Source organism: Prolixibacteraceae bacterium, from assembly GCA_019720755.1.
GTDB classification, from domain to species: domain Bacteria; phylum Bacteroidota; class Bacteroidia; order Bacteroidales; family Prolixibacteraceae; genus Halosquirtibacter; species Halosquirtibacter laminarini.
Genome location: CP081303.1, coordinates 692,057 through 807,399 on the forward strand (window position 1 = coordinate 692,057; position 115,343 = coordinate 807,399).

Here is a 115,343-nt window from a genome sequence, read left to right on the forward strand (position 1 = left end):
TTAATATTCTCGATTCCCTCGTTTTCGTATTGTGCTATTAAACCATTACGAATTTCAGGAGTTACAGTAGGAAGATCATCTATCCCTTTACATACAGCATCGATATACATCATAGAGCCACCTGTCATAACGACAATCTCTTTCTCTTTGAACAACGTTTCGAGTTTGTCTAATACATCTACTTCAAACTGGGCTGCGTTGTAGTAATTATGAATTGAGTGTGTCTGTATAAAGTGGTGTTTTACTCTCTTTAACTCTTCATCACTAGGTACTGCTGTACCAATAGCCATCTCTTTAAAAAGTTGGCGTGAATCACACGAAATGATGTCGGTATCATATTTTTCTGCAATACGAATGCTTAATTCCGTTTTACCAACTCCTGTTGGTCCGGTAATAACAACTAGTGTCTTCATATTAAAGGGTTCGATCTGTTAAATGTCTAAATCATCAATAGATTGAAATTCTGTATCAAAATCTTCATCCCATTCATCCTCCTCATAATATGGATCATGAATGTTTTCGTCTTCTTCTAAAGATAATGCATTCTCTGCGTTAGAGATCATCTCAGAAAGAATATCTCCTTCCATGAAACAAAGTACAGGCATATCTAAGTTTCGTTCTGTCCAGAACTCTGTAACTTCAATGTACAGATTTCTATTTTGAATAATATCATAGCCATAGACTAGTTTTTGCTTTTTTTCTGTTATCAAATCAGAAAGGGTGGTGCTTTCCATTGAGAAAAGATTGTCCCCCTCTATTCCCATGTCTACAGCAGTATACTCAATGTGTTTGTTCCATTGGTCATCGCATGTAAAGAAAGAACAGAAGTCTTCTTCTATCTTACAAGCAGATTGTATTGCTTTATGAAAAGTAAATAGGTTAGAAGTACCATCAACCTGTATCTCACAAATAAAATTAGGATGGTCTGGTGAAAGAATTCGAAAGAAATATAACATGTATTGTTTAACTCTATGATTGGTATATTTTTTGTTTGTGCTGTGTATGCAATTTCAGCTGGCAAATTTGAAAAAAAAAGTTAAGGTTTACCACCCCATACGATTAAATATTTCTTGAATAAGGTTAATCAATTGAAAATGAGTGATTGTAGTCAGGTAAAGCATTGCGTAACTTACTTGATGATGGAATATTCATCTTAGATTTAATATTCTTTTTTAGTTGTTCTACTGAATGTGTCGATTTGTGGAAGAATATGGTAATCTGCTTGTTTGTAAAGTTCATCTTCGTGAGAACTATAATTCTTAGCTCTTTATCGGTGAGAGTTGGATATTGCTCTTGTATATGATGGATATATTCTCTATTCTGCTCATCTATGAACTTTCGTAACTCCTCTTTGTTACTACACTCCTTAATATTCTCTTCTAAGAATGTTAAGTTGTTCACATAGTATTTATCAGGAAATCGATATTTAAGCTCTTTTTTGATATGAATAAATCGTTCTCTACACTCCTCGAGAAGTTCTCGGTTATTGAAACGCTCCATGGCGAATAGAACAAGGTCACGACTTTTTTTATCAAGCGCTTCATGAAGTGCTTTGTTCTGCTGCTTTATGAATTCTTTCTCTTTCTCTAGTCTTCTTTGATTTTCTTTGTGTCTAATGTGTTCATTTTGAAGTGTTAGTATGCGAATCCTCTTTTTATTATATTTCCATATGTAGTAGAGCGCAAGGGAGATAATGCTTAGAGATAATATGGTGATAAATGAGATGATAAAAAGAATATTATCATACCACATAGTGTCGATCTTGAATTTGAATGAGGCAGATCCTTGTGCTACTCTATTTTCGTCCCAACTACGTATTTCAAGCTCATAATCTCCTGGTTTTAGATTTCTGAAAACTAGAGGAGAGTGATAATCAAATTTTGTCCAATTATTTTCATTTCTATTTAAACGATATTCTGTAGTGAGAATATGTTTAGGACTTTTATTTGAAATAATTGTAAACGAGATCTTTTGTGCATTGCATTGAAACGTTGGTGTGATGTTCTCTTGGTGAATGAATTTTGTGGTTTCGTCAGACTCGAAGTCTACAGCAATATCTTTGATGGATATTGTAGACTTAGGTATCTTAGAATCAAAATCATCGTAGACAATGGTAAAACCATTTTGGATACAGACAAGAGACTGTTTTCTATTAATAGGCTCTATATATTCAAATTCTTCGATAAGACTTTGTTGAGGATCGTTAAAGAAGTATTCTGATATCTTTGTGAAATGATTGCCATCTCTTCTAATTGCAGCAATCTTATGTCGAGTAACATACCAATATGTAAAGTCTCTAATCTTAAAAAGATTGGAGGATGCCGCATATTCACCTATCTGATGCTCCAATCCGCTGAATTTCTTAATGGTATCGTTTAGGTTGTCATATAGAAAAGTTCCTTCATCAGAAAGTATGTTCAATTCGGAATCTAATACCATCACATTGGTTGGGAGAATATGGCTAAACTTCTTTACTATTTCTGCTTTGTGTGGATGCTTATCAGGGTATTGTAATGGAACTCTATATACGTAATATTTGCCCATACTTGAAGCCCATAAGTAACCTTCATAGATAGCCAATGATTTATTGATATGAGGAGTTTGGGCATACAGTATTGGTTTGTGTTTTGTTAGAGGTGTTTGATATAGATATATTGCATCTCCTGTGTTTTGTAGCCAATAGGATTGGGTATGCCCTTTAAAGTGAACGGGAATGAAATTTACCCCATGCCCTAGGGTGGATATTTTGTGTGTTTTTAAATCTTTATTTATGAGATAGGTCCCATTATCTAATGCACATACAAGCCCTTCGTCTGTATCTGTAATGGACCATACTCGTTTTTGGAGAGTCGAAAAAGGCTTACAAGAAGTGATGATTCTATTGTTAAATATCTGATCTTTTTTTGTGTAGAAAAGGCCTCTTTCAGTCCCGATGATGAAATATTTGCCATAGGGACGAATACAATAAGTCTCACTCCCTACATGAGGAGGTAATGTGAAGCGTTGTTTTCTCGCATCAAGTTGCAAAATAGATATTCCATCTAGTGTGGATATATATACTCTGTTTTTATTGTCCACCACGAAATCTGTCACCTTATCAGTTGTAAGATAGTTTCTTTGATTGATATGGTTGTAATTTTGTGTTTTTATATCAAGCACATATAGTCCATTGTGTTGTGTGAGAAAGAAAATAAGATCCTCTATTTTTCTAATTTTAATGATTTTCTTATTGGACAATATTTTGGCAATTTCTGTATCCCATCGTTGTGGCTCATTGTTTTTTTCTTGATAGAATATCTGTTGTTTACTTGTAAGAAATAGATGTCTTTTATCCCCAATTGTTATGATTTTAAGAATATCCTTTAGATTAATATCACTCTTAAACTGTTTTACTTGCGTGATAGTAAGATCATAATAGGACTCTTCTGTACTACAGTCTGTAATATATCCATTATCTTCAAATAGAAGCTCAATACTGCTAATGGATATAAGACATGGACTTAGCTTAAGCCCAATTATTTTATATGTCTGGTTTTGATGATTGAAGTAAATCGTTTCATCTTTAGAACTACAAAAACTACTAATCCCTTTTTGCTTAAATTGTTTGATAGGAGTGTAGTGATAGGTTCCTCTTTTTTCTCTCCAAACTCCAACTTCTTTGTCTGTTGCACAATAAACTTTATTATCTTTAGAAACAAATACTTGTTGTAGCCTAACTTTATTTGGCATTTGATACAACTTCCATGTAGAACCATTGTATACAACCAATCCCATATCATTTGCCAAAAAGATACTCCCATTGTTATTGGTCGCAATACTGAAGTTATGGTTGCAAGCACCATATTCATATTTATTGATATGTGTTGATTCTATTAAAGGGAGAATTGGTTGATGTGCAAAGACAGTAGTCTTTGTTAATGTTAGAATTACAAGTGTAATTTGTAAAACGTATGATTTCATATTTTAAAATAAGGTGGATGTTTGTGGGGGGCAATATTTTGCAAATATATTTATTTGTTTTAAAAAAATAACAAAAAAATATTATTGTAATGAATATAATTCTCTTGAAATTTATTCTTTTGGTAGGATAAAAATGTCTATTACTCTAGATCTTAGGACTTTTAAGACTGTTTTGTATAAAAAATAAGAGCGAGAACAGTTTTACTGCTCTTGCTCTTAATATTTCATATTCAATAATCAGAGGTTACTTGTTGATGTTTTTAATGTAATTAAGACAAGATCCTGCTTTGAACCACTCTATCTGTAGTGAGTTATAGGTGTGATTTGCTACCACTACTTCGCTACTGTTATCTTGGTGTGTAATTTCAACTTGAACTGGTTTGCCTGTTGCAAAATGGTCTAATCCTTTTATTGCAAAACGGTCTCCTTCTAATATCTTATCATAGTCAGAATGGTTTGCAAATGTTAATGCTAAAATACCCTGTTTTTTTAGGTTTGTTTCATGAATACGTGCAAATGAACGAACAAGAACTACCCCTACATTTAGGTGTCTTGGTTCCATTGCAGCATGCTCTCTTGATGAGCCTTCTCCATAGTTTTCGTCCCCTACAATTACGGATAGAATACTATTTGCTTTATAGTCTCTCGCAACGGATGGAACTGTGTCATATGTACCAGTGATTTGATTTTTGATATGGTTTGTCTCTTCATTAAAGAAGTTGACTGCCCCAATTAAAAGGTTATTGGATATATTATCCAAGTGTCCTCTATATTTCAACCAAGGTCCTGCCATACTGATATGATCCGTAGTACACTTCCCTTTAGCCTTAATTAGAAGTGGTAGATCAACCATGTCTTTTCCATCCCAAGGTTTGAATGGAGTAAGCTCTTGCAATCGATCCGATTCAGGACTGATAATGATGTTTATATTGATATGCTCTTGTGGAGCAACAAAACCTAGATCTTCTACATTAAATCCTCTCGGTGGCAATGTATCTCCAGTAGGTGGATCTAATTGTACTTCCTGCCCATCTTTGTTGATAAGAGTGTCTGTGATAGGGTTAAAGTCAAGACGCCCTGCTATTGAAAATGCTGTAACTATTTCAGGTGATGCAACAAAACCATGTGTCTTAGGATTCCCATCATTACGTTTAGCAAAATTCCTGTTGAAAGATGTCATAATACTATTCTCTTCAAGATTCTCTGCATTGTGACGTGCCCATTGTCCGATACAAGGGCCACAAGCATTCGAAAGAACCGTTCCTCCTATCTTTTCGAATACTGGTAGCAAGTTGTCTCTGTCAACTGTATATCGAACCTGCTCTGAGCCAGGAGTTACAGTGAAGTCTGCTTTGAATTCAATCTTTTTGTCTAGTGCTTGTTGTGCAATAGATGCAGCACGTGCAATATCTTCATAACTTGAATTAGTACACGATCCAATAAGACCTACTTCCATGTTTAATGGCCACCCTTTGGCTTTAGCCGTTTCGGCAAACTGGCTGAGTGGTGTTGCTAAATCTGGTGTAAACGGACCATTAATATATGGTTCTAGGTTGTTTAGATCTATCTCAATTACTTGATCAAAGTATGCTTCAGGGTTATCATATACTTCCTGATCCCCTGTTAAATGATCTTTATATTGATAGGCTAGTTCTGCAACACTCTTTCTGTCTGTAGCTGATAGGTAATCATACATTTGATTGTCGAAACCGAAGAGAGATGTGGTGGCTCCAATCTCTGCCCCCATATTACAGATCGTTCCTTTTCCTGTACATGAAAGAGATTGTGCTCCCTCTCCGAAGTATTCTACTATCGAACCTGTACCTCCTTTAACGGTTAAGATTCCAGCTACTTTCAGTATTACATCTTTTGCCGAACACCATCCGTTCAGCTTTCCTGTAAGTTTAATCCCAATTACTTTTGGAAACTTCAGTTCCCATGAGAGTCCTGTCATGACATCTACCGCATCAGCACCACCAACTCCAATGGCAACCATACCTAGTCCCCCTGCATTTGGCGTGTGTGAATCTGTACCAATCATCATGCCTCCAGGAAAAGCATAGTTTTCTAGTACAACTTGATGAATAATTCCTGCTCCTGGCTTCCAAAAACCAATACCATATTTTTGTGAAGCACTTGACAGAAAGTCATACACTTCTTTGTTGGTTGACTCTGCCCTTTGAAGGTCTTTTTTTGCCCCCTCTTTTGCTTGGATAAGATGGTCGCAATGTACTGTTGAAGGAACTGCTACTTTATCTCTTCCAGCCTGCATAAATTGTAGTATCGCCATCTGTGCTGTAGCATCTTGCATTGCTACTCTATCTGGAGAGAAATTGACATAGTCTATTCCTCTAGTATAGTTCTTAAGTTCACTCGTACCATGTAGATGACTTAGTAGAATTTTTTCTGTATAAGTTAAGGGGCGATTTAATGTCTCTCTCGCATTAGTAATTTTTGTCGCCATCTGTTTGTATACAGATTGAATCAGATCGAAATCGAAAGCCATAGCTATTTTGTTTAATAATTTTGGGTCAATAGGAATCAATAACTCTTTTGAGGAATATTTTATGAAACTATTGTTTTTATTGTCGTTTCTCTTAACAAATAAAAGAGAGAAATGTTTTAACCAAAATGCTCCATTTCTTGAATGAGTGCCCTTGAATTGATGGAATTTATGTTTTCTGTGGATTGATACGGAACTGAAAGAGGATAATGATACTATGGAATGGTGTTCGTATGAACTTTTGCCTTTTGTTTAATGGATCTAATGTTTTGAATGATTTACTTCATGACATGGTTGATTTCGAATGAATATATATTAGGGTATCTTGTTGTACTTGAAATGATAGATTTGCTATAATAGGAGAAGGGAAGCCTTTGACTTCCCTTCTTCTGTTGCATATTTTGTGAAAGATATCTATACAAATAATGATCCAATTTGGTATACCAAAAGGGATACAATGTATGCTAATCCTGTGGTATATCCAATAGCAAACCATGCCCATCTCCAGCTTTGTGTTTCTGCTTTAATTGTGGATAGAACGCCAATACATGGAAAGTAGAGTAGAACAAAAAGTAGAAATGATATTCCGCTTAATATGGTACGACCATTGCTCTGTTGATTCTTCTTAATGGAGGAGGATATAACCTTTGAAAGGGGATTGTTGATTTGTGTGGTATCAATACGATATAAAAATCCCATTGTACTTACGATAACCTCTTTGGCAGAGATTCCAGCTAGAAGAGATACACTCATTTTCCAATCAAAGCCTAAAGGCTTCATCAAAGCAACCATAAAATGCCCCATCGTACCCAATAGAGAATTCTCAAGTTGATATTGAGACTTTACAAGCTTTTGCGCTTCAAGTTGTAATTGGTATTTCTTCTCCATATATTTCCATTCAGAATGGCTATAATTACTTTTTTCTAGAAGATTAATATGGTGTGCTTCTTTTATTTGAGATATCTGGAAATCATACCAATCTCCTTCTTCAGATCTAGGAGTAATATTACTTAAAGTCCATATAATTATAACTCCAAGTAGTATTGTTGAGCCTATTTTTTGTAAAAACTTATATGTTTTATCCCACATCTGATATGTTAAGTTTCTCCAATGAGGGAATCTATATGGAGGTAATTCATATATAAACGGAGTAGTGGACGATGGAAGTGCTGTCTTTTGCATGATCTTTGATGCTACAATTCCGAATATAATACCTATTAAATAGAGAATGGTGATAATAAGAGATTTATGAGAGGGGAATAATGCATTTGCAAATAGTATAAAAATGGGAATACGTGCACTACAGGACATAAATGGTATAACAAGCATGGTTCTTAGTCGTTCATTCCTTTGTCTAATGGTCCTTGTGGCCATGATTGCCGGAACATTACAACCAAATCCCATTAATAATGGGATAAATGCATTGCCTTGCAGTCCCCATTTTCGCATTATCCTATCTATAACAAATATCGCACGAGCCATATATCCAGAGTCCTCTAATAGCGTAGTGAAGAAAAATAGAATTAATATACTTGGGAGAAATACTACTACTGCTCCGATACCTTGAATTAAAGCACCTTGAATAAATTGTTTTAGGACCCCATCTTCCATAAATGTATTGACCCAACCACTTAACATTTCGATAAAATGCTCTAAGAGTGTTGTAGGGTATTCACCAAGGCTAAAAGTAGCAAAGAAGACTAACAAAAGTATTCCTATTAGAAATGGAATACCTAGGAATCTATCGGTTACTACTTTATCTATTTTTTCAGATGTGGTAGTATTATATGTGTTATCTTGAAGAATGTATTTAGACTTTTTAAGGAGTGCATTAACATAAGCTTTTCTTTGCTCTTTAATCTCATCTAATATTCGATCCTCTTGATTTGTTTGTTCTACTTTCTTTAACGCGCTATAATATGAGCAATGTTTTTTTGATTTGATCTCTGATATTTGGGACTCTATGTGTTGAGGGTATTGCGGTCTAGTGAAATGATGTTCCTCTTCCTGCTGAAGCTTGATAATCTCTTTTAAGACAACCTCCTTGGTTTTTGCATCTTTGGCTGTTGTAGATAGAACGCTACTTTTTAATGAACTAGATAGTATATTATAATCTATTTTTCCCTTATTCTTTTCAAACTCATCGAACATGTTTAGAACAATGATATTGGGTATCTCAAGTTCTTGTAGCTCTGTTGTAAGTTGAAGGTCTTTCTGTAGATTATTTAAGTTTGTGATGTTTAAAAGAATGTCAGGAGACTCCTCTAATAGTAGGTCTAATGACGCTCTCTCTTCTGGAGAGTATGGTGTTAGAGAGTAGAGCCCAGGTAGGTCTAAGAATGTTATCTTTACTCCTTGAAATATGATTTCTGATCTATTTATTTCTACAGTTGCACCATTGTAGTTTGCTATCTTTGATCTAGATTTGGTAATATTGTTAAATAGAGTACTCTTTCCACAGTTTGGATTTCCTACAAGTGCTACTTTTATCTTTTTAGGATCTCTATTTAATGTTCTAGTTGTTTCAATGACATCTGTCTCTATCTGCCTAGTCTCTTTTATTTCGGTGGTGGAAACTTCAATATAGGCAAGATCTTGTTGTCTTATAAAGAGATGATTTTCTCCTGTCTTAAATTCAATTGGGTCTTTTAAAGGTGCTGATTTCACTCTGACAAGTTCTGTCCCTCTACTTATTCCGTGTTCAAACAATCGCTGTTTTATCTCTTTACTACCGTTTACAGCTTTTACATAAACTTTCTTTGAAGTCTCTAGTTCTGACAAATTCATGATATTGAGAAAGATTATCTTTATATAGATTTAATTCAAACAAATATAGTAAAACATATGTTTATTAATAAAATATATCTGTTATATCTGTAAAAAGTATTAATTTATATATGTTTGTTTTTTGTGTTTGATTTTATTTAACTGTCTGGCAATTAGTGTTTCTGTGAGATGATAGTTGTCTCGGATGTTTTTGTCTGAATTGGAATTGAATGTTGAATACAAAACAAAATATTCACATACTGTTTATACAGATATAGGGATATTGTTTTTATATTGTTTAATAGATCTTTGTTGGAGGATTCGTTCTATGCTCTTGGGAGGAGAAAGAACTAAAAAAGTATATGCAAATGGGAGATATAAAAAGTGCTTACTCTAAGAGTACTTGTGATAATAATTTGAATGATCTAGCGAAAGATAAGACGAAAGATAAGAACTCTGGTACTAAAAAAGTGAATCGATTGGTGATATCAAAGAATGGTGAAGAGAAGAAAATTAAGTGTTCTATTGCTACAATAATAAAATCTCAAAGAGATAATAGGAATGAATAGGAGTATAAGGTAAAGAGCGAGGAATGAAACCTCACTCTTTCTCCGTTAATAATTTTATTTAGGCATCTCAAAGTTGTCGATTACATAATCTAGGTCTTTGTCACCTCTGCCACTTAGGTTTACAAGGATTGATTCTTGAGGACTTCGTTGTGCAAGTTTAATTGCATATGCTACAGCATGTGCACTCTCAAGAGCAGGAATGATTCCTTCGCTTCTACTTAAGTCATAGAATGCATCAATACACTCTTTGTCACTTGCCGTTACATAAGACACTCTATCCATGTCTTTCAACATACTATGTTCTGGACCTACTCCTGGGTAATCTAGACCACTAGCAATTGAATGAACTGGAGCTGGCTCTCCTTTTTCGTCTTGTAGAGTATAGCATTTGAACCCATGAATCATTCCCGGTGTTCCTAAGGACATTGTCGCAGCATGATCTCCAATGATATCAAGGCTCTTTCCGCCCGGCTCTACACCAAATATTTTACATTCATCATCTTGAAGAAATGCAGAGAAGATTCCCATTGCATTACTTCCTCCACCAACACATGCTACAATATTATCAGGTAGTTCTCCTGTCATCTCTTGAAACTGGTCTTTTGCTTCGATTCCAATAACTCTTTGGAAATCTCGTACCATCATAGGGAATGGATGTGGTCCAACCACTGATCCAATACAGTAAATAGAGTTAATTGGATCTTTAAGATATGCTTCAAATGCTGAATCTACAGCTTCTTTTAATGTTTTTAATCCATGAGTAACAGGGATTACTGTTGCACCTAGAACTTTCATGCGCATTACATTCGGATACTCTTTTTGGATATCTACTTCCCCCATATGTATTTCGCATTCGAGGCCAAAGTAAGCTGCGGCTGTGGCAAGAGCTACCCCATGTTGTCCTGCTCCTGTCTCTGCAATTAACCTCTTCTTTCCCATATATTTTGCAAGAAGAGCTTCTCCCATACAATGGTTTAGTTTGTGGGCTCCTGTATGATTTAGATCCTCTCTCTTAAGATAGATACGTCCACCATATCTTTCAGATAATCTATTACAGAAATATACTGGTGTTGGTCTTCCTTGATAGTGCTTACGAATGCTTCTTAGTTCAGCGATAAACTTATGGGATTTGCTTATGGAATAGTAAGCCTTTGTAATCTTATCCATCTCTTTCTGTAGTTGCTCTGGGATAAAGCTTCCACCATATTCTTTAAAGAACCCCTCTTTGTTTGGATAGTTTTTGAAGTAATTGCCTTGCATTTTGATCTATATATTTTTTAGTTTAAATCAGTTTATTTTAATATAATGATAAAATCAAACATAATGATAATCATTTTGTGATAAAAATCATAATTGTATCATAGCAATTATATGATAATTGGTTGAAAGAAAGACATAGGTTATATGTATAGACAAAAAAAGAGAGAGTATCCGAAGAAACTCTCTCTTGTCTGAATTGTAAATATCTTAATCTTAAGATCTACTTCTTAAGCGTTATCTACAGTTGACATGTGCTCGATAAGCTCAACAACTTTGTTTGAGTATCCAATCTCGTTATCGTACCATGAAACAACTTTTACGAAGTTGTCGTTAAGTCCGATACCAGCACCAGCATCAAATACAGAAGTACACTTCTCACCAACGAAATCGTTAGAAACAACTGCATCTTCAGTATATCCTAGAACACCAGCCATATCGCCTTCAGAAGCTTCTTTCATTGCTTTACAGATTGCCTCATAGCTAGCAGCTTTTTCAAGACGTACAGTAAGGTCAACTACAGAAACATCAGGAGTAGGAACACGGAATGCCATACCTGTAAGTTTACCGTTAAGCTCAGGAATTACTTTACCTACAGCTTTAGCAGCACCAGTTGATGAAGGGATGATGTTTTGACCAGCTCCACGTCCACCTCTCCAGTCTTTCATAGAAGGACCGTCAACAGTTTTTTGTGTTGCAGTAGAAGCATGTACAGTAGTCATAAGACCTTCAACGATACCGAAGTTGTCGTTAAGAACTTTTGCGATAGGAGCAAGACAGTTAGTAGTACATGATGCGTTAGATACGAAAGTCATATCTGTTGAATAGTTCTTGTGGTTTACACCAACAACGAACATAGGAGTAGCATCTTTAGAAGGAGCAGACATAACTACTTTCTTAGCACCAGCAGCGATGTGACCTTGTGCACTCTCTTCAGTTAAGAAAAGACCTGTTGATTCAACAACATACTCTGCTTCAACTCCAGCCCAGTTGATATCTGCTGGGTTACGCTCAGCAGTAACGCGAACTGTTTTTCCGTTTACTACAAGTTGTCCTTCAACAACTTCTACAGTACCGTTGAAACGACCATGAGTTGAATCGTATTTCAACATGTAAGCCATGTACTCAACGTCGATAAGATCGTTGATTGCAACAACTTCTACATTTGCACGCTCTGCAGCAGCACGGAAAACAAAACGGCCAATACGACCGAACCCGTTAATACCAATTTTGATAGTAGACATAATGATTCTCTTTAAAAATTATATAAGAATTTAGAACCTCTTTTGAAAATGTACACAAATAAACGAAGTATATTTTAAAACATCAAATTTTTTTTGGATAGGTTTTCTAGAATCTTTTTTTATCCAAATTTGGGCGCTTTTTTGGAAATCGGGTTACTGAAGATGAACTAATATTGGTTATAAAATGTCTTAAAGCTAGAAACGACCTGATAAAGTGTCAATCTTGGTGATTGTAATGTTTGATCAAGAAAACACTAAAAAAAAGTTATCTTTGGGCGTTTGATTAAATTCTAAAACTAGATACTATTATGAATATGATCCATCAACTTCATCAACATAGAACTATTAGAAAGTATACATCTCAACCTATTGGGAAGGATCTTTTAAATGACATTTTGGAAGCAGGTGTTCGTGCATCAAACACTGGAAATATGCAAATGTATTCCATTATCGTTACTGAGTGTCAAGAGAAGAAGGATGCACTTTCTCCTGCACATTTTAATCAACCAATGATTAAAAATGCCCCCGTAGTATTAACGATATGTGCAGATTTCAGACGAGTACATCAATGGTGTGATATAAATAATACCGAAGGCAGTTATAACAATCTGATGTGGTTGTTGAATGAAACAGTAGATGCTATGCTTGTTGCTCAAAATATTAGTGTTGCTGCTGAAGCCAAGGGATTGGGTTTATGTTATCTAGGAACTACTGTGTATAATGCACCTCAAATAATAGATATTCTTTCTCTACCTAAGGGGGTAATTCCGATTACTACCATTACTTTAGGTTGGCCAGATGAGACACCTGTGTTAACAGACCGTCTCCCTTTAGATGCTGTTGTTCATTTTGAGACCTATAAAGAGTTGAGTGATACAGACATTCAAAATCTATACAAAGAGAAGGAGATGTTGGATGAAAGTATTCGTTTTGTTCAAGAAAATGGTAAAGAAAATTTAGCTCAAGTGTATGCGGAAGTGAGATACAAAAAAGAAGATAGTATTCATTTTAGTAAAGTGCTTGAAAAGACATTGCGTTCTCAAGGGTTTGATTTATAGAGTTTAAACAGCGTACTAACTTCAATGTGTATATTAGAAGCAGGAATGAATGCCCTGTGTTAATACGGCAAATAATGATAAAGAAAAAGGTAGAAGTATCCCCATATTTTAATGAGTATAAAGAATGGCTTGAAGCTCTAGATGCTAATTTTGATAAAGAGGGGGAGCTAATCTATTCCGGTAGAAATAATGTCAAGAAATTTAACCAAGGAAAGGTTTGCTTGAATGTTAAATCATTCAAAACTCCCAATATGGTTAATAAGTTTGTGTATGGTCATCTTCGTGATTCAAAGGCAAAAAGATCGTATGATTATGCAACGAGACTTCTGTCTTATGGAGTAGCTACACCTACTCCTATAGGATATGTGGAAATCTATAAGAATGGACTCTTTTTTAAAAGTTACTATATCTCCATACAACATGTATATGATTTTACGATTCGTGAAGTTTTAGAATATCATGTCTCTAATAGGGAGGCTATTATGTCTCAATTTATCGATTATACTTTTGAAAAAATTCATAAAAATGGTGTATTTCATTTAGATTATTCTCCAGGGAACATCTTGATCAATATGAAGGAAGATGGAATGTTTGATTTCTCTTTGATCGATTTGAATCGAATGAAGTTCATGGAGATAGATTATAAAAAGGGTTTATATAATCTTCGTCAATTTGATGCCGATAAAGAGACCTTAATACAAATGGGCATGCTGTATGCACGCAAGTGGAGGAAAGATCCGGATGAGGGTGCACGTCTACTTATTGAGTTTGATCATGCCTACAAACATAAGCGTGTGGTAAAACATCGATACAAACGTTTCTTTAAAGTTCTTCGTTTTTGGAAATAGAGGAAAAATAGAATATATAAAAAGCCTACTTCTTATTCAATGGAAGTAGGCTTTTCTGTCTATTAATATAGTGTTCTTAAGAATAGAGCAATCCCTGCTCTTCAAGTCTGTTTAAGACTAAAGACGGAGTAACATACTTCATACAGAAGATCTCTTCCTCACTACATGGTTTGGCACCATATATTGAGCATGGTCTACATTTTAGCTTGCCATGAGGAATATGAATACTATAAGCTTCTGGTTGTCCAAAAGCGGAAAAACCGAAGATAGGATCCGTACCTCCCCAAATGGAAATGGTCTTAGTTCCTGTTAACGCTGCTATATGCATATTTGAAGAATCCATCGCAATCATGATATCTAGACTTGAAATCATGGCGATTTCTTCAGCGAAAGAGTATTTACCAGCCATATTAAAGCGACCATCATGTTCGTTATGTAATGCTTCAAGTTGTGTCGTCTCCTCTTTTCCTCCACCAAAAAGAAGAAACTTAACCTGATATTTTTGTTGAACCAAATCCATTAATTTTCTGCAATTCTCAATGCCCCACATTTTAGGATCATGCATTGCAAATGGAGCAATTCCAATAAAAATATCATTCTTAGTACCCCATTTAGACAACAATTTACGGGCTTTTTCTTTAGCCATAGGATTGGGCCTAATTGCAGTAACTTCTAATGGAGCTGTTTGTATTTTTGCTTTATGAAATACTTCTAAATATCGCTCTGTTACATGTTTTAAAGGAGTCGAAGACTTTCTTTTGAGAATCTTTTTTTTCTCTTCTCGACCTTTATCGATAATGAATACAGAAGTTCTATTCAGACGAAAAAGAGTTCTCCAAATACGGGTTCTAATCACATCATGGAGATCCAAGACAATGTCCCATCTTTTTTGGGCTTTCAGTTCAAAGAAGAATTTGATCAATCCGAGTGTCCCTTTATGTTTGCCTTTTAGGTCAGGAAAGACAAGTGAAAGGTTCTCTATACCTTCAAAAAAAGGAGCAAAAAAAGGACGTGTAACCAGAGTAAAGTGATCTTGTGGGTTGGCTTCAGCTGCAGCTCTAATAATCGGAACCGTTAACGCAACATCTCCCATGGCTGAGAGACGAAAAAGTAGAATATTTTTCAATGGAACAGTATAATTACGAATTAGAACAAAACAAGAGAACAATCTCTGTTTAATGTAGATTGTTCTCTATCTTTTTATAAAATGTAAAAGACTAATTATTGGTAGTCTTCGTAAGATTTTTCTTCGATCAGTTCCGAACCAGTTTTATCATTGATGGCTCTTTTTACCTCACATCTCTTATCGTTAGTAAAGTAAACAGAACGTGCTGTTTGGATAAAGTCATCTCCGAAATTCTTCTCTCTTTCGAGATCTCTAATATGATCTTCAATATCCCATAATTGGCAATTAATATCGAAAAGCTCTTTGTATAGAGGGTCGTTCTTGTCAATAATTTTTTTTACTGCTTCGTCCAACACTTTGTGTTCGTTACGAAGGTTCGCTAATTTATCTTCATCGCTGATACGTTCTAGCTTAATCTCAATGATTGTTAGTTTATCAACAATTTCCCCGTTTGATACTTCAATTTTCATAAGAGTACTTTTTAAATGATTAAAGTGTCGTTATTACTTCGATATTCGATTTCAAAGGTACACTTTTAGGCTATAATGTCATAATTATGCAATGCACTATTTTGCCCATAGATTGTATTTCAAAATGCACCATATTGCTCTAAATCCATCTTTCCAACCAATTTTTTTCCCTTCATCATAGGTTCTACCATAATACGATATTCCTACTTCGTAGATTCGAACATTCGGTATTCTACTTATTTTTGCAGTGACTTCTGGCTCAAATCCAAAGCGATTCTCTTTTAATGCGAATCAAGAGTTGGATTTCATATCTAACCAAGTGGTTTAATTGCCTATATATTAGACATTTATATTGTTTTTATCCTTGAAAATCAGTATCTTATAGTTGTTTTCAAAGCGACTTTAAAATATGATAATCAAGGATAAGGACTTCAATTTAATAAAAATATACGATCTAATTTGTTATTATTTCGATGAGTTAAGATATTATTGTGAACGATTTAGTAACAATAACTCCCCTTGCTTTACTGATCAAGAGGTGATGACAATATATCTTTTTGGTGTTCAATATCAAGAATACACCAAGATAAATCAGATTCATAAATTTGCATGTGATTACTTGTCTGACTGGTTTCCAAATTATAGGATCTTATCAAGCATTTTGTAATCGCCTTAATCGTTTAGGTGGAGCTTTTACAAGATTGTCTGAGTTATTACTTGAAGACACTCAGCCTAATGATTGTATTATCGATCAATGTTTACTTGATTCGATGCCAATTATAACGTGTTCTGGCAAACGAAAAGGCAAGGTGGCCAATGAAGTAACCAATAAAGGCTATTGCTCTACGAAAGGAGTTTACTATTATGGCATGAAGCTTCATATGCTGGGGATAAGACGACAAGATGCTTTACCATTTCCAGAGCAAGTCCTTTTTACCCCTGCATCTGTGAACGATATTGTCGTTTACAAGGAGAGATGGTCAGAGATGCGGAACAGAACCTTCTTCGGAGATAAAATTTACATGCATAATGAATTTAACCAACAAGTGAAGAATCAGTATAATTCAGAAATGTTGACACCTATTAAGGCAATAAAAGGAATGCCCTTGATAATCAAACAAAGAATAAAAGCAGCAGACGATTTGTATAATAGAGCTGTATCTAAAATTAGACAACCTATTGAAGCAATGTTCTCTTGGCTAATCGAAAAAACAGATATACAAAGAGCTAGTAAAGTAAGGTCTACAAAAGGATTAATGGTACATGCATTCGGTAAACTAACTGCAACGTTTCTTAATTATGTTTTGAACCCTTGATTCGCATTAATTACGCATCTTGTTCTATAGTCCTTTTGTTATTGCATAAGAATGTTTAAATTGAGTCGCAAAATATTTCTTACATAAATAAATATGACAAATTACAAGGATTCTCAGATTGCTGGGAAATTTGGAACATTGCCAGTTTTCTTTACTGCACTTTCCACCATCTTAGGAGCCATTTTATTTTTACGTTTTGGTTGGGCTGTTGGACAGTTAGGATTTTTAGGCGTGATGGGGGTTATTGTTTTAGGACATTTGGTTACCGTCCCTACTGCCATGTCTGTTGCAGAAATTGCAACAAACCAAAAGGTACGAGGAGGTGGAGCCTACTTTATCATTTCACGATCTTTTGGTTTGAATATCGGTGCCGCAGTAGGTATCGCGCTCTATCTATCCCAAGCCATTAGTATTGCCTTTTATGTTATTGCACTCGGTCAGGCTTTTCTGCCATTTTTTGATTGGTTATCTGTAAATTATGGAATTGTAATTTCTGATATTCGATTTATCAATGTACCTGTGATGATATTACTTTCCCTTTTAATGTTATCAAAGGGAGCAAATATAGGGGTGAAAGCCTTGTATGGAGTGGTTGTAATTCTATTTTCTTCTCTTGTATGTTTCTTTATGGGGAGTCCACAGATTGATCCTTCAGAAGTCTCTTTGGTTGCACATGTACCTAATAATGAGAGCTTTTTCTATGTCTTTACCATTGTGTTTCCTGCCTTTACAGGATTGGCTGCTGGGCTTGGGCTTTCTGGAGATCTTAAAAAGCCAGAGAAGTCTATTCCTCGTGGTACCATATGGGCTACCGTGGTAGGACTACTTATCTACGTTGCGATTGCAGTGAAACTTACTTATTCTGTCTCTCCAGAACAGATGGTAAGTGATGAGTTGATTATGAGTCGTGTGGCTATTTGGGGTCCCATTATTCCGATAGGTTTGGCTGCTGCGTCTTTGTCTTCTGCCTTGGGGTCTATAATGATTGCACCTCGTACATTGCAAGCGATAGGTGCAGATGGTATATTCTCAAATAAAAAAGTAAATGACTGGGTCTCTCGATGTCGTCCTTCAGATAATGAACCCATAAATGCATCTTACCTTACGATTAGTATCGCAATGTTTTTTGTACTTATTGGGGATGTCAACTTTGTTGCTGAGATTATTTCGATGTTCTTTATGATTACTTATGGAACGATCTGTTTAATCTCTTTCTTAGAACATTTTGCTGCAGATCCTGCCTATCGTCCTACTTTTAGGTCGCATTGGTTGATATCATTGGTTGGTACTGTTGCCTCGTTCTGGGTAATGTTTCAGATGAATCTGCCATATGCCTCTCTATCTCTACTGTTTATGGGTATTATTTACTATATAATTACACATAATAAGAACGAAAAGAAAGGTTTTAACAAACTCTTTAGGGGGGTAATATTTCAAATAAGTAGAGAACTTCAAGTGTTTGCCCAACGTGCAGATAGAGGGAGTCGTGAGGAAGGATGGCGACCGTTTGCAATCTGCATCTCTTCTGATACTTTCAAACGTCGTGGTGCTTATGATTTTATGCGTTGGTTATCTTATAAATATGGTTCAGGTACCTATATTCATTATATTAAGGGGCTATTGAATGAAGAGACACGTCAGGAATCACAAGAGGTACTCCAAAGACTTTTAAAACTCACTTCTGTAGTGAAGAGTCGTGTATATCTTGATACGATAATATCTCCTTCTTATACTAGTGCTATTGCCCAAGTGGTACAGCTTTCAGGAATAACTGGTAGAGGGAACAACTTAATTCTTTTTGAATATTCAAGAAGTTCTATAGAAAATCTACATGATACTCTTTCAAACTATGAGTTAATGGTATCCTCTGGTTTTGATATTTGTATTCTAAATTCGAGTTATAAAGGCTTTGGTAGTAAAAGAGAGATACATATTTGGATGTCTCCGGAAGATTATCAGAATGCCAATTTGATGATTCTTTTAGGGTATATTCTTTTGGGGCACAAAGACTGGCATAAAGGTTTTATTAAAATATTCTCTATTGCTTCAAGAGGAAAGAAAGAGATTGAACGAGAGCTGTTGGTAAAACAAATTAAAGAGGGGCGTATCCCTATCCATCCTTCCAATGTGGAGATATTAACGATCCCTGAAGGTGAAAGTCGTAAAGAGATGATTCGTCATCGATCTATGGATGCTGATCTTACAATCTTAGGTTTTATGCCTAATGATTTAACCAAAGGGGTAGAAAAATTCGAAGGGTATGATGATATGGGAAATATTCTATTTGTCGGTGCACACCATGAGAAGGTTATCATGGCACCACTAGATGAAGACTAAATGATCCTATATGATATATTAAATGGCAGGTCATTAGACTTGCCATTTTTACTAAGTATACACTAGTTCTATCTCTTTGCATATAAAGGTGCAGTGGGTTATATTATTTCGAGTTGCATCATGCCTGAAGAGGTTTACAATACACGAACTCTCTCAATGATTGATCTTGAAATGATAATACTTGTTCCAAGAGAAACTAATTCCACACGGTTGTATATCTTTTCTTCGAGACATTGTTCATGAAAGGAAGTCCTAGATAAAACCCCCAAACACCATGGATATCGGTGTTATAATGATAATTAATACCGAAGGATAGGCTTTGAAAGAGTTTGTGTATTGTATAACCTGCCGCCCATTGCGTTGGCATCTCTTTCGAGAAATAACTCTTAATATAAAATGCCTCGTATGCCGTAGTATGCTCAAAAAATGGGATTTGAGTAAGGATCATTTTTTTTCGTTGGTAGGCAATCATGCTCTCTATCCATGGTTTCATCGTTGAGATTCCATAATCATTTGAAACAAACCACTCTCTTGACATACTGTATGCCGTTACGTCTGAATGGGTACTGTAAGTATGATGGTATTGTGAAAAGTGATAAGGCGTAGTCCCAAAAAAAGTTCCTAGATCCACATTCCATAACAATTTGCTTTGAGAAGTTCCGATCCCGTCGTCGTAATGAATAGAGAACTTATGATATGTATCCCTTGAATTTGTATTCAAACCATAGTCGTATGTGAGCGAAATATTTCGATAGTGATAGTCATCTAAGAAATATCGCATCTCTCCACGATAGTCTATGCTTCTCTGTTCTTCTGTTTGAGATGCCTTTAGTTGGATATTCGTCGGTTCGTTAGAATCAAAATCCCTGTTATCTCTTGGAAAGAAAGTGAAATCTGTGATATTTTCTAGTGGCATAAAATGACTATAGGAGATGCTGCTTGCAAAATTCCATCTACTATATGGAGGGTTCCAACACCAATGAAATATTGCTGCTTGAGAACGATAATACTTTTTATAGTTTCTTTGAGCAAAAAGTATCGCAGAGAGGTCCAAAATACTATTTTCTCCAACTCCTCCTTTGAAATCTTCCGAAAGATTTTGAATATTCAGCGACCAATAGTTTTTCCTGTCAGAAGTGTAAAGCATATGTACTCTCCCAAGAAACTCATCTTTGCTGATATCATAAGCAGCAGAACCATGTATCTCGATGAACTTTGTTGTGGATGGAATCCATTTTTTTGTCACCGACTGCCAAACACTAAAACCATCTACTAAGTTAAACGGGGTCTCTCCTCTGTCGACTAACCCATGATAGGTAGTAATCGTCGTACTATCATTATTAAAGAATGTTTTTGGGGACAATATACCTGGTAGTAGTTCTATGGGTTTCACCTCACTATGGGGCGTTTGTCCATATAGAAGTGAAGGAGAAAAGAATAGTATCCCCAACAATGAAAAAATAATAATAAACGTTTCTGTTTTAATAATCATAAACACAAACCTAATAAAAAGATTTTATAACTCTCTTTTACTCTCTCTTTTTACCACTACCATTATGATTAGTCTTTTTTGTTTTATTACTTTTAAGTCGTAGAATTTTTTTTGATTATAAAAAAGCCTTAATGCGCAAATGAAGAAATCAAATGTTACCACGTTATGTGCACTTTTCCTATTCTTACTGATAGGGTGTAATAGTAGTTCTAAAAAAGAGATCCATCAAAAAACCTATGTAGTCTACATGGCAGGACAATCTAATATGGTTGGACAAGGTCATAAAGATTATTTAAGTGATTCGATCAAACTCTCTTCTAAAGTACAGTTTTTTGACTATGCTTTAGATGCTAATATGAAGAAAAGCCCTAATAAATTTGGCCCTGAATATGGTATGTCTGAAATCATCTCTAAGAAATATCCCAAAGCAAAGTTTATCTTTATTAAATATGCTATTGGTGGTGCTTCTCAATTCGATTGGGCTCCTGAATATTCTAAAGAGAGAGCTGCTGTAACGGGTCATCCTGAGTTCGGAGACATGTACTCCACTTTTTTTAAACTTATTAATAAAGATATACCTAAAGGTGCCATACCATTGGCTGTTTTATGGATGCAAGGGGAAAGGGACGCAGTGATACCTGAAGCTGGACGCGAATATGAAGAGAATATGGATCATTTCATCCGTTCTTTTCGTCGGGATATCGAAAAGGACAACCTTCCATTTATTATTGGGATAATCGATCCAGAACCAGCAAGATATACTCTAAAGAGTGGCGTTGTTCATTCCCAAAGAGAATTGGCTAAAAACCTGCCGAATGTCTTTACCATTGAAACAAGTGATCTTCCTAAATATAACGATGGGGTTCATTATAACTCAAAAGGGCAAATGGCTTTAGGTCGTCGTTTTGGTGAGGAAATTATAAAATTAATTGATCAAAAAGAGAAGCAAGGCATCAGCTTCTAATTATATTTTATCCTTTGTAATATTCTAACGAACCATTGGGTTGTGTAAGAAAAAGTTTACAAGATTAAACACATTAAAAATAAAAAGGCAGTACTGAATAATAAAGTGCTGCCTTTTTGCAATAGTCGATAGACGAAAACGATATGTGAAGAGAACATTCCGCAGGATAATTGGTTAAAATATCATCTGAATATTTTAAAAACTTATCAGACTCTCTTATATAGCCTCTGAAATGGTAATTCAATATATTTATGTGTAATTTTAGAGACAAAGATCACTACTATTATAGAAAATATTACAAATATATTGTTGATTAAAATATTTCCAAAATCTATATATATATGAGAATTTGATTGGTATACAATGGATGTTGAGGTGAAATGTTGTATGATTTTAAAGAACCATATTGAACAAAATATTATAAAAAAATGGGTCATATAGATTGAAAATGATAACTTGCCAAGACATTGAAGGAAGTGTTTTCTTAGAAGTTTTGATATGAAACCGACTTCAAGAGCGAAGAACGGCACGGTAAAAAGAAAGAATACTGAAGCAAATATATTCTTATAAGGTAAGTGAGATACAATTGTGGTACCAATGCCTATTAATAAGAGTATCTCTATAAAGGTACCCCAAAAATACGATGGTTTTTTATCTGAAATTTGTCTAAAAATTGCATAAACAGATGCACCCCCAAAAAAGCATGATAATCCACTTAATACGGGCCGGACTACTAATTTAGAGTCTAAATACAATAGAATGAAACTGGTTGAGGAAATTAGAACCCAAGAAATTAATTTATACTTCCTAAATATCAAGAAGCTGATGAATAGAAGTATATATAGATAGAATTCGATACTAATACTCCAGGATGGGGCATTAAAACTAAGGTGATATGTATATGGAGTCCAAGACTGTAACAATAATAAGTTTGTTGCGATGTTTAGGATTGATGATTTCTCCGAGAAAGGTAATACTTCAAATGAGGTAATTCCAAGGTTATATAAAAGTAGCTTAACAAGCTGAAGAACAATAAATAATGAAAACATCACAAAGTGTAATGGATATAGCCTTAAGAATCTGGCCTTGATATATTTTTTGAAGTCATATTTATTCTCAAAAGCATACACATGGGCTAACACGAAGCCACTGAGAACAAAAAAAAACTCCACAAATATTTTGCTGTTTCTAAAGAACGAAAATTCAGTAATAGTATCTGTTACATTCATATGGTATAGCATAACAAAGAGAGCACATAAACCTCTAAATGCATCTAATGCTTCAAATCTTTCAGTTTTCATCTTTTATGTTCGTTCGATTTTAAATTAAAGTGCAACATGGTGGACAATAAAATGGGGATGATCTATTTTTAACGTATTGTTGAAATATTTATAAGGACTTTGTCCCCAGTACCCTCTTACAAAGATATACATAATAGAAGATAAAGTTAAAGAAGGTTGCTCTTTTCATCTCTTGTCAGATCCTCTTAATAAAGATTCTGTTCATTATAGTTTTGAATGCAAATGGAATACGAAAGGAAAGACGACATTTTCCATAATACGAAATAAAAAAAAGGCAACATTCTAAATAGAAGTGTTGCCTTTTTTAATATGAATAGTATCAGAGAGAATTAGATAATCATTCCAGCTCCAACAGTATTATTTGTTGCGTCATCAATGATAATGAAACTACCAGTTATTCTATTCTTTTTGTATGAATCATAGAATAATGGCTTAGATGTTTTCAACTTAATACGTGCAATATCATTCAGCCCAACAGCCGTGTCGTCTGCAATTTCAAGCGTGTTGATGTCTATCTTATTCACCACCTCCTGCACCATTCCTAGTACATCAGACGAAGTGTGTTTAATGGTATACTTACCTCGAACACGCATAGGTGTTTCGCTCATCCAACAGATCATCGCATCGATCACTTGATCCGACTTAGGACAGTTGTCAGCAGCACTTAGAAGTGAACCTCTACTAATATCAATTTCATCTTCAAGTTGGATAGAAACCGACTGAGGTGCAATAGCTTTCTCTAATTGTTCATCAAGAATATTGATGCTTTTGACCTTTGAAGTTTGTTCTCCAGGGAACACTTTTACTTCTTGACCAACGTAGAACTCTCCACTAGCCACACGACCAGCAAATCCACGATAATCATGAAACTCATCACTTTGAGGACGGATAACATACTGTACTGGAAAACGAGCATCTTCTCTATTCAAATCTTCTCCAACAGGAAGAGTCTCTAATGTCTGAAGAAGTGTTTTTCCTGTATACCAAGGGCATCTCTTCGATGGGTCTACAACATTATCTCCATCTCTTGCACTCATTGGAATGAAGTAGAAATTTTTAATGTCGAGCTTCTCTGCAACGGATTTAAAATCGTTTTTGATCTTTTGATAAGTCTCTTGATCGAAATCAACCAAATCCATTTTATTAATACAAACCACTACATGAGGGATTTGTAATAAAGAAGCAATATATGCATGACGACGTGTCTGCTCAATCACCCCATTACGTGCATCGATCAGTATCAAAGCTGCATTTGCCGTAGATGCACCTGTTACCATATTTCGGGTATATTGAACGTGACCCGGAGTATCTGCGATGATAAATTTACGGTTTGGAGTGGCAAAATAACGATATGCTACATCAATCGTAATACCTTGTTCTCGTTCCGCACGAAGTCCATCAGTAAGAAGTGCCAAGTTCACTTGCTCTTCTCCTTTGTTTACACTTGCATTTTCGATCGCCTCCATTTGGTCTTCGAAAATCGCTTTACTATCATATAATAAACGACCAATAAGCGTACTCTTTCCATCATCTACACTACCTGCAGTGGTGAATCGAAGTAGCTCCATGTCTAAATATCCGTTTGCTTTTCCTGACATCTTTAAAAAAGATTTTTAACAATGGTTTACAAAATGTTGATTTTATAAAAGACAGAATAGAAGATTCCTAGAAGTATCCTTGCTTTTTCCTATCTTCCATGGCAGCTTCCGATCTTTTGTCATCGGCACGTCCACCACGTTCCGTAACTCGGGTAGAGGCTACTTCTTGAATAATCTCTTCCAAAGTATTTGCTTTAGAGAGTGTCAAACCTGTACAAGTGATGTCCCCAATTGTTCTACAACGAACTTGTTTGGTCTCATATTTCTCTCCTTGTTTCAATGTCAAACAATCCGATTTTGCCAACCATGTTCCATCTCTCAAGAACACCTCTCGTTCGTGAGTGTAATAAAGTGAAGGCATCTCAATATTCTCTAAAAGTATATATTGCCATACATCCATCTCTGTCCAGTTACTGATTGGAAATACACGAAAGTGCTCTCCAACATGCTTCTTTCCATTGAAGATATTCCAAAGCTCTGGGCGTTGGTTTTTAGGATCCCATTGGCCAAAATCATCACGGTGTGAGAAGAATCTTTCTTTAGCACGAGCTTTCTCCTCATCACGTCTTCCACCCCCCATCGCACAATCAAATTTCTCCTCCTCTAATGCATCTAGAAGAGTTACCGTTTGGAGCGAATTACGGCTCGCATTAGGTCCTTTTTCTTCCGCAACACGACCTTGGTCGATTGAGTCCTGTACATACTTCACGATTAAACGAGTTCCAGTCTTGTCGCAAAGATTATCACGATAGTCAAGTGCCTCTTGGAAGTTATGTCCTGTATCAATGTGCATTAAAGGAAATGGAACTTTTCCAGGATAAAATGCCTTTCTTGCTAAGTGAAACATCACAATAGAATCTTTCCCTCCTGAAAACAACATGACCGGACGTTCAAATTGTGCTGCTACTTCTCTTAAAACAAAAATAGATTCTGCTTCAAGTTCTCTTAAGTGATTAATTGTATTTTGGTCCATACAAACTACTTATATTTCATTTCTTTCGTAATAGAAAAATTGACACTTATGGTCAATTGAAGCACAAAAATAAGGAAATGAACAAGGAATCGAAAACTTACACCCGAATAGTTTATTTAAGTCTTTGATTTAATTGTTAAAAAGCATTGTAAAAGTAATGAGTCATCTCCGTTTATAAGGATCGGTTCTATGTTTTGAATGTTTCCTTACTATTAATGAAAGAACATCGTTCTTTTATTAATAGTAAGGATAAGGATCATCTCACCATGTTTATAAGATAATTTGGATCAAGAATATCGAAATGATTTATACCACTTATCGAAGGGTGCTTTAAAGGCTCTTTCCGATACCCTTTGGTTACCCTTTAGTTACCCTTTGGTTACTCCTAGAGTAACCAAAGGGTAACTAAGTCCTGACTAATATGTATGCTAATATGGTATCAGGTATTGATCGTTTTATAATCTCGTGATAAATATGTTGACGAGTGAACTACAATTATTTAGATGGATTTAGTTTGGTGTTTTATGATCACGATATTTTTATATGTTCCTAATTGAATAAAAACACTTTTATTGATCAATGTATATATAATTGTGTTTCTATTTGTTTCTATGTGTTTGTATTTGTTTGTATCTGTTTCTATGTGTTTGTACTTGTTAATGTATTAGTGGTGGTGAAATAGTTCATTCAAATATAAAATTGCCTCTATTTATTCAAATATGAGTGAATAGACAGAGTAAATACCTGTCAAATCTGCATAATTAGTTCGCTTATGGTTGGTAATTGTACAATATTACATTTTTGTATAGTTTTTTATTGAGAATAGTTGCTATAATTGAACAATGTGATTGGCAACAATGTGATTGGTTGATGTTCTTATTTGTTAAAACACACCCTCGCTATTCCATTGCTTTTTATATATGTGGATTTAGATTGAAAATTAAATTTTACATATTAAAACTGTTATTGGAATAAAACATTTTGACTATGATTCTATTTATAGTCGCCAAACTTAAGATCAAATACCATTCAATTGATTCAGTCACTGATTTAACTAATCCGTAAAACATCTTAATAATGAGGCAATTGAGTTTAAAGAAGCATCGTGCAATGCTGTTGAAAGGTGTATTGTTTCTATTCGTTATGGTAATGAATATTTCTGTTTTTGCACAAGAGAAACAGATTTCAGGTACAGTACTAGACGAAACGAAACAACCTGTTCCAGGTGCCACAGTCTTGGTAGAAGGGACTAATCGGGGTACTATAACGGATTTCGATGGTAACTTTACTTTAAAAGTTCCAAATCCTAAAAGTGCTATTCTAAGTATTTCATTCATTGGTTATACTACCCAAAAAACACCAGTGAAAGATCAAAACAATTTCAATATTGAATTGACACAGAGTACGATTGCAATAAATGAAGTCGTTGCCGTTGGATATGGTGTGATGAAAAAGAGTGATTTGACGGGCTCTACTGTTGGGGTAAAGTCGGACGATATTGTTCAAGCAAAAACATCTTCTGTAAATGAAGCACTTCAAGGAAAGATGTCTGGGGTTGCTATTAGCTCTAATAGTGGGGCTCCAGGTGGGGATATGAAAATTAGAATTCGTGGTTCCAACTCGATCAATGGAGACAATGATCCTTTGGTGGTGATCGATGGAATTATTGGAGGAACTCTAAAAGAGTTGAATCCGAACGATATCGCATCGATTGAGGTGTTGAAAGATGCTTCTTCTACTGCAATCTATGGTTCAAGAGGAGCTAATGGTGTAATTCTTGTGACTACCAAATCAGGAAAAGCGGGCGAAACAAAAGTTAGTTATAATGGCTTTATGGGTATCCAAAGTATCTCTAAGAAGATGGATGTAATGGATGCTGCGACCTATGCAAACCTAGTAAATGAAAAGAGGGTAGCAGAAGGTGGAAGTGCTAAATATACAGCAGATCAAATTGAAGGATACCAGACAAATGGTGGAAATGATTGGCAAGATGATGTTTACCGAAATGCTGTGATGCAGAATCACGATATGTCGGTTTCTGGGGGAACAGAGAAGACTCGTTTTCTAATATCGGGGCAGTTTCTAGATCAAGAGGGTATCATCAAAAATTCGAACTATGAGAGATATTCTTTTCGTGCGAATTTGGAGACCGAACTATCGGATAAACTGACCATGAATACACGTATTTCAGGATATCAATCTACAGATAATCCATATAATCTAAAGTGGGCAAATGGAAGTATCTCGATGGATGCTTTGAGTTTTGAGCCAACAAATAATGCTTATGATGAAAATGGTGAGTATGTGGAATCTGAATTTGCAACGGTAAATAATCCTGTGGCAGATTATGAAGAGTTGAATGCTGAGACAAAAAAGGATGGATTGGATTTAAACCTCTCTTTCTCTTATCAAATTCTTCCTACTTTAACTTTAAAGGTAATTGGGGGTTCATCAAAAAAGTCAAGCGATGTATATAGCTATAACAGCAAGTATACTTATGGAGGTCAAGGGACAAATGGTAAAGCCAACATCTCGAACTCGTGGAATAGTAGCTGGCAAAATACCAATATGTTGACTTATATTGATTCATTTGGTGATCACAATCTGAATGTGACTTTAGTGAATGAGCAGTCAGGTTATAAGCGTAGAAGTAATGGAACAACAGTCACCGATTTTGATGTGAACTTAGGGTATGATGATATCTCTTTGGGATCTAATAGTATCAACCCAAGATCTGCTTATTCTGAGTCGACATTGATGTCGTTCCTTTCACGTGTAAACTACTCTTTTAAAGATAAGTATTTATTAACTGCTGCTATTCGTGCGGATGGATCTTCAAAATTTGCGGATAACAGTAAATGGGGATATTTCCCTTCTGCTTCTTTTGCTTGGAGAGCATCTGAAGAGCCTTTTATTCAAAATATTGAGGCAATTAGCAACTTGAAGTTTAGAACAAGTTATGGTGTGACAGGTAGTCAAGCGATCAATCCTTATCAATCACATGCTGTGATGGATCCAGGTGTAAACTATCCTATTAATGGCGAGTCAAACTCAGTAGGTAATGTTCTTGTTCGATTTGATAATCCAAATTTGACATGGGAAACAACTTCTCAGTTTAATATTGGAGCCGATGTCTCTCTATTAGATGGTATGATTAGCATTACTGCAGATTACTATAGCAAAGAGACTACGGATCTACTTCTTTTGGTTCCGGTTCCTAACTATACTGGTTTTGATACAGAACTAAAGAATGTGGGTTCTTTAAGTAATAAAGGATGGGACTTCTCTGTTCAGATGAATCTAGGAAACAAAGATTTTAGATGGAATGGTAATCTTACTGCCTCTACCAACCGCTCTGAGATTATCGATTTGAGTGGAAGAGACAACATCATCTTTGATAATGGTGATATGAATACAATTCTTGAACCAAATAGCCAATTTGGTCAATTCTATGGCTACAAATATGAAGGAGTTTGGAAGAGTTCTGAAGTAGCTGAGGCAGCAGTTTATGGTGCAGTATCTGGGGATGCGAAATTCCATGATCTGAATAATGACAATGTAATCAATTCAGATGACCGTCAGGTGATTGGTAACGCACTACCAAAATGGCAGTTTGGGTTTGCAAATAATTTTAGCTACAAGAACTGGGATATGTCTTTGATGTTTACAGCATCCATAGGGAATGATATTTATAATGGGGTGAATGCTCGAATGATGGGCGTCGTAAACTCAGATCCAACAAGTACTGATATCCTAAATCATTGGACTCCAGAAAATCAAGATTCTGATATTCCAGGATTTAGTAAAACAAATGCTAAAACGGTAGCTTACCAAGCTGAATCATCACGATTTATTGAAGATGGATCTTTCCTAAGATTAAAGAATATTACTTTAGGTTACACATTCAATGCCAAGAATGAGAACGCTATCTTTAGTTCTATTCGTGTATATGCATCAGGACAAAATCTGTTTACTCTAACGAACTATAAAGGATATGATCCTGAAGTAAGTAATGGTGGTGGAGACCAAACTCCTGGTTACGATACTGCTCCTTTCCCAATGGCTAAAGTGGGAAGTATTGGGGTGAATATCAATTTCTAATAATGATATTGGTTCTTGTTTTTAATTCTTGAAAAGTTATGAAGAAAAATATTATAACACTTGCACTATCTTGTTTTGTGCTTTTAGCAACATTTACAGGGTGTAATTTCCTCGAGGAAGATCTTTCGAGTCAGTTGACTCCGGACAACTACTTTAAAACAGAAGAAGAGTTAGATGCTGCAATCTATCCTATCTATAATTATATCTTTAAGAATAACGGTCGTTTCGGTGGTCTAAGTACCTATGGTTTTACTGTAAATACTGGCGACCAAGCATTAACTGCTCCTAGAGGGTTGAATAAGCAGAGAATGCTTGAGTTTGATGACTTTAATGTGTCGACACAGAATCCCGATGTAGAGAAGCTTTGGTATGGACTTTACAGAGGTGTTAGTGCAGCGAACAATGTGATCGAAAATATTGCTAAGATTGAGACTATTCCTATGGATGATGATGTGAGAAATCAACGTATCTCTGAAGTATACTTTCTTCGAGCTTTTGCCTACTATAACCTTGCAATTTATTGGAAAGAAGTTCCAATTATAACAAAGAATTTAAATGGAGATAGCTCTTTAGGAGTGAAGAAGTCTTCGATGGAAGAAGTGTTCAATTTTATTCTAGAAGATCTAGATAAAGCGGAGGATCTGCCAGGTGTTCAAAGTAGAGACAAAGCGCGTCCTACTATTGATGCTGTTCGTATTTTAAAGTCATATGTCTACTTGAATATGGCGGGTTATCCAATAAACAAAGGTACGGAGTATTATCAGAAAGCTGCCGATGAGGCTGCATTAGTTGTGAATGGTGTCGATCATGGTCTAGAAGAACATTATGCAGACTTATGGAGATATGATAATCGTTTCTCTAAAGAACATATTTTTGCTTTTTATGCTGATTTTGCTTCTGGTCGTAATTACGGTTCTTATGGAAATAAATCTTTTAGAGGTACTGAAGAAGGTGGTTGGAAAGACTTTGTGGTGACTAATGAATTCTATAGAAATTACCCTCATGATAATCGTATAAAATCATGTATCTATGATACAATCAAGTATACGAAAAAAGGTGCATTGCTTCCTGAAGAGAGCTGGAGTGCTGCAATCGAGGGAAAAGAGAAGCATACATGGATTGGTAAATATAGAGATATTGGAGGAGCAAATTGGAATGAAGCAACATCGAATGCAATCTATCCAATATTTAGATATGCTGATGCTTTGTTGGTTTTTGCAGAGGCTAGTAACTTAGCGAACGGTGGACCGACAGCAGAGGCATATGATGCACTTCGCCGTATTCAGAATCGTGCATATTTAGGCACCGATGAAGAGGCAAGAATCCTTGCGGATGGCGCAGATCAGAATACTTTCGATCAAACGGTACTTCATGAAAGAGCGTGGGAATTTGCTTTTGAAAATAAAACATGGAACGATAATGTTCGTCGTGAGCGTGTAAAAGAGACGATGATGGGGCACTCCGATGAAGCGGAAGGATTTGACGCAAATTCTATCCAAGAGAGCAGTTACTTTGCTCCGATTCCTGAGAGAGAGGCTAATTTGAATCCAAATTTAAAATAGCAATGACAGAGCCTTCTCTTTTTCTCTTTTATTGGATATCTGAGAAAGTATTTATTTGAGTCATTGAATCATTCTTGTTTATATTTAAGTTTATAGATTAATTAAAGAGGCTGTCTCATGAAAATGAAAACAGCCTCTTTTTTGTCATATATTTCCAATATATGTTCTTTAAATATCATGATTGAAAGGATCATGAGAGTGATCTCAAGATCGGAACAGAACAATTGAGGGTTGGTATTTAATTATGCTACGATATTGTATAAAAGAAAAAGGCCATCTCTTCGGTGAGACAGCCTTTCGTATTAAGAATTAAATGATATTATTGACATTTGTAGGTTTTGATCGATCCATTTAAGTTGGTGCATCGAATGATGACAAAAGAGTTACTATTCCAAGGAATCTCAATGTCTTGGATCATTCCACTTTTTTCAAATATCTTGGATCCCAAAATATTGAATATTTCCACTTTCTTGATAGGACTCTGACTTTTTATCTTTAATATGCCATTGTCAACGAAACATTGTGCGGATTTATTAAACGAATTTTCCTCTACAGCAGTGAGTTTTTTAAAGCTAAACTCTTTCCAATAGTTTGCTTTTTGATATTTTTCGATCACCTCCTTTGGTACAATCAATTCAATGTTTGGGGCATTCTCCATCATGAAGGTGTGTTCTTCAATACTTGGTGGATAGGTGTTGTTGGAAACAATGGATTCAATTTGATTACATTGATCGAATAGGTGATCTGGCATCCGATAGCAAATTTTCCCTATCACCACGTTTTTGATTTCGTGAGGTAACGTATAGTCTAAGTTGAAATCATTATTAAAATTAGAATTATTTTCAAATAGATGAGGGTACATTCCTTCGATCCTAGATTTGACTTCCTTCTTGTCTATTATCTTAAAGATCTTTACTTCATCTGGTATCGTGAAAACTTTGGAGTGCACCCCAATAAATGCACCATACCCTATCTTGTAGATATTCGAAGGAAGGGTAATGTCTTGTTCTACATCGGTGTTTAAGAATGCACAACCACCAATTTTCTCGAGCGAATTAGGGAGTATAATTGCATCCATATTATGGCAATTTGCAAAAGCTCCCGCTTCAATAGATTCGATTTTGCAATCAGGATCAAGTTGAAGACCTGTGGAATTCTCACAAAATGCGAAAGCCATGGATTCAATCTTTGTAATTTCTTTGTGGAGTTTGATCGACTTGATGCTTTTACAGTTATAGAATATTCCATGTTCAATAACCTTTACCCCGATTGGAATGGTGAGGTCACAAGCCATTTTCTCACAATCCTTAAATGCATTGTATTGGATATTCTTTAGCTTTGATTTAGGCGATATATTTAGAGACGTGATGTTTTTACACCCTTCAAATGCCAATTGACCTATGTTTTCGGTGTTGTCTGGAATGAATAACGCTCCATGGATATTCTCATGATGAGCAAATGCACCTCTTTCGATTTTTTGTAAGTATTTTGGTAAAACCAATTGTGATATCTCATATGGATAATTTTCTAATATATTGTAACCAATAGCGAGAACCTTTTTGTTCCTGACGATATCGGGAATAAGTAAAAGTCCACTTGTTTTTTTATCACTATTCCAAAAAAAAGTCAACTCTAACTCCTTCAATCATGGTACCATTATCATCATATGAATATGATGTGGTTGTCCAGTCATATGATTTAGTGATGAACGGAATAAATTTATAGGTGACATGCTTAAAATTCTTCCATCCGGTTAATTTAATGGACTTGGCAACGTTAGAAATTGTTAGAGAAGCATTCTTGTATACCTCTTGATCAAAGCATATTTCGGTAATAATCGTTGGCTTCTTTCCAAGGCATTCAACCTCCTTAATCTGTGGTGAATGAGCAAATAAGTTGTAACTACTCAGGTTCTTTTTGAGTCTAATAATCACACAAAAGTTCCAAACACGTTGTTTTAGTGATGATTGTTAATAATAATAGGCCGTATTGTTGATTACTTTCTGTTATAATATTTTCTAATTTGTCAAGATCAATGAATCTTTGTAATCATGAGAACAATAGATCGTTTAGAACGAGAGAATCAAGCTTTAAAGAAGCAGGTTGAGTCCTTAAAGGAAGAGCTAGACAGAGTGATGTCACGAGTTCAAGCTTTGTCACAAGAGAATACTATGCTTCATGAAAAAGTAAAGGATCTAGAAGATAAACTATCGCGTAATCATAAAAACAGTAGTAATAGTAGTTTTCCACCTTCAAGAGATTTACATACAGTAAAGAAAAATCAATCACTTCGAAATAAATCCACTAGGAAACCCGGAGGTCAACCCAACCATAAAGGATCGACATTACTACAGAGTGATTTTCCAACAAGCATAGAGTCATATTATCCTCCATCGACATGTCAGTGTGGTAATACATTAAATCAAGAAGACGCTAGCTTGTTATGCAAACGTCAGGTTTTTGACATACCACCTGTTCTTGAACAAATCTGTACTGAGCATCGTCTTTATGAAAATAGATGCAGTTGTGGTCAACTACACAAAGGTTCTATGCCCTCGAATATAAAAGCACCTGTCCAATACGGTTCTCATTTACGATCACTAATTGTAAGCTTGTATGTTGAACATTATATCCCTTTAAACCGTATTGGTTCACTAGTGGAAGAGATAACATCATTTAAAATTGGAGATGGGACTATTACTAATATTTTAAATAAAGCCCAAGAGGTGATGACTCCTTTATATGAATCACTTCGTGAATCGATATCCAAATCCAGTGTAGTTGGCTCAGACGAAACAGGTTGCAAGATCAATGGAGGCAAAGGATGGATGTGGGTATGGCAAAATCATGAGGTAACATTCATTACAGCCAATAAGTCTAGAGGGTATAAAGTTGTAGTAGAAAATTTTAAAAAAGGATTTATTAATGCGACCTTAGTCAGTGACTGTTATGCTTCGCAATTAAAAACTCCAGCCAAACATTATCAACTATGTTTAGCACATTTACAACGAGAATTAATCTACATTAAACAACAAACGAATAACAGTTGGGCAGAGGATATTTTGAATATATTCTATAAAGCCATGAAATTAAAGAGAGAATCAGCCAAGAACCAATATCCTTTAAAAGAAAAATCAATATTTAAAGAACAGCTTTTATTACTGTTGAAAAATGACGAGTATGACGATCAGCTAGATGAGATCAAGACATTACGGAGTCGATTAATTAAAAAGATTGATAGTGTGTTTACTTTCTTAGAGTATTACGAAGTTCCTTTTGACAACAATGCATCCGAAAGGTCAATACGTAATATTAAAATAAAACAAAAAGTATCTGCAGGTTATCGAACAGAAGAAGGAGCCCAAAGGTATGCCATGTTACGCTCTATTGTTGATACACTTAAAAAACAAGGAAAGAGTGTCGTGAGAATGATTGCTCATTGGTTATCTCAAAACCATCTTAAGGTCAGTTGGCAATAAAATAATTTACACATTATATATTTTCTGAACCTCCATTCTTTAGCGAATGGAGGCTAAACTATAAATGAAGCTTAGTAGTTACAAATAATTTCTAAAAGAATATGTTAAATTGTGCTTGTTTTGTCTTAGAATTATTCGTTTATGATGCACTAGTTCTAAAATATATGCAACTAGAGTGTAAAAATGTAGAGATCAATTGGGCTATCCCCAAATATATAAGTCTATCTTGTAGTTCGGACTCAATTTTTAGTGGTTGTTTGGGGGCGTGTTATGATGTGGATGATATTTAGTTTCCATCAACTTTCTAATGGTACCTCTGTTTGATCTGGATAGAAAAAAGAGACTATCCAAAGAGATGTCTGTGCTGTTTTTGTTACCCGAAGAAGATATGGAGTTGAAGATCAACTCGCATATCATTTTTCTTCGGTAAACAAACATTGCAAAGTCAAACACATTTCTTTGGTAGTCTCTTCAACGATTTGAGCAGTTGTTTGAGAGTGGTTGTTGATGGAGTGAATAGTCTCTCAATCTATTCATCCCTTTTTGAGTTATATTTTATTTGTATCCCCTCTCTTTAGAGGTCAAAGTGTCAGCACGAAACCCATTAATGGATTAATTTTTCTCTTTGTGGACTGCTTGCATTCCGCAATAGCGTACACACTTTCCACATTCTACACATTTTTCTTTGTCTATCACAGGCAAACCATATCCGTTCTGTGTAATCGCATCGTATTTACAGATTGACAACATGGGGCATTTGTGGTTTTGTGGACATCTATGAGGATCTATGGATAGTGCCATGGTTATCTTTTTTTGAATTAATAGAGGCAAAGGAAGCGCAAACAAAGCCCTTCCATTGCATTCCAAACAGTATATACCAAATTAATTATACCAAATATTTTAAATCTTTCAGAATCTGTTTTACTCTCTTTAGATCTGTATCTCCTGTGTGATCGATATCTAAGCTTTGGGTCGCGATATTTGCAAATACCCCATAAACTCCATTGACTTTCAAGAGTTCGGTATTTATGTCTGAGACGCAGGCTCCACAGCTGACGTTCTTTACTTTAAACGAAGTTCTCATCTTTTTTTATTGTATTGCCTACAAGTCCTCCCATCAAAGCTCCGTAGAGTGTGCTATGAATAGGATTGCTAGTGATTGGACAAGTGCCGCTTTTACATCCAATAAATCTCCAGTAAAGATACCCTCCGAGCATTCCTATTAGTATCCCTATCAGGGTTGTGAGATATTTCTTGAAGAATGACATAGGCTTATTTTGTTACTTTTAAGACTTTCTCTATTGCTTCTTCAAATGCCTCTTTGGGCATGGCTCCTTTTGCAAGTTGAGGTTTTTCATTTAAAGGAATAAAGAGTAGTGATGGAAGACTTTGTATTCCAAAAGCCGCTGAAATTTCACGCTCTTTTTGTGTGTCTACTTTATAAATAACTATTTTGTCGCCATACTCTTTTGCCAACGCTTCCAAAACGGGCGCAGTCATTCTGCAAGGTCCACACCAATCCGCATAGAAGTCAATTATGGCAGGTTTGTCTCCTTTGTATTTCCACTCTTGTGGATTCTTTTCAAAATCGTACACTTTATCCAAAAACTCTTGCTTGGTTAACTTTACGGTAGAATGAGTTTGGGCTGTTTTATGGCCTTCTGAGTCCTTCTCCTGTGCCTTTGGTTGACAAGAGAAAGAGATCATCAAGATCATCAGAAGTGTTATATTTTTAGTCCAATTCATGGGTATCCACTTTATGGTTGTTATCTTTCTTTTTATCGGGAGGCATACTACAGCTTCCTCCTTGACATCCGCAGGATGCATTGGTGATTACCTGCCATAGGAGAAGGGCTGCAAAAAGAAGCCATCCCCACTCTTTGCTCTCTACTACATAGTGAATGGTATAGATCGCAAATACCAATCGCAGGATTCTCATCAAGTTCCAGTTCTTCCAATCCATACTCATCGTTATGCATTGATTAGTTCGTTTTCAATGGCTTGTTCTAGCGCTTGTTTGGCCATAGCACCTGCTTGCATTTTAGGCATCCCCTCTTTAGGAATAAAAAGTAGTGATGGAATGCTTTGGATACCAAATACAGAAGATAACTCTTGTTCTTGTTCTGTATTTACTTTGTATATATCAATTTTCCCATCATATTTTTCCGAAAGTTCTTCTAATATGGGTGCAATCATCTTACATGGAGCACACCAGTCAGCATAGAAATCAATTAGGGCAGGACGATCTCCTTCAAATTTCCACTCTTGGTTGTTTTCATAGTTAAAGATGGTTTGTTTGAAAAGTTCTGTTGTCATTTTTTTTGTTGCCATAACTTATTCTCCTTTTGATTTTTAGAGTACCTGAAGCATTTATATGTTTTAATAATATTCATTTTAAGTGTTTCTGCATTCAGTACTTGTTTGTTTACATATGCAAAGTAAGTGCATTCTTTTATTCTGGTCAGTGACAAATGTTACAGAGGAGTTAAAGTACATCAGTTGGTTGCTTCTTAGATGTTTGATTTTTTTTACCTCGTGATTTTTACGTTATAAACTACAAAAATAACGTTTCCCTATTTTTGTTCTTTCGCCTTCCATTAATCTTTCTCAGCTTAGTGTTAAAATATAATTCAATAGTTGAGGATATGGAAGGGATCATTCGATATATAATGATAGGTATTGTATTAATAGCTGTTATTGCTTGTTCATCAGACATCGTAAAGAAAGAGGACACTTTACGTCGTGTAAAATACAAGATAGTAGAGGCCGAAGCCTCTGTAAAAGTGGAGAACTGTTATGGCGTGATAAAGGAGCAAGAGCAAATGAAGCTCTCTTTTCGAAAACCAGGTCCTGTTTTACGTCTTTTTAAAAAGGAGGGTGAGTACGTGAAGAAAGGGGAGGTCCTTGCTTCGATGGATGACCGAGATTATAAACTAAAGTTTCAAGCGACGAAGTATAAATACGGTCAATTGTCTAGTGAGGTTGGAAGACTAAAGGCATTATATCGGTCCCATAACTTGGCTGACAATGATTATGAGAAAGCCATTTCTGGTTTACAACAACTGAAAGTAATGCTTGAAAATGATAAGAATGCATTAAAAGACATGACTCTTAGAGCTCCTTTCGATGGGGTTGTCCAAAAGGTGATTGTTCATGAAGGAGAGTTGGTGAGTGCAGGAATGACTGTATATTCTTTGGTAAGGTCGAATGCTTTACGAGTTCGCGTCTCTGTACCCTACTCAATCGTATTAAAATCAGCACAATTGAAGTCGGCAATTGCTACAAGTAGTTATTATAAAGGTCATTCGTTTCCTCTTTCGTTTATCGGATCCACAATCAAACCAGAGTCAAACAATCTTTATGCCATGTGGTTCTCTATTAAATCTACAAATAAAGTCCCATTGGTAAGTGGGATGAATCTTCAGATTGCTTTAAAGTTCGATGTGCCAGCAGATACGTATATACGTATTCCTCTTTGTTCATGTATTCATGAAAATAGCCATTCCTATGTTTTCTGTTATCGAGATGGGAAAGTTCTGAAAAGAACTATTGAACTCCTTGATCTTTATCGAGATGGATATGCATCTGTTTATGGATTGTCGGGAGGAGATACATTAATAACTGCCGGAGTGCATAGTCTAGAAGATCAAATGAATGTGTTACTGATACAGGAGGATAAATAATGAATTTTATTCAAGCTGTCTTCAAGCAAAAGAGAGTAATCTATTTCTTGCTTTTTTCTCTCTGCTTAGCAGGAATCATCTCTTTCCATTTACTGAGTAAATTGGAGGACCCTGAACTGAAAATTAAATCGGCTTTGGTTGTTGTGCCATATCCTGGTGCATCTGCCGAATGTGTCGAAGAGAGTGTGACCAAGATATTAGAGAATCATCTTCGTACCATTCCAAATATCAAAGATATTGAATCACGATCTTTGGCTAATTATTCTGAAATACATCTGTCGCTGGAGACAACTGTTCCTGAGGATGAGGTGGATCAGTATTGGGATTTTCTTCGAAAGAAAGTGGCGGATGTGGAACGATTTCTTCCTCCCGGAGCTTATATGCCTCAAGTATATGATGATTTTGGAGATGTGTATGGTCTGTTTTATGCGATGTCTTCTGATGGAATTGATTATGATCAAATGAGAGAATATGCTCATACCGTTAGAGATCGTTTGTTGGCTGTAAATGGGGTAAAACGAGTACTACTTAATGGGGTGCAAAATAGTGAGATCGATATTAAGATAGATGCAGATAAACTCTCGCATTTGGGAATTATGCCATCTACTATTGTATCCACAATAGAGGATCAGTTAAAGGATCTATATGCAGGTGCTTATTTGACACAAAATAAGAACATTCGTGTTTCCGTACCACGTAGTCTTGTACAGATGCAACAGTTAAAGAATGTGATTATACGCGGGGGAAAGGATGTTCAATATCGACTAAGTGAGATTGCGACAATAGAACGAAAAATAGAAGAACCCTTTAGTTCTAGAATGTATTATAATCATGAACCTGCTATTGGTATATCTATTTCGATGAACCCAGGAGAGAATGTGGTGGCTATCGGAGAGTGTGTCGAAAAAGAGATGACGATTATTCAGAAACAGATGCCTCTTGGTATATCTTTTCATAAGGTCTATTTTCAATCAGATCTGGTGAAAGAATCTTTAAACTCTTTTGTATTGAACCTGGTCATTTCTGTCATGATTGTGGTCGGAATTCTTTTGATTGTTCTAGGTTGGCGTAGTAGTGTGGTTATTGGGGCTAGTTTGATCTTATCCATAGTGGGTTCATTGCCTTTTTTGTTGTTGTGGGGAGGAACTATACAAAGAGTCTCTTTAGGTGCTTTTATTGTGGCAATGGGAATGCTCGTGGACAATGCGATTGTGGTAATTGATGGTATTTATGAAGACCTTAAAGTGGGGAAATCATGGAGAACCGCTTTTCAAGTTTCACCCCAGAAAAGAGCAATGCCTCTGTTGGGTGCTACCTTGATCACCATTTTATCTTTTTTACCTGTCTATCTGTCTCCTGATGCCACAGGAGTGTACACTAGAGATCTTTTTCTTGTTCTTGCTACCTCTCTATTTTTAAGTTGGTTCCTTTCAATGACCCAAGTGCCTCTTTTTGCATCGATGGTTCTGACTAAAGGTATTGTTTGTTCAAGAAAGAAGAAAGATCGATTGAAGGAGACTTTTCAAAGAATCATCAGTTGGGCTTTAATGCATCCTAAAAGAGTAATCTTTACATCGGTACTGCTTTTGGTTGGGTCACTGTGGGCTACTAAATTTATGAAGTCAGAATTTTTCCCTAATATGAATTATCGTCAGAATTATTTGACTTATAAGTTGCCTAATGGAGTTCATCCAAAGGTGTTGGAAAAAGATCTTCAGGAGATCACTTCCTGGCTTCTTACTCAACAAGGAGTAGAGGAGGTTACCTCTAATATTGGGGGTGCTGCTACTAGATATACTTTGGTTCGAATAATTCCAGATATGAACGACTCTTATGGTGAGATTATCATCTCGTATAGCTCTTGGGAAGATGTGGAATCCTTGCGATCTAAGATACTAGATCATGTTCATACCTACTATCCTGATGCTTTTTCTGAACTAAAAAGTTATGCTTTGATTAGTGTCGAGGCCCTGGTTGAATGTAATTTTTATGGGCCTGAGATAGATACTTTGAAGATGTTGTCCAAGCATGCCGAGTCGATATTTCAGTCTAGCTCTTATGTGGATAGGTATTCTGTTCATAATAACTGGGAGCCTGTTACTCCATACCTTCATGTAAACTATCGACAACTAGACGGAGCAAGTATGGTGGTGAGTAGGCAAGATGCATCTTTGGCTCTTTTAATGTCAACATCAGGTGTTCCAATTCATCGATATTTTGAGAAAGAGACAGAGATCCCTCTTAAGCTAAAAATGACAGACAATGGAGGGGAAGATATTGATGTATTAAGGCATATTCCTGTTTGGGGAAAAGGAGCTATACACCTTCCAATTCAGGAGGTGCTTCAAGGTGATATTTCATTAGAAGAGGTAGAAGAAAAACTGTTGGCTCCTTCTCCTTTGAGTGCCGTAGCTGACCTTTCTATAGCTTGGGAGGAGCCTCTAATCCGGAGAGAAAATGGGGTGCGAACCATTAAAGTAATGTGCAATCCCAAAGAGACACATACTGCTACTGAAGTGATGACTGATGTGAGAAAAGAGATTGAAAATATCTCTCTTCCGAAAGGATATCATTTAAAGTGGGGTGGCGAAGCGGGAGATCAAGCCAATGCGACAAAATATATTGTGCTGTTTATTCCTCTTGCCTTATTTGGTATTGTGTTGATTTTGCTCCTTCTGTATAAAAGTTATCGTAAGATGTGGATTACACTTTTTTGTGTCCTTTTGGCATGGATAGGAGTTATTCCCGCAATGATTGTTACAGGAAAAGCTTTTGGCTTTCTTGCCATGGTGGGTGTTGTTGGATTGGCTGGAATGATGATCAAAAACGCAGTGGTATTGATAGAGGATATAGATGTTCGAATGCAGTCTTATGAAAACAAGAATGCAGCACTATTAGACGCTGCTTTGTCTCGTGTGCGTCCTGTAATGATGGGTGCAATGACCACCATATTGGGAATGATCCCTTTGGTACGAGATGTGTTTTTTGGAAGTCTTGCTGTAACGATTATGGGTGGACTTTTCATCGGAACCCTTATTACGTTGATCGTAATTCCTGTTTTGTTTTCCATCAGTTTTAAATAGTGTGTATAGATGAAGATAAAAGAAAAATATGTACTTGGACTGATCCTCTTTATGGGTACGGTTCATACAAAGGCACAACTGACTATTAGTAGAGATATATGTAGAGATAGGGTGCTACATCATAGTGAAGAGATCTCTATGGCAAATAGAGAATTAAAGAGTGCAAAATATTATCAAAAAGAGATGCGTACCCTGTTTCTTCCCAAAGCTTCTATAAGAGGTAGAGTGACTCATGCTTTTTCTGATGTAAGCAAGTTGGAGTGGGATAACACCTACCTTCCTACTGCGAAGTTGGATCCTACTTCGCAGACGATGGTTCCAAACGTCATGTTGGATATGCATGGAAAACCGGTTATTGGAGCCGATGGAAATCCTATCTTTGATCAGTATGCGTTTCTACCTTCTGGTGGAATATCTTATGATATGAATGAGAGTTTTGGTGTGGATATGGTTGCCAATATGCCTCTTTATGGAGGTGGGAAGATCCGTTTGGCAAATGAAATGGCTGATTTGGGTGTGGATATTTATCAGTTAAAAAGAAAAGAGACTCAAGAGCAGCTCTTGTTGGCTTCGGATGAATGTTATTGGTCTTATGTTGCTGCTCACGAGCAAGTGGAAGTTTCTGCGATGTATTTGTCTCTTTTAGATTCTCTTACTGCAAAAGTGGAGAATGCAGTCTCTGTTGGATTGAAGCACCGTAATGAGCTTCTGAAAGTGGAGGTAAAAAGAAATAGTGCTCAGATAAAATTGCAAGAGGCAAAAAATCAAAGAGATCTTTTGCGAATGTCACTGTGCAGGTTGATGGGACTTCCTCTCTCTATCTCTCTCATGATAGATGACTCTACAAAAGTCGTAGTATCCCCAATGGTGCTGGATCAGAAGGTGGATGTGTCATCTAGATCTGACTATAAAATTCTGTCGAAGAGAGACCAAATGAAAAAGTTGAATGAGAAATTAGTGGTGGCTGATTACCTTCCTGCTATCGGTATTAAAGCAGGAGCACGCTACCTCAAAGCATTACATGTAGACAATATGGGAACGACCCCGTTTGTTCAAGAAGGGTGGATTCAGAATAATATAACTCCAACAGTTGCCGTAGAATTTTCTATCCCAATTCCTTATAGTGGTGAAAGACGAAATAAACGAATGAAGGCCCGTATGGCCTCCGAAATTGCACAACTTGAAACACAAAAAAAGAGTCGGTTGATGGAGTTAGAAGCGATGCAAGCAAAACAAAAGATACAGCAGGCTTACGATCGATATTTGCTCTATAAGAAGAGCCTTGTTCAAGCAAAACTAAATATGGATATGAGTAAAGAAGCCTATATGCAAGGACTTGAACTAATAACAGACTATTTAGAGGCTCAATTGTCTTGGCAGCAACAGTATTCATTGTTTGTATACTCTAAATCTCAATATAAGATTGAACAGGTGAAATATCAAAAAGCAATGGGAGTTTTATCTTCAGTGTGGGATTCTTTACAGCAAGAGTAGTCTCCTTCAATACTTTTTTCGTTCAGATACACTTCATTTGTGACTCAATATGTGAATGATGGGCTGTTTGAACAGAATTGTGGTAGAGAGATATCGTGTTGTGCCTCTCTTCTACATTAGAATAAATAAAATAATGTTTATCTTAGAAGTAAATAGATTTAAAGAATAATAACGTAGGAAATGGACCCATTCATACAAAGTTCCCGAGGAAGGGTTATTAGTGGTTTAATACGCAATGGTTTGGTTGCGATGTTTTGTCTGTTTATTTTCTCTTTTCTTGGGTTTATATCCCAAAACCAGTCGGATTATTCCGTGTTACAAAGTAGTTTGAAAGACTACCTTATTATTACGGGGTCATTGATTCTCATCAGTGAGTTTACTCTTTTTTTTGATGATAGAGTTCAAGGTATCTTTTCTCGAAATGAGAAATCTGTATGGGTATTAGTAGGGAAAATATTACTGGGACAATTAGGCTACTTCGTTGTGTTTTGTATATTGATCATCTACTATAAAGAGTATTTAATCTCTAACAGGATGAATACCTTTTTTGTGGTATTTGGAGCTCTGTATATTTTGATGTTTGACCTATTTGTGCTTACTAGAAGTTATAGTAGAAGGTTGGTGCGTGAACGAGAAAAAAATATGCAACTTAAAGAGGATAAGATGGGGGCAGAGCTGAATGCATTACAGAATCAGGTGAATCCTCATTTCTTGTTTAATAGTTTGAATGTACTTATTTCTGAGATCTATTTAGATCAAGAAAGAGCCGTAACCTATACACAACACCTTTCGGATATCTATCGTTATATTTTAAAAAGCACAGACCACTATACTGTACCTCTTAAAGAGGAGTTAGAGTTTCTAGAATCGTATGTTTATCTGCAAGAAATTAAATATGAAGATGCATTTCAGATTCAATTTGATGTAGATGTTCATGTGATGCAGTGTGAGATTCCTGTTTTGGCTTTACAGTTGTTAGTTGAGAATGCTATAAAGCATAATGCTATCCTAAAAGAGAAGCCATTAAAAATAGATATCCTATATAATGGGAAACAGTTGATTGTAAGAAACTCATTGAATTATAAGAAAGTAGTTGATAAGGAAGGGATTGGTTTAAGAAACTTGGATCGTCGTTATAAGTTGTTGATTGGCAAACATATTGAAGTATGTCAAAGCGAAGAAGACTTCTGTGTCATACTACCATTAATAGACAGACAGAAATGATGAGAATAGCGATTGTAGAAGATGAAATACCTGCGCAAAGACTTCTATCGAAATATTTAATTGAGTTGGTTCCTGATGCTGAAATTGTTGCAGTATTGGGTAGTGTTAAAGAGTCGATAAATTGGTTTCATGAAAATCGTGATCCAGATATTTTGTTTCTTGATGTACAATTGGGGGATGGTATGGGGTTTGAAATTCTTGAGAAAGTGCGTACTGAATCTCTAATCGTCTACACTACAGCTTATGATCAATATGCTGTGAAGGCATTTGAATCTAATGCGGTCGATTATCTTCTAAAGCCACTTAAGTTGAAAGACCTGAAGAGATGTTTGGGGCAGTTGGAACAGAAAACAAAATTGTTGAGACGTTTGTTTGATGTCAATCCTATTGATAATGTGTTTAAAGAGACAAATTCGCAGAATACTTCAAAGAGAAAACATTTCTTATTAGAACAAAAAGGTGCTTGGTATACTCTTTCTGTGGAGAAAATAGCTTACTTCTATATTGATGATAATGCGACATATGCTTGCGAATTTAATGGCAAGAGACATGTGATTTTAGAGAGCCTAGGACAGATTATGTTAGGTTTAGATAAATCAGACTACTATAGAGTAAATCGACAATTTGTTGTTCATATACGTGCCATTGAGAAGGTGGAAAACTGGTTTCGTGGAAAATTGGTTGTTGTTACTTCTCCGAAACATCATTCGAGAATTACTGTCGGAAGAGATAAGTCGGTATCATTTAGACAATGGCTTAACCAATAGCATACAGGTAGATGTTGATTATTCAATGTTCTCATTGGAATAACATTGAATAGAAAATTCTGTAAGACAACTCCTCTGAATTAGTGTAAGATTACCTCCCATCTTGATCATCATCTGCTTGCTTAAGCTTAATCCAATGCCAGAACCTTCTGCTTTGGTAGTATAGAATGGCGTAAAGATATTTTCACGAATCTCTTCTGGTATCGCTTTACCATTATTTATAATCGAAAGAGTTGTTAGATTTCCTCTTTGTATCGATTCGAAGATAATTTTAGGGAAAGGTTCTTGCCCCTCCTCAAATGCTTCTATTGCATTTTTAACAATGTTAAGTGCGATGTGTTCAAGCATTTTAGGGTCTGCATAAATATGGAATTCCTCTGAAATATTGCAAACAAATTGAATGGCATTGGATTTATCTAGGGTTCTATATAGGAAGAGTTGCTTTTCAATGAATGGTTTTAGCAAAACACTTTTGTGTTGAGGGGTTGGAAGCTGGGTGAACTTTCTGTAATTGTTTACAAATAGCATAAGACGTTCTGCTTGCTCTCCAATAATGGTTAGCGCTTTGACTGTATTGTGAATATCTTGTTGTTTTAGGTCTTGTACTTGTTTGATTTTTCTTAAATCACTAAAGTAACCCAAAGCTATTTGAGAAAGTGAAGTCATTGGAGTCATGGCATTCATTATCTCATGGGAAAGAGTCCGGGATAGTTTGATCCATGCTTCTGACTCGTTCTGATTTAATTCCCAAGTTACATCATTGACAGATACAAGACATATCTTTTGATTGTTTATTTGTAAAGTAGTAGTATTAAAGAGTATTTTATTACTACCACTTTCAAAGATACAGCTAGTCGTTTTGTTATTCTTTAGAATATTCATCAGATGATCAGGTAAATCTGGATGAATTTTAGTAAGTGATTGTAGATGGTGTCTTTGTGATAAATGCAATATGTTTTGAGCTTTAGGATTGCAATCTATTACTCTGAAAGTTTCGTCATATGAGAATAGCCCCGTAGATGATTTATCAATAAGTGCACCGAAGTAAAGCTCTTTACTGTGTAACTGCTTCTTTGTGTCATGAGTATTTTGAATGATTTTTTCAATGTGTATGGATATTTTTCGTAAAGTATGACTCTGTTTATTCTTGTTAAGTTGGATTGAGGTGTCATTATTACAAACACCTAAAAGGGTTATCTCTATTTTATTAAAAATTTTATAGATACTTTTTATCAGAAGAGTAGAGAATAGTATTAGAACGAATGTCCCTATTCCTGTGTATATCCATGCCTTGTGAGCAACAGATAGGGTGATCACTGCAGTCGAAGAGATAATCCCAAGGAGATGTAGGGAAATGGAGACTAGAAGATTGCGAGTGATCATAGGTTATGTTTTTTTAATTTATTATAGAGGGTTTGTCTTGTAACTCCTAGTTTTGTTGCAACTTTAGACATATTACCATCTTCTGCCTCTAACTGTTGTGAGATTATTTTTTTCTCCAATTGGTCAAGGTCTAAATCTAATAGTTTTAGATCATCTTGTGTATTTGCATGATAGGTCTGAAGATCCACATGATCAATCTGTGGTTTATCTGCGAGAATAGCAGCCTTTTCCATACAATGTTTTAACTCTCTAATATTACCAGGCCATCCATAGTCAAGTATCTGTTTCTGTACTTTTGTGCTTAAATGTAGATGACTTTTGTTGTATTTTAAACCAAAGATATTTAGAAAATTATTGGCTAATAATATAATATCATGACCTCTATCTCTCAAAGGAGGTAGCTCTATTTGGATGGTATTAATACGATAAAAAAGGTCTTCCCTAAACTGTTGATTTGCAATCTGGGTGGGGATATTGATATTTGTCGCACAAATAAGTCGTATGTCTAAAGGTTTGGGATCATTACTACCTAGTTTGGTGATTGTCTTGGTTTGAATAACTGAAAGAAGTTTTGCTTGAAGATCCATTGATAGGTTTCCTATCTCATCCAAAAATAGTGTCCCTTCATGTGCTGCCTCCATCTTTCCCATTCTATCTTTAGTTGCACCAGTAAATGACCCTCTTGTGTGTCCAAATAGTTCACTTTCGAATAGCGTAGAAGAGATCGCTCCCATATCTACTGTGACAATCAATGAGTTTCTTCGTTGTGATAGTGTGTGGATATATTTTGCAAAGACCTCCTTACCTGTGCCATTTTCACCTGTTATCAATATGTTGGCATCGGTGCCTGCGATTTTTTGTGCAATCTTTATTACCTCTTTCATTGCTGTGGAGCGTCCAATTATCTCCTCTTCTTGTTGATTACAGGCAGCCTTTAATCTTTCACTTTCCTTCTTAAGAGACTGATTCTTTCTTTGACTTTGACTTAGCTTGAGTGCTGCATGTGTTGTGGAGATGACTTTTTCATTATTCCAAGGTTTAAGAATAAAGTCAAATGCACCATTTTTTATCGTTCTTACTGCTAGATCTATATCTCCATATGCAGTTATCATAATAACACTGATATGAGGAAATTTCTCAATTATCTGATTTAGCCAAAATACCCCTTCATTGCCTGTATTAATTCCAGCAGAGAAGTTCATGTCAAGAAGGATCACTTCTATATCATATTGGGTAATATAGGAGAGAATATGATTGGGTTTTTTTAGAGTAATTATCTGTTTAAAGTGTCCTGTTAACAACATTTCTAATGTTGTTAAGATACTTGAATTGTCGTCGATAATTAAGATATTTCCTTCCTTCATCGTTATTATAATTGGTCAAAGTAAATGTACTAAAGTATTTATACGAGATATATAAAGTGTCTAATTTTTTTACACTCTTAATTGTCACTTTAACATAGATAAAAGAAGTTCGATGGACAGAGTTATGTCTTTGATGGTGCCGTTTTCGTTTATGGAAAGAATAAGTTAATAATCTGTTTAATAATGTGTTCATAAGTAATTATAAACTGATATTAGTGGAAAAATTCAATCCATCTATAGGTGTTTTTTTTAAAATATTTAGAAGGATATACTCCCATATAGCTCTTCCAAACATATACCATTCATGATGAAAATTTTAAATTCTCAGTATAAGTTTGACCGAATGCAATGTTCACTCAGAGAGAGATCAAACATTCAATATATAAATGATATATCTATGCGAATCAAGGGTTCAAAACATAATTAAGAAACGTTGCAGTTAGTTTACCGAATGCATGTACCATTAATCCTTTTGTAGACCTTACCTTACTAGCTCTTTGTATATCTGTTTTTTCGATTAGCCAAGAGAACATTGCTTCAATAGGTTGTCTAATTTTAGATACAGCTCTATTATACAAATCATCTGCTGCTTTTATTCTTTGTTTGATTATCAAGGGCATCCCTTTTATTGCCTTAATAGGTGTCAACATTTCTGAATTATACTGATTCTTCACTTGTTGGTTAAATTCATTATGCATGTAAATTTTATCTCCAAAGAAGGTTCTGTTCCGCATTTCTGACCATCTCTCCTTGTAAACGACAATATCGTTCACAGATGCAGGAGTAAAAAGGACTTGCTCTGGAAATGGTAAAGCATCTTGTCGTCTTATCCCCAGCATATGAAGCTTCATGCCATAATAGTAAACTCCTTTCGTAGAGCAATAGCCTTTATTGGTTACTTCATTGGCCACCTTGCCTTTTCGTTTGCCAGAACACGTTATAATTGGCATCGAATCAAGTAAACATTGATCGATAATACAATCATTAGGCTGAGTGTCTTCAAGTAATAATTCAGACAATCTTGTAAAAGCTCCAGCTAAACGATTAAGGCGATTACAAAATGCTTGATAAGATCCTAAATTTGGAAACCAGTCAGACAAGTAATCACATGCAAATTTATGAATCTGATTTATCTTGGTGTATTCTTGATATTGAACACCAAAAAGATATATTGTCATCACCTCTTGATCAGTAAAGCAAGGGGAGTTATTGTTACTAAATCGTTCACAATAATATCTTAACTCATCGAAATAATAACAAATTAGATCGTATATTTTTATTAAATTGAAGTCCTTATCCTTGATTATCATATTTTAAAGTCGCTTTGAAAACAACTATAAGATACTGATTTTCAAGGATAAAAACAATATAAATGTCTAATATATAGGTAATTAAACCACTTGGTTAGATATGAAATCCAACTCTTGATTCGCATTATCTCTTTAATAATTCAATTTACTCTCGATATTCCGATTAGATGTGCAATACCATCTGTAGGTTTAAAAATCTCTATAAAGACAGCATATTCATACTCTCCAGGTAGCATAGGTGTTGCATTACAAAAGAATTTAAACTTAAACCCTTTTTCTCTCTTGATTGCAAAACAAATTGGCTTGTAACCAACTCCCATAAGTCGTTGCGTTACCTCATTAAACATTGCTTTTATATCATCTGGTATGTTTGTGTCATACTCAGAATATAGCCCATCTTCTCTTGCATTCTTCATAGGTTTCTAGTTTTAATATATTGAAATTATCGTAGAAGATTATATCCTAGATATTTTAAAAACAGTTATGTCTATTGAATTGTTTTAATGTGATTTTTTGGGAATTGTTTTATTGTAGGGAAAAATAGAAGAACAATACGACTATCTATTTATATTGCTCTAATATAGTCTTGTGAGAATAAAAAAGAGAGAATTAATCTCTTAACTCTCTCTAATTGTCCTTTTAATGAACTTTGATGATTTTTGTAATATGTGGTTCCCCTTTAAGTGGTCGATATATTTCTATCAGAACCGCATATTCTATCGCATGTGGATAGACTGGTTTTGCATTGCAGAAGAAACTGTAATTTGTTCCAGCAACAACTTGAGTAGCATAACTTATAGGATCATATCCAACCCCTACAATATCTTTTGTTGTCTGATAGAAGAATTCCAATATCTCTTTGGGAATTTCCTTGTGATAAGATGTAAACGCTCCGCAATTAATATCATTCATCATGATCGAGAAATTTAAAATGTGATTAAATATGTTGCTCTAGTTCGTCAGGTTATTCCTGATGAATTAGAATGATAATCTAACAGATTACACTCTTAGATTGTTTGATATGATTAAATGGTTCTTTTATTTGAGTAGGTTCTTTAAAAAGATAATAATTTAAGAGTTCGTAAGTGAAAGGAAATGTAGCTTATAATTTAATATTATTTTCATGGTTCTGTTTTTAAATTAAAATGAATAGAGCGTTTTAATTAATATTTAAATTGCAAAAAAAATATATCACTTATAAAGTGTTGAAAATTAAAACTTTATGTTTTTGAGTGGTGTCATGATCTAAGGTGAAATTTGAGACACTATGAGTGTTGTGTAATATGTTGATAATCAGGGTTGTTATTTTGGATCATATTTCAGATTTAGGAGTGTTTTATAAGTGTAAGTTAAAACAGGTCTTTAGTTTTAATTTAATATTAAGTTGTTCAAAAAAACTATGATTTCGTTTTGATGTAAAAAAATAATCCCTACATTTGAAACGTGATTGAACAATAAATAAAGAATTTAGTAAACAAACTTACTGGTAAAAGAAAGAAAAAAGATATGTTATCGAAGGTTACAAATATTATTCTCATCGTCATTATTATTCTCATTGATTCCATGTGAGGGAGGTTTTGTATATCTGTACGTATCGAAAAAAAAGAGCCTTTCTCACAATCATGAGAAAGGCTTTTTTTTGGACTTGTAAAATCATTAGCCATGCATAAAAAACTTAGAAGTAGTACCACAACCGAAGGAAGACGAATGGCCGGGGCTAGAAGTCTTTGGAGAGCCAATGGAATGAAAGAGGAACATTTTGGTAAGCCGATTATAGCCATTGTAAATTCGTTTACCCAAATGGTTCCAGGTCATGTTCATCTTCATCATATTGGTCAAGAGGTCAAGAAAATCGTTGAGTCTCAAGGATGCTTTGCAGCCGAATTTAACACCATTGCCATTGATGACGGTATCGCAATGGGACATGATGGAATGTTGTATTCTCTGCCTTCTAGAGAGGTTATTGCTGATAGTGTGGAGTATATGTGTAATGCCCATAAAGTGGATGCAATGATTTGTATTTCAAATTGTGATAAGATTACTCCTGGTATGTTGATGGCATCCATGCGTCTAAATATTCCAACGATCTTTGTTTCTGGTGGACCTATGGAAGCAGGGGAGATGGATGGAGAGCATTATGATTTGGTAGATGCGATGGTTAAGGGTGCTGATAATAACTACGATGACCAAAAATTAGCCGAGTTAGAACAGAGTGCTTGTCCAACTTGTGGTTCTTGTTCTGGGATGTTTACTGCGAATTCAATGAATTGTTTGACTGAGGCTTTGGGACTTTCTTTGCCTGGAAATGGAACGGTGGTTGCGACCCATGCAAATCGTAAAAAGCTTTTTGAACAAGCTGCTCATCGTATCGTAGAGATGGCATATGATTACTATGAACATGGCAATGAGAATGTATTGCCAAGAGCTATTGCTAATAGAGATGCCTTTATGAATGCAATGACTTTGGATATAGCTATGGGAGGATCTACTAATACGGTACTTCACTTATTGGCTATTGCACATGAAGCAGAAGTTCAATTTGATATGCATGATATGGATAGGCTTTCTCGAAAAGTTCCCTGTTTATGTAAAGTGTCTCCAAACTCTAGCTATCACATCCAAGATGTAAATAGAGCCGGAGGGGTCCTTGGGATTCTTGCTGAATTAGATAGAGGCTCTTTATTGAACACCTCGGTATATCGAACGGATGGCGAAACATTAAAATCAGTACTAGAGAAATATGATATATGTAGCGATAATGTGCAAAAAGATGCATTGAGTCTTTATCATTCTGCTCCAGGTTATATTGGACGCAACTTAGTGATGGGATCTCAAGAAAAAGCTTACGAAGTTTTAGATCTTGACAGAGAGGGGGGTTGTATCCGTTCTGTGGAGCATGCTTATTACCAAGATGGAGGACTTGCTGTATTGTTTGGAAATATTGCGAAAGATGGTTGTATTGTTAAAACTGCCGGAGTAGATGCTTCTGCTTTTGAATTTAATGGAACAGCAAAAGTTTTTGAGTCTCAGGAAGATGCATGTAATGGTATTTTAAGTGATACAGTACAGGCTGGAGATGTTGTAATCATTCGATATGAAGGACCTAAAGGAGGACCAGGTATGCAAGAGATGTTGTATCCTACTTCCTACCTTAAGTCGATGCAATTAGGCAAAGTTTGTGCACTATTAACAGATGGTCGTTTTTCAGGAGGTACATCTGGATTGTCTATAGGACATGCCTCTCCAGAAGCAGCAGCTGGTGGTTTGATCGCATTGGTAGAAGATGGTGATCCTGTTCGTATTGACATTCCTAATCGATCTATTGAACTAGATGTTCCACAAGATATTTTAGATCAAAGACGACAAAAAGAGGAGGCACGAGGAGATCAAGCTTATACACCTTCCCATAGAGATCGAAAAGTGTCAACTGCGCTTAAAGCATATTCAAAATTAGTTTCATCAGCAGATAAAGGTGCTGTGAGATTAGTATAATATAGAATCATTCATCATTTAAATCATACTTATATGACTACCCAAAACCACAGTTCACTTACGAGTAATGAAGAGAATGTATCTGGAGCCAAAGCATTGATCCTTTCGCTATTAGAGGAGGGGGTTGATACAATATTTGGATATCCAGGTGGTGCTATTATGCCAGTGTATGATGCGCTATATGATTATCTTGATCAGGTGAATCATATCTTGTCTCGTCATGAGCAAGGAGCGATTCATGCTGCACAAGGATATGCACGAGTTTCTGGTAAAGTGGGGGTTTGTTTTGCAACTTCTGGACCAGGTGCTACAAATTTAATGACTGGTATTGCTGACGCAATGATTGATTCAACTCCTTTGGTCTGTTTTACGGGTCAGGTGACTAGTCCATTGTTAGGAACAGATGCTTTTCAAGAGTCTGATATCGTGGGAATGTCGATGCCAGTCACAAAATGGAATTATCAGGTTACCTCGGCTGATGAGATTGCAGAGGTTGTTGCCAAGGCATTTTTTATTGCAAGCACTGGTAGACCAGGACCTGTTCTTATTGATATTTCTAAAGATGCTCAATTTAGCAAAGTAGCATTTTCTTATAATAAATGTCGTCGTATTCGTAGTTATCTACCAGAACAACCTATTGAAAAGAGAGCTTTGGTTGATGCTGCAAAATTAATAGACGATGCAAAGAAGCCTTTGATGCTTGTTGGTCAGGGAGTGGTTCTCTCTGGCGCTGAAAAGACATTATTGCAATTTGCAGAGAAAACAGATATTCCAATGGCATCCACTCTATTGGGACTTTCAGCAGTACCATCAGATCATCCTCTATTAAAAGGAATGTTAGGAATGCATGGAAATTATGGTCCCAATGTGATGACCAATGAATGTGATCTGTTGATTGCTGTAGGGATGCGTTTTGATGATAGAGTGACAGGGGATATAAATACCTATGCAAAACAAGCCAAGGTGATACACATCGAGATAGATCCATCTGAGATAAATAAAAATATACCTGTCGAAGTGGCTATCTGTAGTGATGCAAAAAAAGCATTGAAGATGTTATGTCGACTAGTCAAAGAGAATAAGCATACCGATTGGCTTAAAGAGTTTACACCTTTTGAAGAGAAAGAATTTGATGCAGTGATAAAGAATGATTTGAATCCTGTACAGAACGGTATCTCGATGGCTGAAGTGGTGAACAAAGTAGCAGATGCTACCAACCACCAAGCGATTATGGCGACAGATGTTGGACAGCAACAGATGATGGCAGCACGATATTTTAAGTTCAAAGATAGTCGTTGTTGTGTGACCTCAGGAGGTCTTGGGACAATGGGTTTTGGTCTTCCTGCGGCAGTTGGTGCAGCTGTAGGAAATCCCAATAAGACGGTTATCGCTTTCTTAGGTGATGGTGGGTTTCAGATGACAATTCAAGAGATGGCTACTATTAAACAAGAGAATCTTAATGTGAAAGTAGTGGTATTGAATAATGAATTTCTGGGTATGGTAAGGCAGTGGCAAGAGCTATTTTTTGATCGTCGATACTCTTTTACTGAAATGAATAATCCTGACTTTATAAAAATAGCACAAGGTTATGGGTTCGAAGCCAAACTTGTCGATAAAAGAGAGGATTTGGATGGTGCCATAAGCGAAATGCTTGCCACTGAAGGCCCTTACTTTTTAGAAGTTCGTGTTGAGAAAGAAGAGAATGTATTCCCAATGGTTCCTTCTGGAGCTACAGTGTCTGATGTAAGATTGGGACCAAACTCATAATCTATATATAGTATGCAAAAACAAGAATTTACCATCTCTGCTTATACAGAGAATACTATTGGGTTGTTGAATCGAATCACTATCATGTTTACTCGTCGTAGAATCAATATCGAGAGCTTGACGGTTTCGGAATCTGCTATCGCTGGCATTAGTAAGTTTACGATTGTCGTAAATGACTTGGAGGATCGAATCACAAAACTGTGCGTCCAAATAGAGAGGCATGTGGAGGTCCTTAAATGTTTTTATCATCGTAATGATGAAATCGTTCATCAGGAAGTCGCTCTATACAAGGTCTCGTCGGAAGCACTGCTTGCAGGCGACCAGATTGAGAAGATTGTAAGAGCATATCATGCTCGTATATTAGAGATTACCCCTACTTACACTGTGATTGAAAAGACAGGACATAAGGCGGAGACACAAGAGCTTTTCGATAAGCTTAACCCTTATGGTGTCATTCAATTTATTCGCTCAGGTAGGGTTGCAATTACAAGATCAAATATTGAGAAACTGTCTGAATTTCTAAAAGAGAGAGATCGCGTTCAGACTGTATTAGATAAACAGAAATAGAAAAAATAGTTCTAACATACTTAAAACAAGAAAAATGGCAAAGTTAAATTTCGGAGGAACAGAAGAGAAAGTAGTAATGCGAGAAGAATTTCCATTGGAAAAAGCTCGTGAAACAATGAAAGAGGAAACCATCGCTGTAATCGGTTATGGGGTGCAGGGACCAGGTCAATCTTTGAACCTTCGAGACAATGGGTTTAATGTAATTGTTGGACAACGTAAAGAGTCTAAAACCTGGGATAAGGCTGTAGCTGATGGTTGGGTGCCAGGGGAGAACCTTTTTGATATTGAAGAGGCTTGTGAAAAAGCAACTGTGATTCAATATCTTCTTTCTGATGCTGGTCAGATTGCAGTGTGGCCTACTGTAAAAAAACATCTTACTAAAGGAAAAGCACTTTACTTCTCTCATGGTTTTGGTGTGACATTTAATGATCGTACTGGGATCGTTCCTCCAAAGGATGTGGATGTTATCTTAGTTGCTCCTAAAGGTTCTGGTACAAGTTTACGTACTATGTTTTTAGAAGGTAGAGGCTTAAACTCTAGCTATGCAATCTTCCAAGATGCAACAGGTCGTGCTTATGATAGAGTGATCTCTTTAGGTATTGGTGTTGGTTCTGGATATCTTTTTGAAACAGACTTTAGACGCGAAGTATACTCTGACCTTACAGGAGAGCGTGGTACTTTGATGGGATGTATTCAAGGTATTTTTGCTGCTCAATACGAAGTGTTGAGAGAGCAAGGTCATACTCCATCAGAGGCCTTTAACGAGACTGTTGAAGAGTTGACACAGAGTTTGATGCCTCTTGTTGCTCAGAATGGTATGGATTGGATGTATGCCAATACTTCGACTACAGCACAGCGTGGTGCTTTAGATTGGTGGAAGCCTTTCCGTGATGCTACAAAACCAGTTTTCCAAAAACTGTATGATGAGGTTGCGGCAGGAAACGAAGCACAACGTTCTATCGATTCAAATAGCCAACCTGATTACCGTGTGAAATTGGAAGCAGAGTTGAAAGAGCTAAGAGAATCTGAGATGTGGCAAGCTGGTAAAACAGTTCGTCAGTTACGTCCTGAAAACAACTAATAACAATATTTCTAATACTCCTTCTCCTTCTCTCTCTAAAGAGGATTGGAGAGGGGGTAGATAATGCTAATACCTATAAGAGCTTTAGATTATTCTTTAGTAATAAACCCCAAAAATAAAAAATCAGAATGGCAGATAGAGTCTATATTTTTGATACAACCCTAAGAGATGGAGAGCAAGTCCCAGGATGTCAGTTGAACACAGTAGAGAAGATTGAGGTAGCTAAAGCACTCCAAGAACTCGGTGTGGATGTGATTGAAGCTGGATTCCCTGTGTCAAGTCCTGGTGATTTTAATTCGGTTGTAGAGATTTCAAAAGCAGTGACATGGCCTACTATTTGTGCTTTGACAAGAGCTGTAGAAAATGATATTGATGTTGCAGCTCAAGCACTTAAATATGCTAAAAGAGGTCGTATTCATACTGGTATTGGGACTTCCCCTTATCACATTAAATATAAACTGAACTCAACAGAAGATGAGGTGCTAGAGAGAGCCGTAGCTGCGGTGAAATACGCAAAACGCTATGTGGAGGATGTGGAATTTTATGCCGAAGATGCTGGACGTTCTGATAATGTATACTTGGCACGTGTTGTAGAAGCGGTCATTGCTGCAGGAGCAACGGTGGTAAATATTCCAGATACTACAGGATACTGTTTGCCTCACCAATTTGGGGAAAAGATCAACTTCTTGATGGAGAATGTATCCAATGTACATAAAGCAATTTTATCCACTCACTGCCATAACGACCTAGGAATGGCTACTGCGAATAGTATTTCTGGTGTCATTAATGGGGCACGTCAAGTGGAAGTAACACTAAATGGTATTGGAGAACGTGCAGGAAACACCTCATTAGAAGAGGTGGTAATGACTTTAAAAAGTCATCAAGATTTAAATCTAGAGACGAATATTAAGACTCAAAATATTTATAAGACGTCTAGATTGGTCTCTACATTAATGAACATGCCTGTTCAAGCAAATAAGGCAATCGTTGGCCGTAATGCTTTTGCCCACTCTTCTGGTATACATCAAGATGGGGTGCTTAAAAACCGTGAGACCTACGAAATTATCGATCCAGAAGATGTGGGAATCAAGGAGTCTTCGATTGTGTTGACTGCTCGTAGTGGTCGTGCTGCCTTAAAGCATCGCTTGGAAGTCTTGGGATATATTTTAGAAGGGGAGAAGCTCGATGAAGTATACCAAGAGTTCTTGAAGTTAGCAGACAAAAAGAAAGATATCAAGGAAGATGATCTATTGGTTCTTGTTGGAGAAGTGGAAAAGACCGATAGTCATAGAATAAAACTGCAAGATATTCAAGTCGTAATGGGGAAAAATATGGAACCAATGGCGACGGTGAAACTAAATATTGCAGGCGAAATATTCAAAGCTTGTAGTAATGGCAATGGTCCTGTGGATGCTGCGATAAAAGCAGTCAAGGAGATCCTTCATAAAAATGTGGTTCTTGAAGAGTTTCTTATCCAGGCAATTACAAGAGGTAGTGATGATATTGGTAAGGTTCATATGACCATCAATCACAAAGATAGCTTTTTTCACGGATTTGGAGCAAATACAGATATCGTGATTGCTTCTGTTGAGGCCTTTATTGATGCCATCAACAAAATTGCAATGGCAGAATAAGTTTTGTTAGATAGAATAAAAATAGTACAACAAATAACAACAATATATAGAGATGCAGCCAAAAACATTATTTGATAAAATATGGGATGCCCATGTTGTGAAACAAGTAGAAGGAGGGCCTAATGTTGTCTATATCGATAGACACTTTATTCATGAAGTTACTAGCCCTGTTGCTTTTGCTGGAATAGAGAAGAGAGGTCTTAAAATAGCTCGTCCAGCTCAGACGACTGCAACCCCAGATCATAACGTGCCTACTATTGATCAGGATAAACCTATTAAAGATCAAGAGTCACGTTTCCAGGTGGATACTTTAGAGAAGAACTGTTTGAATCATGGAGTTACCTATTATGGTTTGGGTAGTCAAAATCATGGGATTGTCCATGTTGTTGGTCCTGAAATGGGATATACTCAACCAGGTATGACTATTGTTTGTGGAGACAGTCATACCTCTACTCATGGTGCTTTTGGTAGTATCGCTTTTGGTATTGGTACTAGTGAAGTAGAGATGGTTTTTACCTCTCAATGTATTATGCAGCCTAAGCCTAAGACTATGTTGATCAAAGTGGATGGGGAGTTAGGTAAGTCTGTAACTGCAAAAGATATTGCTCTTTATACGATTGCTAAACTATCTACCTCTGGCGGAACAGGTTATTTTATTGAATATGCTGGTACTGCAATTGAGTCTCTCTCTATGGAGGGGCGTATGACTCTTTGTAATATGAGCATCGAGTGTGGTGCTCGTGGTGGTATGATTGCTCCCGATCAAACTACATTCGACTATGTTAAAGGTCGTCCTTTTGCTCCCGAAGGAGAGGCATGGGATAAGGCTGTGGCAGAATGGTCTGAACTAAAGAGTGATAAAGATGCCTCTTTTGATTGTACATATGAGTTTGATGCATCCGATATCACCCCAATGATCACTTATGGAACAAATCCTGGTATGGGGGTTTCTGTAGAAGGATCTATTCCTACAGGTTCTGATCTTCAAGGAACGGACAAAACGAGCTTCGTAAAATCACTCGAATATATGGGGTTTGATGCTGGACAAAAGATTGCAGGTCATTCAATAGATTATGTATTCGTTGGAAGTTGTACTAATGGACGTATTGAGGACCTTCGCGCTTTTGCTGCATTTGTGAAAGGAAAGAAGAAAGCCGAGAATGTGACAGCTTGGATTGTTCCAGGGTCTAAAGTAGTTGAAAAACAAGCCAAAGAAGAAGGATTGGTTGAGATCTTAGAAGAGGCTGGTTTCGTAATGAGAGAACCAGGTTGTTCGGCTTGTTTGGCAATGAATGATGATAAGATCCCTGCTGGTAAGTACTCTGTTTCTACTTCGAATAGAAACTTTGAGGGACGTCAAGGTCCTGGTGCTCGTACTTTACTTGCAAGTCCTTTGGTTGCTGCTGCAGCTGCTGTGACTGGAGTTATCACCGATCCTAGAGTGTTATAATCGTAGTCTTAACTTTATAGTAAATAGTATTATGTCAATAGATAAATTTGAAACATTAACAAGTACGGCAGTACCTTTACCTATAGAAAATATCGACACGGATCAAATTATTCCAGCTCGTTTCTTAAAGGCGACAGAGAGAAAAGGATTTGGAGATAATCTTTTTCGTGATTGGAGATATGAAAAAGATGGTTCTGAGATAAAATCATTTGCATTGAACGATGCCCGTTATGGTGGCTCTATTCTTGTTGCTGGAAAGAATTTTGGAAGTGGATCTAGTCGTGAACATGCAGCATGGTCCATTTATGACTATGGGTTCAAAGTAGTGGTATCTAGCTTTTTTGCAGATATCTTTAAAGGCAATGCATTGAATAATGGTCTTTTGCCTGTTGTGGTATCTGAAGATTTTCTTTCAAAGATATTTTCTTCGATTGATACAGACAATCAAACGACTTTGACTGTGAATTTGGCCGACCAGACGATCACTCTCGATGGAACAGGCGAATCAGAATCTTTTGAAATTAATCCATATAAGAAGGAGTGCTTGACCAAAGGTTATGATGATATCGATTATTTGATTCATATGAAATCGGAGATTGAATCATTCGAGAATAGATAAAAGATAATAAGTCAATTGCTAATTATTTTCGTCCTCTCTTAAAAGTGTTGTGGACGAAATTACGCTTCCCTCATTATGATGAAAAACCGTAGAATATCTATAATGGATACCACCCTACGTGATGGAGAACAAACCTCTGGGGTCTCTTTTTCAGCTCCAGAGAAACTATCAGTCGCGAAGTTTTTAATTCAAGAGTTGTCTGTGGATGCGATTGAAATTGCTTCTGCAAGAGTCTCTGAAGGTGAGCTAAATGCTGCTAAGAAGATTATGCAATGGGCACAATCCAAAGGATTAGAGTCGAAGATAGAGATACTCGGATTTGTAGATCAAGGAAAATCAATTGCATGGATTGAAGAGGCTGGAGGAAAAGTCCTAAACTTACTTTCGAAGGGATCTGAAAACCATCTAACCCATCAATTGAGAAAGACGATTCAAGAGCATATTACTGAAATAAATAAGACAATAGAGGATGCATCGGATCGAGGAATTAAGGTAAACTTATACCTTGAGGATTGGTCTAATGGAATGAAACAAAAACCTTCCTATGTATATGATTTGCTTGAAGGGATTCATGTCGAAAAGTTAGGTCGTATTATGTTACCTGACACTTTGGGGATTCTTACGCCCCAAGAGTGTTATGGTTTCGTGAAGGATATGATTGATCGTTTTCCAACCCTTAACTTTGATTTCCATGCTCATAACGACTATGATCTGTCGGTTGCAAATGTATTATCCGCTATCGAGGCTGGAGCTTCGGGGGTACATACTACGGTTAATGGGTTAGGCGAACGAGCAGGAAATGCGCCTCTTGCTAGTGTGATTGCATTAATCCATGACCACTCCGATTTCAGTACTGCTGTAGAGGAGCGTAAAATAGCTTTGCTTTCTAAGATGGTCGAGTCATATTCTGGCATACGCATCTCACAAAACTGCCCTGTTGTCGGAGAGAATGTCTTTACCCAATGTAGTGGCGTTCATGCAGATGGTGACAATAAGAAGGGATTGTATTTTAATGATTTGATGCCTGAACGTTTTGGTCGTGTTCGTAAATATGCATTAGGTAAAACATCGGGTAAAGCCAATATCGTAAAAAATCTTGAGTCTCTAGGTATCGAGATGGAGCCTAAAGAACTTAAATTGGTAACAGATCGTATTATAGAGTTGGCTGATAAAAAGGCGAATGTAACCGTGGAGGATCTTCCGTATATCATCTCTGATGTTTTAAGAACTCAACAAGTGGAGCAGAAGATAAAGTTGTGTAACTACTCTTTAGTTCATACTCTTGGATTAAATCCTACTGCGACATTAAGTATTGATATTGATGGGGAGGTATATCAAGCGACTTCCGCAGGAGATGGTCAGTATGATGCTTTTATGAATTCTTTGAGAAGTATCTATGCTAAGCTGAATAAACCTTTCCCTGCTTTGATAGATTATTCTGTTACCATACCTCCAGGAGGACGGACAGATGCGCTTGTGGAAACGGTTATCACATGGCAATTTGGGAAAGTGTTTAAAACTCGTGGTCTTGAAAGTGATCAAACTGAAGCTGCTATTAAGGCTACGATCAAGATGTTGAATGTAATAGAATTGGAAGTAGAAAATTATTAAGAAGATATATCATGAAATTAAATATAGCTGTTTTATCTGGAGATGGTATCGGGCCAGAGATCGTAGATCAAGCATTAAAAGTGGTTCGTGCAATTTCTAAGAAATTTGGGCATGAAGTGTCAACAGAAGAGGGATTAGTCGGAGCGACTGCAATTGATAAGGTAGGAGACCCATACCCTGAAAGTACCCATGAAATATGTATGGAAGCGGATGCTGTCCTTTTTGGTGCTATTGGAGATCCTAAGTTTGATAACGACCCTACTGCAAAGGTACGTCCAGAGCAAGGTCTGCTTCGTATGCGTAAGCAGTTGGGGTTATATGCAAACTTGCGTCCTGTGACGACATTTCCTTCGCTTCTTCACAAATCTCCTCTACGCAAAGAGTTGGTAGAGGGTGCAGATTTCTTGTGCCTAAGAGAGTTGACAGGGGGTATCTATTTTGGTGATAAAGGCCGTACAGAAGACAATCAAGGAGCTTTTGATCATTGTGTATACACTCGTGAGGAGATTGCACGAATTCTTCATTTGGCTTATAAATTTGCACTGCAAAGAGATAAAAGAGTCACTGTCGTTGATAAGGCGAATGTTTTAGAGACTTCGAGACTTTGGAGAGAAGAGGCTCAAAAGATAGAAAAAGAGTATCCTGAAGTAGAGACAGACTATATGTTTGTGGATAATGCTGCGATGCAGATCATACAATGGCCAAAGAAATTTGATGTCATGGTTACAGAAAATATGTTTGGGGATATTCTTACAGATGAGGCGAGTGTGATTACTGGTTCTTTGGGACTTCTTCCTTCAGCATCTGTGGGTACTCATACGAGTGTTTTTGAACCGATTCATGGGTCTTATCCTCAGGCAGCAGGAAAAGATATTGCAAACCCCGTTGCAACGATTCTTTCAGCAGCGATGATGTTTGAAACTGCTTTTGAATTGAAAGAGGAGGGAGCATTAATTCGCAAAGCTGTATTGGCATCGATGGATGCTGGTGTGGTGACAGAAGATATTGATAAGGAGAAAGCTTGTAAGACTTCAGAAGTGGGTGATTGGATCGCAAACTACGTTTTGGAAGCATAACCATTATATTTCTATTTTGCCAAAGCGATAGGGGTTTCTCCTATCGCTTTTTTCTTACCATAAACTCTTATATCTCCTATGGAGGAACGCTGTAATACGCCATATCGTATCTTTAAATATGTGTAATAGTAGAGAATAATCTCTTCATTTCGTTTGTTGATAGAGGGAAGATCGTACTACTTTGATTCGTATTTTAGTTACGAAATGAGAACCCTTTGGTTAGGGATTGGTTACCCCTAGAGTAACTGAAGGGTAAGGGAAGGGTAACCGAAGGGTAAGGGAAGTAGCCTTGAAATAGGTCTCTGAAATATCTAAAGTAGGAGTTTGAATCGGTGAATGTGATATTATTTTGTTACCGATACTCCTCTTCTACTATTGCTTTTTATGAAGATGAGTGCATTGCTCCCTCGATGTTTTACGTAATCTCTATCTTTTTTTTATTGTAATCCATAGTCCTGTTAACAGTGTTGCAGTACCAAGGGTTAGGAAGAATAAGATAATGAGGATGCGTCCTGTGTTTTTTGTCTTTAGGGAACCTATCATAAAGGAATGTAGTCCCTGATAGAGAAATTGATTCACCCTCTTTTCTTGGTCTGTATATCGAATCATTTTTCCCGATAATAGATCGAATTGAAATTGACTTTCTCCAGGATCATCTAATGAGATCTCCACGATGTTTTTCTCAAGGGGTACAGTATTCACCAAATAGTTTGGAAATGTTTGTTCGAAACAGGCTTTCAATTGTGATTGAGACCATACTTTCTGATCCATTGTATCTCCGCAATAGTAGTGGTGTTTCCCCTTTTGGGTGGTAAATTGCACCACGGCACGATTCTTTATGGTGTATGATTGAATGTCTACAGTATTGGGAGGGAGTTTCGTCAGGCGATCTAATGCGATTGTGTTTATGGGTTCTGTCGGCTGCCAAATCTCTTGCGCGTCGTTAAAGACTCCTTTTTTTATCCACCTATTGGATACATGATGAAGGGAGAAGAATCCACTAAGTGTCCAAGTGAATATGATAAGTCCTCCACTGATTCCTAGAAGGTAATGCCAGCGATAATGTCTCTTTTTATACGGATTTCGAAGCCTTTTTTTTACAAGAATGATACCTCCGTATATATAACCTGTAAGTATTGCAATAAGCGATAGGATAGCAAGGAATTTTATTACCAATATCCATATTTGAGTATTTTCTCTTAAAGTTCTAAAATAGAGCCAATGTGGTATTGCACCGAAGCAAGCAATCCATTTAGATTTAGTGGTGGTTCTTTGAAGAACATCCCCTGTTTTAGAGGAGATATATAGATTGCTTCCATCCTTATATTTCATCCTATAGATAGGAAGATGTTTACGCATTCTACTCCATGGAATCCACATGTCTAAGTCGTGCATGATGGTTGTATGTTCTGCCTTTTCGTCCATCAGCATATTGCCAAAAGCTTCACATTGTGATTGAATCGAACCCTCATTCTTTTGCAAATAGATGGTATCTGCATTATTATGATTGAAATTGCGAATTTGTCTCCACCCGAATGCTCCGTAATGGATATGGGAGTTGGGAGAGATGCCTTCTTTAGGAATAACCTTGAAAGGTATCGTTTTTTGATGGCTTTCAATCCATGATTTAGATGCTCTTGGGAATCCTCCCAAGAGCATAAAGTAACCACTAATAAACCATACTAAAAGAATAGGTAGTGTGATGATGCCAAAGATTCGATGGTATTTTAATAATAACTTTTTCATATTGTTGGATTAAAATCGAAGACCTAAAGTAATTCCCCAATTGCGTTCTGGTGCTGCAACATATTGGTTTGAATAGATAGATGAATTGTAGTACATCTCATTTGATATATTGCGAATATTGGCTTGAATCCACATATGATTATGCTCGTATTTTAAACCTATATTCTGAACCAATGACGATGGCAATAGGTAGGTGTTTGCACTGTCAGAGAACTGTGTGTCGGTATATACAATTCCCCACCATGCAGAGAGTCCTTTCAGTAGTCCTCTATTTTTATGCCATGAAATTCTACCATATGCACTATTATTGGGTGCAAAAGATCCCTGTTTGTTGTTACTATCTTGTGTCTTGTTGTAACAATACCCTCCGTTTAGTTCTATCTCTTTGGTCAAATAAGAGGTTATGTCCACTTCAGCTCCTTTCGAGGTTACCTCTCCAATTTGTCCATATACTTTCTTGCCATCCTCTTTTCCAAGGTATGTCTTAATGTTCTTTTTGGTTATATGATATAGGTTTGCTTGGATCGAAACTTTACTTTTTTCCACTTTTGCTCCTAGTTCATATTGCAAGCCCTCTTCTGGATCAAATATTTTTCCACCTTTATTGGGAGCGATAATATTGCCATTTGTATCTTTATAGATATAGTTCTCATTATAGATCGTTCTATATGGTTTATAGAAATTAGAGATGGATCCATACAATGAGATTGTTTTGGCTATCTCATAAACCATTCCTGTTTTGTATGAGAATGCTTGGTCTGTAAACGAACCTTCTTTGGTGAAATCACCTGTGTCCTTATTGGCATCTACTGAGGCTTTTGATTTGTTAAAGAAGAAATGATCGACTCTTGCTCCTAACATCATCTTAAAATGTGGTGTTATATCGATTAGATCTTGAATGTTAAACGCTAATATTCGATCATTATATCTACGGACAGCAGAAAATTTGGAGTCTATCTCTCCTTGGTAAAGCTCTGGATTCTCTACAGAAATTGTTGCTCCTTTTCCAGCGCCCCAGATATCATCTGCATTGTATCCTGTGTAGCCATCTCTTTTCGTTTGAAAGTAAGATATACCACTACTTGTGTGATGCATTGCCCCTAGAAGACGAAAAGTTGAATTATATTCAATATTCGATTGGAGTGTATTGGTAAGGTGTTGGAATCTTAGCGGATAGCTTCGTTGAAGGTGGTTTATGTCGATATAAACCTTTTGGTCTCCCTTCATATAATAGTGGTCTTTTATATCGCTTTTTGAGGTGATATAGGTTAGCTCCTCGGTAGAAAAGTAATCTATATCATCTTGACTATATGAAGTCGAGATTGCAAGGTAATTCTTTGGATTGAAGTGATGTTCCCACTTTACATATCCATTCAAGTTTTTCGATTTAAGAAAATCTGCAGGATCGTTATAACGCTGCTTTCTATCCATATTCTTTGGAAGATCCCCTTTGTTATAGGTCTTTTTATCTCCATTTGTCGCATAAATATCATGAGTGAATGAAGGAGTCCCAGCTTCGGTGTCATAGCGGTCGTTAAAAGCTCCAAAGCGAAACTCTATCTGATCTTTTGAAGATAATTTCCATCCCAAAGCAAAGTAGAGGTTCTTCACCGTTTTTCCGTTATCTCTCCATCCATCCGACTGAATCCAGTTTGCATCCACTCTGTATGATAGGTTGTCTCCTATACGATGGCATGTACTTACTCTTGCATCATGATTGTTGTAAGAAGAGATACTGTAAGAGGCTCTATTTTCAGCAGAACTCCATGGGTTTTTACGGACAATGTTTACGATTCCTCCAACAGAAGAGCCTCCATAGAGTGCAGAAGCAGGACCTTTTAGATACTCTATACGCTCAATGTTTGCTGTAGAGGAGATGGGGGCACTATTAGAGTAGGCCATTCTATAATCCAATTGTCCATCTACCATAACAATAGGAGAACCAAAACCTCTCATACGAAATGTTTGAAACCCTCCATAATTCATCTTTGGCGTAATTCCTGTGGTATAATCGAAAGCATCGTTTACACTCTGAATTGCAAAAGATTCAAGACTTTTACTATCAATAGTGGAGGTGGCTGTCGGGATGTACTTTAGTGGAACATTTAATTTGAGTACCCCCTCTGTCTTTCTTACTTGGTGCTCAAATATTGAGATCTCATTAACCTGAATGGTGTCTTTATCAAGGGTTTGGGCCTTGGAGGCATAACCAAAGATAATAAGTAATAGTGCTGTGATTGATAACTTGTTGTTCATATGTTCAATTTTAAATAAGATGTCCTATCTAAAATCAAACTATCAAGATATAGAGTTCTGAGCATACAAAAGAGAGATCTCTCTATTTGTATGTTCTTACATCTAGCTATTAAATCCCGATAGCTGATCTTCTGTTATTTGAAGTAGGTTTTCTGACTAAGGACTCTTTTATCTGCTCCTTCCCAATCTAAAATCAGTGGATAATTGCAGAAAAGATTTACATCCATTACAGCTGCGGGTACAGTTCTTGATTTGCACAAGATTCCCTTCTTTAAAAGACTATTTGCCTTTAAAATTCACCTTCAATAATTGCTAACAAATTTATTAATTTAAGTCAAATTATGTGTACTTATTCATGTTTATTATTGTGAACATGATGGGAGTGTATAGTTTTGTTCTATATTATTAAATTTGATTGATAGTTTATAAGTGATTTTTATAACTATATTAAAGTGAATTCCTTATATGAAATCTTATTTATACAATTTTACAACTATGAAAAAAGTTGTTTAGTATACATATATTACCTATCTTGTTGTTAACAAATATTAACTTTATGACCATGAAATCTTATTTAGTTCTCCTTACTTTTTTTTCTTTTTGCTTTGTCATGTGTAAATCGGAACAAGCAATTGTTGCAACACAGCCTATAAATGATACGGTGGATAATATAGAGATGTCTAATGAAACGTCTACTGAAACAGAGGTTGAAGATGCTTTAAAGTATGCAGAAGGATGTGTCTACAAATTTGATTATAAGAATGCAAAAGATACTTTGAAAAGTATGTATGAGGCGGGTAAGTATAATATCAAACTTTTAAATCGTCTAGAATCTATATATTTCGTTTTAGGGGACTTTCCAAAATGTATAGACCTTCTTGATCAGGTGGACTCTATTTCTCCACTAAAAGACCAAATGATAATTCATCGAGGGATTGTTTATAGAAAGATGCAGAAATATGAACAAGCAAATAGCGATTTTAGTTCTGTCCTTCAGAGAGACTCTATGAATGTCTTTTTATTAGAGCAAATTGGCGACATGACAAAAGCGAGAGGTTTGGCTGATTTCTACAACGAATACTATCGAAAAGCGGTGGAGTATGGAGCTTCTCCAAATGTATTAGATAAATATCTAAAAGGATTAATAAAGAAGAATCTTAAGGATAGTGCCATGAGTGTTTTTTATAAATATGCCCCTGATAATATTAAACCGTATCAAAGATTACGTGACACTTACGGTTTTCTTTTATATAAGTCAAAGAGATATTCTGAAGCCTATATTGTATATAATGCGCTTGTGGAGGATAAAACACAAAATTCGCAAGCTTACTATTTTGCAGCAATGTCTCTCGTAAGTCTAAATCGAAAGAAAGAGGCAATCCCCTTTTTCGAAGAGTATCTTACTAGTGTCACAGAGCTAGAGAATTATTATCCATTTTATATGTTGGGATGTTGTTATGATGAAGAGGGCCAATTAGATAAAGCCATGAAGATGTTTGATAAGGCTTTAAGTCTCATTTATCCAAAACAGGAAGAGGTGCTTCGTGTCTATAGTAAAAGAGGCGATCTATTAGCCAAGAAGAAGAATTACAAAAATGCGATGGAAGAGTATGCTTCTATTGAGCGTTTCTATCCCAAAGAGGAGATGGCTCTTTTCCAAATAGCGCTATTGAGTCAAACGAAAACAAAAGAGTATCATAAGGCTGCCGTTTATTATCAAAAAGTTCTACAGTTGATTGATCCCAAAGAGGTCGAAGGTGATGAGGTGATGTACTATATCTATAATACGTCAAAATCACAATCGAAGAAATTAAAACGTTATCTTAATAAAGATACTTTTTGGGAAAAATAATGTTCTCTACGAAAAAGAGCTTATCGTTTGATATTCGTTTTGTGTAGATTGACAAAGGTGTTTTATTGAAAGAGTTCAATAATACACCTTTGTTGTGTTAGTCTATACTCTTTGGGCCTTATCGTCAAAGAAACCCTCCAAGAGTAAAGCCTATTTTTTGTGAAGTCCACACTCTTTGGTATCAGGTGACTCCCAGTACCAACGACCTGCACGTACATCTTCTCCATCCATAATTGCACGAGTACAAGGTTGGCACCCAATAGATGGATAATTTTTGTCATGTAAAGTGTTGTAAGGGATTCCTTTGAGCTTGATATAGTCCCAAACCTCTTTTTCACTCCATTCGATCAGTGGATTTACTTTGATCATTTGATTTCCTTCATCCCACTCCACTACTTGCATGTCTGTTCTAGTAACTGACTGCTCTTTTCTCAGACCACAAATCCAAACACTTAACCCTTTAAATGCTCTTTTTAGTGGTTGAATTTTACGAATATTACAACATCTTTTACGTTTCTCTACGCTTTCGAAGAAAAGATTGATACCCTCATTATTTACCATCTTTTCTACTTTCGCAGCTTCGGGAAAATATACAGACATCTTGATACCATATTTGTTATTGGTACGGTGAATAAGATCATAGGTCTCAGGAAACAGTCGACCTGTATCTAGTGTGAAGATTTTTGTCTCTTTATCGATATCCAGAATCATCTCTGTTAACACTTGATCTTCTGCGCCAAGGCTTGATGCTAGAGCGATTTCTCCTTTAAATTCTTTGATGAAAAAGTCAAGAACTTCTTGTGCACTTTTGCCATGAAGTTGTTTGTTCCATTCCGTAATATTCTCTCTCATAATAAACGTCTTATTCGTATCCTATTGTTTGTCTACAAAGATAAGAAATGGTTTGCATTGGGAAAAGTATTCCTATTTATCTAAACGATTCCTAAAATATTAAAGAGAGAAGAGGCAAGAAATAGAGTGTCACTTTTGTGATTATCTTTTCTTGCCTCATGTTTTATGGAATCCGATATATGATTAAACTTATAATGCTATGTTTTATACGGAAATTGATTACCTCTGTCCAAAGACTAATGTTTTTGAGCCGTCATAACTCACCGCTTCAATTCTTGTTGCTCCCTTTGGATATGGTACTTTAGAGACTCTTCGATTCGTATCTCCAGTAAAGACGAGGGTAATATCGATTAATTCATCTGCTTTGTATGTTTCAAAAACAGTTACATTCTGCCATACATCTCCACTGATGGTTTTTACTGTTGTTCCAGATACTCCCTCATTAAATTGCTCCGTTACTTTCAATCTGTTTTTATATGCTTGAATACAGTTTCCACTAACATATTCGATTTTGGCTGTTGGCTTGGGGTATCTACTGATATAATCTTTTACCTCCTGAATCATTGACTCCGTAATGGTTTTCTGCTTCGAAGTATAGTCGTTACAAAATTTATCAATAGGTTTCAGCATCCCATTGGCAACAAAGACGTCCGTAAGATCTTCTTTCACTACATCATATAGGTTTTTTTACAAAGTTAAGGTGTAGTTCTCCTTCCGTTAGATAACTTAGATCTTCTGTTCTACATTTCTCGAAGACATCCCCAGAAAGATATGGTTTTCCCCAGCTATTTCCTTCGCCGCAGACATGATAGTATAGTTGTAATTGTCAAAAAGGTATGTTTGATACAAATACATCCCCTTTCCAACAATGGTCACTAAAACAACGTGTTTGTAGCCTTTGTTCGATAATTTATCTTCAAAAGAACTTGAGTCGTAACGTTGAATCTCATGCATGGTGTAAAGATATCTTAAATCATATATCTGATGCCAAATCATTGGATTACAATGACCTACTTTCTCAAGATTTAAAATAATCTAAGAGGATAAAAAATCAACCGTCAAATATGTTCGTTATTGAATGGGTGCCATTTAGAAATCGTAGTATCTTTCATTTTCACGAAATAGTTAAAGTGAGATTTTAATCATTTCTTTGCATTATATCTATTCTAACATTATGATTTTCGAATGATTGAAGTACATGATAATATTGGTGCAATGTTCTTAAATCATCATCAGTTAGATTATATACATTAGAATAAAGTACATATTTTTCTGTTCGTGAGAAACTTGAAAATGAGCGTTTATCTTCATTTAAATAGATATTATTGATAGAGGTTTCATTTGGGAAAAAAGAGGCTGTTTTTTCAATAGGGATTTCATTATCATCCATGTAGTTTATTGCCTTTTTATGTAATTCCCAATAAGGCATATGTGCTAATGAAGCTGGCCAACCTTGTGCAAAAGAATCAGAATAAACAATAAAATTGCCACCTAAGAGCGAAAACAATAGAATTGTATATATGATCTTCTTTGCCCTATATTCTTTTAGTAATAAAAATGATAGTAATGCTAAAGAGAGAAAAGATACAATATAATATCGGTGCCCCATGGTATTTTTTATAACTAAGCTAATAGTGTAAATAACTATTGTGGAGAAAAAAGTAATGACCAACAAATAGTTGTATTTTCTCCATGTTATTTGTTTCCTTTTAATGTAAAAAGTAATAATGATAAATAAAATGACAAATATTCTACCAAAGTCAATAAATTGAAAACCAAGAACAAAAATATTTTTACATAAGTTTAGAAAGAAATCTTCAATAGAAGAGAATTCTGTTGCACTACCATATAACTTTAATGGGTGAGAAATGAGCCATCCTTTAGTTGTTATTCTCCAGATAAGGTATATGCAAGCAGGTGTTGCTCCTATTATATAGCTTAAAATAATATTCTTTGAAAAAAAACTTTTTACAGTGTTTTTGTTAAGTACAATGTGAATAATTGCATCTATAATAAATATTCCAGCACAAAGCATCATTCCTCTATAGGTTACAATTCCTAGAAAAAAAAGGCCGATAGTCTGTAGTTGTTTTCTTTGATATAATAGTGAATTTAATGCTAAAAAGAAAAAAAATATTTGGATTATTTCAGGACTAACTAATGCAAATTGTGACCCTAATGTAGGGTCGGAAATCACTAATAGAAATGCTGCAATTTTTAGATATTTTTCTTTTACAAAAAACTCAACAAAAGAAAATAATTGCCATAATACTCCCAAAACAAAGGGTAGCATAATCCAATGTGTTACGGCTATGGATCGGCCAAACCATTTCCATCCAATTGCGACATAACTACCGATAAATGCTGGATGACCTGAGTCATGATCAAGAGAGATAGAACTCCAATTGATTACACCATTTTGGTATAGATCACCCCCTACCTTAGATACAAAAAGAACATTGTCCCAAAATATTCCGACATGAAGACTTAGTAATATTATGATAACACTTATGATTGTTAATATAATCGCTTTTTGATATTTAATACAGGGCATGGACATTTAAATATTCTTGAATTCTAGATTAGTAAGATTAAAATAAAAAAGATTGACTATTCATATTTTATATGGAATGATCAAAGCAAATATAGATTATGAATAACAATATATATCGTGCCAAAATTAGAAGATTACTGGAGAAGTTACAAATGAAGTTAAAAGATAATCGCAATCTTATAATGCGTAAATCCGAAATGTAAACGAATGACCAATCAATACTATCAGCAAAACATCCTATTGACTATCTGTAAGGTGACGCACTTATTGAAGGGTTTATTTTTTCTACGTTATATTAGAATGTCCCCATAATAGATTTAAGTAAAGGGCTATTCCTGAGAGTAAAAGCTCTCTCTTGATTTCCATTTGCCTAGGGTGAAATCAGGAAAGGGTATAGGCACGCCTCCTTTTTCGATGCTTATCTCGGAGAGAGCAGATATAGACAACCAAGTTGCCATATCATAGATGTCAAATTTGGGCTCTTTTTCATCTTGTGTAGACTTAATAAAGTCATCCAGAACAAAATAATCCATCTCATGGCGAACGGAAGTTGCTGCTAGTGATTCATTCTCTTTCCAACATGGGGCATCGTATTCTCTTAGAATACTCAACGGAGATGGGCTCCATTCCCCATGTTCACACAAAGAGTCTATGTGTAAATGATTCCCATTCTCTTGTATCCAAATGCCTTCTGTTCCCTGGACTCTAAAGTCTAAAGAGTAGGGGCGACAGGTATTGGTTGCGTGGGTTAGAATAATTGTTTCTCCTCTTGCTGTCGTGATGTTCGATGTGATCACATCTCCCAATTTCCAAGAGATATTTGCATTGGGGTGATCTGTTCCTAAATGTTTTTTAAGATGGTGGGACAATCCCTTGGATTTGGTCGCAAAAGAAGATATGGAGATAAAACGATTGCCCCTATTAATATCTAATAGGTAGGAAAGAGGTCCAATTCCATGAGAGGGGTATAGGTCTCCATTTCGTTTTAGTGAATGAATGGTTCGCCAACTTGCCTCGCCTTCCGCTCCAGTCCCGTATTGATAGTTCTTGTCAAATTTCACTCCTCTTAAATCGTGCTCATAGCCTCCTCTCATATGTAGCAACTCTCCAAAGAGCCCCTTCTGGACCATGTTAAAAATCGACATTACGTCCCTATGATAGCAGGCATTCTCTAGAATCATGACTTTGGAACTATTGGCAAAATAGGAGTTCATAATTTGGTCTATTTCGGACAACTTGGAGATACTCGAAGCTTCTACTCCAATCATTAGATTAAACGAGAGTGTTCGGCATAGAATGGCAGTAAAATGATCCCAAGGAACAGACAGGATGATGCCATCTAATAACTCATTTTGAAGCATCTCTTCATATCCCTCTCTCTCTGTATAAAAAGCAGGGATAGGGTGTCCTGCATCTTCACACCATGAGATGATCTCTTCTCTATTCATTGATGGATCCGAAATTGCAACTACTACTACATTCTTTCTCTGTAGTATATTTTGAAAGTGTATCTTTCCTCTGTATCCCATTCCGATTACTCCGATGCGTGTTTTATTCATGGAAATATTTCGTGTTTATTTTCAGTGCAATTAAAATAGTATAAAGAAATTAAAATAGAAAATACCATAAAATAAATCCGTGCATTGACACCGTATTTAGTAATCTCTGTTATTTTATTTCAACGACCTCTTTATTCATTACGTACCATAGGTATCCTTTAACGTTTTTAAAGCCCATGGCACTAAGATCTTCCATATAGCCTTGAACTTGCTTTTTGTGTTTATTATCGTGTTCCCCTGTTTTGTAATCTACTACAATGGCTTGGTCTTTTTGTAACATGATTCTATCTGGACGATGGTTTCCTTGTTTCTTGTTACGAATGATTTGTCTTTCGTTAATTACTTGATAGGTCCCATTAAACCATGGTTTTACAATCTCTAGTTCTAGCGATTCTTTGAGCACTAGAGATAACTCTTCCATCTCCACTTTTGTTAATGCCCCTTCGTAGTAAAGTGCTTTTACACGAGACTCGATCTCTTTAATATTCGCTGTTTTTTCTAATATATTATGAACCATGGTGCCATAGTTTATCTTTTGAGATCGATCTGTCGGGTCAATTTCAAAAAACATCTCTGAGTTTTTACGAATGGAGATCTTGTCAATATAGTTTCCTATATAGATTTCGGGAATGGTTGCGGATACAGCATCTGGGAAGCCTTTGCTTACTTTGACAGGGGTCTCTTCGTTATGAACAGAAAGATTCTGTGGACTTTTTCCATATTCGAATCGCATATTTTCTGGATCATAATAGTCTCCTAAATCTATAAATTTCTCTTTGTCATCACTATCTAGTGCTGGCATATTTTGGTTCATCATTAGAAGAAGATCTCCTATATTACTCAAGCCTTTGCTTTTCTTTTTCTTCATAGGGATACCAAGCCAAAGTGCTTCTTCTGCCCTTGTGAGTGCCACATATAGAAGGTTCAGGTTGTCGATGGCTCCCATAATTTTCTCTTGATAATAGTAGGGGGCAAACAGCGACTTAGACATCAATGTGCTGTATTGTACAGGGATCGTAGAGAGCTCTGCAAATGGTTGTTGTTCTGTTTTACACCATAAGATATTCGATAGCCTAGAGTCTGGATAAAGATCCCAATCACAAAAAGGAATCATCACTACTTTAAATTCGAGTCCTTTCGACTTATGGATGGTATAAATTTTTATTGCATCAATATCCTCAGAGAGAACTAAGGTTTTTTGTTTTCCATCTTGATCCCACCACTCTAGGAATGATGCAATATCAGCAGATTCCATTCTAGAGTACTCTAATATACTGTCGAGAAATGACTGTATATAAGGCCACTCATTATGAATGTCTTCTAGATGGAAATAGTGGATCAATAGTTCAATAAGCTCATAAAGAGGTCTGAACTTTAAGCTCTCTACTGATTTGTGTTCAAAGAAATCATCAAAATAACGGAAATAACAGAGGTCTTTCTGGTTAAATATTTCGTCATTTTCAGACGGAAAATGGCTGTCTTGATCTAGTAGTAGTGATAATTGACCATCTTGATTATTCGTTTGGATAAGATTTTGTGTTCCTTGATCCAACAGTGGGAATATAAAACGAAAGAAAAGACCACGCATAGAGGCGTATTCCAACGTGTTCGGGTCAATAAGGTATCGAAGAGCATGAAGTATAAACTGTACTGTCAATGCATTGACGATATACAAAGAGTCGTTTGAAACTACTTTTAGCTCTTTGTTTCCCGTTTCTGATGCATGTGCCATCAATCGGTTTGCAACCTCATTTCCATGTGCTCCTTTACGAACCAAAATAGACATGTCTCCATATTGATATCCCATTGCTTTATAGTTGGCAATGTTTTCTAACAAAGCATTCATTGCTAGTGATCTGGAGTCGTCTGTTTCTGTCGATTCGAAAAAATCAATGGATACGAGTCCTTCATTGTTTTTTTTGCCCGAATATTTCTGAAATTGGTCCTCGTATGCCTCGCTAATCCTTCTCTTAAAGTCCTCTTTTGTATCTTGCTCTATAGGCTTGGTTTCAACCTCTTGGTTAAAATCATTTTGTACGATCTCCGACCCATAACGGAACAAGGTATTGTTAAATGTGATCACATTCTTGGTACTTCTCCAATTGGTTCCAAGAGTGACATCTTCTGGTTCGTATTGCCTAAGGTCTTGAGGAACCTTTTTTGCCAATAATTGCCAGTCACTGTTTCTCCATCGATAGATGGACTGTTTGACATCTCCCACGACCATGGAGAAGTTTGCTTCAGATAACGCATTGTTTATTAATGGAAAGAAGTTTTGCCATTGTAGCTTTGAGGTGTCCTGAAACTCATCTAGCATAAAGTGCTTAAATGTCTCTCCCATCTTTTCAAAAACAAAAGGGGCACTATCATCTTCAATAACAGAGAGTAGTAACTGAGATGAATCAGACAGAAGGAGTAGATTCTTCTCTTTTGAGATCTCCGATACATGCTTTGATATATCCATCATTACCCCTATTCCTCGCAACTGAGGAAGGATAAGTTTTGCGGTATTTACTTGAGGCAACTGGATTTCAATAAAGGAGATGATATCATTTAAATAGTCGTTTAGCCCATCCATATAGAGTTGCTCAATACTCTGTTTTATCCCAGCAGTTTTGGTTGCAGAATACCATCCATCTAGGTTGTCCTGAGCATTTAAGGCCCTTACTCCAGGCTCGGCATAATAGTCCTGTTTGTCTACAATTTTATAAAATATACCGATGACACCTGTCTTTCCATATTTAAAGTGTTTGGGATCGATGTCTGAATCAACGATTAATTTTACCGCTTTTGTAGCCACTTCTTTTAGATGAGATTCATATGCGTCGATAAGAGAACGAAGAGATTGAATATAGTGATCCAAAAACTCCCTGTCTCTTAGCTTATCGATGATATCGGGACCAAAGTTCTTAAAGTCTTCCTGGAAGATAAGGTTTCCTTTCTTCTCCAACTCATCTCTAAAGTTCCATTTTTTCCCTTGTTCTATTCGGTCGTTGGCATATTGAAGAAGCCACTGCTTTAATGGCTTGTTGTGGTCTACTTCTAAGAAAAGTCTATCAATGGCTTCTCCTAATATCTGTTTATGATTCAACTCCGGATTATAGGCAGCATGTAGTTGTACCTCTCGGGAGAATGAGCGGATTACTTTTTGAAAGAAACTATCAATCGTGGCAACAGAGAAACGGCTATAGTCTTTCAATATCTTGACAAGTATTGTATTGGCAACCTTTTGAAGGTATGTCTTGGGCTTTTCTAGTTTCTTACTTATCTCATCTAAGTGGTCCGACTTATCTCCTTTGGCTATAATACATAATTCCTGAAGAATACGATTCTTCATCTCTGATGTGGCCTTGTTGGTAAAGGTTACCGCAAGTATATTACTGTATTTTTGAGGCTCTTTTAATATTAAAAGAAGATATTCTCGTGTAATACTATAGGTTTTACCTGAACCTGCAGATGCTTTATATATCTTGAAGAAACTCATGGACTACTATGATGTCAATTGATGAAATAATATAGAATCAAAGATACAAATGTCATGCAACACTCTCAATGCTTTTCGAATTTATTCTACATCTGGGTAAGATAAGCGCACTTTTTAGACTATTTTTGCGTCAAACTTAATTTAAATGGAACAGAATAAAAATACACTCATTCAGTTTAACAACTATGGAATGGGTCACGGAGACGAGGCTTTGGCCTTAAAACTTGCAGGAAATTACTTTCAACTACTAATGGATGATGATCGCCTCCCTAAAATTATAACATTTTATAATGCAGGGGTAAAGCTGTTGCATGAAGATAGTCCTGTGGTGAAGGTGTTGAAAGAGATCGAGAGTAAAGGGGTGGTGCTTTTGGCGTGTAAAACTTGCTTAAATTATTATAATATGCAAGACCAACTGGCTGTCGGTGTTCCAGGAACGATGATGGATATCATCACCTTACAGGCGAATGCGACAAAAGTGATTACGATATAATCGCGACAATAAAGGAGTTGTTGGACGTTTTGATAAAGAGATGGGTAGTAGAGAAATATTAAAAAAAGTACAGGATATCCTTGGTGCCAAGGAGATTGCTGAAAAAGAGTTAATACAACAGTTGTGGAGTGGATATGGATCTCTTTATCGCTGTGATGTCAAGGGATTGCCGTACAATAGTATTATCTTAAAGCATATTAAGACCCAAGCGATGAGTCGTCACCCACGTGGGTGGAATACCTCTTTGTCTCACGATCGTAAGGTGAACTCCTATAACGTAGAGATCGCTTGGTATAAAAACTTTGCCAATGGATGTGATCTTGCGTCACGTGTTCCCAATTGTCTCGCGTTATTTGAAATGAATGGAGAGCAGGTGATTGTCATGGAAGACTTAGAGGCTAGTGGCTTTTATCCTCGCCAGTATAATCTGTCATTCAATGAAATATTCGCAACGTTGAAATGGCTTGCAAACTTTCATGCTACCCATATGGGAGTAGCTCCTGTTGGATTATGGGATATTGGAACTTATTGGCACCTTGATACTCGTCCTGAAGAGTTGGAAGCGATGAGTGACCTTCCTCTAAAAAAAGCAGCCAAATCTATTGACGAACACCTAAATGGTTGTGTCTATCAAACCTTAGTGCATGGAGATGCCAAGGTGGCAAACTTCTGTTATTCTGAAGAGGGTAACCAAGTAGCTGGTGTCGATTTTCAATATGTAGGAGCTGGCTGTGGAATGAAAGATGTTGCTTATTTCATCAGTAGTTGCCTTTATGAAGAAGATTGTGAGCATTACGAGCAAGAGCTACTAGATTGTTACTTTGGTGCTTTGAAAGAAGCTTTGATTCTTAAAAAACCACAGTTAAATGTGGAGGAAGTGCTGAAAGAGTGGCGTTCGATGTATATCTATGCATGGACCGACTTCTATCGATTCTTACAGGGTTGGAGTCCAGATCATTGGAAAATAAATGGATATAACCAGAAACTTGCCAAGAAGGTAATTAATGAATTGAAATCGGGAGGGAAGAGATGAATCGGTACCAACATATAGACCTTAAATATCTAAGTAAGTTTGCTATTCAGGCTGCACAGAGGGCAGGAGATTATCTATCTACTAGACAGTTTAGTGAAGTAGAGATACTACACAAAGAGGATGCTAATAGTAAGGCTTCTGAACTCTTTACGGAGATTGATCTTCAATGTCAGAAGATTATCTTGGAAGCGCTTCAACCTACAATTCAATCCTATGATATTGGAATTTTAGCAGAAGAGTCTGCTTCGGAGTCTAACCGACTAGACAAAGAGGTGTTTTGGGTCATTGACCCTTTGGATGGAACCCTTCCTTTTTTAGATCGTATCTCAGGATATGCTATCTCTATTGCTTTGGTGAATAGTAATGGAGCACCCCTGATTGGTGTGGTTTATGAACCGATCTTATCTACATTATATACTGCAATTGAGGGGCAAGGAGCTTTTCGTAATGGAGCACCTCTATCTTTTGAAAAGACCTCTTTATCCCAAAGCTTTCTTCATTGGCATATGGATCGCTCTTTTCTATCTTCTGATTCTTTTGTAGCATGGCGAAGTCAAATGAAAAAGGTGGCCACGGAGATGGGCTATAAAGGAGTGCATATTCATAGTGCTTCTGGAGCGGTCATGCATGCCATTGGGGTTGTTGAATCTAATCATGGCTGTTATTTTAAAGTCCCTAAAATTAAAAGTGGCGGTGGCAGTATTTGGGATTTTGCCGCAACGGCTCTCATTGTTAAAGAAGCAGGAGGTATCGTGGTTAATTTTGAAGGATCTTCTCTTTATCTCAATGATCCAACAACCACGTTTATGAACTGCCAAGGAGTTCTATTTGCCTCCTCTGTAGCGTTAAAAGAGTATATTTTGTCTCACTATCGTTCCCTTTGAGTATAAAATATTTTTATAAGCTCATTATTTTTATCTCTTTATGCTTTTTCTTTACAACCTGTCTTATTTGCTTATCAAAATAGATTCATCATATTATTTGTATCTCAAGTGATCTAAACGTCTTTTTCTATATTCGTATTCAAATCTCTATTTATGAATGCAATCGTTTAATAAAAGTTTATCCCCTCATTTTGGGCGTATTTTCTTACATAGAATCTCCTCATATTTTCCCATTTATCTTCCTCAAAATACAAATATTAAAGTTCATTCTTTTAATAAAAACTGATAAAGTGAACCATGAGAGGTGTGATATTTTCATTTTCTATTAGCAATAATGAACATATATCGATATAATGCTATCGATATAATGCTTTTAAATGTTAAATAATCTTTATGAATATGTTTAATGTGCGTTATGATTATAGTAACCCAATGAGATGTATGTCATGCTTATAGATGTACAAAAAGTCCTGTTCCTTTACTAATATATTTTAGAAGTTGTCTCATCTCGTAATCTTTGTCCCAATTGATCATAATTGGTCTATATTCACTATTTACGTATTACAAGACACTGTTCATTAATATTGTCATACTAAAATATGTATTTACTTCTATCTAATTCATTGATCTATAGGTATACCCGTTTATATGATGTCATCTATACTTGTATAGTGTAATAATCTTGATAGTATCGATTTATTATGACAGTATATGGAGGAATCATCTGTATTATATGATAAAAGTCTTTGAATATCTCTGATAAAAAAACATCTATATGTTAATATAATACAAAAACCTTAATTTTGCCTATATATTGAAACTTCATTTTTGTTTATGTAACATATTTTAGTTAAAGTTATTGATTCATGTATTGCGATTGAATCAAATTAACATATTGATTCAATTAAAAATCATCACTGTAAACTAAAATAAACATGAAGAAACTAGCTACTTCGGTTTGCTGTTTTCTGGTGTTCTTTGCATTCTATTCTTGCGAAGAAGATGAGAAGATAACAGCCAATGTGCTCCCGCACATTTATGAAATTGTAGGAGAAAACTGAACATTCTCCAGTAAAGACACCCTCTTTGTCTTGAATGAATTTGTCGTGGATCAAAAAGTTGGAACCATAGAGATCGAGGACGAATTCGTAGATAAGGTGGCTATCACTTATCCTGAGAACGACTATTATGAACTTCGAGGTCGTGAAATCTGGACAAAACAATCCATTACTCCATCCACTAAAGAGCAAAATATTGCGATCACAACAAGAGATGTTCGTGGTGGAGAGTTAACTAAAACTATTCGAATTGCATCACAGGTTCTGAATATATCGTATGATTTGGTTCATGCCGCGGAGGTGTCAAAGAACGAGATATTGATTAATGATGTGGTAGATGCAAATGGCGTGATTGCAAATTTATCCGTTAAGGGTTATCCTGTGGAGAGCTACCATCTTGAGTTGCTTGAGTCAACACTTTATAAATTGATTGACAACAAACTAGTGACTATTAATGCAATTGATGGTTCTGCACTGAAAGATGAAACTGTTAAAGTGAAGTTGATTTCGGATGACGAACTATTTGAAGCGATTACTATCTCTTTGATTATTCATCAAGATTTTACACTCTCTTTTGGTTATCAATTGAGTACAGGTACATTAAATCCAGGTGAGATTGTATTAGATCAATACACCAAAGGGGCTACTAAGATTTGTGATGTGGAGATTTCTGGTCCAGAGAGTGTTCGTGTTGGTGCGGTGCTATCTCTTGATGCTACAAACTATGAACTTAAAGGAGATGCGATCTATTCTAAAGTTGCGATTTTGGGTAATGTGCCAGCAGAGCGCGTGATGGTGAAAGCAACTTCCACGAATGGAAAAGTTTCGACGGTTGAGTTGGTAATAAAGTAGACTATGACTCCAGTACAGTTCGTTCCTGTAAGTTTCTTAGAGAAGTCTAGTTTCACTGTTCTGATGGTTTCTGAAGATGAAGGAGATACAAAGGCAAAATTAATTGATGGAGACTATAAGACTTTCTGGAATAGTAAGTGGTGGGGCTGTACCTTCCCATGTTATTTCTCTATAGACTTATCAGAGAAGACTGCGATGTCAGGGGTATCATTAGCATTTAGAGATTATACACCTAGTTCGGGTCACCCAGGTAAATTCAATATTTATGTGGCGGATAGCTGGGATGGTAGTGATGCTGCAACGACGTGGACTAAAGTGCTTTCTGATGGAACTGTGGAACTTAAGTCTGGTTCTGGAGTAAAGAAGGGGAGCTCACTAGAATTTACATTCCAATTTTCGAATGTAGTATACGGTAAGATAATCAAGTATGAAGTGACTGAGCCTGGTAAAGATACCGATTTCGCTTCTATGGTGGAATTTACGCCTTTGTTTGATAATTAACCTCCTAAAAATAGTGTGAAATATGAATATTTTAAAAAGGCCTAAGGCTTTTCTATATAGATTTATTGTATTGGGTGTTGTCCTAATACAGCTAACCTCTCAAGCTTATGCACAGAAGATAAGTTTGACTGGAGAAATTACAGATGAACGTGACCAACCGCTTCCTGGAGCCAATGTCATGATTAAAGGAACTACTGTTGGAGCAGTTTCTGATTTTAATGGTATCTTTCAGTTTAGCGCCTCCAAAGGGGATACACTTGTTTTTACGTTTATAGGTTATAACCCTCAATACAAAGTGGTGGGACAGAGATCGGTGATCAATGTTCAATTGACTCCTTCCACTGAGATGATTGATGATGTCGTGATTGTTGGTTTTGGTAAACAGAAGCGTGAGAGTGTGATTGGTGCTATCTCTACAGTGGACACCAAAGAGCTTTCTATCCCTTCTCGTTCTTTGAGTAACAGTTTGGCTGGTAAAGTTTCCGGTATCATCTCTGTTCAAAGATCAGGAGAACCAGGTTTTGATAACTCTACTTTTTGGATTCGTGGTATCAGTAGTTTAAATTCAGCTAACTCACAGCCTCTTCTTTTGGTGGATGGAGTGGAGCGTGGTATCAATGATATTGACCCAGAAGATATTGAGTCGTTCTCTGTCCTGAAAGATGCTGCGGCCTCTGCTGTATATGGTGTGAGAGGTGCAAACGGTGTGATTATCATCAACACCAAAAGGGGTAAAGCATCAGAAAAACTGTCTGTAGATGTGAAGGTAGATTATGGGGTATTAACTCCCACCAAACTACCAAATTATGTAGGTGCTCCTAAGTTTATGGAGCTAGAGAACGAAGCTCGTGTGGAGTCTGGACTTCCTGAAAAGTACTCTTCAAATCAGATTTATACAACTCGTATGGGTGGAGATACCGACCTATATCCAAATGTAAACTGGATGGATGCGGTGATGAATAAATATGCTTCGAATAGAAAGGTTCACTTAAATGTTCGTGGCGGTAGTTCTAAAGTACGTTATTTCGTTTCAGGAGCATACTATGGAGAAGATGGAATCTATAAAAAAGATAAATCTCAAAACTATAACTCCAACATCTCTATCAATCGTTTCAACTTTAGAAGTAATGTCGATGTAGATTTGACACAGAAGTTAACTTTATCTCTAAACTTAGGTGGATATTTATCGGGAGGAAACTATCCTGGACAATTTAATTCAAACTCTGGAACACAAGAGATCTTTAACTGGGCTAATAGTACCACTCCAAACCTTTTTCCAATAAAGTATTCGGATGGAACACTATCTGGACCGAAATCAGGAGAGAACCCATGGTTGCTATTGACTCAAACAGGTTTCGTAGAGCAGTGGCGGAGCAAGACTGAGATGTCTTTTTATTTGACTCAAGATCTGTCATCATTAACAGAAGGTTTGAATGCTAAGTTATTGTATTCATATGATGTATACAATGTGAATACGATCAAGAATACAAGACTGCCTTCTTATTTCCGAGCTTATGGTCGTGATGGAGATGGAAGTCTTCTTTACAATAATGCACATGAGGGATCAGAAGATCTAGGATATAAAAACGAAATGTACGGAAGTCGAAGGACTTACTTAGAAGGATCTCTTAATTATAGTAGAACTTTTGCTGCAAACCATACTGTTGGCGCACTTCTTCTCTACAACCAACGTAATTATATCCATACTGCAGCAAGTAATGCAGTAGAAGGGATTGCACAAAGAGACCAAGGTTTGGCTGGACGTTTGACTTATGCATACCTTTCTCGATATTTTGTGGAAGGAAACTTTGGATACAATGGATCGGAAAACTTTGCAAAGAATCACCGTTATGGTTTTTTCCCGTCAGTATCTGTAGGATGGTTGATCTCTGAGGAAAACTTTATGAGCAACTCAAGGTTCTTAACAAAATTGAAGGTGAGAGGTTCTTATGGTTTGGCTGGTAATGACAACATCGGTGGACGTCGTTTTGCTTATTTGTCGTTAATTGACAGTCAAAATGGAAACTATACATGGGGAACAAATCAACAGATTCATTCTAATGGTTACCTACAAGAAGGGGCATTTGGTAGCCCTAATCTAACTTGGGAGACTGCAAAAAAAGCAGATTTAGGTCTAAAAATAGGGTTATGGAATGCTTTGCAAATGCAGGTGGACTTCTTCCATGAGCGTCGTGACAATATCTTTATCCAAAGAAGTACCATTCCAGGAACTGCTGGTTTTGCAAAGAATCCATATGTAAACTATGGGGTGGTAGAAAACAGAGGGCTGGATGCCTCTTTTGACCTTCATAAGCAATTTGGTGATTGGTCCTATAATTTAAGAGGAACTTTTACTTATGCAAAAAACAAAGTGATTGAAAAAGATGAACCCAAACACCTGTGGAGCTATCAAGATAGAACTGGTCAGCCTGTGAATCAGCAATTCGGATTGGTAGCGAATGGTCTATTTGAGAAAAGTGACTTTGCCAATGTAGAGAAAGGAATCTTAAAGAATGAAGTGCCAGAGCATACCTTTGGTCCTGTAAGACCTGGAGACATCAAGTATGTAGATATGAATGGCGATAATCGTATCGATTCATATGATGAAACTGCTATTGGTAGAACGACGATTCCAGAGATCATCTATGGATTTGGATTAAATGTGAAGTATAAGCGTTTAGATTTTGGTGCATATTTCCAAGGGATCTCTAATGTGACTCGTGTTCTAACTGGAGGTGCTGGTTTCTATCCATTCCAACAGGGGGCAGGACGAGGAAATCTTCTATCTGATGTTATAGATGACAGATGGACTCCAGAGAATCCAAGACAAGATGTTTTCTACCCACGTCTATATTATGGACAAAACTCCAACAACTATAGATCGTCTACATGGTGGCAAAAAGATATGTCGTATCTGCGATTGAAAGATGCTGAGATTGGCTTCACTTTCGTAGATGGAAAGAGCAAGAAGGCGATACGAAATCTTCGTCTGTATGTAAGAGGTTCTAACTTATTTACTTGGGATACACTAGGCCTTTGGGATCCAGAGGTTGGATCAAGTAATGGTGCAAAATATCCATTGAGTAAAATTGTATCTGTGGGTATTAATGCGAATTTTTAAAAGGCAGGAGACTTTATTATGAAGACAAAATTATATACACTCATGCTATTATGCATGATCGCTTTATCATCTTGTAACTACTTGGATAAGCACCCTGAAGACCTGAAGACCATCGAAATGGTTTTTGATGATGAGCAGGAGGTGCGTAAATGGTTGGGAAATATCTATAGTGATTTTCCAGATCCCATGAATTTCTTCTATGGTGATATTTATCTTCCATGGACCCAGTTGTCAGACGAGATGGATATTCCATGGACTCGTTACTATAACGATATCAATAAAGGTAACTGGAATCCATCTAGTGAATATAAAGCGGACACATGGATTCGTTACTACCAAAATATTCGTAATGGATATGTATTTCTAAAGCATGTACATACCAATGCAACCATGGATGCTGAGGAGGTGAAGGTAATGAAAGGAGAGGTGCGTTTTATTATCGCATATTATCACTTTCTACTTTTCCAACAGTATGGTCCATGTCCAATTGTACGAACTATTGCCTCACCAAATAGTAGCAATAGTGAGCTGTGGTTGAGCCGTAACTCCGTTGATGAGGTGATCGATTATTTGGATAAGGAGCTCCTAGAGGTGAGCCAGATTCTTCCTAATAACTATACCGATAGTTGGATGGGACGCCCTACCAAAGGGGCTGCTTTGGCTTTGCGTGGAAGAGCCATGTTGTATGCTGCAAGTCCACTATTTAATGGTAATGCAGATTTGATCAAAGCGGTAAATCCATCAGACGGTAAAGTTTTGGGGAGTAGTTTTGACAAAGCAAAATGGCAGAAAGCCGCAGATGCATCGAAAATGGTTATAGATCTTGGGTTGTATGAACTATATCGTTCAGAAGATAATGATGCATTCCTATCTTATCGTGATCTTTTCTTAAAGTGGAATAAAGAGATCATCTTTGGTCGTTCTACTAGTAACTATGAAAGCTTTGTGCGACATGCTTCTCCTAGAAGTCAAGGAGGATATAATGGTTTTGGGATAACACAGCAGATGGTGGATGCTTATGGTATGGCCAATGGAAAGGATATCAGTGATCCAACGTCTGGTTATGTAGAAGATGGTTATAGTGTCGTTCGTTATGACTTTACAACCAATGATGAGGAGAAGAGTAAATTCAAATCTTATGTACAGAAAGGAACCTATAATATGTATGTAGGAAGAGATCCTCGTTTCTATGCAAGTGTTATGTATAATGGACGTTTCTGGCCTACTGATGGAGAGGTGATGGACTTTACTACAGATGGACCGAATGGAAATAGTGGTAGTCACGACTACTCTCCAACAGGATATACGATGATGAAGTTTTTTAACCCAGATGATGAACTTCAAGGAAACTATTCTGTAGTCTATCGTCCCTCTGTACTTTTTCGTCTAGGAGAGGTGTATCTGAACTATATAGAAGCTTTGAACGAGAGTGATCCTGGAAATGGGGATATCCAAAAGTATTATAAAGAGATTCGTGATCGTGTAGGAATCCCAGCTGCTGCAAGTAGTTTGACAGGACTTTCTCAGGACCAGGTAAGAGAGAAGATTCGCGCTGAAAGAAGAGTAGAGTTGGCATTCGAGGGATTACGTTATTTTGATACTCGTCGCTGGAAGATTGCAGACAAAACGACTGGAACTACTATCTATGGTATGAACATTAATGGAAAGACCAATGCTGAGTTCTTTAAGAGAAGTGAGGTAGAGACACGTGTGTTTAAAAACAAATTCTATTTGTATCCAATTCCTCAAACTGAGATCGACAAGAATCCTAACTTAGTTCAAAATCCGAACTGGTAAACCTAATATGACTAGAATTATGTTACGAAATAAACTGACAAAATATTTTGCGTGGATACTTTTTGTTTTTCTATTTACGCAATGCGATGAACCTGGGATTACAGAGCCTGTAAAGGTGTATGATCCATCCCAGTTACAAGAGGTGGAGTTTGCCTATACGACAGTTCCTTTCTACCACACAGGTTTTATGTCTCCTTATGTAGGGGCTAGTGGTTTAAAGATGAGCTTTGATGATGGAGCCATGGTTGCAATGCCTACAGGATGGAGTAAGAAAGACCAGGAGTTATCGATTTTCTTTCATATGAAGGGTGCTTCTACCACAAGGCTTACTCCTCTTACGATGAAGTTGGTATTTGATAGTCCATTGACGCAGGATATCTCATATGTATGTTCTGTAGATGGGGTTGATGAACCTTTTAAGATTGATGCCAAGAGTGGCGAGTCTTCTGCTCTAAGTCCAATTGTTTATGTGGCTGGAAACGGGTACTACTGTCTTCGTGTAAAAGGAGAGAAGGACTCTACAACAGGTTATCCTGCCATGTCTATCATTGAGGTGGGATCCGATGTGAACGGTTCTGTAGAGATCACTTATATGAATCCTAAATCTGGAAGCAAGAATAAGCTATGGAGAGCGGCACCTTCGGCACATCTTAATTATAAGACGTCAGAGGATAACATTATGTGGTTCTATAATGAGATGACTATTCCATCGGGAACAGATCCTATCCATACTTATTATATGGCGAATGGTTTCTCTGAAGGATATTTTGGTATCCAGCATAACGAGATGAATGAGTGGACTATCTTATTTTCGGTGTGGAGTAGCTTTACTACAGATGATCCAACGATGATCCCTTCTGAATATGAAGTGAAGATGGTTAAAAAAGGATCATTGACTACGGTCTCTTCTTTCGGAGGAGAGGGTTCAGGAAAGAAAAGTTATATCAAAAAGAAGTGGAAGCAAGACCAAACTTATAAGTTCTTGGTGAAAGCAGAACCACTGAATGATGGTAAAAATAGTGTTGTATTTACAGGATGGATCTATATGCCAGAAGAGAACAAATGGTTCCTTCTTGCTTCTTTCGAAAAGCCACATTCAAAAGAGTCAAGCCTTAAAGGGCTCTATTCATTTGTTGAGGATTTCGGACATGCTCATTCTCAAAATAGTAACCACTATAGAAAAGCGCTTTTAGGAAACACTTGGGTGTGCAAGAGTGATGGCTCTTGGAAGCCTATCGTAAAAACAACTGTTGGTTCTACATTCAATGCGGACTCTCAACCTAGACAAGATATTCAAGGTGGAATAGAAGGGGCAGGATGGTACTTAAAGACAGGTGGTTTCTTTGCGGATAAAGTGACGGATAGCAAACTTGAGTTTGATAGACCAAGTTCAGCACCTAAAACGGCACCAAGTATCGATTTTGATGCATTGCCATAATATCATTTAATAGATCTGGACTGATGAGAGGGGAGGTATCTGATACTTCCCCTCTCTATGTTATTATAGTAATATTCTTTGGTTTCTAAAGATGCAAAATAGAGTGGTAGAAGTAGAAACGAGATATTTACAATAACATTTGAGCTTGAAATGATTATAAAACTCCGTTTTCTTTGGGACATTTTCCTATACTTCCGATAAGTTATCTATCTGCTTACTCACCTTTTGCGTGTTTTATGATCGTAGTTTGATCATGACCAACGTATGGTTTCATTCGCACTTTGTCCATGGTTTGTCCATGGTTTGTCCATGGTTTGTCCATCGATTCTCCATCGATTCGATGAATTTACCATGGAGGAAATATGAGCAAAGGATGCGTAAAGTAACTTTTAAATACCCATTGAATACGTTTATGTTGAGGTTAGAGCCAAAGAGATAAATTATCGTGGCACTGTCCAGGAAAGTGTGTTCGTTCTATTGATTAAGCATAAATCAGTAATATTAAACAAGCATCAGTATAATATCTCCACTGTCCCTCTAAAAGGAATAAATAAGAAGATTGAAACAATGAAAATACAAGCATATGGGGGCGACTTGATTTCTTTATGCTAATAACAATAGCGATGGGTGAGGATATATACGCAAAATATGGATGAAACTATTTTTAGAATTGTGTCTGTTTGAGTCGTAGGTAGGGTGTTCTTTTTTGGTTTTGTTTTGAAAGCCTCATAAACTAAAAAGAGGCTACTTCGAAAGTTCGAAGTAACCTCAAGGATTAAATGAAGAGTACTGTTTATTTTAAATATTGTTTTCTAAACTCTGTTTAGTTTTCCTTTTGCTGGATCATAGATGAGGCCAATGGCTTCTAGATTGTTATTTTCAGAAATGGCTTTTTGAAAAATGTGGTGTTGGTTTAGTTTACGAACTTGATTTTTTGTGTGTGCCACAATCAACTCATTATGCGTTGGATTTGCTTTTTGGAGTGTCTTGAGCTCCTTTTGAATTGGGTTGATCCATTTACTGATGTATGGAGAGAATGTGTCTCCTGATACAGCTGCTTTTACACCGCCACAATCGTAGTGACCGCATACCACTACAAGGTCTACTTTCAAATAAAAAAGAGCGTATTCTAAGACTGAATTTAAGCTTTCATCAGACTCTTCCACTACATTGGCAATATTACGATGAACAAATATCTGACCCGGTTGAGATTCCGTGATCATTCCTGGAGGAACACGGCTATCAGCACACCCAATCCATAAAATTTTGGGTGCTTGACCTTTTCCATTCTCCTCTAATACTTGTGCATATTTATTACTCATTTCTGAGGCCCAAGCCTCATTATTTGTCAATATCTTATTTAGGATTTCTGTTGTCTTCATTTTAAATACTTTTAAGTAGTGTTTAGATTAGTGGTTTAAGTAAGGGATTCCTATAAATTCGACATGAGCCTTTTGAGCAACTCTAGTCTTTTTTAGGTCGGCAAGAATTTTAGGAATTTGGCGATCATGAAAGAACGACTTACTTCCATCCACAATAACGGTAGAAGTATTTGGAAGGTTCTCTACTGCCTTGATTAATTTCCATCTATGTACAAAAGAAACATTGTTAGACAGAACAATTCGATATGTGTTGATGTCCTTTTCGTTATGGATTTTGAAAGGGTGGTTGATATGTTGTATCACATATAGAATAATATGAGCTAATATACCCAAACTAATTCCCTTAAGCATGTCCGTCGCTACGATACCAAAAGCGGTTACAGCAAATGGGATAAATACATATTTTCCTTGATTAATATGCGCTTTGAATACCTCTTTACTCGCAAGTTTGTATCCTACATGAAGCAGTATTGCTGCAAGAGCTGCAAGAGGAATTAGATTTAATGTTGCACCTAAGAATGCCACACAAACAAGAAGTGTGATTCCGTGAACAAAGGCTGATAGGCGTGTTTTTCCTCCTGAAGATACGTTGGTTGCACTACGTACAATAACCTGTGTAATTGGAAGACCTCCGATAAGACCAGAGAAAATGTTTCCTATTCCTTGTGCTTTCAACTCTTTATTACTATTGGTTTTCCTTTTAAGAGGATCTAGGTCATCTGCAGCTTCTACACATAATAGAGTTTCTATACTTCCCACTAATGAGATTAAGATCGCTGTTGCAATAACAGAGCTATTGAGTATCGATCCAAAGTCTGGTAGTTGGAAAATTGTCTCGACATCACTAAAGTTTTCAATTACTGGAATAGATACTGTCGTCATAAACCCGTTGATTGTATTTGAAAGTGAAAATCCAGGAGCAAATTTGTCTAAAAGGACGTTAGATACGATACCAAGGATTACGACCCATAAAGGAGCAGGGAAGAATTTAAGATATTTGTTTTGGTTTAATTTGAATTTATCAAATAGGATTAAGATGGCAAATGAGACAATAAAAATTGCAAATGCCCCTACATGGATAGACTCAAAGAAATGCATGATATCTCCTTGTTGGAATGCTGCGATCACATTTTGTTTGATTTCAGATGTTCCAACAATGTTTGCTCCTTGGGTGAAAATAATGGAGATTCCGATACCCGCAAGCATCCCTTTAATAATTGATTTTGGGAATAGTTTCGTGATAAATCCGAGCTTGGCAAACCCCATTGCTAGTTGAAGAACTCCTGAAAGGACTACTGCCATTAGAAAGGCACTGTATCCTAGTTGTTGTATTGCCGTAAATACAATGACTGCAAGCCCGGCAGCCGGACCACTAACTCCAATTGAAGAATTGCTAAAAAGAGTAACGATGATACCCCCAATAACCCCCGATATAATACCAGAGATAAGTGGTGCACCTGATGCTAGAGCAATACCGAGACAAAGAGGTAATGCTACAAGAAATACTATAATACCAGCGATGATATCGCTTTTTATATATGATTTTTGCATGACAATGAACAGTTTAGGTGTGACGAAATAGGTCTAAGTAATTTTCACTGTGAGACATAAGAATCCTTATTCTCTGACTTTAGATACAGTAGAAACTACTAGAAAATAATACAATGGTTTTTGGGAGTGGTTTCCCGAAAAAAATCTTTACACGTTACACACAAAAGTCTGGTGGGGGAGATAACACCTCTTGGTAATGGGAATGGAAAAGGTCTGCTTGTTCATCGGCACCAATGTTCAAATCACTACTCAAAAAGAATAGTATATCGTTGGTACTATAAAATTTCGTGTCCTCTAGTTTCTTCTTCAAGTCATCCTTAGAACTACTTTCCCCTTTATTTTCCTTTTCCGCAGGGAGTTCAGTAGCATTTTCGTACAATGAATCGCAATAATTTGTATCACTTAATGGCGCAATAGTATCCATCACGAATGCATAAGCAATCATCATAAATAGTAAAGAGGTGTATATTTTAAAAATATTATGTGCCATAAAAATTATTACATTGTAGTTTCATCTACCTTGGTTACAAATATAGCACAAGGAATGAAAATACAATGTTATTAATTGTTTAATAGTAGACCTTTTGGTCTTTTTAACTTATGGCTTTAAAAAGTTAATGATCTAAAAAAAGCATCTGAGTTTAGGTTTCATTACGAAAACCTAAATTAAAATGCTTTTAAAAGATCATCCTTTTAGTTCTTCTAAGATTGCTATCTTAGAAAAGAAATCTTGCAGATATTGCAAGGTCCATTTTAAAACCTCTCGAGTTAATGAAACCAATATAAGGCCTGGTGTCCACTGCAAGTTGAAGTGGAATATCAGGGAACATATATTCGATACCACAGATACCGTCTAGAGAGATATAGACACCCGTGTTGCTATTGGTTCCCCCATTTTTGTTATACCAACTACCTAGGCCTGCACCAACACCATAATACCAGCGAAAGTTACCTTCTAGGTGGTGTATCCATTGATAAGTTCCAACAAGAGACCATCCTCCCCAGTTATCACCTCCATTAATACCAAGGTCTGCTTGTAGCCTGTTGTTTTGAGTAAGTCCATACTGAAAACTAAATTCTGTACCATAACCATTTCCACCGCCCAAACGAAGACCAATTGCTTTCTGGGCCTTTACACCTACTTGTATTCCTAGGCAAAGAACAATAAGAATAAGAACTCTTTTCATCATTTGATATTTCGTATTATCTTTAAAAAAATGAAGTGCAATATTTTTGCTTGACAAACATAATGATAATATCTAATTAATAGAATCTGTTTTGTGCTAAAAAAGATTGCTTATGTTTGTTATAAATTTAATTAAAGCGTAAATTAAAAGGGATTATTTATGAGTACTCAAGAAAACAAGACAAAAGTTCTTTTTATCTGTTTAGGTAATATTTGTCGTTCGGCTGCTGCAGAAGGAATTTTTAAGAAGTATGCTGAAGATGCTGGGATGTTAGATCAATTTGAAATTGATTCTGCAGGAATGATCTCAGCTCATGAAGGGGAGAAAGCAGATAGAAGAATGCGTAAGCACTCTGAAATGCGCGGTTATGTTCTAGAGAGTATTTCTCGTCCTTTTGATAAAGATGTTGACTTTGATAGTGCGGATTATATTGTGGCGATGGATGGTTCTAATATCTTAGATTTAAAATCTAGAGCAAGAGATGAGGCGGATTTGAAGAAAATTCATCGAATGACAGATTTCGTTGTGGAGTATGATTACGACACTGTACCTGACCCTTACACAGGTGGTCCTGATGGTTTCGAGATGGTGTTAGATATACTAGAAGACAGCTGTAAGGGACTTTTGGATAAACTAAAAAAATAGATTTTATGATTATATCTGCCCTTACCTTACAACAAATCGAAACATGGGCTGGTGAGCCTATATTAACTCTTTCACATGAACATGACGGGGTTTTTACGAAAACCTCTGTAGTAACTTTTCGTTCAGGAAAGGTCTGTTTTATGAAGTGCACCAAATCCGAAGCGATAGATCTGAGGCTTGAAGTGAAAAGTCTTGAAATTATATCACAAGAGAATGTCATTCGAACGCCAAAGGTTTATTGTTTTGATTCGAGTTTTATTTTGATGGAGTATATTGAAAAAGGGCAAATAGGGTATAATTTCTTTTACAATTTTGGGAAGCAACTAGCTTCCCTACATAAAATTACTTCGGATAGCTTTGGTTTGTCTTTTGATAATTTCATAGGTTCTACTCTTCAAACAAATATTCCAGATAAGGCTACTCGTAGCTCATGGGTTGATTTCTTTTGGGACAAACGATTGTATCCCCAATATAAAATTGCTGAAGAAAAAGGACTTGTTGATGAGCATTTTGCTTCTAGTTTCTCAAAGTTAGAGCGTATCTATCCAAAGATCTTAGCGTCCGTTGATCATGAGACTCCTTCGCTCCTTCATGGAGACCTATGGAGTGGAAATTACCTTAGTTCAAAAGAGGGTGAGGTTGTTCTTATCGACACTGCACCTTATTATGGTCATAGGGAAGCAGACTTGGCATTAATTTCACTTTTTGGGGGATTTGATGTGGAGTTTCATGATGGATATGAAGATGCTTTTCCACTTGAGGGAGATTGGGAGAGGCGCCAGAATATCTATATGCTCTATCATGTATTGAATCATATGAATATATTTGGGGATGCCTATAAGTTGCAAGCTATTGGCTTGATGTGTTACTATAAGTAAAAATATTTATTTTTTTTGTCATGGGGATGTTGATCTTCATTGTATTAACTATAATGTTTTTTTGTTGTCTCTAGATTAAATAATTATTTAAAAACAGGGGGCTTGGATAGTTTGTAAAAAAAAGATTTATATTTGCGCAATTATCCAATTATTACCCATATTATTTAAATCCTATTTATGCAGGAGAAAATACTCATATTAGATTTTGGTTCTCAGTATACCCAATTAATAGGGAGACGAGTACGTGAATTAAACGTTTATTGTGAAATTCACCCTTTTAATCATTACCCAGAAATTGATGAAACAGTAAAAGGAGTGATCTTATCAGGAAGCCCATATTCTGTTAGAGATGAAAACGGTCCAAGAATTGATTTGTCAGAAATAAAGGGAAAAATGCCTTTGTTAGGTGTTTGTTATGGTGCCCAATATTTGGCTCACTTTTTCGGTGGAGAAGTGGGAGCATCAGACAGTCGTGAGTATGGTCGTGCAAATCTGCAATATGTAAATGATAAGAATGTTCTTTTGAACGGAGTATCTCAAGACTCACAAGTGTGGATGTCTCATGGAGATACGATTGTACGTCTTCCAGAGAATTATGAGGTGATTGCATCTACAAGTGATGTGGAGAATGCAGCATATCATATTCAAGGAGAAGATACTTTTGCAATTCAGTTTCATCCAGAGGTTTATCACTCTCTAGAGGGAGTGAAGATCTTAAAGAACTTTATTGTGGATGTCTGTGGATGTTCTCAAGATTGGACTCCAGATTCATTTATTGAAGAGACTGTGGCTAAGTTGAAAGCACAGATAGGCAATGATAAAGTGGTTCTAGGTCTTTCTGGTGGTGTTGACTCGACAGTTGCTGGGGTGTTGTTGCACAGGGCAATTGGAGATAATTTAACTTCTATTTTTGTAGATAACGGACTTCTTCGTAAAGATGAGTTCGGGAGTGTATTAGACTCTTACAAAGGGATGGGATTAAATGTGATCGGTGTGGATGCCAAACAGAAATTCTATAATGACTTGGCTGGTGTTGTTGATCCAGAAACGAAACGAAAAATTATAGGAAAAGATTTTGTGGAGGTATTTGACGAGGAGTCTCACAAAATTCAAGATGTGAAGTGGTTGGGACAAGGGACAATCTATCCTGATGTGATTGAGTCCGTTTCAGTTAATGGAGGTCCTTCAGCAACGATTAAGTCTCACCATAACGTAGGTGGTCTTCCTGACTATATGAAGTTAAAAGTGGTAGAGCCTTTGAATTTGTTATTTAAGGATGAAGTTCGCCGTGTAGGTAAAGCTTTAGGTATTGATAGCAAATTGTTGGGACGTCACCCTTTCCCGGGACCAGGACTTGGAATTAGAATTTTAAGTGATGTGACTCCAGAGAAAGTTCGTATTCTTCAAGAGGCAGATGCTATCTTTATTAATGGATTGCGAGAATGGGGCTTATACGACGATGTTTGGCAAGCTGGCGTGATGTTGTTGCCTGTTCAATCTGTTGGAGTCATGGGTGATGAAAGAACTTATGAGAATGTCGTGGCGTTGAGGGCAGTAGCTTCTACAGATGGTATGACCGCGGATTGGGTTCATCTTCCATACGATTTCTTGGCAAAAGTATCTAACGATATCATTAATAAGGTTAGAGGTATTAATCGTGTTGTTTATGACATTTCTTCTAAGCCGCCTGCAACAATTGAGTGGGAATAAATCCATATATTATAAAAAAAGCGAAGTTTTACACTTCGCTTTTTTTATTGAATAGTATGTTTAATCTGCTCATAGAAATCTTGTAGACTAACATAGTGTTGAAGAGGTACGCTTGCATTGGTCTCTTGAAGTTTTTCGATGATGATCATTGCTAATTCAAGAGGGTGTATCTCATAACCTACATAATTGTTGTCGAGATTGATCTCTATATGGTAACCTTCGTTTGCAATTCCGACACACCATTGTTCTAGAAATTCACCTAGAGGAAAGCTAGTCGCATCATACTCTTTCCACTCTTCGGATTGGATTTGTTTGACTTTCTCTTCGCTATCCCAGAAACACAGTTTAAAAATGGGTTTGCCATCTTGGTCTGCATATATGGTAGATTGTGTTGTAGCAAATCCAACTTTGTTTTCAAGAGCCCATACTTCTCCTGTATTAGATACCTCATTCAGAAAACTGTTGAGCTTTAATAATATTTCTTTCTTCGTTTCCATATTGTATTTATTCCTTTAAATAGAGAGTGTCAAATATAAGCTATTTAAAAGTATTCGATGTCACTTTCATGATAGAATTCTTTGTTGAAATTTAGTAGATAAACGGAGTCTTTGGCTCTTGTTATTGCTGTGTATAGCCATTTGTAGAAGTTGCTGTTAATGTGTTCCTCTGTAATGTAACCTTGATCGATGACTACATTTTTCCACTGACCTCCTTGGGCTTTATGACATGTAATTGCATACGAGAACTTAATTTGTAGTGCATTGAAATATGGTGATTCTCTAATAATCTTCCATTGTTCCTGTTTGGTGCAAGCGTCAGGGTGCTCTTCAAGTATATTAAAATATAACTCTTTGGTTTTTTCAAAGCTCATATTTCCCTCTTCAGAGTGTAAAAGATCAAGAAAGGCAAGACAGTTGATTTCGATATTGCTTTCCGTAAGGATGAGATCTAGGTGTACAAAATCATGACCATAGCGGTTTTCTGTTTTGCCGACTCTAATGACTTTCGCAATTTCTCCATTGGCAACAAAATCAATGTCTTTGTATTGCTTGCTCCAAAAGTAGTTGTTTTTTACAACCATAATAAGGTCGTTGTTGTCTATCTTCTCTTCATAGAAAAAGATAGAGTTGCGAATTCCTTGATTAAAAGTGTTTGCTCTTTTATTGGATCGGGTGATTAGGATTGTTTCAGAAACGCCATTTTTATCGTAGCAAGATTCTAGTTGTTCTAATATGTCTCTTCCGTTTGTTGGGATAATATCATCAAATCCTTGAATATCAAATTTAATGGAGGTTTCTTCTGATTGTTCGTGGAGAAGAAGGCGTATTTTTGTGGCATTATGAAGAATTCCAGAGTCTTCTTGATGTCGAATAATTTTGCTAATCTTATAGTCAGAGACTCCAAAACCAAATCCATAAAGATAGTCTTTGTCAAGAGCCGGAGCATTATCTTGCCCTATTGGTGGAAGCTGTGCGTCATCACCGATAAGGATTAGTTTATTTGTTTCGCTTGTGATTGTGGCACTGACAAGATCTTCAAGGATGTTTCCCGAACCAAATATTGCGTCTTTGAAGTTGTGATTTGATATCATGGAGGCTTCATCTACAAAATAAACTTGAAATTCATCTTTAGATTTTCTAGGATCGAACTTAAAATCGATACTTCCAACATTTCTCTGTTGGTAAATTTTTTTGTGAATTGTGGAGACCGATAGCTTGGTGTGATCGTTTAGTATTTTTGCTGCGCGTCCAGTGGGAGCCATTTGTGTCGTCGAGACGCCGAAATGGCGTAATGTTTGGATTATCAGACCAATGATTGTTGTTTTGCCAGTTCCTGCATATCCTTTAAGAATGAAAATATTTGACTGATTTTCAAGAAAAATAAAGTCATAAATAGCCTCAATGAGGCCCATTTGATCGGATGTGAGATCAAAATGGACCGAAGATTTTAGCTTTGAGATAAATTCTTTTTTTTGCATATTGCCAAAATAAGGAAATTACAGAGAATAAAATTTATTTTTTTTCTTAAATTTGCAGACAAACCAGTAATTTCATTAACGAAAGAGTATGAAAAAAATATTGATTCAAGTAGTATTGATTGCATTATCTGCATTTATTGCGTTTAAGATTTATAAAACAGTTGAGCAACCAATTCTATATAAGAAGGCAAAAACTGTACGCTACGATGCTGTAGTTGCAAAATTAAAAGAGGTGCGTAAAGCTGAGGTGGCTTTCAAAAGTGTGAACGGTCACTTTACAGGAAGTTGGGATACTTTGGTGACTTTTGTTGCAGAAGATTCACTACCATTAGTTCGTCGTATTGGTTCTTTGACTGATTCTATGGTTGATGCAGGATGGACAGAGGCTAAAGCCTTGGAGAAAGGATTAATTATCCGTGATACATTGTATACAGGGGTGAAAGATTCTCTATTTAAAACTGCTGGATTCAACCCAGAGAAACTTTCTGAAGTTCCTTTTGGACATGGGGAGAAATTTCAACTTCAAGCTGGAATCGTAACGACAGGTTCTGGAGTGGATGTTAATGTTTTTGAGGCGAAGTGTCATAACAATCAGTACTTGAAGGATCTTGAGGGAGAGTACGAGCAATTGATTGTAAATGATAATGAAGCAGCTCGTGTAAATAATAAATTTCCAGGTCTTCAAGTAGGATCTATTACAGAAGCGAATAACAACGCTGGTAATTGGGAATAATTATTTAGCATAAAAATATAAATACTTTTTTTGTATGGAATCCACTGTCTACATTGATAAAACGGTTTCTAATGAAGTATTTTACAAATATGAAAGATCCATCCAAGTAAGCTTGGATGGATTTTCTTTTTCTATAACTGATAGTAGTGGGAAGACTCCTCGAGTATTGGCTTTTGGTTTTGAGTCACTTGTTGCCACTCCGCGACATTTGATATCCGTTGCTTTGTCTACTTGGTTAAAGACTTTGCCATTTCTTCAAGAGGATTTTAGACGGACCTCTATTGTTTTTGATTTAGGAAATGTGGTGAGCATTCCTGTAGGACTATTCTCTAGTGAGGATGTCTATGCTTATTGTAAGTTACATTTCCCATCTTTTAATGCGGAGGAGGATCGCTGTATTTGGAATCAGTCTCATGGTTTGACATGGGGGGTTCTTTTTACTGTACCGTGTACGATATTGGAGGAGATACAAGCGACTTTTAAAGAAGTTCACTTTTTACACCTTCATACTTTGATGCATCAGATCGGTTGCTCTATGCCTCAAACGAGGGATTGTGTGGCATGGATTTCAGTAAAACGTGCTTTTATGAGTCTGTTCTTGAAAAATGGCAACGGTGATTTGTTGTTGGCGAACCACTACTGTTTGGATGGTGAGATGGATATGAGCTATTATCTTTTATGTGCTTCAGAACAGTGTGATGTTTCCTTTGAAAATTTGAGAGTAGTTCTTATGGGTGACGTCTCTTTTGATAATGAAAGTGTTCGTCTACTTCAGGCAGAGTGTAAATATATTGATTTTTTTAATGGTGAGGTATTGTGCGATTTAGATACAGAGGATTTGAGTCGTAATGTGTCGATGTACATGCCTTTCTTAAATGTATATAAATGCGAATTATTGGTGGACAATTTAGAGGAAAGCAGTTGAGTCCAGGGAAAAAGTTCACTGCTAGGCCTACGACAGACTTTGCAAGAGAGAGTCTTTTTAATATCTTGAGAAATCGTATCGATTTTGAAGAGGTCGTTTTTTTGGACCTTTTTGGAGGAACTGGTGCTATTTCATATGAGATGGCTTCGCATGGGTGTAGAGATATTACAATTGTTGAAAAGGACAATAAACACTATGGTTTTATTCGCTCTTCTATCGATGAGTTAAAGATATCTCGTTTGGTGAGTGCAATTCGTGGGGATGTTTTTCGATTTATCTCTTCCTCTAGAAGGAAGTATGATCTTATTTTTGCTGATCCTCCATATGAATTGGATAATATTTCAGAAATTCCAGAAAAAATTTTTGCGAGGGAATTGCTGTCTGAAGATGGTATTTTGATTGTGGAGCATGGTAAAAATACGGACTATTCCACTCATCCTAATTTCAGCGAGTTAAGAAAATATGGGAGTGTTCATTTTTCTTTTTTTGAGATAAAAACGGAAGTGTAAAAGAGATGATATTGCCTATTCTAGCGTGTTTGTCTTGAAAAAATATTGTAAAAAAAGTGCTTGTAAAATTTGTAAAAAAAGAAACATGGTCTATATTTGCAACGCCTTTCGAGAGAGACACTCTAGAAAAGCAATTTTATTTTTGGTTTGGTAGTTCAGTTGGTTAGAATACATGCCTGTCACGCATGGGGTCGCGGGTTCGAGTCCCGTCCAGACCGCCAAGGAAATAAGTTCTTTATATTATTTAAAAAGAGAGTCGTATTAGTCGGAATACGGTTTGGTAGTTCAGTTGGTTAGAATACATGCCTGTCACGCATGGGGTCGCGGGTTCGAGTCCCGTCCAGACCGCACTAGAGACTCTCTTTAATTTTTTGGTTTGGTAGTTCAGTTGGTTAGAATACATGCCTGTCACGCATGGGGTCGCGGGTTCGAGTCCCGTCCAGACCGCCAAGGAAATAAGTTCTTTATATTATTTAAAAAAGAGAGTCGTAATTAGTCGGAATACGGTTTGGTAGTTCAGTTGGTTAGAATACATGCCTGTCACGCATGGGGTCGCGGGTTCGAGTCCCGTCCAGACCGCACTAGAGACTCTCTTTAATTTTTTGGTTTGGTAGTTCAGTTGGTTAGAATACATGCCTGTCACGCATGGGGTCGCGGGTTCGAGTCCCGTCCAGACCGCCAAGGAAATAAGTTCTTTATATTATTTAAAAAAGAGAGTCGTAATTAGTCGGAATACGGTTTGGTAGTTCAGTTGGTTAGAATACATGCCTGTCACGCATGGGGTCGCGGGTTCGAGTCCCGTCCAGACCGCACTAGAGACTCTCTTTAATTTTTTGGTTTGGTAGTTCAGTTGGTTAGAATACATGCCTGTCACGCATGGGGTCGCGGGTTCGAGTCCCGTCCAGACCGCCAAGGAAATAAGTTCTTTATATTATTTAAAAAAGAGAGTCGTAATTAGTCGGAATACGGTTTGGTAGTTCAGTTGGTTAGAATACATGCCTGTCACGCATGGGGTCGCGGGTTCGAGTCCCGTCCAGACCGCACTAGAGACTCTCTTTAATTTTTTGGTTTGGTAGTTCAGTTGGTTAGAATACATGCCTGTCACGCATGGGGTCGCGGGTTCGAGTCCCGTCCAGACCGCAAAAGCCCTACATTGATTTGTGGGGCTTTTTTTTTATCTTGACTTTTTTATAATTACTGGATAAGATGAATTATAAAGTTTCTTTTCTCACAACGCTACTTCTTTTAGTCTCTATGACTTTGTTTGGTCAAAAGAGGGTCTCTATGACATTTATTGGGGATATTATGGGACATGGGGCCCAATTAGAGGATGCAGACTATAAGTTGCATCAGGACTCTCTTGTAAATCCATACCAACACTGTTTTCAGTATATAAAACGATCCCTTTCTAAGTCTGATTTCACAATAGGAAATCTTGAGGTTACTTTGGCAGGAGAACCCTATTCGGGTTATCCAACGTTCTCTTCTCCAACCTCCCTTTTAGAGGCATGTCGTAACGCAGGAATCGATCTATTTGCTTTGGCTAATAATCATGTAATGGATCGAGGTTTTAGAGGGGTTAGACGAACTATCTCTGCATTGGAGGAGCGTAATATACCATATATGGGAGCCTATATAGATAGTGCCTCTCGTGCGAATAAATCTTATTTGGTTTTGGAAAAAGAGGGGATACGAATAGGCGTGTTGAATTATACTTATGGAACCAATGGTATTGCAGTTCGCCCTCCTATCGTGGTGAATAAAATTGATACAACACAAATAAGGCAAGATGTTGCTTGTTTACAACAAAAAGGAGTAGATCAGATTGTGACGATGTTTCATTGGGGGTATGAATATCACTTGAAGCCTTCGGTAGCTCAAAAGAAACTTACATCTTTCATGCATCATCTAGGAGTTCGTGTGGTGATTGGTTCGCACCCACATGTGGTTCAACCTATCAATTGGAATAGAGAAAAAGGGGAGTTGTGTGTCTATTCACTAGGTAATTTTATCTCTAATCAGCGAGAGTGTCCTAAAGATGTCGGACTTATTGTAAACCTCGAATTTGTGAAAGATTCTATCTCCTGCAGATTGGATAGTGTCTCTTATCAAACGACGTATGTTCATCGCTATCCTCAAGGAGAGGGCTATGGTTTTGAGGTGTTGCCATATCATTATGTTGGAGGTGACTCCATTGCAGCTTTTGATAAGACTTTTCGAAAAAAAGCTAGTCATGATGTTCATGTCATTGACTCACTTTTGAAAAAAAGTGATGCTTATGCTCATCAATATTCTGATCAGTTCAAAGATATTATTCCCAAACGAATTAAAATGAAAAGTGTTAAATTTTAGTACACTTCTTTTTATTCGAGATTGAAAAAATAGATGTTCTGATAGAGATAATTTATTAAGGGTGTCTAGATTGCTTGTAACTAGTGGTTTAAGTTTGTGTTTTTTTAGATTGAGTCCTTGGGGTATGTCAAGTAGATTGTTGTCTATATTGTATGAATAGTTCAATAAGAATTATAACTTTGAGATAAGAAGAAAAACGTAAAACCTCAAAATTTAATGCTTATGTCTATTCATCCAGAGTTACAGAATGAAAATAAGTTATTAGTGAAGGATGTTATTGAGATGATGCTTGCCTTGCCTCAGCTCTCTCCTGTGAATTATTTCCATGTAAATAAAGACAATATCACATCCGATACAGTTTTAAATAGTACGAGTCATGTAGATGCAGGTATTGTACCTATAGAGAATAGTGAAAATGTAATGGTTTCGGCAACAATTGTCATGGAGCGTTTGTTAAGAATTTCTCCTCAGGCATCCACTGAATTGGCTTTGGCACAGTTGATAAGAAAGATATATAGTTTTGGTGCTGTGGTATCTGCTTTTGATATCACTGTGACTAATGTGAGTATGTCTAGCCCTTATCATATGGAGATGGTAGATGCCATTAAAGAGGGATGCAAGCGTATTTCGAGGAAGTATAATCTTCCAATGAGTCATCAGAAGATATTATTTACGTGTGATCCATCGACCATAAATCAGATGCCTTCTTTAGTTCTTCATGGATTGGGTGTCTTAAAAACTGAGGCTCACTTTGTCACTTCTAGCTTTAAAACTAAAGGAAATAATATATATTTGTTGGGTAAATCACTCGAAGATGTACAAGGCTCACTATTTCAGAAGTATGTGATGAATGAGACTTGGGACTCATTGATGAAGTTTGATTTAGATTTAGAAATAAAGTTAAAGGATGTCCTTGAAGGGCTGGTATCAGACAATTTGATTGAGACAGCCAATCCATTGCATCGTGGTGGACTTTTCTTCTCATTGTTACGTGCAGGATATGATAGTGGTTATGGATTTGATATAACGACTGATATGTCAGTGTCTCCAGAAGCATTTTTGTTCGGGGAATATTTAGGGCGTGTAATTGTAAGTGTATCACCAGAAAAAGATGATGATTTTATTGATTATATGACCTCAGCAGGACAATCTTTCTTCGCATTAGGGCATGTTACTAAAGGAGAAATTCGTATAGACGATGAATCATATGGATATATAGATAAGGACTATTCCAACGTGGAATCGTAATTAAAAATAGAATAGTGGTAAATCCGTACAATCATTCAAATCTTGGCAAGAAAGAACAAGTTGCAGAGATGTTTAATGCCATAGCACCTAAGTATGATTTTTTGAATCACTGGCTTTCATTTGGCATTGATAAACTTTGGCGTAAAAAGGCCGTACGCCTACTGAGCCCTTTTTCTCCTAAGAATATCTTAGATGTTGCAACAGGAACAGGAGATTTTGCAGTAGAAGTAAATAAGCTGAAGCCTGAACATATTATTGGAATGGATATTTCTGAGGGAATGATGAAGATTGCCGAAGAGAAGATCTCTAATTTGGGGTTGCAAGAGACGATCTCTTTTGAAGTGGGCGATTCTGAAGCAATGAGATTTTCAACAGAGAGTATGGATGCTATAACTGTAGGTTTCGGAGTGCGTAATTTTGAACATCTTGAAATTGGCCTTTCCGAATTCTACAGAGTATTAAAGGCAGGAGGAGTAGCCTGTGTTCTTGAATTTAGTAAACCTAGAGCTTTTCCTGTAAAGCAACTATATAACTTCTACTCATATTATGTGTTACCTTGGTGGGGACGAATTGTTTCTAAAGATAAACGTGCTTATACTTATCTTCCAGAATCGGTTGCAGCCTTTCCTGATGGCGAAGATTTTATTGCTATACTTAACAAGGTAGGTTTCCATAATGTCAAAGAGTATCGATTAACTTTTGGAATTGCAACGATTTATTTGGCAGTTAAATAAACTGATAGTTATAGGATAAGCAATAAAACTTACAATTTATTGTTTTATTTATGATACATATTTTTTGTTGATAAAGAAGGAAGAACTATATATGAGAAGACTCACTTTGACGATATCGTTATGTGTGATTTTTGCTGTGAACGCTGTTGCCCAATGGAGTACAGTTCCAAATTTGACCACATATGATAAGCGAAAGTTTCATTTTGGATTTTTCTTAGGAACCAATTATATGGATTTTGGGTTTAATTACTATAGTATGCCATCCTTAAATCCCAATTATATAGCTCCCTCGAGTAGTGGAGATGGTTTTAAATATGATCCAAACAGCAATGTCGTTGCTGAGGTATCTTCTCTTACGCTAGGTTTTACAGTGGGAATTACAACTTCCTTACGAATCAATTCTTGGCTTGATCTACGTTTTCTTCCAGGAATGTCTTTTGGAGAGCGAAAAATAACCTACTCATTCCCTAAAAATGGGACTTACCCTTCTAGTAGTGTGGATGAGGGTGATATTGTATCTACTCCCTATAGTTATGTCGCTAAATCAACCTATATTGACCTACCTATCTTGTTTAAATTTAAAGCACAACGAGCAGTCAATTTTCGTCCATATTTTGTTGCTGGAGCAAGTTGTAGGATTGATTTGGAAACCCGAGATGATGACGATGATTTGGTTAAATTGAATGGTACTAGTTATATGGCAGAAGTTGGTGTCGGTTTTGATTCATTTTTGCAGTATTTTAAGTTTTCGACGGAGTTGAGGTATGGGATAGGAATCAATAATGTTTTGGGTGATATTCCTGATCCTAAACAGGTAGATGATTTTGATCCGCAATTTATGTATCCTTTAAAAGGTCTTCGTCCACATGTAGTCACATTGATATTCTATTTTGAGTAAATAGGGTGAATTAAATAGAAATGAGAAAAGATATTAATATTACTGCTACACCGAAGCAAGCGTCTGATGTTAGAAGCTTGTATCCAGAGATAGCGAAGAAATTGAATATAGATAAGAAGCGTATTTGTGATATTATAGTACGTCGTTCATCTATAGATGCGAGAAGATCAAATATCAAAGTGAACTTAAGTTTATTGGTTGATATTGACCAAAAAGAGTTGCCTCCCAAGAGGCCATCTTTTAGTTATCCTGATGTTTCATCTAGTCCTTCTGTGATAATTGTTGGTGCTGGACCTGCAGGAATGTTTGCAGCTTTGAGGTTGATCGAGCTAGGATTGAAGCCAATTGTTCTGGAAAGAGGTAAAGATGTTTATGATCGCAAGGAGGATATATCTGCGATACACAATAAGCACATTGTTCATCCTGATTCTAATTATGGCTTTGGAGAAGGAGGTGCTGGAACATTTTCTGATGGAAAGTTATACACTCGTTCTAAAAAGAGGGGTGATGTTCGTCGTATTCTTGAGATATTTAATTTTCATGGAGCTCAAGATGAGATTCTTATAGAGGCACATCCCCATATTGGTACCAATGTTCTTCCAAAAGTAGTGATGAAAATGAGGGAATCTATTTTACATGCTGGTGGAGAGGTTCATTTTGGAACCAAAGTGGTTGACTTTATATTAGAAAAAGACTATATGAAAGGGGTTGTCTTGAATGATGGTAAAGAATTGTTTGCAAATGCAGTTCTACTAGCCACAGGGCACTCTGCACGTGATATATATTACACCCTGTACGAAAAAGGGGTAGAACTAGAACCTAAAGCGTTTGCAATGGGGGTGAGGTTGGAACACCCTCAAGAGGTGATCGATCATATTCAATATCATGGAAAGGATCGAGGCGAATATTTGCCTGCTGCTTCCTATTCATTCGTTGAGCAGGTGAAGGATCGTGGAGTATATTCTTTCTGTATGTGTCCCGGTGGAATTGTAGTTCCTGCGGCGACAGCACCTGATGAACTTGTTGTGAATGGGATGTCTCCTTCAAGTAGAGGGGGGAAATTTGCCAATGCTGGTTTGGTTGTGGAGATACATCCTGAGGATCTTGGCAATACATCTGACCCTTTGGTTGGATTGAAGTATCAAGAACGGCTTGAAAAGCTGTGTTTTGAAGAGGCCGGAAGGACTCAGAATGCCCCAGCCCAGCGTATGATAGATTTTGTGTTAGGCAAAGCTTCTACGACTATACCTAAATCATCTTATAGGCCTGGATTGACTCCTTCTCGTTTAGATCAGTGGTTGCCTGAGAACATCTCTTCTCGTTTGCGTAGAGGTTTCGAGTTGATGGGAAGAAGAGCAAAAGGATTTCTAACGAATGATGCTAAAATTATTGGTGTTGAATCTAGAACTTCATCTCCTGTAAGGATTCCTCGTGATATGGATACGTTAAGTCATATTCGAGTGAAGAATTTTTATCCTTGTGGAGAAGGTGCTGGTTATGCAGGTGGAATTGTCTCCTCTGCCATGGATGGAGAGCGATGTGCTGAGATGATTGCACAGAGGTTGAAAGGATAAAAAAATACTCTAGAGAATCGATATTCTCTAGAGTATTTTTGTTTTATGCGCCTTTGGCTACTTCTGCTTCTACCTCTTCTACAGTAATAGGAATTCTTTCTCCTAATATGTCGGCGCCAGTTTTGGTTATTAGAAGGTCGTCTTCTAATCGAATACCACCAAAGTCAAGGTACTCTTTTTCTAGGATATCAAAATTAATGAAGTCGTGATTGATGCCTTCTTTCTTCCATTTTTCTATTAGAGCTGGAATAAAATATACACCCGGTTCGTTTGTGATAACAAATCCTTCTTCTAATTTTTTACCAAGGCGTAGGTTTTCTGTTCCGAATTGGTCTACAGGACGTATTTTATCGTCGTAACCAACATACACTTGTCCATACCCTTCCATGTCGTGAACATCTAATCCCATCATATGACCTAATCCATGAGGGAAGAACATGGCATGTGCTCCATTTGCTACCGCATCATCAATATTTCCTTTCATGATACCAACAGATTTTAATCCTTCGGCGATCACTTTTGCTGCCGCTAAATGACAATCTAAATTGGTTATCCCAGGAGCAAACATTGAATTTGCCTTTTCGTTTGCTGCAAGAACGATATTGTAGATATCTTTTTGTTTGCTAGTGAATTTTCCACCAACAGGAATTGTTCGAGTGTTGTCAGAGGCATAATAGCTGTTTGCTTCTGCACCTGCATCTACTAGCATTAGTTTTCCTGTTGTTAGAATCCCAGAGTGGTCGTGGTTGTGTAGTGTTTCTCCATGTTGTGATAGGATTGTTGCGAAACTAATCCCTTTTCCTTTACTGAGAGCGATTCCTTCGATTACACCAGCGATATATTGTTCTGATACTCCTGGCTGTGCTAGTTGCATGGCAGTGGTGTGCATTTCATATCCAATAGCACATGCTCTTTCTATTTCCTCAATTTCTAATGCATCCTTTTTCTCACGTAGCTTAATCATACAATCTCTAAGAGATGTAGAGATGAAAGGAGTGAGTTTCTGTGGATGAACCTCTAAAAGCTCTCCGAGCATGATCTCTGTACGACCTCTATAAGTCGGAAGAATATGAATTTGACGATCTTTTTGAACTGCTTCTTTGATCATCGAATAAAGGTCTTTGATAGGGGCTGTGTGGTTCACTCCAAATTCAAGTGCTTTCTCTTTTAACGGGATTTGTGGTCCCATCCAGATAATGTCTTCGATATCTACATCATTGCCAAAGATATAGTCTTTGCCTTCATCTAAATCGATTACACCAAACATATTAGGCAGATCTAAACCAAAAAGATAGACAAATGTACTGTCTTGTCGGAAGTGGTAGGTGTTGTGTGGATAGTTGTATTCTGCTTCCATATTACCAGGAATAAGGATCAATCCTTTTTCTGGCATCATTGCATGTAGTCTCTCTCGACGAGAAATGTATGTATCTTTATTAAACATATCGATTTTTTTAAAATGATAGCTTAATATATAATTATTCTATTTAAATAACTATGAATTTACATTTTTATCATGTAAAAATAGTCAATGTTAAATACTATGGTGTATTTATTAATCGAGATAATCTGTTGAGGTATAGTGTTTTTATAAAGAAAAGGGATTTCATTTTGAAATCCCTTTTCTTCTAGTATCTCTTACTGTAAGACCTTAGTATGCAAGAGCAAATAGTACTCTTTTTTTCGAAGGTTTTCCTGAGTAAATACAAATTCCGTCTTCTTCAGGTTGATCAAAAGGAATACAACGAATTGTTGCTTTGGTCTCGTTTTTGATTTTCAACTCTGTTTCTGTTGTTCCATCCCAGTGTGCAAGAATAAATCCACCTTTGTTCTTAAGAACTTCCTTGAATTCTTCGTAAGTGTCGACCTTTGTCGTTTTTTCTGTTCTGAAATCTAACGCTTTCTTGAATATCGATGATTGGATCTCTTCAAGAAGATCTGCGATGTATTGTGAAATGCCATCAATCTCTTTGGTCTCTTTAGACATGTTGTCACGACGAGCCACTTCGATAGTTCCATTTTCAAGATCACGTGCACCAATAGCAAGTCTTACAGGAACCCCTTTTAATTCATATTCAGCGAATTTCCATCCTGGACGCTGGTTGTCTCTGTCATCAAATTTAACACGAACTCCTAAAGCTTTTAGTTCATTTATGATAACATCTACTTTTTCACGAATAGTATTTAGTTGCTCTTCTCCTTTGTAGATAGGAACGATAACTACTTGATGAGGAGCAAGTCTTGGAGGTAGGACCAATCCTTTGTCATCAGAGTGTGCCATGATTAAAGCCCCCATTAGTCGAGTAGAAACTCCCCATGAAGTTGCCCAAACAAAGTCTTCTTTCCCCTCTTTATTTGCAAATTTAACATCAAAAGCTTTCGCGAAATTTTGACCTAAGAAGTGAGAAGTTCCTGATTGTAATGCTTTACCATCTTGCATCAGTGCTTCGATAGTAAAAGTTTCTAAAGCTCCAGCAAATCGTTCTTCATCTGATTTTGCTCCCATGATAACAGGAAGTGCCATGTACTCTTGAGCAAATTTAGAGTACACATTGATCATTCTTTCAGTCTCTTCTAAGGCCTCTTGTTTGGTTGCGTGAGCAGTATGTCCTTCTTGCCATAAGAATTCGGCTGTACGTAAGAACATACGAGTTCTCATTTCCCAACGAACTACATTTGCCCATTGGTTGCAAAGAATTGGAAGATCTCTATAGGATTGGATCCAGTTTTTATATGTGTTCCAGATAATGGTTTCAGATGTAGGACGAACAATAAGCTCTTCTTCTAGTTTTGCATCAGGATCAACTACTACACCATTTCCATTTTCATCATTTTTTAAACGATAATGCGTTACTACCGCACACTCCTTCGCAAAGCCATCCACGTGGTCTGCTTCTTTACTGAAGAAAGATTTGGGGATAAACAAGGGGAAGTAGGCATTTACGTGCCCTGTTTCTTTAAACATTCTATCCAATTCGGCTTGCATATTCTCCCAAATTGCATAGCCATAAGGTTTAATCACCATACATCCTCTAACTGCAGAACTTTCAGCAAGATCTGCTTTAACAACAAGATCGTTGTACCATTGAGAATAATTTTCTTTCTTTGATGTTAATACTTTCGCCATTACATTTAATTTGGTACGGTTATTGTACTCTTTTTGTTACAATTATTAAGTGTACAAAGAAAGGAAAAATATAGCGAATATCTAAACTTTTTGAGGAGGACCAACTATGAAACTTGAAATACGGCTATTATCGCTTCTTTTCGTAATCGCGTTCGGAGCATGTGCTCCCACGCAATATGCGCAAAAGGGCTATGAAGATGATCTTTATTATACACCATCTTCCGATCCATACGTGGAACATATCGCTCGAAAAGAGCCTGTTGTTGAGACTAAAACTAGGTCAACCTATGTTGCTCCTACTGAGGCCTATTCGATTGCGCCGATTACTACTCCAGGAGTGTCTGAGACAGATATAAAAGAGAACAACCCTACTGTGGATTATCGAAATTATGAATGGGTGGCAAGTGATACACTTCAGAATGGATCTGGATCACCTATTATTCAGAATTTCTATGCACCTGTGGTAGATACATGGGATGCTTATCCTCGTTCAAGCTTTGGTGCTTATTGGGGGCCTAGTTCGTGGTCTTTCTCTTTTGGTTACGGTTATGGCTATCCTTACTCATACTACGACCCATGTTTTGATCCTTATTATTCTCCATATGTGTACGACCCTTGGCGTTATTCGAATGGTGGATATTACGGTTGGAATGGATATTATGGTTGGGGTGGTCCAATTTATTATCCTGCTTATAACCATGATTACTATCCTCATTATGGTGGAGGTGGTTCGTCTACTACTGTTTCTCGAGAGATTATACGTGGTGGGCAAATGAGAGCAACTCAAGGTCCTGGTTATAATAGTTATTCTTCTGGATCAAGACCAAGTTCAACAATAGTTAGTGGACGAACTTCAAAAGGACGAGATACCGCAGGTTCTAGTCGTACGAGATCTTCTCAATACGATGTTTCTCGTCAAAGAGGTCAAAGTAGTTCTACTGTTCGTTATAGACCTGCTCAGTCTGGTAGTAGGTCCTATTCTCCTAGATCTTCTTCCTCGAGTTATCCTTCATATAATTCATCGACAAGAAGTAGTGGGAGTCGTAGTCAGCAATATTATCGACCTCGTAGTACCCAAGTTTCGGGATATCGTTCATCAGGAAGTTATAACCCAAGAGGAGGTACTTCAACGTCAACACGAAGTACAAATACACGAAGTACTAATTATAACCCAAGAGGAGGAAGTGTTACTCCAATACGAAGTACTAATACAAGAAGTGGCAGTTATAGTCCACGAGGTAATAGTTCTTCCCCATCAAGAAGTAGTAGTTATCGTAGAAGTTCTACACGCTCTACTAGTTATCCTAGTTATAACTCAGGGAGTCGTAATTCGGGGAGTTCAAGTTCATATACTCCAAGAACGAGAAGCTCAAGTTCATCATCTTCAAGATCAAGCTCCTCTAGTAGAAGTTCAGGAAGAGGTCGTCAGAGATAATAGTAGGAGTGATTATGTTGATTTGAATAGAATCTAAAAATAGATTATTATGAGAAGTTATATATATATACTGATTGTTGTTTTGGGGATCGGTCCCACCATGGCTCATGCTCAGAAAGTAGATAATTTAATGCAGTTTAATAGCAGACAAGTTGGTCAAACTGCAAGAAGTGCTGCTATGGGAGGTGCTTTTGGAGCTTTGGGAGGAGATCTCTCTTCTGTCTTGATTAATCCTGCTGGAATTGCAGTATTTCAATCTAGTGAAATATCTTTTACCTCTAATATATATAATGGTATTGATGCCCGAACTACATATGGGGGACAGATGAATACTGTCAGTGAAAGTGGGATGAAGATACCTAATTTTGGTATTGTAGGTGTGATCCCGAATATGGGTGCTAGTTCGAATATTGTGAATTTCAACTTTGGTTTCTCTTATAACAGATCTGCTGATTTTAATAACCTATCCTATGCTAATTTAGATAATACCTCAAGTTCAAGAATTGATGCTTATGCTACGCAGGCAACGGCAAAAAACCTCTATTTTGATGATGTGAGATATGTTGATGGTGAAGTTTCTCCATACAATAAAGCTCCAATAAATAGTGTATTGGCTTTTCAAGGATACCTGATAGAGCAACATAAAAATGATAAAGGAGAATTTGTTGAAGGTTATTGGTATTCTATCTTGCCTGCTGATGCGATTATGAATCAAACAGTTCGTAAGGAAACTAGTGGGTACATAAATAATTACACTTTCAGTATGGGAGGTAATGTGAACCATAAATTCTATTTTGGTATGGCATTAAACCTTCAAGATTATTATTATGAAGAGCGTAAAACCTATACAGAAAGAGGAGTAAATAATAATATTACAGAATTTACCCATAATGAATACTTAAGACAAAACGCTTTTGGATATAGTGTTAATCTTGGTTTTATTTATAGGCCTGCACCATTTATACGTTTTGGAGCTTCTATGACTACACCAACCTATTTTAAGGTGACAGAAGACTTTAGTGCCTCGATGACTTCAGATGTGGTTTATGATGGGAAAAGAGAGAATGCTTATGAGGAGTCTCCTATATTTAAAGGTAAATATGAAGTGCAAACTCCATTTGTTTGGAATGCAGGATTGGCTTTCGTAATAGGAAAGAGATTTATATTAAGCCAAGATGTTACTTATATGGATTATGGTAATTCAAAGTTTAGTACAGCTGATGGAAATGTCGATAGTTATGCATTTGAGCAAACCAACCAGAGCGTATCTAAAATCTATAAAGATAAGATTGAGTCTCGAACAGGGTTGGAGATAAGAATGGATAGAAATGTTTATTTAAGAGGAGGATACCAATTTTCGAATTCTCCATTTAATGCCCAAATTGAAGGTTATACAACTGCAGATGGAGCTGATCAGATCGCAAGCAATAATACATATCATGCATATTCATGTGGTATCGGTTATAGAACAAGTAAGTTTTTTATTGATGCAGCTTATGTTTATGACTATAGGTCTGAAAATTATTATCAATATGTTGAAGCTTCGGAGTTTAATTATGTAGAGTCTCCAAAGACTGAAACAGAGTGGACAACTCAAAAGCTAATGGTGACACTTGGTTTTAGATTTTAGTCGTTTCGTAATTGACGTAATATTAGAAGGAGCCGTTTTGTTTTTGGTCCAAACAAAATGGCTCCTTTTGTTTTTTCCTTATTTAAGAAAAGAACGAAGTCAATAAATAACTAGTTTTTTGTCCTATGAAGTTATTTTGTAGCGTTTTGAATGTCAGAAATATAGCAATGATAGCCATTTAATGGGAAGATATAGATCCTCTTTTTTGTGGAAAAAAGATTGCATTTTTGTTTTGAACTAAGAAAAAAGCTCCTATATTTGCAACGCAATTCTGAGGCGGATGTGGCGTAATTGGTAGCCGCGCTAGACTTAGGATCTAGTGCCGAGAGGCGTGGGGGTTCGAGTCCCTTCATCCGCACTGTGGTATTATATCAGAATTGATTTTATTGTTTTTGTCAAAACACGCGGACGTGGCGTAATTGGTAGCCGCGCTAGACTTAGGATCTAGTGCCGAGAGGCGTGGGGGTTCGAGTCCCTTCGTCCGCACAAAAGTTCTTTATAATATTTTTCAAACAAAACACGCGGATGTGGCGTAATTGGTAGCCGCGCTAGACTTAGGATCTAGTGCCGAGAGGCGTGGGGGTTCGAGTCCCTTCATCCGCACAAGTTCATTTGAACTTTTGTTTTGTAATTGTCCTGCGGACGTGGCGTAATTGGTAGCCGCGCTAGACTTAGGATCTAGTGCCGAGAGGCGTGGGGGTTCGAGTCCCTTCGTCCGCACGAAACGTTTTTTGTTTGAAGAATCCACGCGGATGTGGCGTAATTGGTAGCCGCGCTAGACTTAGGATCTAGTGCCGAGAGGCGTGGGGGTTCGAGTCCCTTCATCCGCACAAGTTCATTTGAACTTTTTTGTATTGTAGTTGTCCTGCGGACGTGGCGTAATTGGTAGCCGCGCTAGACTTAGGATCTAGTGCCGAGAGGCGTGGGGGTTCGAGTCCCTTCGTCCGCACATATTTTACAAAAAGCCTCTGTTTTTACAGAGGCTTTTTTGTTGGTATAATATTCCTTCTTTTTTTGTTTTATCATATTGCGTTCAAAAAGTAAGAACTTACCATATATGATAAACGACTTCTCACTGTTATTTGTCATGATCTATTATGTTTGTTATCTTTAGTTGATTACAATTCAGATTCTAGTATTTGTTATTTCACTAGTTGTTTTATCCTTTGGTTATATTGGAGTGTATCTCTATTAATTTTGTATTGATGATGGATTCGTAACACCTTATTATTCTAAATTATGTATATCTTTTCTTCTGAGTTAATCTGAGAAATTGTTTTTACTTGAATGATGTGATTGTATCGACTTTTATTAAACTGATTTAATTTAACTAAACACATGCAAACTTGTTCCCGGGAATCAACTCAACGGATAAGTTTGGAAAACTTATCTGATTATTATTGAAAAAATACAACAGGTCTTTGTTATTGTTTTTAAAGAATAGAAACTCCATGATGGAATTTTCTGTTGGTCTTTGGAAAAGATTCGTATTTAAAGGATTGCTTAGTGCTTTATTATTTAATTTAACCTCTTTATTCTTTGTGTCCTGTCAACATTCAAGAGATCCTTTTCTGTTGCAAGACCATGTTTTGTGGTATGATACTCCTGCGGAGAAGTGGGAAGAGGCTCTACCCTTAGGTAATGGGCGTTTTGGTGCAATGATTTTTGGTCTTTCAAATCATGAACGAATACAGTTAAATGATGACTCCTTATGGCCTGAAGATGATGGATGGAGTGAACCCAAAGGAAATAGGAGTGATTTGATAAAAATACGTCAGCTTTTAATCGATGGTAAAAATGATGAGGTTGATCGATTGTTTGTTTCAAAATTTTCTAATAAAAGTGTTGTACGTTCTCATCAAACATTGGGGGATCTATATATTGAATTGAATCAAAAACCTTTCACAGATTATAGGAGGCATTTAGATATAGACAAAGCATTAAGTATGACTCAATATAAATGTGGTGATTACCTTACAAAACAGGAGGTGTTTATCTCAAAACCTCATAATATAATGGTTATTCGCCTTTCTACTGAGAGTCCTGATGGATTAAATGGTATAATACGTTTGGATCGTCCTAAAGATCATGGCTTTGCTACAGCAAAAACATATATTAATAGTAAAAGTATAATGGTAATGGAGGGGGAAGTGACCCAGAGAGGAGCTAAGTTTCGCTCTACTCCGTCACCGATACTTCATGGAGTATGTTTCCAAACCCAATTGAAGGTAATGAATGAAGATGGAACTGTAGTTAAAGATGGTAATAGTCTTCGTTTATCAGGAGTGAAACAAGCAACTCTCTATATTGCTTCAAACTCATCTTACTATCATAAGAATTATAGATTAAAAAATAGTAAAGACCTTAAAATAGCGACACAAATTGGATATCATTCTATAAAGCAAAGTCATATAAACGATTATCAAAAATATTATCGTCGTGTATGTTTAAGCTTAAATAAAGTGTCAAAGGATTCTATATCTACTAGTCAGCGACTTGCTTTAATGAAGAAGGGGAAGAAAGATTTAGGATTAGAGGCATTATTGTTTAATTATGGTAGATATCTTTTAATTAGTTCCTCTCGTCCAGGAACCAATCCTGCGAACCTTCAAGGGCTATGGAATCAAAATATAGAAGCTCCGTGGAATTCTGATTATCATTTGAATATTAATTTGCAAATGAATTATTGGTTGGCAAATGTTACGAATTTAGATGAGTTGAATATGCCACTCTTTGCTTATATTGATCGATTAGTGGAGAATGGGCAAAAAACTGCTTTAAACAATTTTGGCTGTAGAGGTGCGTTTATTCCACATGCATCGGATATTTGGGCATCAA

At 36.6% G+C, this 115,343-nt stretch carries 88 protein-coding genes, 15 tRNA genes and 1 riboswitch (2 of these 104 running past the window's edge); of the genes, 61 read left to right on the forward strand and 42 right to left on the reverse strand.

Annotated elements, in window-relative coordinates; translation table 11 throughout:
• The 5 genes from miaA to feoB all read right to left on the reverse strand — a co-directional run.
• Window positions 1–413, reverse strand: partial view of a tRNA (adenosine(37)-N6)-dimethylallyltransferase MiaA gene (gene miaA, locus K4L44_02820; GenBank protein ID QZE14811.1) — the 5' end (the start) only. 499 nt of this gene lie to the left of the window's left edge; 413 of the gene's 912 nt are visible here — the first part of the coding sequence; it begins with the start codon at window positions 411–413; the stop codon falls past the left edge of the window.
• Window positions 414–431: 18 nt separating this feature from the next.
• A complete protein-coding gene (locus K4L44_02825; protein ID QZE14812.1) occupies window positions 432–956 on the reverse strand; it encodes a plasmid pRiA4b ORF-3 family protein in 525 nt (174 codons plus the stop codon).
• Between the two features lie 124 nt (window positions 957–1,080).
• Complete coding sequence (locus K4L44_02830; protein ID QZE14813.1) at window positions 1,081–3,960, reverse strand: hypothetical protein; 2,880 nt, start codon at window positions 3,958–3,960, stop codon at window positions 1,081–1,083.
• 244 nt (window positions 3,961–4,204) lie between these two features.
• Window positions 4,205–6,466, reverse strand: a complete 2,262-nt coding sequence (locus K4L44_02835; protein ID QZE14814.1) for an aconitate hydratase — start codon at window positions 6,464–6,466, stop codon at window positions 4,205–4,207.
• A 411-nt stretch (window positions 6,467–6,877) separates the two neighbouring features.
• Window positions 6,878–9,250 carry a ferrous iron transport protein B gene (gene feoB, locus K4L44_02840; GenBank protein QZE14815.1) on the reverse strand — a complete coding sequence of 791 codons (2,373 nt, stop codon included), beginning with the start codon at window positions 9,248–9,250 and terminating at the stop codon, window positions 6,878–6,880.
• Window positions 9,251–9,597: 347 nt separating this feature from the next.
• Here feoB and K4L44_02845 point away from each other — a divergent pair, with 347 nt between their 5' ends.
• Complete coding sequence (locus K4L44_02845) at window positions 9,598–9,798, forward strand: hypothetical protein (GenBank protein QZE14816.1); 201 nt, start codon at window positions 9,598–9,600, stop codon at window positions 9,796–9,798.
• 54 nt (window positions 9,799–9,852) lie between these two features.
• Here the strand turns inward: K4L44_02845 and trpB are convergent, their stop codons facing one another.
• Window positions 9,853–11,058 carry a tryptophan synthase subunit beta gene (gene trpB / locus K4L44_02850; GenBank protein ID QZE14817.1) on the reverse strand — a complete coding sequence of 402 codons (1,206 nt, stop codon included), beginning with the start codon at window positions 11,056–11,058 and terminating at the stop codon, window positions 9,853–9,855.
• A 227-nt stretch (window positions 11,059–11,285) separates the two neighbouring features.
• The gene (gap, locus tag K4L44_02855; protein QZE14818.1) at window positions 11,286–12,299 is read right to left on the reverse strand and encodes a type I glyceraldehyde-3-phosphate dehydrogenase; all 1,014 of its coding nucleotides are present in this window, start codon (window positions 12,297–12,299) and stop codon (window positions 11,286–11,288) included.
• A gap of 314 nt (window positions 12,300–12,613) precedes the next feature.
• Here gap and K4L44_02860 point away from each other — a divergent pair, with 314 nt between their 5' ends.
• Together K4L44_02860 and K4L44_02865 are read left to right on the forward strand one after the other, a co-directional pair.
• On the forward strand, window positions 12,614–13,357 hold the full coding sequence (locus tag K4L44_02860; protein QZE15941.1) for a nitroreductase family protein: 744 nt from the start codon (window positions 12,614–12,616) through the stop codon (window positions 13,355–13,357).
• Between the two features lie 74 nt (window positions 13,358–13,431).
• Window positions 13,432–14,205 carry a lipopolysaccharide kinase InaA family protein gene (locus K4L44_02865; GenBank protein ID QZE14819.1) on the forward strand — a complete coding sequence of 258 codons (774 nt, stop codon included), beginning with the start codon at window positions 13,432–13,434 and terminating at the stop codon, window positions 14,203–14,205.
• A gap of 76 nt (window positions 14,206–14,281) precedes the next feature.
• Here K4L44_02865 and K4L44_02870 read toward each other — a convergent pair whose 3' ends face one another.
• Entirely contained in the window at window positions 14,282–15,331 is a 1,050-nt protein-coding gene (locus tag K4L44_02870; protein ID QZE14820.1) for a glycosyltransferase family 9 protein, read from the reverse strand.
• Between the two features lie 95 nt (window positions 15,332–15,426).
• Window positions 15,427–15,801, reverse strand: coding sequence for a hypothetical protein (locus K4L44_02875; GenBank protein QZE14821.1), 375 nt, complete (start codon window positions 15,799–15,801; stop codon window positions 15,427–15,429).
• A 611-nt stretch (window positions 15,802–16,412) separates the two neighbouring features.
• Here K4L44_02875 and K4L44_02880 point away from each other — a divergent pair.
• Both K4L44_02880 and K4L44_02885 read left to right on the forward strand, forming a co-directional pair.
• A complete protein-coding gene (locus K4L44_02880; GenBank protein ID QZE14822.1) occupies window positions 16,413–17,117 on the forward strand; it encodes a transposase in 705 nt (234 codons plus the stop codon).
• A 93-nt stretch (window positions 17,118–17,210) separates the two neighbouring features.
• Entirely contained in the window at window positions 17,211–19,454 is a 2,244-nt protein-coding gene (locus K4L44_02885; GenBank protein ID QZE14823.1) for an amino acid permease, read from the forward strand.
• Window positions 19,455–19,650: 196 nt separating this feature from the next.
• On the opposite strand, the gene K4L44_02890 is transcribed toward K4L44_02885, so the two are convergent.
• Window positions 19,651–20,946 (reverse strand): hypothetical protein, encoded by a 1,296-nt coding sequence (locus K4L44_02890; GenBank protein QZE14824.1) that lies wholly within the window; start codon window positions 20,944–20,946, stop codon window positions 19,651–19,653.
• Between the two features lie 139 nt (window positions 20,947–21,085).
• Here K4L44_02890 and K4L44_02895 point away from each other — a divergent pair, with 139 nt between their 5' ends.
• Window positions 21,086–21,910 (forward strand): sialate O-acetylesterase, encoded by an 825-nt coding sequence (locus K4L44_02895; GenBank protein QZE14825.1) that lies wholly within the window; start codon window positions 21,086–21,088, stop codon window positions 21,908–21,910.
• 206 nt (window positions 21,911–22,116) lie between these two features.
• On the opposite strand, the gene K4L44_02900 is transcribed toward K4L44_02895, so the two are convergent.
• The 3 genes from K4L44_02900 to cysD all read right to left on the reverse strand — a co-directional run bounded on the left by K4L44_02900 (window position 22,117) and on the right by cysD (window position 25,782).
• Window positions 22,117–23,211 (reverse strand): acyltransferase, encoded by a 1,095-nt coding sequence (locus tag K4L44_02900; GenBank protein ID QZE14826.1) that lies wholly within the window; start codon window positions 23,209–23,211, stop codon window positions 22,117–22,119.
• Between the two features lie 329 nt (window positions 23,212–23,540).
• The gene (locus K4L44_02905) at window positions 23,541–24,779 is read right to left on the reverse strand and encodes a GTP-binding protein (protein QZE15942.1); all 1,239 of its coding nucleotides are present in this window, start codon (window positions 24,777–24,779) and stop codon (window positions 23,541–23,543) included.
• A gap of 97 nt (window positions 24,780–24,876) precedes the next feature.
• A complete protein-coding gene (cysD, locus tag K4L44_02910; protein QZE14827.1) occupies window positions 24,877–25,782 on the reverse strand; it encodes a sulfate adenylyltransferase subunit CysD in 906 nt (301 codons plus the stop codon).
• Between the two features lie 1,077 nt (window positions 25,783–26,859).
• Between cysD and K4L44_02915 the strand changes: the two genes are divergently transcribed.
• Window positions 26,860–29,883, forward strand: a complete 3,024-nt coding sequence (locus K4L44_02915) for a TonB-dependent receptor (GenBank protein ID QZE14828.1) — start codon at window positions 26,860–26,862, stop codon at window positions 29,881–29,883.
• A 38-nt stretch (window positions 29,884–29,921) separates the two neighbouring features.
• Window positions 29,922–31,445 (forward strand): RagB/SusD family nutrient uptake outer membrane protein, encoded by a 1,524-nt coding sequence (locus tag K4L44_02920; GenBank protein ID QZE14829.1) that lies wholly within the window; start codon window positions 29,922–29,924, stop codon window positions 31,443–31,445.
• Window positions 31,446–31,764: 319 nt separating this feature from the next.
• Here the strand turns inward: K4L44_02920 and K4L44_02925 are convergent, their stop codons facing one another.
• Window positions 31,765–33,090, reverse strand: a complete 1,326-nt coding sequence (locus K4L44_02925; GenBank protein ID QZE14830.1) for a leucine-rich repeat domain-containing protein — start codon at window positions 33,088–33,090, stop codon at window positions 31,765–31,767.
• Complete coding sequence (locus tag K4L44_02930) at window positions 33,056–33,379, reverse strand: hypothetical protein (protein QZE14831.1); 324 nt, start codon at window positions 33,377–33,379, stop codon at window positions 33,056–33,058. Before K4L44_02930 ends, K4L44_02925 begins: the two co-directional genes overlap by 35 nt.
• Window positions 33,380–33,496: 117 nt before the next feature.
• Between K4L44_02930 and K4L44_02935 the strand changes: the two genes are divergently transcribed.
• On the forward strand, window positions 33,497–34,924 hold the full coding sequence (locus K4L44_02935; GenBank protein ID QZE14832.1) for an IS66 family transposase: 1,428 nt from the start codon (window positions 33,497–33,499) through the stop codon (window positions 34,922–34,924).
• A 612-nt stretch (window positions 34,925–35,536) separates the two neighbouring features.
• On the opposite strand, the gene K4L44_02940 is transcribed toward K4L44_02935, so the two are convergent.
• From K4L44_02940 to trxA (K4L44_02965), 6 genes are all read right to left on the reverse strand, one after another.
• Entirely contained in the window at window positions 35,537–35,725 is a 189-nt protein-coding gene (locus tag K4L44_02940) for a 4Fe-4S binding protein (protein ID QZE14833.1), read from the reverse strand.
• A gap of 85 nt (window positions 35,726–35,810) precedes the next feature.
• Window positions 35,811–36,008: a heavy-metal-associated domain-containing protein gene (locus tag K4L44_02945; protein QZE14834.1), complete on the reverse strand. Its 198-nt coding sequence runs from the start codon at window positions 36,006–36,008 to the stop codon at window positions 35,811–35,813.
• On the reverse strand, window positions 35,992–36,192 hold the full coding sequence (locus tag K4L44_02950) for a hypothetical protein (GenBank protein ID QZE14835.1): 201 nt from the start codon (window positions 36,190–36,192) through the stop codon (window positions 35,992–35,994). Before K4L44_02950 ends, K4L44_02945 begins: the two co-directional genes overlap by 17 nt.
• A gap of 4 nt (window positions 36,193–36,196) precedes the next feature.
• On the reverse strand, window positions 36,197–36,631 hold the full coding sequence (gene trxA, locus K4L44_02955; protein QZE15943.1) for a thioredoxin: 435 nt from the start codon (window positions 36,629–36,631) through the stop codon (window positions 36,197–36,199).
• A gap of 25 nt (window positions 36,632–36,656) precedes the next feature.
• Complete coding sequence (locus K4L44_02960) at window positions 36,657–36,887, reverse strand: hypothetical protein (protein ID QZE14836.1); 231 nt, start codon at window positions 36,885–36,887, stop codon at window positions 36,657–36,659.
• Window positions 36,888–36,895: 8 nt separating this feature from the next.
• On the reverse strand, window positions 36,896–37,240 hold the full coding sequence (gene trxA, locus K4L44_02965; protein QZE15944.1) for a thioredoxin: 345 nt from the start codon (window positions 37,238–37,240) through the stop codon (window positions 36,896–36,898).
• A 329-nt stretch (window positions 37,241–37,569) separates the two neighbouring features.
• Between trxA (K4L44_02965) and K4L44_02970 the strand changes: the two genes are divergently transcribed.
• The 5 genes from K4L44_02970 to K4L44_02990 all read left to right on the forward strand — a co-directional run bounded on the left by K4L44_02970 (window position 37,570) and on the right by K4L44_02990 (window position 45,175).
• On the forward strand, window positions 37,570–38,607 hold the full coding sequence (locus K4L44_02970; protein ID QZE14837.1) for an efflux RND transporter periplasmic adaptor subunit: 1,038 nt from the start codon (window positions 37,570–37,572) through the stop codon (window positions 38,605–38,607).
• Window positions 38,607–41,690 carry an efflux RND transporter permease subunit gene (locus K4L44_02975; protein ID QZE14838.1) on the forward strand — a complete coding sequence of 1,028 codons (3,084 nt, stop codon included), beginning with the start codon at window positions 38,607–38,609 and terminating at the stop codon, window positions 41,688–41,690. Before K4L44_02970 ends, K4L44_02975 begins: the two co-directional genes overlap by 1 nt.
• A gap of 9 nt (window positions 41,691–41,699) precedes the next feature.
• Window positions 41,700–43,184, forward strand: coding sequence for a TolC family protein (locus K4L44_02980; protein QZE14839.1), 1,485 nt, complete (start codon window positions 41,700–41,702; stop codon window positions 43,182–43,184).
• A gap of 180 nt (window positions 43,185–43,364) precedes the next feature.
• Window positions 43,365–44,408, forward strand: coding sequence for a histidine kinase (locus K4L44_02985; GenBank protein ID QZE14840.1), 1,044 nt, complete (start codon window positions 43,365–43,367; stop codon window positions 44,406–44,408).
• Window positions 44,405–45,175: a LytTR family DNA-binding domain-containing protein gene (locus K4L44_02990; GenBank protein ID QZE14841.1), complete on the forward strand. Its 771-nt coding sequence runs from the start codon at window positions 44,405–44,407 to the stop codon at window positions 45,173–45,175. Before K4L44_02985 ends, K4L44_02990 begins: the two co-directional genes overlap by 4 nt.
• An 18-nt stretch (window positions 45,176–45,193) precedes the next feature.
• Here the strand turns inward: K4L44_02990 and K4L44_02995 are convergent, their stop codons facing one another.
• From K4L44_02995 to K4L44_03015, 5 genes are all read right to left on the reverse strand, one after another.
• Complete coding sequence (locus K4L44_02995) at window positions 45,194–46,558, reverse strand: hypothetical protein (GenBank protein QZE14842.1); 1,365 nt, start codon at window positions 46,556–46,558, stop codon at window positions 45,194–45,196.
• Window positions 46,555–47,922, reverse strand: coding sequence for a sigma-54 dependent transcriptional regulator (locus K4L44_03000; GenBank protein ID QZE14843.1), 1,368 nt, complete (start codon window positions 47,920–47,922; stop codon window positions 46,555–46,557). Before K4L44_03000 ends, K4L44_02995 begins: the two co-directional genes overlap by 4 nt.
• Window positions 47,923–48,326: 404 nt before the next feature.
• Window positions 48,327–49,232 (reverse strand): transposase, encoded by a 906-nt coding sequence (locus K4L44_03005; protein ID QZE14844.1) that lies wholly within the window; start codon window positions 49,230–49,232, stop codon window positions 48,327–48,329.
• A 140-nt stretch (window positions 49,233–49,372) separates the two neighbouring features.
• The gene (locus K4L44_03010; GenBank protein ID QZE14845.1) at window positions 49,373–49,648 is read right to left on the reverse strand and encodes a hypothetical protein; all 276 of its coding nucleotides are present in this window, start codon (window positions 49,646–49,648) and stop codon (window positions 49,373–49,375) included.
• A gap of 223 nt (window positions 49,649–49,871) precedes the next feature.
• The gene (locus K4L44_03015) at window positions 49,872–50,147 is read right to left on the reverse strand and encodes a hypothetical protein (GenBank protein QZE14846.1); all 276 of its coding nucleotides are present in this window, start codon (window positions 50,145–50,147) and stop codon (window positions 49,872–49,874) included.
• A gap of 747 nt (window positions 50,148–50,894) precedes the next feature.
• Between K4L44_03015 and ilvD the strand changes: the two genes are divergently transcribed.
• The 9 genes from ilvD to leuB all read left to right on the forward strand — a co-directional run bounded on the left by ilvD (window position 50,895) and on the right by leuB (window position 62,529).
• A complete protein-coding gene (gene ilvD / locus K4L44_03020) occupies window positions 50,895–52,724 on the forward strand; it encodes a dihydroxy-acid dehydratase (protein ID QZE14847.1) in 1,830 nt (609 codons plus the stop codon).
• 33 nt (window positions 52,725–52,757) lie between these two features.
• Window positions 52,758–54,491 carry a biosynthetic-type acetolactate synthase large subunit gene (gene ilvB / locus K4L44_03025; protein ID QZE14848.1) on the forward strand — a complete coding sequence of 578 codons (1,734 nt, stop codon included), beginning with the start codon at window positions 52,758–52,760 and terminating at the stop codon, window positions 54,489–54,491.
• Between the two features lie 3 nt (window positions 54,492–54,494).
• Window positions 54,495–55,058, forward strand: a complete 564-nt coding sequence (ilvN, locus tag K4L44_03030; protein QZE15945.1) for an acetolactate synthase small subunit — start codon at window positions 54,495–54,497, stop codon at window positions 55,056–55,058.
• Between the two features lie 34 nt (window positions 55,059–55,092).
• The gene (gene ilvC / locus K4L44_03035; protein ID QZE14849.1) at window positions 55,093–56,139 is read left to right on the forward strand and encodes a ketol-acid reductoisomerase; all 1,047 of its coding nucleotides are present in this window, start codon (window positions 55,093–55,095) and stop codon (window positions 56,137–56,139) included.
• Window positions 56,140–56,267: 128 nt separating this feature from the next.
• Window positions 56,268–57,773, forward strand: a complete 1,506-nt coding sequence (locus tag K4L44_03040; GenBank protein ID QZE14850.1) for a 2-isopropylmalate synthase — start codon at window positions 56,268–56,270, stop codon at window positions 57,771–57,773.
• 52 nt (window positions 57,774–57,825) lie between these two features.
• Window positions 57,826–59,223 (forward strand): 3-isopropylmalate dehydratase large subunit, encoded by a 1,398-nt coding sequence (gene leuC, locus K4L44_03045; protein ID QZE14851.1) that lies wholly within the window; start codon window positions 57,826–57,828, stop codon window positions 59,221–59,223.
• Between the two features lie 31 nt (window positions 59,224–59,254).
• A complete protein-coding gene (leuD, locus tag K4L44_03050; protein QZE14852.1) occupies window positions 59,255–59,842 on the forward strand; it encodes a 3-isopropylmalate dehydratase small subunit in 588 nt (195 codons plus the stop codon).
• 75 nt (window positions 59,843–59,917) lie between these two features.
• The gene (locus tag K4L44_03055) at window positions 59,918–61,453 is read left to right on the forward strand and encodes a 2-isopropylmalate synthase (protein QZE14853.1); all 1,536 of its coding nucleotides are present in this window, start codon (window positions 59,918–59,920) and stop codon (window positions 61,451–61,453) included.
• Between the two features lie 11 nt (window positions 61,454–61,464).
• Entirely contained in the window at window positions 61,465–62,529 is a 1,065-nt protein-coding gene (gene leuB / locus K4L44_03060) for a 3-isopropylmalate dehydrogenase (GenBank protein QZE14854.1), read from the forward strand.
• Between the two features lie 426 nt (window positions 62,530–62,955).
• On the opposite strand, the gene K4L44_03065 is transcribed toward leuB, so the two are convergent.
• Together K4L44_03065 and K4L44_03070 are read right to left on the reverse strand one after the other, a co-directional pair.
• Complete coding sequence (locus tag K4L44_03065; protein QZE14855.1) at window positions 62,956–64,275, reverse strand: PepSY domain-containing protein; 1,320 nt, start codon at window positions 64,273–64,275, stop codon at window positions 62,956–62,958.
• 9 nt (window positions 64,276–64,284) lie between these two features.
• Window positions 64,285–66,531: a TonB-dependent receptor gene (locus K4L44_03070; protein QZE14856.1), complete on the reverse strand. Its 2,247-nt coding sequence runs from the start codon at window positions 66,529–66,531 to the stop codon at window positions 64,285–64,287.
• Window positions 66,532–66,655: 124 nt separating this feature from the next.
• A riboswitch (cobalamin riboswitch) is annotated at window positions 66,656–66,851 on the reverse strand.
• A 242-nt stretch (window positions 66,852–67,093) separates the two neighbouring features.
• Between K4L44_03070 and K4L44_03075 the strand changes: the two genes are divergently transcribed.
• Window positions 67,094–68,383: a tetratricopeptide repeat protein gene (locus K4L44_03075; GenBank protein ID QZE14857.1), complete on the forward strand. Its 1,290-nt coding sequence runs from the start codon at window positions 67,094–67,096 to the stop codon at window positions 68,381–68,383.
• 150 nt (window positions 68,384–68,533) lie between these two features.
• On the opposite strand, the gene K4L44_03080 is transcribed toward K4L44_03075, so the two are convergent.
• From K4L44_03080 to K4L44_03105, 6 genes are all read right to left on the reverse strand, one after another.
• Window positions 68,534–69,235 carry a phosphoadenylyl-sulfate reductase gene (locus K4L44_03080; protein QZE14858.1) on the reverse strand — a complete coding sequence of 234 codons (702 nt, stop codon included), beginning with the start codon at window positions 69,233–69,235 and terminating at the stop codon, window positions 68,534–68,536.
• 219 nt (window positions 69,236–69,454) lie between these two features.
• A complete protein-coding gene (locus tag K4L44_03085; protein ID QZE14859.1) occupies window positions 69,455–69,904 on the reverse strand; it encodes a hypothetical protein in 450 nt (149 codons plus the stop codon).
• Window positions 69,905–69,961: 57 nt separating this feature from the next.
• Entirely contained in the window at window positions 69,962–70,231 is a 270-nt protein-coding gene (locus K4L44_03090; protein ID QZE14860.1) for a hypothetical protein, read from the reverse strand.
• 142 nt (window positions 70,232–70,373) lie between these two features.
• Window positions 70,374–71,528 (reverse strand): hypothetical protein, encoded by a 1,155-nt coding sequence (locus K4L44_03095; protein ID QZE14861.1) that lies wholly within the window; start codon window positions 71,526–71,528, stop codon window positions 70,374–70,376.
• Window positions 71,529–72,118: 590 nt separating this feature from the next.
• The gene (locus K4L44_03100) at window positions 72,119–73,348 is read right to left on the reverse strand and encodes a hypothetical protein (GenBank protein ID QZE14862.1); all 1,230 of its coding nucleotides are present in this window, start codon (window positions 73,346–73,348) and stop codon (window positions 72,119–72,121) included.
• A gap of 109 nt (window positions 73,349–73,457) precedes the next feature.
• On the reverse strand, window positions 73,458–76,832 hold the full coding sequence (locus tag K4L44_03105) for a UvrD-helicase domain-containing protein (GenBank protein QZE14863.1): 3,375 nt from the start codon (window positions 76,830–76,832) through the stop codon (window positions 73,458–73,460).
• A gap of 145 nt (window positions 76,833–76,977) precedes the next feature.
• Here K4L44_03105 and K4L44_03110 point away from each other — a divergent pair, with 145 nt between their 5' ends.
• The 8 genes from K4L44_03110 (at window position 76,978) to K4L44_03145 (ending at window position 88,009) form a co-directional block, all read left to right on the forward strand.
• A complete protein-coding gene (locus K4L44_03110; protein ID QZE14864.1) occupies window positions 76,978–77,325 on the forward strand; it encodes a DsrE family protein in 348 nt (115 codons plus the stop codon).
• 40 nt (window positions 77,326–77,365) lie between these two features.
• Window positions 77,366–78,358, forward strand: coding sequence for an ecdysteroid 22-kinase family protein (locus K4L44_03115; GenBank protein QZE14865.1), 993 nt, complete (start codon window positions 77,366–77,368; stop codon window positions 78,356–78,358).
• Complete coding sequence (locus K4L44_03120) at window positions 78,355–79,242, forward strand: hypothetical protein (protein ID QZE14866.1); 888 nt, start codon at window positions 78,355–78,357, stop codon at window positions 79,240–79,242. Before K4L44_03115 ends, K4L44_03120 begins: the two co-directional genes overlap by 4 nt.
• Window positions 79,243–80,333: 1,091 nt before the next feature.
• Window positions 80,334–81,152: a hypothetical protein gene (locus K4L44_03125; GenBank protein QZE14867.1), complete on the forward strand. Its 819-nt coding sequence runs from the start codon at window positions 80,334–80,336 to the stop codon at window positions 81,150–81,152.
• Between the two features lie 3 nt (window positions 81,153–81,155).
• Window positions 81,156–81,653 (forward strand): discoidin domain-containing protein, encoded by a 498-nt coding sequence (locus tag K4L44_03130; GenBank protein QZE14868.1) that lies wholly within the window; start codon window positions 81,156–81,158, stop codon window positions 81,651–81,653.
• Window positions 81,654–81,675: 22 nt separating this feature from the next.
• Window positions 81,676–84,774 carry a TonB-dependent receptor gene (locus K4L44_03135; protein ID QZE14869.1) on the forward strand — a complete coding sequence of 1,033 codons (3,099 nt, stop codon included), beginning with the start codon at window positions 81,676–81,678 and terminating at the stop codon, window positions 84,772–84,774.
• A gap of 18 nt (window positions 84,775–84,792) precedes the next feature.
• On the forward strand, window positions 84,793–86,571 hold the full coding sequence (locus tag K4L44_03140; protein ID QZE14870.1) for a RagB/SusD family nutrient uptake outer membrane protein: 1,779 nt from the start codon (window positions 84,793–84,795) through the stop codon (window positions 86,569–86,571).
• Window positions 86,572–86,590: 19 nt separating this feature from the next.
• On the forward strand, window positions 86,591–88,009 hold the full coding sequence (locus K4L44_03145; GenBank protein ID QZE14871.1) for a DUF3472 domain-containing protein: 1,419 nt from the start codon (window positions 86,591–86,593) through the stop codon (window positions 88,007–88,009).
• 812 nt (window positions 88,010–88,821) lie between these two features.
• On the opposite strand, the gene K4L44_03150 is transcribed toward K4L44_03145, so the two are convergent.
• From K4L44_03150 to K4L44_03165, 4 genes are all read right to left on the reverse strand, one after another.
• Window positions 88,822–89,391, reverse strand: coding sequence for a hypothetical protein (locus tag K4L44_03150; GenBank protein ID QZE14872.1), 570 nt, complete (start codon window positions 89,389–89,391; stop codon window positions 88,822–88,824).
• Between the two features lie 27 nt (window positions 89,392–89,418).
• Complete coding sequence (locus K4L44_03155; protein ID QZE14873.1) at window positions 89,419–90,942, reverse strand: SulP family inorganic anion transporter; 1,524 nt, start codon at window positions 90,940–90,942, stop codon at window positions 89,419–89,421.
• 154 nt (window positions 90,943–91,096) lie between these two features.
• Complete coding sequence (locus tag K4L44_03160; GenBank protein ID QZE14874.1) at window positions 91,097–91,432, reverse strand: hypothetical protein; 336 nt, start codon at window positions 91,430–91,432, stop codon at window positions 91,097–91,099.
• 226 nt (window positions 91,433–91,658) lie between these two features.
• Window positions 91,659–92,132, reverse strand: a complete 474-nt coding sequence (locus K4L44_03165) for a hypothetical protein (protein ID QZE14875.1) — start codon at window positions 92,130–92,132, stop codon at window positions 91,659–91,661.
• 156 nt (window positions 92,133–92,288) lie between these two features.
• On the opposite strand from K4L44_03165, the gene K4L44_03170 reads away from it, so the two are divergent.
• The 3 genes from K4L44_03170 to guaA all read left to right on the forward strand — a co-directional run bounded on the left by K4L44_03170 (window position 92,289) and on the right by guaA (window position 95,362).
• Window positions 92,289–92,774, forward strand: coding sequence for a low molecular weight phosphotyrosine protein phosphatase (locus K4L44_03170; GenBank protein QZE14876.1), 486 nt, complete (start codon window positions 92,289–92,291; stop codon window positions 92,772–92,774).
• Window positions 92,775–92,779: 5 nt separating this feature from the next.
• Window positions 92,780–93,652 (forward strand): fructosamine kinase family protein, encoded by an 873-nt coding sequence (locus tag K4L44_03175; GenBank protein QZE14877.1) that lies wholly within the window; start codon window positions 92,780–92,782, stop codon window positions 93,650–93,652.
• 177 nt (window positions 93,653–93,829) lie between these two features.
• On the forward strand, window positions 93,830–95,362 hold the full coding sequence (gene guaA / locus K4L44_03180) for a glutamine-hydrolyzing GMP synthase (protein ID QZE14878.1): 1,533 nt from the start codon (window positions 93,830–93,832) through the stop codon (window positions 95,360–95,362).
• Between the two features lie 44 nt (window positions 95,363–95,406).
• Here the strand turns inward: guaA and K4L44_03185 are convergent, their stop codons facing one another.
• Both K4L44_03185 and K4L44_03190 read right to left on the reverse strand, forming a co-directional pair.
• Window positions 95,407–95,859 (reverse strand): DUF2750 domain-containing protein, encoded by a 453-nt coding sequence (locus K4L44_03185; GenBank protein QZE14879.1) that lies wholly within the window; start codon window positions 95,857–95,859, stop codon window positions 95,407–95,409.
• 44 nt (window positions 95,860–95,903) lie between these two features.
• Complete coding sequence (locus K4L44_03190) at window positions 95,904–97,340, reverse strand: AAA family ATPase (protein ID QZE14880.1); 1,437 nt, start codon at window positions 97,338–97,340, stop codon at window positions 95,904–95,906.
• 97 nt (window positions 97,341–97,437) lie between these two features.
• Here K4L44_03190 and K4L44_03195 point away from each other — a divergent pair, with 97 nt between their 5' ends.
• From K4L44_03195 to K4L44_03275, 17 genes are all read left to right on the forward strand, one after another.
• Window positions 97,438–98,073, forward strand: coding sequence for a hypothetical protein (locus K4L44_03195; GenBank protein ID QZE15946.1), 636 nt, complete (start codon window positions 97,438–97,440; stop codon window positions 98,071–98,073).
• 34 nt (window positions 98,074–98,107) lie between these two features.
• Window positions 98,108–98,998 (forward strand): DUF3822 family protein, encoded by an 891-nt coding sequence (locus K4L44_03200; protein QZE14881.1) that lies wholly within the window; start codon window positions 98,108–98,110, stop codon window positions 98,996–98,998.
• Window positions 98,959–99,507 carry an RsmD family RNA methyltransferase gene (locus K4L44_03205; GenBank protein QZE14882.1) on the forward strand — a complete coding sequence of 183 codons (549 nt, stop codon included), beginning with the start codon at window positions 98,959–98,961 and terminating at the stop codon, window positions 99,505–99,507. The genes K4L44_03200 and K4L44_03205 overlap by 40 nt, the downstream gene beginning before the upstream one ends.
• Window positions 99,508–99,651: 144 nt before the next feature.
• Window positions 99,652–99,728, forward strand: a tRNA-Asp gene (locus K4L44_03210).
• A gap of 53 nt (window positions 99,729–99,781) precedes the next feature.
• Window positions 99,782–99,855 (forward strand) — tRNA-Asp (locus K4L44_03215).
• Between the two features lie 25 nt (window positions 99,856–99,880).
• Window positions 99,881–99,957: transfer RNA gene (locus K4L44_03220), tRNA-Asp, on the forward strand.
• A 55-nt stretch (window positions 99,958–100,012) separates the two neighbouring features.
• A tRNA-Asp gene (locus K4L44_03225) sits at window positions 100,013–100,086 on the forward strand.
• Between the two features lie 25 nt (window positions 100,087–100,111).
• Window positions 100,112–100,188 (forward strand) — tRNA-Asp (locus tag K4L44_03230).
• A gap of 55 nt (window positions 100,189–100,243) precedes the next feature.
• A tRNA-Asp gene (locus K4L44_03235) sits at window positions 100,244–100,317 on the forward strand.
• Window positions 100,318–100,342: 25 nt separating this feature from the next.
• Window positions 100,343–100,419, forward strand: a tRNA-Asp gene (locus K4L44_03240).
• Window positions 100,420–100,474: 55 nt separating this feature from the next.
• Window positions 100,475–100,548 (forward strand) — tRNA-Asp (locus K4L44_03245).
• Window positions 100,549–100,573: 25 nt separating this feature from the next.
• A tRNA-Asp gene (locus tag K4L44_03250) sits at window positions 100,574–100,647 on the forward strand.
• A gap of 66 nt (window positions 100,648–100,713) precedes the next feature.
• Window positions 100,714–101,859 carry a CapA family protein gene (locus K4L44_03255; GenBank protein ID QZE14883.1) on the forward strand — a complete coding sequence of 382 codons (1,146 nt, stop codon included), beginning with the start codon at window positions 100,714–100,716 and terminating at the stop codon, window positions 101,857–101,859.
• Window positions 101,860–102,081: 222 nt separating this feature from the next.
• Window positions 102,082–103,107 carry a hypothetical protein gene (locus tag K4L44_03260; protein QZE14884.1) on the forward strand — a complete coding sequence of 342 codons (1,026 nt, stop codon included), beginning with the start codon at window positions 102,082–102,084 and terminating at the stop codon, window positions 103,105–103,107.
• Window positions 103,108–103,121: 14 nt separating this feature from the next.
• A complete protein-coding gene (ubiE, locus tag K4L44_03265; protein QZE14885.1) occupies window positions 103,122–103,841 on the forward strand; it encodes a bifunctional demethylmenaquinone methyltransferase/2-methoxy-6-polyprenyl-1,4-benzoquinol methylase UbiE in 720 nt (239 codons plus the stop codon).
• Between the two features lie 91 nt (window positions 103,842–103,932).
• Window positions 103,933–104,739 (forward strand): PorT family protein, encoded by an 807-nt coding sequence (locus K4L44_03270; GenBank protein ID QZE14886.1) that lies wholly within the window; start codon window positions 103,933–103,935, stop codon window positions 104,737–104,739.
• 20 nt (window positions 104,740–104,759) lie between these two features.
• Complete coding sequence (locus K4L44_03275) at window positions 104,760–106,313, forward strand: FAD-binding protein (GenBank protein ID QZE14887.1); 1,554 nt, start codon at window positions 104,760–104,762, stop codon at window positions 106,311–106,313.
• Window positions 106,314–106,356: 43 nt separating this feature from the next.
• Here the strand turns inward: K4L44_03275 and K4L44_03280 are convergent, their stop codons facing one another.
• Window positions 106,357–107,757 (reverse strand): aminopeptidase P family protein, encoded by a 1,401-nt coding sequence (locus tag K4L44_03280; protein ID QZE14888.1) that lies wholly within the window; start codon window positions 107,755–107,757, stop codon window positions 106,357–106,359.
• 207 nt (window positions 107,758–107,964) lie between these two features.
• Window positions 107,965–109,440: a proline--tRNA ligase gene (gene proS / locus K4L44_03285; protein ID QZE14889.1), complete on the reverse strand. Its 1,476-nt coding sequence runs from the start codon at window positions 109,438–109,440 to the stop codon at window positions 107,965–107,967.
• Window positions 109,441–109,546: 106 nt separating this feature from the next.
• On the opposite strand from proS, the gene K4L44_03290 reads away from it, so the two are divergent.
• The 9 genes from K4L44_03290 to K4L44_03330 form a co-directional block, all read left to right on the forward strand.
• On the forward strand, window positions 109,547–110,875 hold the full coding sequence (locus K4L44_03290) for a hypothetical protein (protein QZE14890.1): 1,329 nt from the start codon (window positions 109,547–109,549) through the stop codon (window positions 110,873–110,875).
• Window positions 110,876–110,924: 49 nt separating this feature from the next.
• Complete coding sequence (locus K4L44_03295) at window positions 110,925–112,505, forward strand: outer membrane protein transport protein (GenBank protein QZE14891.1); 1,581 nt, start codon at window positions 110,925–110,927, stop codon at window positions 112,503–112,505.
• 276 nt (window positions 112,506–112,781) lie between these two features.
• Window positions 112,782–112,863: transfer RNA gene (locus K4L44_03300), tRNA-Leu, on the forward strand.
• Between the two features lie 46 nt (window positions 112,864–112,909).
• Window positions 112,910–112,991, forward strand: a tRNA-Leu gene (locus tag K4L44_03305).
• A 35-nt stretch (window positions 112,992–113,026) separates the two neighbouring features.
• Window positions 113,027–113,108: transfer RNA gene (locus K4L44_03310), tRNA-Leu, on the forward strand.
• A gap of 35 nt (window positions 113,109–113,143) precedes the next feature.
• A tRNA-Leu gene (locus tag K4L44_03315) sits at window positions 113,144–113,225 on the forward strand.
• A 28-nt stretch (window positions 113,226–113,253) separates the two neighbouring features.
• Window positions 113,254–113,335: transfer RNA gene (locus tag K4L44_03320), tRNA-Leu, on the forward strand.
• 37 nt (window positions 113,336–113,372) lie between these two features.
• Window positions 113,373–113,454 (forward strand) — tRNA-Leu (locus tag K4L44_03325).
• Between the two features lie 502 nt (window positions 113,455–113,956).
• On the forward strand, window positions 113,957–115,343 hold the 5' portion of the coding sequence (locus tag K4L44_03330; protein ID QZE14892.1) for a glycoside hydrolase family 95 protein. It continues 1,019 nt past the right edge of the window; the window shows 1,387 of its 2,406 coding nt (coding positions 1–1,387); it begins with the start codon at window positions 113,957–113,959; the stop codon falls past the right edge of the window.

Bases quoted from the DNA above. Each gene is read 5' to 3' on its own strand.
- K4L44_02825 (QZE14812.1), bottom strand. From the start codon at position 956: ATGTTATATTTCTTTCGAATTCTTTCACCAGACCATCCTAATTTTATT.
- K4L44_02830 (QZE14813.1), bottom strand. From the start codon at position 3,960: ATGAAATCATACGTTTTACAAATTACACTTGTAATTCTAACATTAACA.
- K4L44_02835 (QZE14814.1), bottom strand. From the start codon at position 6,466: ATGGCTTTCGATTTCGATCTGATTCAATCTGTATACAAACAGATGGCG.
- feoB (QZE14815.1), bottom strand. From the start codon at position 9,250: ATGAATTTGTCAGAACTAGAGACTTCAAAGAAAGTTTATGTAAAAGCT.
- K4L44_02845 (QZE14816.1), top strand. From the start codon at position 9,598: ATGGGAGATATAAAAAGTGCTTACTCTAAGAGTACTTGTGATAATAAT.
- trpB (QZE14817.1), bottom strand. From the start codon at position 11,058: ATGCAAGGCAATTACTTCAAAAACTATCCAAACAAAGAGGGGTTCTTT.
- gap (QZE14818.1), bottom strand. From the start codon at position 12,299: ATGTCTACTATCAAAATTGGTATTAACGGGTTCGGTCGTATTGGCCGT.
- K4L44_02860 (QZE15941.1), top strand. From the start codon at position 12,614: ATGATCCATCAACTTCATCAACATAGAACTATTAGAAAGTATACATCT.
- K4L44_02865 (QZE14819.1), top strand. From the start codon at position 13,432: ATGATAAAGAAAAAGGTAGAAGTATCCCCATATTTTAATGAGTATAAA.
- K4L44_02875 (QZE14821.1), bottom strand. From the start codon at position 15,801: ATGAAAATTGAAGTATCAAACGGGGAAATTGTTGATAAACTAACAATC.
- K4L44_02885 (QZE14823.1), top strand. From the start codon at position 17,211: ATGACAAATTACAAGGATTCTCAGATTGCTGGGAAATTTGGAACATTG.
- K4L44_02890 (QZE14824.1), bottom strand. From the start codon at position 20,946: ATGATTATTAAAACAGAAACGTTTATTATTATTTTTTCATTGTTGGGG.
- K4L44_02895 (QZE14825.1), top strand. From the start codon at position 21,086: ATGAAGAAATCAAATGTTACCACGTTATGTGCACTTTTCCTATTCTTA.
- K4L44_02900 (QZE14826.1), bottom strand. From the start codon at position 23,211: ATGAAAACTGAAAGATTTGAAGCATTAGATGCATTTAGAGGTTTATGT.
- K4L44_02905 (QZE15942.1), bottom strand. From the start codon at position 24,779: ATGGAGCTACTTCGATTCACCACTGCAGGTAGTGTAGATGATGGAAAG.
- cysD (QZE14827.1), bottom strand. From the start codon at position 25,782: ATGGACCAAAATACAATTAATCACTTAAGAGAACTTGAAGCAGAATCT.
- K4L44_02915 (QZE14828.1), top strand. From the start codon at position 26,860: ATGAGGCAATTGAGTTTAAAGAAGCATCGTGCAATGCTGTTGAAAGGT.
- K4L44_02920 (QZE14829.1), top strand. From the start codon at position 29,922: ATGAAGAAAAATATTATAACACTTGCACTATCTTGTTTTGTGCTTTTA.
- K4L44_02935 (QZE14832.1), top strand. From the start codon at position 33,497: ATGAGAACAATAGATCGTTTAGAACGAGAGAATCAAGCTTTAAAGAAG.
- K4L44_02940 (QZE14833.1), bottom strand. From the start codon at position 35,725: ATGGCACTATCCATAGATCCTCATAGATGTCCACAAAACCACAAATGC.
- K4L44_02945 (QZE14834.1), bottom strand. From the start codon at position 36,008: ATGAGAACTTCGTTTAAAGTAAAGAACGTCAGCTGTGGAGCCTGCGTC.
- K4L44_02950 (QZE14835.1), bottom strand. From the start codon at position 36,192: ATGTCATTCTTCAAGAAATATCTCACAACCCTGATAGGGATACTAATA.
- trxA (QZE15943.1), bottom strand. From the start codon at position 36,631: ATGATCTCTTTCTCTTGTCAACCAAAGGCACAGGAGAAGGACTCAGAA.
- K4L44_02960 (QZE14836.1), bottom strand. From the start codon at position 36,887: ATGGATTGGAAGAACTGGAACTTGATGAGAATCCTGCGATTGGTATTT.
- trxA (QZE15944.1), bottom strand. From the start codon at position 37,240: ATGACAACAGAACTTTTCAAACAAACCATCTTTAACTATGAAAACAAC.
- K4L44_02970 (QZE14837.1), top strand. From the start codon at position 37,570: ATGGAAGGGATCATTCGATATATAATGATAGGTATTGTATTAATAGCT.
- K4L44_02975 (QZE14838.1), top strand. From the start codon at position 38,607: ATGAATTTTATTCAAGCTGTCTTCAAGCAAAAGAGAGTAATCTATTTC.
- K4L44_02980 (QZE14839.1), top strand. From the start codon at position 41,700: ATGAAGATAAAAGAAAAATATGTACTTGGACTGATCCTCTTTATGGGT.
- K4L44_02985 (QZE14840.1), top strand. From the start codon at position 43,365: ATGGACCCATTCATACAAAGTTCCCGAGGAAGGGTTATTAGTGGTTTA.
- K4L44_02990 (QZE14841.1), top strand. From the start codon at position 44,405: ATGATGAGAATAGCGATTGTAGAAGATGAAATACCTGCGCAAAGACTT.
- K4L44_02995 (QZE14842.1), bottom strand. From the start codon at position 46,558: ATGATCACTCGCAATCTTCTAGTCTCCATTTCCCTACATCTCCTTGGG.
- K4L44_03000 (QZE14843.1), bottom strand. From the start codon at position 47,922: ATGAAGGAAGGAAATATCTTAATTATCGACGACAATTCAAGTATCTTA.
- K4L44_03005 (QZE14844.1), bottom strand. From the start codon at position 49,232: ATGATAATCAAGGATAAGGACTTCAATTTAATAAAAATATACGATCTA.
- K4L44_03010 (QZE14845.1), bottom strand. From the start codon at position 49,648: ATGAAGAATGCAAGAGAAGATGGGCTATATTCTGAGTATGACACAAAC.
- K4L44_03015 (QZE14846.1), bottom strand. From the start codon at position 50,147: ATGATGAATGATATTAATTGCGGAGCGTTTACATCTTATCACAAGGAA.
- ilvD (QZE14847.1), top strand. From the start codon at position 50,895: ATGCATAAAAAACTTAGAAGTAGTACCACAACCGAAGGAAGACGAATG.
- ilvB (QZE14848.1), top strand. From the start codon at position 52,758: ATGACTACCCAAAACCACAGTTCACTTACGAGTAATGAAGAGAATGTA.
- ilvC (QZE14849.1), top strand. From the start codon at position 55,093: ATGGCAAAGTTAAATTTCGGAGGAACAGAAGAGAAAGTAGTAATGCGA.
- K4L44_03040 (QZE14850.1), top strand. From the start codon at position 56,268: ATGGCAGATAGAGTCTATATTTTTGATACAACCCTAAGAGATGGAGAG.
- leuC (QZE14851.1), top strand. From the start codon at position 57,826: ATGCAGCCAAAAACATTATTTGATAAAATATGGGATGCCCATGTTGTG.
- leuD (QZE14852.1), top strand. From the start codon at position 59,255: ATGTCAATAGATAAATTTGAAACATTAACAAGTACGGCAGTACCTTTA.
- K4L44_03055 (QZE14853.1), top strand. From the start codon at position 59,918: ATGATGAAAAACCGTAGAATATCTATAATGGATACCACCCTACGTGAT.
- leuB (QZE14854.1), top strand. From the start codon at position 61,465: ATGAAATTAAATATAGCTGTTTTATCTGGAGATGGTATCGGGCCAGAG.
- K4L44_03065 (QZE14855.1), bottom strand. From the start codon at position 64,275: ATGAAAAAGTTATTATTAAAATACCATCGAATCTTTGGCATCATCACA.
- K4L44_03070 (QZE14856.1), bottom strand. From the start codon at position 66,531: ATGAACAACAAGTTATCAATCACAGCACTATTACTTATTATCTTTGGT.
- K4L44_03075 (QZE14857.1), top strand. From the start codon at position 67,094: ATGAAATCTTATTTAGTTCTCCTTACTTTTTTTTCTTTTTGCTTTGTC.
- K4L44_03080 (QZE14858.1), bottom strand. From the start codon at position 69,235: ATGAGAGAGAATATTACGGAATGGAACAAACAACTTCATGGCAAAAGT.
- K4L44_03090 (QZE14860.1), bottom strand. From the start codon at position 70,231: ATGATTTGGCATCAGATATATGATTTAAGATATCTTTACACCATGCAT.
- K4L44_03095 (QZE14861.1), bottom strand. From the start codon at position 71,528: ATGCTACCCTTTGTTTTGGGAGTATTATGGCAATTATTTTCTTTTGTT.
- K4L44_03100 (QZE14862.1), bottom strand. From the start codon at position 73,348: ATGAATAAAACACGCATCGGAGTAATCGGAATGGGATACAGAGGAAAG.
- K4L44_03105 (QZE14863.1), bottom strand. From the start codon at position 76,832: ATGAGTTTCTTCAAGATATATAAAGCATCTGCAGGTTCAGGTAAAACC.
- K4L44_03110 (QZE14864.1), top strand. From the start codon at position 76,978: ATGGAACAGAATAAAAATACACTCATTCAGTTTAACAACTATGGAATG.
- K4L44_03115 (QZE14865.1), top strand. From the start codon at position 77,366: ATGGGTAGTAGAGAAATATTAAAAAAAGTACAGGATATCCTTGGTGCC.
- K4L44_03120 (QZE14866.1), top strand. From the start codon at position 78,355: ATGAATCGGTACCAACATATAGACCTTAAATATCTAAGTAAGTTTGCT.
- K4L44_03130 (QZE14868.1), top strand. From the start codon at position 81,156: ATGACTCCAGTACAGTTCGTTCCTGTAAGTTTCTTAGAGAAGTCTAGT.
- K4L44_03135 (QZE14869.1), top strand. From the start codon at position 81,676: ATGAATATTTTAAAAAGGCCTAAGGCTTTTCTATATAGATTTATTGTA.
- K4L44_03140 (QZE14870.1), top strand. From the start codon at position 84,793: ATGAAGACAAAATTATATACACTCATGCTATTATGCATGATCGCTTTA.
- K4L44_03145 (QZE14871.1), top strand. From the start codon at position 86,591: ATGTTACGAAATAAACTGACAAAATATTTTGCGTGGATACTTTTTGTT.
- K4L44_03150 (QZE14872.1), bottom strand. From the start codon at position 89,391: ATGAAGACAACAGAAATCCTAAATAAGATATTGACAAATAATGAGGCT.
- K4L44_03155 (QZE14873.1), bottom strand. From the start codon at position 90,942: ATGCAAAAATCATATATAAAAAGCGATATCATCGCTGGTATTATAGTA.
- K4L44_03160 (QZE14874.1), bottom strand. From the start codon at position 91,432: ATGGCACATAATATTTTTAAAATATACACCTCTTTACTATTTATGATG.
- K4L44_03165 (QZE14875.1), bottom strand. From the start codon at position 92,132: ATGATGAAAAGAGTTCTTATTCTTATTGTTCTTTGCCTAGGAATACAA.
- K4L44_03170 (QZE14876.1), top strand. From the start codon at position 92,289: ATGAGTACTCAAGAAAACAAGACAAAAGTTCTTTTTATCTGTTTAGGT.
- K4L44_03175 (QZE14877.1), top strand. From the start codon at position 92,780: ATGATTATATCTGCCCTTACCTTACAACAAATCGAAACATGGGCTGGT.
- guaA (QZE14878.1), top strand. From the start codon at position 93,830: ATGCAGGAGAAAATACTCATATTAGATTTTGGTTCTCAGTATACCCAA.
- K4L44_03185 (QZE14879.1), bottom strand. From the start codon at position 95,859: ATGGAAACGAAGAAAGAAATATTATTAAAGCTCAACAGTTTTCTGAAT.
- K4L44_03190 (QZE14880.1), bottom strand. From the start codon at position 97,340: ATGCAAAAAAAAGAATTTATCTCAAAGCTAAAATCTTCGGTCCATTTT.
- K4L44_03200 (QZE14881.1), top strand. From the start codon at position 98,108: ATGGAATCCACTGTCTACATTGATAAAACGGTTTCTAATGAAGTATTT.
- K4L44_03205 (QZE14882.1), top strand. From the start codon at position 98,959: ATGCGAATTATTGGTGGACAATTTAGAGGAAAGCAGTTGAGTCCAGGG.
- K4L44_03255 (QZE14883.1), top strand. From the start codon at position 100,714: ATGAATTATAAAGTTTCTTTTCTCACAACGCTACTTCTTTTAGTCTCT.
- K4L44_03260 (QZE14884.1), top strand. From the start codon at position 102,082: ATGTCTATTCATCCAGAGTTACAGAATGAAAATAAGTTATTAGTGAAG.
- K4L44_03270 (QZE14886.1), top strand. From the start codon at position 103,933: ATGAGAAGACTCACTTTGACGATATCGTTATGTGTGATTTTTGCTGTG.
- K4L44_03275 (QZE14887.1), top strand. From the start codon at position 104,760: ATGAGAAAAGATATTAATATTACTGCTACACCGAAGCAAGCGTCTGAT.
- K4L44_03280 (QZE14888.1), bottom strand. From the start codon at position 107,757: ATGTTTAATAAAGATACATACATTTCTCGTCGAGAGAGACTACATGCA.
- proS (QZE14889.1), bottom strand. From the start codon at position 109,440: ATGGCGAAAGTATTAACATCAAAGAAAGAAAATTATTCTCAATGGTAC.
- K4L44_03290 (QZE14890.1), top strand. From the start codon at position 109,547: ATGAAACTTGAAATACGGCTATTATCGCTTCTTTTCGTAATCGCGTTC.
- K4L44_03295 (QZE14891.1), top strand. From the start codon at position 110,925: ATGAGAAGTTATATATATATACTGATTGTTGTTTTGGGGATCGGTCCC.